Source organism: Halopseudomonas salina (assembly GCF_014637955.1).
Lineage (GTDB): Bacteria > Pseudomonadota > Gammaproteobacteria > Pseudomonadales > Pseudomonadaceae > Halopseudomonas > Halopseudomonas salina.
On the sequence record NZ_BMFF01000001.1, the window covers coordinates 452,883 to 566,169 of the forward strand.

Consider the following 113,287-nt stretch of genomic DNA (forward strand, 5'->3'; position numbering starts at 1 on the left):
GCGGGCCTGGTATCGGTAGTCATGACCGGGCGCCACGATGTCAAACGGTTATCCATCGATGACAGCCTGATGAGCGAAGAAAAGGACATTCTGGAAGACCTGGTTGCAGCAGCGTTCAACGATGCCGTGCGCAAGATTGAAAAGAACAACCAGGAAAAGATGGCTGGCATGACCCAGGGTATGAATCTGCCCGACGGCTTCAAGATGCCTTTTTAAAGTCCTTCTTCCTCTAATTCAGGCGGTGCCATGAGCTTCAGTCCCCTGATTCGTCATTTGATCGATGCGCTGCGCGGACTTCCCGGCGTTGGGCCCAAAACAGCGCAGCGCATGGCGTTGCATTTGCTTGAACGTGATCGAGATGTGGCGCGGCATCTTGCCGGTGCCCTGGCAACCGCCATGGACGGGGTTGGTTACTGCAGCCGTTGTCGCACGCTCAGTGAGAACGACATTTGTGCTATCTGCGCGGATCCACGCAGGGATGCGACCTTGTTATGTGTTTTGCAGAGTCCGGCCGATGTCTGGGCAGTCGAGCAGGCCGGAGGCTTCACTGGTCGCTATTTCGTGCTCAAGGGACAGTTGTCGCCTATCGACGGTATGGGACCGGAGGAGATCGGAATACCGGCGCTGCTGGAAGCGGTTGAACGCAGCGATGTTGCTGAGGTGATATTAGCCACCAACCCCACTGTCGAGGGTGAAGCAACCGCCCACTACATCGCAAGTATGCTCAAACCCCGAGGCATAAAGGTGTCTCGCATCGCCCATGGCGTACCTTTGGGCGGCGAACTTGAATATATTGATGGAGGAACATTGGCCCATGCGCTGGCTGGCAGAACGCCAATTCTCTGATGCGGCCAGCTCGCGTCAATACCTCAAGAGGCAAGCTGACCGTCACGAAAGTCGCGTAGGGCCTGTTCGATTTCCTCCCGACTGTTCATGACAAAAGGACCATACTGGACTATTGGTTCGCGCAGGGGTTTGCCCGCAATCAACAACACCTTTGCGCCAGCCGGGCCTGCATGAATCGAAATCCCGTTACCGTCACCAAGTCGCCCGAGATGCCCTGCTTGCAAACTGACACTCTTCTCTCGGCCATCCAATTCGATTGCGCCTTCGTAGACATACAACATGGCGTTGAGGTGGGCAGGCACGGGTAAGTCGCAGTGCTCCGCGGGGATCATCTGCAAATCGGCGTAGAGAGGTTCACTGGTCTTGCCGGTGATCGGGCCATGCACGGGCTGAGTGGTAATAGAAAGGCGGCCAGCGATGACCCGGGCAAGCCCACCACCCTCTAGCGGATGTTCGGTTATCGATTTTGCGGGCAGGTCCTGGTAGCTGGCGGGCTGCATTTTTTCCGCAGCTGGAAGATTGACCCATAGTTGAAAGCCGCGCATCCGGCCTGAATCCTGTTGTGGCATTTCGGAGTGAATAATGCCGCGCCCGGCGGTCATCCATTGAACTCCGCCTGGCTCGAGTAGACCGCGGTTGCCGAGATGGTCCTCGTGCAGCATCCGCCCCTCGAGCATGTAGGTTACAGTTTCAAAGCCCCGGTGTGGGTGCGCGGGAAAACCACCGATATAGTCCGCTGCCTCATCAGAGCCGAACTCGTCCAGCATCAGAAAAGGATCGAAGCGTTCGGCACCGGTGCCGCCGAACACGCGCTTCAACTTCACTCCGTCACCATCGGATGCGTTGCGGCCTATGACCAGCTCAGCCAGATCACGTTTGATTGCTGTTGGCATGAGATACCTCCTGAAATGCGTTTGAGGTCATTCTATTGCCACACATAATGATTAAAAGCGGAAAAAACACCGTGAACCTATCTGGTTTTACGATAGGTCTATTGTTGTTACCGGATTAGGTGGCAGCTGGAAAACGGAGCTGGTCGCATTATCCGAATGCGGCCAGTCAAGAGGTGTTTACAGCGCTCTGGCTGGGAAGTGCCGCGGCGTCACTCTTTTGGTGAGTTCTGCTTTTCCAGCTCCTCGACAATGCGGTCATAGGCTTGGCAAGGATCATGGTCGTCAGTGGTCGGGTTACGTAGTTGCAAGGCTACCAGCTGCTCATACAACTGATTGGCTTTAACCGGGTCCCCATCGGCCAGACGATGAACGGTGGCAGCAACTTCTTCTGCCTTGACTATGGCCTCCTCGGTGGTACAAGCGGCAAATGCCGGTACCGCAGAAATGCTGAGCACGCTGGCAATGATCAAGCTGGAAATTGTCTTCATTTACTACCTCGGATATCACGATGATGATATATGCATGTTAGCGGCATTGCCTGGCGTGTCCAAGTAGGTGCGGTAATTAGCCCTACCCCGTTGCCTCTGAAGATGGCTGGCCGTTAAATTTAGTAATAGATTACGCGTTGCTACTATTTGGCCATCGGTCAGTAAACTGGTTCACAATTTTATTATCGAGCCGCTCATGACGCGTCCTGTTATCACCTTTCTGACCCTTATGGCAGTCTTGTTGTCGCCCAGGAGTTTTGCCGAGGTCGTTGTAGTCGGGTTCGGTACCCACAAACCACCCTATGTATTCGAATATGACGGCTCCGGGCTCGAGTATGAGCTGATTGAGGCCGCCCTTGAGCACGTGGGTCTTGAAATGGAGCCGTATTACTCTCCCCTGGAACGCCTGCATCGCATGTTGCAGTATCGGGAGCTGGGTGCCATGGCGACAACCAATCAGACCAGCGGTGTGGATGCTCACTACTCCGAAATTTATATTGAGTACGAGAACGTTGCGGTCACCCTGCAGAATCGCAATATCCAATTAGGCGCGATTGAAGACCTGGGTGGCTATTCTATCAGTGCTTTTCAGCGTGCGAGATTCGTTCTGGGCCCACGGTTTGGCAAGATGACCGCAGCCAACTCCCGGTACCGTGAGGAAGCGCGGCAGATAACCCGCAATTTGCTGCTTTATGCCGGGCGAGTGGACGTCATGATTGGAGATCGGAGAATCATTCGCGCATTCAATAGCGAAATAGCTGACCGTGTTGATGTCAGTCAGCCTGTGACCGAGCATTTCCTTTTCCCACCTACGGGCTATCGGGTCGGGTTCGTCGATGCTGCGATTCGGGATCGTTTCGATCAGGGGCTTGCTGCGATAAGAAGTAATGGGCGTTATGAGCTCATTACCCAGCGTTACGCGGCATACTGAGGCGTGTTGTGACTGAATAGTCGTCACCTCTGGCCTATCAGGCGCAGCTAGCGGTACTTCGATCAGATATCTTGGATTAGTGAAATATTTTAATAAAAAACCTTCGCTGCTCCGGCGAGTTATCAGTGGGAGTTACCCATGAACCTATCGCGCAGTTTCGCCTTTGCACTCACGGTTTTGCTGACACAACAGATACAGGCCCAGACAATGCCCGCACCCGAAACAGTCCGTCTAGACGAGTTGAAATTAATGGAGGGCTTTCCACCTCCGGCTGACAAACAGGTTACCGCGCAAAACTTTCTGATGCAGTTCCCCAACCTTCGTTGGGCCTTCCATCATATGCGCGAACTATTGCCCTCACGCAATATCCGGCGCGGTGCGTCAGCACCCTCCGTCTTGTCTGTCGGGGAGGACTTGCGAGCCAGAATCGATGCTCTGAACTTTGTAGGGCCCGAGGGCAATGATCTGACGTTTGGCCAATATCTGGAAGCCACCTACGCCGATGCCACGCTGATAATGAAAGATGGCAAGGTGATTTACGAGGCCTATCACGAGGGGATGCCAGCAGAGAATCCGCACATGCTTTGGTCAGTGACCAAGTCCTTCGCAGGTCTCATTGCCACGCAGCTGTTGGAAGAGGGCATCCTCAAGGCAGACGCCCTGATAACGGATTATGTGCCAGAGCTCAAGGGCAGTGGCTGGAGTGGCGCGACTATCCAGCAGTTATTGAATATGACTGCAGATATCGATTACAGCGAGGTATATGCCGACCAGGAATCGGATGTGGTGAAATACGCGATGTCGGCGGGCATGTTGCCAACCCCTGAAGATTTTGCCGGCGAACGTGATCTGTACAGCTATTTACCGACCATTCCTGCTGATGGCCAACACGGTGAGCGCTTTATCTACCGCACTGTGCATACCGAAGTCCTGGGATGGGTCCTGCGCCGTGCTACTGGCAAGCACCTTGCCGATCTGATCAGCGAGCGGATCTGGAGCAAGCTGGGCGCCGAACAGGACGCCTATCTTTTGCTCGACAGCAAGGGTACTGAATGGGCAGGCGCCGGCTTGAATGCGACCCTGCGCGACCTGGGGCGTTTCGCTGAAATGCTGCGGCTCAACGGACGATTCAATGGTCAGCAGATCATCGACAGCTCAGTGATAGCGAGTATTCGTGAGGGCGCCGACCGCGAAGCCTTCAAGGCATCGGGTCGGGACTACCAGCCCGGTTATTCTTATCGCAACAAATGGTGGATCAGTCACAATGCCGATGGTGCCTATGAGGCACTTGGAGTGCACGGCCAGATGATCCATGTAAACCCTGCAGTGGGTCTGGTGGTGGTTCGACTGTCTTCCCACCCCGTTGCCACCTCTGCCGTCACCTTCCCGATCACCCGACCGGCGCTTGCCGCCCTGGCTGACATGTTACGTTAAGCGTCGTATTGCTCAAGCATGTCCGCCGGCACATCGCGTCGGTGGGCAAGGCTGGTGTCACCGGTATCAGGATGGTAGACGATCACCACCTCACCCTTGTCAAGCTGTCTGAGCAAGCGTTCGGTACGCTGCTCAAGACTGGCTTCGTAGCCGTTGTCGGTGCCGTCACGAGTGACGAAATCTTCGAGCAGGCGCGCCAGGGTTTCCGGCTCCAGCAGGGTATGGGGTATCAGCATGATGTCTACTTCCCGGATGACAGTGGCGCTAATGATACACTGCGCAGCCGTTTTGCAGCTGCTGGCCTGACATGATTACTGACCCGCTTTTCTATCTCTGCGCCATTCCCGCGGTATTGCTCTATGGCATTGCAAAAGGCGGCTTTGGCGGCAATATCGCGATTCTATCGGTACCGCTGATGGCACTGGTGATGTCGCCGCAGCAAGCCGCCGCCATTCTTCTGCCGATTCTCATCGCGATGGACATGATGGCCCTGCGCACTTTTCGCGGCCGTTGGGACCGGGCCAATCTGCGCATTATTCTGCCGGCTTCACTGGTGGGGGTAGTGCTCGGTGGACTGATGTTCCGGGTACTTAATGATGCGCACATACAGCTCATGATCGGTGCTATCGCGTTGGTTTTCACCTTGAATATATGGCTGCGTCGCGGGGAACCCGCACCTCGGGAGGCAAGTCGTGTGCGGGGCAGTTTCTGGGGCATGGTTGCTGGCTTTACCAGCTTCGGCATCCATGCCGGCGGACCGCCTATCAATGTGTACCTGTTGCCACAAAAGCTCGACAAGACCCTGCTGATGGGCACGATAGCCGTTTTCTTTGCGGTCGTTAACCTGGCCAAGCTACCGGCTTATATCTATCTGGGGCAATTTGACCAGACCAACTTGTTGACGGCATTGGTCTTGCTGCCATTGGCGCCCATTGGCGTGCGCATGGGTTTCTGGCTCCTGCAACGCAGCAATGAGAAGCTGATCTATCAGTTGTGTTATGTATTTCTTTTTCTAACCGGTGGGCGTTTGTTGTATCAGGGCGCTACAGGTCTTTATCACGGTTGAGCTGGCTATCTATTACTGCATAGAGGGCCTTGGCTTCTACTGGTTTTGCCAGATAATGGTTCATGCCGGCACTGGCACCGGCTTCACGGTGAATGTCCAGCGCGTGGGCGGTGAGCGCCACTATGATCACGGCGGGTAAGTCATGCCTGCTTTCAAAATCACGAATGCGCCTTGTAGCCTCGAATCCATCCACCCTGGGCATTTCTCCGTCCATGAGTATCAGCTGATAGTGATCTGGCTCTGCCTGGTAGAGAGCTACCGCCTCTGCGCCATCTGCGGCCAGTACCACCTTACAGCCATAGCGTTCCAGCAATCCTCGTACGACCATCTGGTTAACGGGGTTGTCCTCCGCAACCAGGACCCTGATCTCTGCGGGCGAGCGCGGATACTCGATTAGCTGATGCGCGTCTGGCTCCGATGCGAACTCTGGGCGTTGCGCCAAACCCTGCAGAGCGGCTCGCAGATCGGTCGGCGTGACGGGCGCATTGCAGGTGACTACCTGGACGCCGAACGTGGTCTTGCCCTCAGTCATCGTGCTGACCGACCTCAGGACAAGTGAAGGTGGTCGACGCTCGGCCACCATGAGGGCAAAGCGTTCAAGCTCTGTTTCGTTCATTCCGGCGGTTGCGATAACCAGCAGGCAGTCATCCGGCGGGGCTGTCACCGGCATGCTTGCCGAGCGAACCTGCACCATCAGACCTGAACGCAGTAGCAGCGCACTGTAGCAATCCAGTGCCGCCTGGTCGCAGCCAACCAGCATTGCACAATTGGCCCAGGGCAGTGGAGGTTCGGCACCGTCTGATTGGCCAGGAGCGCTCAAGGCCAGACTGAACGAAAACTGCGCCCCTTCGTCGGGTGCGCTGTATACCTTGATCCGGCCGCCCATCAACGATGCCAGTTCTTGACTGATTGCCAGCCCTAGACCACTACCTCCATACCGCCGGGTGGTTGTGCTGTCAGCCTGGGTAAAGGAGTCGAACAGGTCCCGCTGAGCGTCGATTCCGATACCTATGCCGGTATCGCGTACCTCGAAGCTTATGCGGTAATGTCCTTTGGCGTCAGCGATCTCTGCGCTATCCACATGCAGTGTCACGTGGCCGCGGTGGGTAAACTTGAGGCCATTTCCTACCAGGTTCAGGAGTATCTGCTTGAGTCGGGTAGGATCGCCGATTACCCTCCGGGGCACTGCCGGATCGATGCTGCAGTACAAATCCAGATTCCTGGCCAATGCCTGGGCAGTAAACAGGCTGCAGGTATCAGAGACCAATTCCTCGATATCGAACTCGATACGCTCAAGACGGACATGCCCGGATTCGATACGAGCGTAGTCCAGTACCGCATTGATGACCGACATCAGCGTCTTACCCGAATTGCTGATGGTTCGCACGTAGAATTGTTGAGCGCTACTCATTGGTGTATCACGCAGAAGCTCCACCATGCCCAGCACCCCGTTTAGCGGCGTTCGAATCTCGTGGCTCATCTTGGCCAGGAAACGGCCCTGTGCGCGCGACTCCAGGCGCGCCTGGCGAGCCTGCTCGTCTGCCTTGAAGCGTGCTTCCTTGAGAGCGTTGATGCGATCGGCTAGGCCAAGGGAAAGGATGAACAGTTCCATGCAGATGCCCAGCTTGACCCAGTCTGTGCCATAGGACACTCCCAGCTCAAAGCCCAATGATCCTGCTGTAGATAGCATCAGCGAACACAGCAGCACTCCCCAGGCCAGGGTGTAATAGGAGCCGTAGCGAAAGCCCTGTCTCCAGACATAGATTCCGGTTGCCAGCAGTAGGGCCGAGGTGCCCAGAACATACAAGCTGGCCAACATGTTGTAGAGCGAGAGGCCAATCACAGGAAGACTTATCAGCGTTATGCCGACCAGCAGAATGAGGGTGCGCAGCAGCCGGTCGATCCGGTGGAAATGCTCGGCTGTGTGCAGGAAGTGCCGGCTGAACTGGGTGGCGACGATACAGTGCAGGTACATCAGGCAGTAAATCGATACTGATTGAAAGGCAATGCCCATCGACAGCCATTTCCACAACAAGCCATCAAAAGCCGCCATGAACAGGAGCATGTTCAAGTTGTAGACCAGATACCAGAGATAACTGGTCTCACGAAGCGATATGTACAAGAACAGGTTGTAGGCAAAGAGGCCGAGCATCACGCCATAGAACAACCCCTGTGCCAAGGAGTCCATCTCCAGCCGAGTAACCGCTGCCGGCCAGGTGGCAAAATACAGAGGTACGAAGATGGTACTGCTGGATTCGACTCGCAAGTATATCCGGTTGATGCCGGGGGGCAGGTTGAGGCTCAGCCAAGGGTTGCGCACCTGCATGGGCCGCTGCTCAAGCAGCAGGTGATCACCGCTGCGTTGGTATTCGAGGTTCTGCAGTGGGTCGATGTGAAACAGCTCGACTCGGTCGAGAATCGGGTAATTGATTTCCAGAACGCCCGCCAGATCGTCGCCTGTGCGGTTGTCCAGAGCTACCGCAACCCACCACGCCGATCCATTCTTGCCCATATTGATATGGGTGCCTGATACGGTTTTCCAGGGTAACGGGGGGTTGGCAAGCAGATCAGCAAGCCGATGTCGCTGATCGGGATCTTCAAGTATCCGCGCGTGACTGGAGAGATTGATGCGTTGGTTGGCATCCTCAAGAACGGTGATGCTTGAAAGTACCAAGCCATCCTTGTCAAAACCAGCTTGCGCACCAGCCTGTGCTGACAACGACAGCAGGAAGAGACAGCAAAGAGACCGCCACCGGGACGAAAGCATCAGATGCATACCTTGCGGGTGCGCCGAATCTTGGGTTTTTTTACCGGCGGACCTGCATTGATGCTAGCACAGCGATAATAAAAGGGTACCTTGATTGGGCTGCTGGTGTGCAGGCCCGACTGGCTGTCTGGTCATTTGCCGCGCACCAGTTGGCGCAACATAAAGCGGCTCGGGTGCACCGCCTGGACCAGATCGAGGGGCAGTGGCAAAGGTCCATTTTCGAGCATCGCTGCAATCAGTTCGCCGCTTAAGGGACAGCTGATCAACCCCCGGGAACCGTGTGCTGTGTTGATATACAGGCCGGGTAGCCAGGGCGCCGGAATGTCGGGACGCTTCGACGCGTCCTTGGCCAGCACAGCGAAATCCTGTCTGAATCGCTTGGCATCCGCGATCGGACCTATTAGTGGCAGATAATCAGGCGAGGTGCAGCGCAGTGCGGCTCGCGCCGAGAGGTTGTCCGGATTCCAGTCCGGCGAGCGGCGTATGGCCTGATCGAGTTCCGCTGACAGGCTGGTGAGGAGGGCCAGGTTGCTGATGTTCTCCTCCTCACTGGGCTCGGTATCAGACCGGTCAAAGCGAAAACTGGCGCCCACGAAGTGTTCCCCCTCGCGAGCCGGAGAAACGTAACCTTCACCACAGAGGACGGTGCGCAAAGCCTGACTCTCAGGGCAGGCAGGCAGGTGGGTGATCTGACCGCGAATGGTCTTGAGGGGCAGATGAGCCGTCTGATCAAAACGTTGACTGTCACCGGCGCTGCAGATAACCACGACGGGCGCCGCACAAATATCCCGTTCCTGTTCATCGGTGGCATGCCAGAGCGTTTCTCGGTAGCTTAGCTTAAGGGCTTCCTGGTGCGTGACAAGGGTGATACCCGGATGCTTCAGTAGTGATCGGCAGAGGGCAGGAGGGTGTACCCAGCCACCCTCGGGAAAAAATAACCCGCCGGCGCTCACGCCTACTCCGGCGATCTTGCTAGCCTGTTCGGCAGTTACACCGTGCAGGAAATTTGAAGGATAGCCTTGTCCGGCCAGAGCGCGGAGCCGCGCTGACTCCTTTTCGTTGTCGCTTAATTGCAGCACACCGCAGGCTGACCAGTTACTGCCATCCTGGGGAAGCAGCAGTTTTAGAAGACGTACACTGTAGCCATAACTGCTCTGCACGAAGCGTGAGAGAGGTGTCTGATGGGGCGAGAGTTTGCAGTACAGAATCCCCTGAGGATTGCCCGATGCTTCGCGAGCTTCGCCGGCGTTACGTTCGATAACGGTGACCTTCCAGCCCCGTTGTGCCAGAGCGTAGGCGGTACTGCAGCCCGCCAGTCCGGCACCAATGACTATTGCCTTGCGTTGCGGAGGTAAGTCGACCTCTGGTGATCTGTACCAGGGTGGGGTCCATTCCCGAGGAGGCAGGCGGTCCGTCTCGCCGGCGAGCGTGGCTGATCCTTGCTGCGCCTGGCTCAACTCAGCTACCGTGAAACCTGCCTGAAAGAGCCCCATGCGCAGGGTGTCAGCGACAATGCCAGTGGCCAGGGTTGTGCCCGGGTGCGACAGACGTGTCAGCTGCCGGCATAGCTCTGACTGCCATATGGACAGGTTTGTTTGTGGTGCGAGGTCGCTCAGAAACCAGGCATCTACCACCGCCTCCAGCTGTTTCAGCGTATCCAGAACATCGCCGACCAGCAGCGTGAGCGTTACTTTGCCGCCATTCAGAACATAACGGTGCCAGCCCGGCGTCGGAGAACTGTATTGCTCCAGGAGCTGTTCAGACCAGATTGCGAGCTCGGGCCAGAGCGCCTGCGCACGACGAAGGTCTGCAGCGGAAAAGGGGGACTGTTCAGCACTGATAAAATGCAATTGAGCATCGGCCGGCGCCGTACTAGCCCAGAGTTGCCAGGCGCAGAGAAAATTCAGGCCTGTACCAAAACCTGTCTCGGCAATACAAAAACGGGCGTCTGGATTCAGTGCGCGCCAGCGAGACTCCAGCCGGTTATGCAGCAGATACAATCGGCCGCCTTCTCCCGCATCAAGGTGCGAGGAGGGGTATATATCGCCGAAACGCAACGAAACGGGACGACCGTCATCAGTCCACTCAAGATCGGCAAGCAGGGGGGGCGGGGTCACATGGTCTCCAATGGCACAAGCAATGCTTGGGCATTGTACCGCGAAGCAGTCCGCCGCGATGCATGCGCGAGGGCGTTGCCTGCGGGTCAGGCAGCTCCGCCCCAATTGATATTGGGCAAAATCAGGAGCAGCCATGTGGCTACAAATACCAGTCCAACTGCTGAAAAGCGGGCTTTTATCGGCTTTTTCATCGCAAGCGCCTTCTTGTCGCCATTATTCTTGTTGTATGCAGGTATAGGCTGATCCTGCGTTGTCGCCTGCGCCGCCTTACCTTCTGCGACGCTATTCTGACTTTATGATAGATGCTGCAGCAATGGGGCATTAGACCAATTGGCTACATGCGTCGTGGCGTAATTCGCGAACGGGAATGGATAAGCCATCAAACTGACATGCTTTTATGCTCGAGCTTTGGTCAGCGCAATTGAGCGTTTTGGTCATTGTTCCGGCAGCTTGGCAAGGTAGGGTAGGGATCATGGTCACAATGGAGAATACACAATGACTGAGGCGATGATTTTTGATGCGGTGCGCACGCCCCGTGGCAAGGGCAGAAAGGATGGCTCGCTGTACAGCGTCAAGCCTACCAATCTGATGGCGGGCGTGTTGCGCTCGCTGCAGCAACGTAACGATCTGGATACCAGTCAGGTCGACGACATCGTGCTCGGTTGCGTTACACCCGTGGGCGATCAGGGCGCCGATATTGCCAAGACTGCGGCGCTGGCCGCGGATTGGGATGAGTGTGTCAGTGGCGTGCAGATCAACCGTTTTTGCGCCTCTGGTCTGGAAGCAGTCAATCTGGCCGCGATGAAGGTACGCTCGGGCTTCGAGGATCTGGTCGTGGCTGGCGGTGTCGAGTCCATGTCGCGGGTACCCATGGGCTCTGATGGTGGCGCCTGGGCCATGGATCCCGAAACCAACATGCACACACGTTTTGTGCCCCAGGGCATAGGGGCGGATCTGATTGCCACCCTTGAGGGTTTCAGTCGTGAAGATGTTGATGCTTTCGCCTTGCGCTCTCAGCAAAAGGCCGCACGGGCGAGGGCTGAAGGCGCCTTTGCCCGCACGCTGGTGCCCGTGACGGATCAGAATGGCATCAGGCTACTGGATAATGATGAGTTCATTCGTGCCGACAGCACTCTGGCGGGCCTGGGCGCGTTGAAGCCGAGCTTTGAGGCCATGGGGCAGATGGGTTTTGATGCCTCTGCGCTGCAGCGCTACCCCCATGTGGAGCGCATCAATCATGTACATACACCGGGCAATAGCTCCGGAATCGTTGACGGCGCCGTGGCAATGCTGATCGGCTCGCAGGCGAAGGGAGAAGCCCTGGGTCTCAAACCGCGGGGCCGGATCGTCGCCACGGCAGTGACCAGTACCGACCCCACCATCATGTTGACCGGGCCGGCTCCGGCCACACGCAAGGTGCTGGGACGGGCGGGGATGAACATAGACGACATTGATCTTTTGGAGGTGAACGAAGCCTTTGCCTCAGTGGTTATGCGTTTCATGCGTGAGATGCAGGTACCCGAGGAGAAAATCAACGTGAATGGCGGCAGCATTGCCATGGGGCATCCGTTGGGCGCAACCGGATGCATCATCCTTGCCACGCTACTGGACGAGCTGGAGCGTCGCAGTTTGCGCTTTGGCCTGGCGACGCTCTGCGTCGGCGGTGGCATGGGTATCGCCACCATTATTGAACGCGTCTGAGGATCCGAACATGAGCAACGCAATCCGTTACGACAAGGGCCAGGACAACATCGTGATCCTGACCATGGATATGCCCGGCCAGAGCGCCAATACAATGAATGGTGTCTACCGTCAGGCGATGGCAGAGACAGTGGATCGATTGGAGAAAGAGCGGGAGGAAATAGCGGGTGTTATTATCACATCAGCGAAGAAAACCTTCTTTGCCGGCGGCGACCTTAACGAACTGATCAAGGTAACGCAGTCTGATGCTGAGGCTTTCTATCATATGGTGCTCGGGCTAAAGGCCCAATTGCGCCGGTTGGAAACTTTGGGTAAGCCAGTGGTTGCAGCGATTAACGGTGCAGCGCTGGGGGGCGGCTGGGAACTGGCTCTGGCTTGCCATTACCGTGTTGCGATTGATCAGCCGGCGGTCAAGCTTGGCCTGCCTGAAGTCACCCTGGGGCTGTTGCCCGGGGGCGGCGGCGTGGTGCGCATGGTGCGCCTGCTCGGCGTTGAAAAGGCCTTGCCTTATCTGGTCGAGGGCAAGCAGGTAGGGCCGGCCAAAGCGCTGGAGGCAGGGCTGATCCATGAGCTGGCAAGTGACCGTGAAGACCTGCTGGCCAGGGCAAAGATCTGGATCCTTGGCGCTCCGCAAGCGCTCCAGCCCTGGGACGTCAATGGTTACCGGATGCCTGGGGGCACGCCGAGCAGTCCAGCGCTCGCGCAGCTGCTGCCAATAGCGCCCTCGGTGCTGCGCAGCAAGACTCAGGGCTGCTTGCCCGCACCGGAAAAGATTCTCTGCGCTGCGGTCGAGGGTGCCCAGGTCGATTTTGATACCGCCCAGATCATCGAGACGCGTTACTTTACCGAGCTGGCTACCGGTCAGGTAGCCAAGAATCTGATCGGTACGTTCTGGTTCCAGCTAAACGAAATCAAGGCTGGCGGCTCCAGACCCAAAGGCTTTGAAACCCGTCAAACCACCCGGGTTGGCGTTATCGGGGCTGGCATGATGGGGGCCGGTATTGCCTATGTGTCGGCCGTGGCAGGCATTGATGTGGTGCTCAAGGATAGGTCGTTGGAAGCGGCGGAGAAGGGTAGGGCTTACTCCACAGCTGTGCTGGACAAGAAGGTCAGCCGGGGTCAGATGTCCGCTGACAAGCGCGACACCATTCTGGAGCGGATCAAGCCGACGATAGATGATGCCGATTTTGCTGGTTGTGACTTGATTATTGAAGCGGTATTCGAGGACCGCAACCTCAAGGCCAAAGTGACCCGCGCAGCGGCGGACCAGGCAGCGGCTGATGCAGTGATTGCCTCCAATACCTCGACACTGCCGATTACCGGCCTGGCGAACGCGATCGCCGACCCCCGGCGATTCATTGGTCTGCATTTCTTCAGCCCGGTGGACAAGATGCCCCTGGTGGAGATCATCAAAGGAGATCAGACCGATGATGCCACGCTGGCTCGCGCTTTTGATTTTGTCATGCAGATCAACAAGACCCCGATAGTAGTCAACGACAGTCGCGGGTTCTTTACCTCCCGGGTGTTCAGTACATTTACCAGTGAAGGTATAGCAATGCTTGGTGAGGGTATACCGGCGGCACTGATCGAGAATGTGGCGCGTCAGGCAGGGATGCCGGTGGGGCCGCTGGCGGTGTCGGACGAGGTGTCGATGAGCCTGATGAGCCACATACGCGAGCAAACGCGCAAGGATCTTGCCGCAGAGGGCAAGCCATTGCCAGAGCACCCTGCGGACCTGGTGATCAGCCGCATGGTCGATGAGCTCCAGCGTCCGGGCAAGGCCGCCGGGAAAGGTTTCTATGAATACCCTGCTGGGGGCAGAAAGCATTTGTGGCCAGAGCTGGGAGTGCGGTTCGGAAGCGAAGATGCGTCGATAGCGGTCGAGGATGTACGCGACCGTTTGCTGTTTATCCAGGCGATCGAGACGGTGCGCTGCCTGGAGGAAAACGTGCTTTTGTCTACGGCGGATGCCAACGTAGGGTCGATTTTTGGCATCGGTTTTGCTGCCTGGACCGGCGGTGCCCTGCAATTCATCAATCAGTATGGGGTATCCAGCTTCGTGGCGCGGTCACGGTATCTGGCCGAGCAGTACGGCGAGCGCTTTGCGCCACCGCCGCTGCTGCTGCAGAAGGAATGCGAAGGCGCGCTGTTCTGATTATCCGTTCCTGAGCCGCTCGGTTCGGGCGGCCATGATCAGGTCATTGCGCTGTACGCCGCCCAGGTCGTGACTCCACCAGGTGACAGTTACCTTGCCCCACTCGGTGAGCAATGCCGGGTGGTGCCCGACGTCTTCAGCGAGAGCCCCCACCTGGTTGGTAAACGTCAGAGCTTGCTGGAAATCCTTGAATGAGTAGACCTTCTCAACTCGAGGCACACCTTCTACGGTTACCAGGGTCCATCCTGCCAATCCGACCAGTAGATCGTTTATTTCCTGTTCTGAAAGACGCTTCGCGCCCCGATTTGAAGAGTCGAGCGACTCGGTGGCTAGCGTAGCCATGTGATGCTCCTGTCTGTTGTCTGAAGTGTCGAGCTCTCAGCATAGCAGCCGAGTTATCGAGGCGCAGGGAGCTGTCGCCCTCGATGTAACAGGGAGTATCATGGTTTTTTCGCCAATTCAGCCGGGGAGAGGTTCGATGGGGCGTCGATGGCTGAGCACAAGCCTGCATTTTATTGGTTGGCGGCCGGATAGCACCAGCCACCAGGAAAAATTGCTTTCTGCACTAGGCGCGACCATTTCATTGTTGCTGGTGTATTGGATTACCCATCTCGGCATGGCTGGAGAGGGCGCTCTCTGGGTCACCGGCTCCATGGGTGCCAGTGCGGTCCTGGTTTTTGCAATGCCCCACGGCACGCTGTCCCAGCCGTGGCCGGTACTTGGCGGTCAGGGGATTTCGGCGACATTCGGTGTTGCATGCACGCTCTGGCTGCCGGCGGGCCCCTGGGTTGCCGCATTTGCAGTGGGCGGGAGCATCATGTTGATGATGTATGCCCGCTGTCTGCATCCGCCTGGTGGGGCCACCGCCATGATCGTGGTTCTGGGCGGGCTGGAGATCCAGCAGGCCGGTTTCTCTTTCGTGCTGTATCCGATCCTGCTCGACGCTCTGGTAATCGTCGGGGCCGCCATACTGTTCAACAGCCTGTTCGAGTGGCGTCGCTATCCCCTGGCGCTGGCCAGGGCCGAGCCTGGCAAACTCACCGGCATCGCCCCCGAAGACTTCCACCACGCATTGCGCGAGATGGATTCCTATGTCGACATCCAATTTGATGATCTGCTCAAGCTGGTTGAGCTTGCAAACTCCCATGCCAAAAGCAAGCGGGTCGCCGAGGAAGACCTCAAGGTGGGCGGTTTTTACAGCAACGGCATGCCCGGCAAGAACTGGTCAGTACGCGAGGTGCTGCAAATTGTAGCTCGGCGGCCCGGGCGCCCCGGACGCGTGCGTTACAGAACCATCAAGGGTATGGGCGAGGGTGGCACCGGCATTACCCGGCTTTCCGAGTTTGTGCGTTGGGCACGGTACCCGGTGGCACCAGATGAGAAGGGTTGGCATCGCACCGAGGACCGCGACCCCTCCAGGGGCGCTTAGCTCAGACCTTGGTCCAATGGTCTGCGACCTTGGCCAAAGTCATTATCGTCCAAGTGTTCTGCTCTCCCTTGAGCTGCTACCCGCGAGGGCGCAGCTGTTTTTTTGCCCGTAACAGTTAGTACCGCAACTTCCTGTCAGCTGTAGCTGTGCTCCTGACGCAGCGCTCACTAGAATGCCGGATTATCCGCCCTTTCCCTGTTTCAGGTGTCCCATGCACGTTTCGTCAGGTCGTTGGTTGTACGGTTTTCTTCTGGCCATGATTACTACGGTACTCTGGGCGGTACTGCCCATCATGCTCAAGGAAGTGCTCAAGGGCATGGATCCCTACACCGTGACCTGGTACCGCCTGTTCACCGCTGGCGTAATACTCTTTGCCTGGCTCGCCTGGCGGCGCCGCCTGCCGTCAATAAGGGCGCTGTCAGTGACCAACAGATGGCTGCTGGTTGTCGCCATTCTGGGGCTTACATTCAACTACGTACTGTATCTGATGGGTTTGAGCAGGCTGACTCCCGGCACCATGCAGCTGATGATCCAGGTTGCACCTGTGATGCTGATGCTTGGAAGTATGTGGGTATTCCGGGAGAGGTTCGGTATAGGTCAGCTCATTGGTCTCTCGGTGTTGGTGGTCGGTTTCGTCTTGTTCTTCAATCAGCGTCTCGTCGAACTTTTTACGCAAATGACCAGTTATACGCTGGGTATTCTGATCACGCTGGGCGCTGCGGCAACCTGGGCGCTCTACGGATTGGCACAGAAGCAGCTGCTGACCATCTGGTCTTCGATTACGGTAATGATGGTCATCTATCTTGCCTGTTCAACACTCTTGTTACCGCTGGCCGCACCCGCCTCGGTCATGCAGTTGACCACGTTGCAGTTCTGGCTGCTGGTGGGCTGTTGCCTGAACACTTTGATCGCTTACGGCGCCTTTGCCGAAGCACTGGTGCATTGGGAGGCATCAAGAGTGAGTGCGACCATTGCCACTACTCCTTTGTTCACCTTCGCTATGGTTGCTCTGGGCTCGATGCTGTGGCCGACAGTCATCACGCCCGAGCTGCTGAACAACCTGGCGTACCTGGGCGCCTTGCTGGTCGTGACAGGATCGGCGTTGGTTGCGCTGGCGCCAAGTCTGATTCAGAAACTGAAAAGTCGACGGCTGCGGCGGTTGGCGATTACGCCACCGCCGGCAGCGTCCTGAATCAGCTTTTCGCGGCCGCTCGGCCGCGAAAAAGGGCCTAGCTCCCGACCATTTGCTCGGGTTTGACGGCCTTGTCGAACTCCGCTTCGCTCAGATAATTCAGCGCCAGCGCGGCCTGTTTCAGGGTGGTACCCTCCTTGTAGGCCTTCTTGGCAATATCCGCCGCCTTGTCATAACCGATAACCGGATTGAGCGCGGTGACCAGCATCAGGCTGTTGTCCAGATGCTCACGCATGCGCTGGCTATCCGGCTCCATACCCTCCACGCAGTGCTCGCGGAAGCTGTTACAGCCGTCGGTCAACAGACGGATTGATTGCAAGAGGGTATGGATAATCACAGGTTTGAACACATTCAACTGCAAGTGACCGCTGCTCGCGGCGATGCCCAGGGTGACATCATTGCCCTGCACCTGGCAGGCGATCATTGAGAGCGCTTCACACTGGGTCGGGTTAACCTTGCCGGGCATGATCGAGCTACCGGGTTCGTTCGCCGGCAACCGAATTTCGGCGAAGCCGGCCCGTGGACCGCTGCCGAGCAAGCGCAGGTCGTTGGCCAGTTTCATCAGGGTGGCTGCCAATTGCTTGCAGGCGCCATGCAGCTGGATCAGGGGCTCGTGACCGCTGAGAGCAGCGAACTTGTTTGGCGCACTAATAAAGGGTTGGCCGGTAAGGCGCGCGACCTCCTCGGCCAGTGTTGTGGCAAAGCCGGTTGGCGCATTCAGACCGGTTCCCACGGCAGTTCCACCCTGCGCCAGGGCGTACACCCCAGGCAGCGCCTGCTCTACTGCCAGCAACCCCATATCCAGTTGTGCAACGAAGGCGGAAAGCTCCTGGCCGAAGGTCACCGGCGTGGCGTCCATCATGTGGGTGCGACCTATCTTGATCAGTTGCTCGTAACAGCGTGCCTTGTCGTCGAGCGCCTGGCGCAGTTCGCTTACGGCGGGAATCAGCTTTTCCCGGGTTTGCAGGACGGCCGCGATATGCATCGCACTGGGAAAGGTATCGTTGGAGCTCTGGGATTTGTTGACGTGATCATTGGGATGCACAGGCTGCTTGCCACCGCGCTCACCACCAGACAGCTCGTTGGCTCGTCCGGCGATAACTTCATTGGCATTCATGTTGCTCTGAGTGCCGCTACCGGTCTGCCAGACGGATAGCGGAAAGTTGTCATTCAGCCGGCCTTCAATGACGTCATCCGCTGCCTGTTCGATCAGGATGGCAGTATCTTCGTCCAGATTGCCGAGCTGGTGGTTTACCCGCGCCGAGGCCTTCTTTATCAACGCTAGCGCATGAACCACAGAGATCGGAATCCGCTCTTCACCGATCGCAAAATGGTGCAACGAGCGTTGTGTCTGGGCGCCCCAGTAACGGTCTGCGGGGACTTCGATATCGCCCATACTGTCTGATTCTAATCGCGTACTCATGCTGAGCCTCCATAGTGGTCAATGTGAGTCATGGCTGTCAGTATAGAAGCTTCATTGGATGTACCCGGGGAAACCAGAAGATCCATGCGTATTCATTTGTTGCCCCTGCTGTTCTGGCTGCTGCTGGGGAGCGGACAAATTACCCCGGCATTGGCCGACGAGGCATCCCATCGGGCCAGTGCCGAGCGATTTCTAAAGTTGGCCAATGCGCAGGGCATGACCGCGCCGGTCTATGCCCAGGTAAGCAACCTGATCAATGCGCAGTTTTCCCAGCTGGGCGGATCCTTGCAGTACGAGTCTGTGCTGCGCAGCTATCAGCAGCAGGCCCGTGAGGTGCTCGATCGAGAGCTCGCCTGGGAGTCGATGCGTGACGAGCTGATCGACCTCTATCTACCGGTGTTCAGTGAAGATGAGTTCGAGGAGTTGGCGCAGTTCTACCAGTCGCCTGCCGGACGCAAGCTGATGCAGCACCTGCCGCAGCTTACCCGCGACTCCATGGCAATTAGCCGCGCACGCGTGGAGGAGCGTCTGGAACCCGAGATTCAGTTGTTGTTGGAGCGTATGGCAGATGAGATTGAAACGCGGCAGCAAGGACTGCGCTAGGCATGTCCTGAGGTACAATCATCCGCGACGATTGTGCTGACAATTGAGTCGATATTCCTTTTTTTGACGGAGACATCATGGGCGAAGTCCAGAATGCATTGCACCAGGCCATGCAGAGCCTGCAGCCGGTTCACCTTGACCTGGTAAACGAAAGCCACATGCATAATGTGCCGCCGGGCTCCGAGTCGCATTTCAAAGCGGTGGTGGTCAGTAATGAGTTCGCTGGTCTGAATGCAGTCAAGCGCCACCAGGCCGTGTACCGCAGCCTGGGGGATCTGATGTCACGTATACACGCACTGGCACTGCATACCTACACACCTGAGGAGTGGAGCACCCTTCAGCAGGCTCCGGATTCTCCAAACTGTCTGGGCGGCGGCAAGACAGGTCGCTGACGCCGGGGCAGGCCTCTGTTAGAATTGCCCGGGCAAATGGTACGCCCTTTACGTGGGCGATAACTGAATACCGAGGTAGATAATGTCCCGAATCGTCGTAGTGGCGCTGTACAAGTTCGTTACGCTGGAAGACTTCCAGAATCTGCGCCAACCCCTTCTCGATACCCTGCTCGCCAATGGCGTCAAGGGCACCCTGTTACTGGCTCGCGAGGGTATCAATGGCACCATTGCCGGCCCTCGCGAGGGCATGGATGCGGTGCTCGGCTGGCTGCGCAGCGATCCCCGTCTGAGCGATGTGGATCACAAGGAATCCATCTGTGAAGAGATGCCCTTCTACCGCACCAAGGTCAAGCTGAAGAAGGAGATCGTGACCATCGGCGTCGAGGGCGTGAGTCCCAACGAGAAGGTCGGCACCTATGTTGAGCCTGCTGATTGGAACGCGTTGATCAGCGACCCCGAGGTACTGCTGATCGATACCCGCAATGACTACGAGGTATCGATAGGTACCTTTGAAGGCGCGATAGACCCTCAGACCAAAAGTTTTCGTGAGTTTCCCGAGTATGTCAAAGCGCACTATGACCCGGCGAAACACAAGAAGGTGGCGATGTTCTGCACCGGCGGGATACGCTGCGAGAAGGCATCAAGTTTCATGTTGCAGGAAGGTTTCGACGAGGTGTTTCATCTCAAGGGCGGCATTCTCAAGTATTTTGAGGAGGTACCCGCAGAGGAAAGTCGCTGGAATGGCGAGTGTTTCGTTTTCGACAATCGGGTAACCGTGAGACATGATCTGGCGCCGGGCTCCTTTGACCAGTGCCACGCCTGCCGCCACCCGATATCTGCTGAAGAGAAAGCATCGCCGCAGTATCAGGAAGGTATCAGTTGCCCGCGCTGCTACGATAGCCTGCCAGAGAAGACCCGGCGCCGTGCCGAAGAGCGTCAGCGTCAGGTGAAATTGGCCAAGCTGCGCAACCAGCCGCATCCGATAGGGCAGCAACAGGCCCAATCATCATCTGACAGCACGACATGACGGAGACAACCATGGCTCAGCGACTGCTATACGTGATGGACCCGATGTGTTCATGGTGCTGGGGGTTTGCACCTGTTATCGAGCAGATTATCGAGCGTTATCCGAGCTTGTCCATCCATCTGGTGGCTGGTGGGTTGCGACCGGGGGCCCGCTCACCGCTGGATGATGCTGCCAGGGGAGCTCTTGGGGAGCATTGGGAAGCGGTAGCTATCGCATCTGGCCAGCCATTTATGACGCCGGACGACCTGCCAGCGACATTCGTTTACAACACAGAGCCTGCATGCCGTGCCCTGGTTGCGGGGCGAGCCTTGGACGCCGACAGAGTCTGGGCTCTGGTCAGCGCAATTCAACAGGCCTTTTACGCCAGAGCCGAGGACGTTGGCCAGACGTTGGCACTGATTGAGCTGGCGGAACAGGTGGGCTACTCACGCAAGGCTTTCGGTGAGTGTTTTGATGCGGAAATCAGCCGTGCTGCAATAGCAGCGGATTTTTCCTGGACGCGGGACCTGGGTATTGCCGGGTTCCCGACCCTGCTGGCCGAGCGCGACGGGCAGTTGGCGCTGATAGCTAACGGTTACCAGTCGCCAAGTGACGTTCTTCCGCTGCTGGAGCGCTGGGTAGCTGCCGGTGAGGGCGCCAGCGTCGCATGACAGTTACCTTTGCTTTTCATCTTTTTTTGCATTTTCTGCTGCCTTTGGTTGTTGCCCTGGTGTTCTTTCGTCAGCAATGGCAGAAAGCGTGGTTGATCATGGTGGCGGTAATGCTGGTGGATCTCGATCATTTGCTTGCCGATCCCATTTTTGCCGCCGACCGTTGCTCGATCGGCTTTCATCCATTGCACACCTATACGGCGATCACCGGTTACCTGCTGATGACGCTGTGGCAACCGTTGCGGCTGGTGGGCATCGGCCTACTCATTCACATGGCAGTTGACGCCAGTGACTGCTGGCGGATGGCCGGATTCCCCGGGATCTGAAACAAAAAAGGGCCTGCATTTGCAGGCCCTTCTTCAATGGCGTAACCGACTTCAGTGACGCGACAACAATGCCGGCTTGGGCTTGTCTTCCGGTGCGTGGAACAACAAGAACAGTTGCGTGAGGATTTCGGGGATGTGCTGCATCATGTCATCGACCATGTCTTCATCCTGGGCGATTTCTGCAAACTCCGGCTGATCTTCAAACAGGCCTGAGCCCACCATGATCGGCAGCAGCAGTTCACTGACGGTTTCTTCATCCTTGTCGAACCAGTCTTCCTCGCGCAGGAAAACGCCTTCGAGAAAGCCCACACACCAGCTACGCAGGTCTGACAGGTCCGGCTCATCGCCCAGTTCCAGATCGCACGGCGGCTCAAGGTCTTCGTCACTGGCCAGTTCCCGGGCAATCTGTGATTTCAGCGTGCGCAGTCCATCTTCAATATCGGTTTTATGCGCCTCGTCGCGGTAGTTCGGCTCCTCGGCGAAGAGCTCGGCAATCCACTCCTCTTCGGGTACGTCTACCGGACTGATGCACAGAGCAGCGAGATATCCGTGCGAGGCAAGGTAATCCAGTGCTTCATCGTGCAGGTCGTCTGCATCTAGAAATTCCTGCAGGCGCTCGAGTTGGTCGGCGAAGGACATGGGACACCTCATAGTGGATAATGCATGCATTGTACGCGCGCCTCCGCGCTTTTGCCAAAGCGCTTGTGGCAAGTTGACATGGGGCGCGGACTTGCCGGGCGAGGCTGGTACAATGTTTTGCTTACCAGGCCGACGCGATCGCCATGATCCGTCATCTTCACCCTAGGGAGACCCATGCGCGAGCAAGCTCTGCAGCGACTCAAGGAGATCTTCGGCTATGCCGAATTTCGTGGCCAGCAGGCCGACATCATCGATCAGGTGGCGACTGGTGGCGATGCCCTGGTCCTGATGCCCACCGGCGGTGGTAAATCCCTGTGCTATCAGATCCCCGGCTTGCTGCGCGAAGGCCTCGCAGTGATTGTTTCGCCCCTGATCGCGTTGATGGATGACCAGGTAGCTACCCTGAATGAGCTGGGTCTCAAAGCCGCCGCGCTCAACTCCACCTTGAGCGAGGATGACCAGCGTCTAATCGCCGGTCAGATGCGCCGCGGCGAGCTGGACTTTCTCTACCTCGCGCCTGAACGTTTGCTCAAGCCGCGCACATTGCAGTTTTTACAGACCCTGGATATCGCCCTGTTTGCTATCGACGAGGCGCATTGTGTGTCGCAGTGGGGGCACGATTTCCGGCCGGAATATCTGCAGCTGGGTCAATTGGCTGAGCATTTTCCCCAAGTGCCACGCATGGCCTTGACTGCGACCGCTGACGAGCGCACTCAGCAGGACATCAGCCAGCGCTTGAAGCTCGAAAACGCACCCTGCTTCATTTCCGGGTTTGATCGTCCGAATATCTTCTATCGCATTGTGCCCAAGGACAAGCCGCGGCAGCAGTTATTGGGCATGCTGGCTCGTCACAAGGGCAATGCCGGTATTGTTTATTGTCTGTCACGTCGCAAGGTTGACGACATAGCCCAGTGGCTCAGCGGGCAGGGCTGGCCGGCGCTGCCATACCACGCGGGCCTGCCGTCCGAACTACGCGCTACGCATCAGAAGCGTTTTCTCAATGAAGACGGACTGATCATGGTTGCGACCATCGCCTTCGGTATGGGGATCGACAAGTCCAATGTCCGCTTTGTGGCGCACATGGATCTGCCCAAGAGCATTGAAGCCTATTATCAGGAGACGGGCAGGGCAGGTCGCGATGGTCTGCCCGCTGATGCCTGGATGGCCTATGGTCTTCAGGACGTGCTGATGCTCAATCAGATCATGGCCAATTCCGAAGGGGATGAGCGTCACAAGCGGATTGAGCGGCACAAGCTGGATGCGATGCTGGGTTTGTGTGAGATAACCAGCTGCCGCCGCCAGATGCTGCTGGACTATTTTGGTGAAACCCTGCCTGAGCCCTGCGGCTATTGCGATAACTGCGTGGAGCCAGCTGATACCTGGGATGGCAGTGAGGCGGCAAAAATGGCGCTGTCCAGCGCCTATCGCAGTGGTCAGCGCTACGGGGTCGGTCATCTGGTGGATATTCTGCTGGGCCGGGACAATGAGAAGATCCGCAGTGCCGGTCACCAGCACCTGTCTACTTATGGCATCGGCAAGCACCTGTCGGAGCAGGAGTGGCGATCGGTTTTCCGTCAGTTGATAGCTCGCGGTCTGGCCGAGATCGATCTGGACGGCTACGGCAGTCTGAGACTGTCGGAAAGTTGCCGGGCTCTGCTGCGTGGAGAAGAGACTCTGGCGCTGCGCAAGGACGCTACCCGGACCGCGGCCTTACCATCGCGTTCGGGCGAGAAAGCAGTCATTGCCGAGGCTGACAAACCTCTCTGGGAAGCCCTGCGGGCGCTGCGCAAGAAGCTTGCTGAGGCTCACGGGGTGCCACCCTACGTCATATTTCCGGACTCGACCCTGGTGGATATGCTGCGCCAACGTCCAGGTAATCTGCAGGACATGGGGCTGGTCAGTGGTATTGGCTCGCACAAGCTGGAGCGCTATGGCGCCGATTTTCTTCAGGTGCTGGTGGGAGATGCGCCGGCTGCTTCGGGCGCAGAAGAGGCGAGTCGGGATGCCCAGGCCCTGGCTATGGCAGGGATGACCGCAGAGCAGATCAGCCGCCAGCTGAGCATGCCGGTCAAGCAGGTGTACATGCAACTGGCTCAGGCCATCAGCATCGGCAAGCTGGCGCTACACCAGGCTATCGAATTGCCTCCCGGCCAGTTGGAGCGCATTCAGGATGCCTTTCTCAATGAAGCCGAAGAAGATTTGCCGGGCGTGCGCACCGTTGCCAAAGAGCTGGAGGAACCAGTGGAGGAGGGCGTTCTGCATTGCATACGCGCCGCGCTGATCCATGAGATTGCCGGGGCCTGAAGTGCATAGCCCTCAGAAAGTCTGGCCAAGCTTCATGTAGAGGGCTCGCTCACCTTCCTGATTGGCACCTGCACCAAAGAACAGGGGGCCCAGCACAGTATCCAGGCCGAGCATCAGGCTGCCGGCGCCGATATAGCCGGTGTCAAAGCCATCAGCGTCCTTATTGTACACCCGGCCGTACTCGAAGCTGGCCCCGAGGTACACAGGCAGGCCAACCGGTACGAACTTGCCGGGATTCAGCCGACGGTAGTACAGGGCCCGGCCCAGATTGTAATTCTGGCCCGCCAGGCTGTTTTGCCTGAAGCCTGAGAACTGCCCCGGGCCGCCAAGCAGAAAGCTGCTCTGGGCCACGCCGACGTCGCCGTCTGTGCGTCCCAGTGAGCCGCCGAACTGGATACTGTTGGGACCGAAGGCCAGCACCTTGTTGACGCGAAACTCGACTTGACGGTAGCGCTCGTCAGCACCAAGGTCGGGTTCGGATTGACGCCAGACCATCCGGGCTTCATCCCCTGACCGAGGAAAATTGATGTTGTCCAGCGTATCGCGGTCCAGTTGCACGCTGTAGAAGGCTTCCTCGAATCCGAATGACGGCAACTCACGATCCCCGACCCGTACGTCCGCCTCGCCATGGTAGCGGGAAATGCCGAAGCGTAACTCACCGTTGTTGGCAATCTGTCGGCCAAGATTCAGTCCTGCTCCGTAGCGTTTCTGTCGATAATCGGCTACCGGGTCGTTGTCGGTTATCACTTCAACATTCCGCGCCTCGGCGTCAACGAAAGGGGCAACAAAATAGCGTGAACCATAGTCCAGTGGTTGGTAGAACTCACTGTAAAGGATCTGGTGCTCGCCTATCTGTACTCGGGAAAGCCACTCGGCGCCCAGCGGGTTTACCCCGTTGACGCGGAAACTGGCCCCGATATTGAACTGGCTGCCGCCATTAAAATCGTCTGCCAGGCTGAGCCCCAGGCGCAGGTAGTCGGTACCTGTTTCGCGACCGCTGGTGCGCACCAGCAGGGTATTGATCTGCTCACCATGCACGATCTCGTAGTTCACCCTGCTGAAGTAATCGGTTCCGTAAATGGTCCCCATGTCGGTTTCCAGTCGATCGAGATTCAGCGGTTCGTTAAGCGGTTGACGGATCATGCTGCGCACCACCTCGTCAGCTACTTTTCCGCTGTTCTCAACCCGTATGGCGTGGATGACCGGTTGCCTCTCGGGTCTGATGTCTCGCGGATTGGTGGAGGGCGCGGTTTGCCCGTTGCCCGCCACATAACGTGCAAGGTCCGAGCGACTGTTCAGGCTCTTTGCGCCTGCATTGATGGCGAATGCAGCCTCGTCGAAGCTGCTGAAACCCATGGCGCTGAGTTCAGGTTGGATCAACAAATCCTGGGGCCCCAGGGTGTCGAGTTGTTCCTGGGTATTGGTACGGGTCAACAGGGTGGTTGTCTGGTCCATGACGTCGATCAGGGAATTGAGCTGCTCTGCGGATTTCAGTGGTGTGCCGATATCCACCACGATCACACGATCAACGCCCATTGCGCGGGCTACGTCCACTGGCACGTTTTTCACCAGAACACCATCCACGAGCAATTGCCCATCAACTTCTACCGGCGCAAAAAAGCCCGGCAGGGCAATGCTGGCGCGGATTGCAAGGGGCAAGTGCCCCTGATCGAAAATGACAGCTTCACCGGTGGCAATATTGGTTGCAACTGCACGGAACGGGATGGGCAGTCGATCAAAATCGTCTATATCATTGGTGTGCACCAGCAGGGTTTCCAGCACCAGCCCCAGGTTCTGTCCCTGCAAAAGCCCGAGCGGCAGATTTGGACGACCGCGATCAAAGCTCAGACGATGCTTCACGAGAAAATCCCGATCATCCTGCTTGCGCCGGAATGGTATATCTTCACGAAGAGGGTCATCTCCCAGCGTAGCCTGCCAGTCCAGCTCCAGCGCAATCTGCTCGATCTCTGCCGCGCTGTAGCCCGCTGCATATAGGCCGCCAATAACGGCGCCCATGCTTGTGCCCGCGATCGCATGAATGGGGATATTACGGGCCTCCAGCTCCTTCAGAACGCCGATATGTGCCAGCCCTCGGGCGCCGCCACCCGAGAGAACCAGACCAGTTCGCAGTTCCTGAGCAGTGGTGAAGGGGGTAGCGAAAATCAGCAGGAGCAAGCAGATGCGTTTCAACATGATATGACCTGAATCCGGACCGGGACCTGTACGTGCGTATTGTATACGAGCGGCGACACGAATAGGCGCCTGTAAGGCGGCCAGCAGGCACTGGGTTTGGACCGGTTGTCATGTAATGGTCATTTCTTTGTCATCAGGCTGCAAGGGCATGGGAACAGGCTGCAGTTGCATGTCAGGGAGAATGAACCATGAGTCAGGCCGAAACGATCTTGCCGGAATTCAAACACCGGGTACGTACTCTTTGGATATCCGACCTCCACCTGGGTACCAGAGGCTGCCAGGCAGACAAGCTTGCGCAATTTCTCAAGAGCCACGAGTGCGATCACCTGTACCTGGTCGGCGATATCATTGATGGCTGGCGATTGCGCAGCGGTATCTACTGGCCGCAGGCACATACCAATGTGTTGCGCCGGGTGCTGACAATGAGCAAGCGTGGCACCAGGGTCACCTACATCACCGGGAATCATGACGAATTCCTGCGCCGCTATACCAGTCTGGTGCTGGGTAACATTCACCTGGTAGACGAAGCCGAGCACCAGACACTGGATGGGCGCAAGTTACTGGTGACCCATGGCGATCAGTTTGATGTCATCACCCGCTGTCATCGCTGGCTGGCCTTTCTGGGCGATCACGCCTATGAATTTACTCTGGTATTGAATCGGTGGCTGAATTTCTGGAGAAGCCGCTTCGGCCTGGGTTACTGGTCGCTGTCGGCCTACCTCAAGCATCGGGTCAAGAGCGCAGTCAGTTTCATCAGTGACTACGAGCAGGCGTTGGCCCATGAGTGCACCAAGCGGGGCTATCAAGGTGTGGTTTGTGGCCATATTCACCATGCGGAAATTCGCCGGGTGAACGGCATCGACTATCACAATTGCGGCGACTGGGTAGAATCCTGCACGGCATTGATCGAGCACCTTGATGGGCGCATCGAGCTGTATCAGTGGGCGCCGGAACCCGCGCAAGCAGACCCCATCGATGCCTCAGAGCTGGCTGGCGAGGCGAGCAGATAAACGCTCGCCGAGGCTCAGAGAATAACCTTGTCCCGGAGCTTGCGGGCGGCCTGCTCAAGTGACTTGATGATCTGATCCTTGTCGTAATTGCGTATGCCGCTGGTGTCGAGATACATGGAAAAGCCCGGCATTTCGTGTTCAACGAAGGAGGGGGCTGCACCCAGGTCGCGGCGCAGGCCAACTATCTGGTAGATCTGCACCGGCTTGGAAAACCCCTTCACGTTTATCTGCCCCTTGTCGCGGCACATGATCAGGTCCTTGACCAGTGAATAGGTCTCATGGGGTATCAGTATTTCGCCCGCCTCAGCCGCGTTTTCCAGCCGGCTGGCCAGGTTTACTTCCCGCCCGATAATAGTGTAATCCATGCGCGTGTTGGCTCCGAAATTGCCCACCGTGCAGTAGCCGGTACTCAGCCCCATACGGATCTCCAGTGGACGGGTAATGCCCTTGCTGCGCCATTGCTGCCTTAGTACCTTCATGTGCTTGCGCATGGCGATGGCCATGGACACCGCTGCCTCGGCGTCCTGCTTGGCGCCCTGGCTGACCGGGTCACCGAAGAAAATCATGACGCAGTCACCAATGAACTTGTCGATGGTGCCGCCATATTGCAGCGCGATCCGGGACATCTCATTGAGGTAATTATTCAGCAGATCCGTCAGAGCTTCTGCTTCCATTTCCTCGGCAAGCTCGGTAAAGCCACGAATATCCGAGAAGAATACGGTGAGTTTTTTACGCCGGGTCTCCAATTGCACACTTTGCTTGCCAGTAAAAATGGACTCCCAGACCTGGGGCGACAAATATTTGGACAGGCTGGTGGCGAGTCTGGCGGTCTTTTCCTGTTCGGCGCTGATAACTTTCTGAGCCTGAGCCAGGGTGCGGCCCTGACGATAGACGAAGGCGGCCATGATCAGCGTAAAGGCACCGCCGCTCAGCAGGCTGCTGACGGCCACCAGCGTAGTGGAGTGCAAAACGACCTGGGGGGTAACAATCGCGCTTGAGGCGATAACTCCAAGCAAGACCAGCAGCCAGCCAGTGAGCATGAAGACCGGCCCGCCGATAATAATGCTCGAGAAGCTGATGAGCAGTATGAAAACCATGCTGGGCACGGCAGCGAAGGCGCATAACGTAATGAAAATGCCGGTATTGAGGCCGTCAATACCAAGTAGTGCAAGCCTGCTGTGAAACGGCTGCAGGTTCCTGAACCGGTTGATAAGCAGGCGCACGAGGTGAGGATACAGCAGGGCATACACGATCACTCCGGCGTGAATGGCATTGAAACCCTGCTCGAAAATGATTGCGCTGAATGTAATGGCTACACACAGGTAGGCAATAACCCTGGAGTGAAATCCCTCAAGGGGCGGCTTTACCGGTTGAACGCGGCTGTTGAGGATCATGGTCAGTCTTTCCCTGACGCGCAAAGTGGCCCGCTGACAGATTGTTTTTCTGGGGGCCATGGTCGGGCGGGAAATGACGAGCGCACGAACAATCGCCTCCGGGTCAGTCGGGGCTATTCAGGCTCAGATCATAATATGCATCAGGTTTCAGTGAAACTGCAAAGAAGGTGCCCTGGTCTATCAAATGACAACAAAAGGCGCGGGCCGATGTAGCCCGCGATTATATCAAGCTGCGTCGGCGTCCTTGCCCACAGCCTTGTAAATTGACTGCCTGGGCTTGGCAAAGACTCTTCGTAACATGGGTTCGAAGAAGCTCAGAGGTTCAGACGCATAATCGGGATCGAATGCGGTGGCGTCGTATTTGGCACAGAACTCGGCGGTGCGTTGGTACAGGGGATGATCCTTGAACTGGTCGCGCAGATGACGATCCATACCAAGGTGGTGGAAGAAGTAGTAACCCTGGAATACGCCGTGCTTCTCGACCATCCACAGGTTCTCTTCTGAGACGAATGGTTTGAGGATGGCGGCGGCAATATCTGGATGGTTGTATGAGCCGAGGGTATCTCCGATATCGTGCAACAGGGCACAGACAACATACTCCTCGTCCTGCCCATCGCGGTGAGCGCGCGTGGCTGTTTGCAGGGAATGCTCGAGGCGGTCGATCGGAAACCCGCCGTAATCGCCATCGAGCAACTGGAGGTGCGTCATGACCCGGTCTGGCAGGCCCTGGGAAAAGGCCCTGAAGTGGCTGGAAATCAACTGCCAGTCTTCGGCTGTACCTTCCTGCATGGCTTTGAAGCCTGCGCGTTGCTCGCTCATGGGATTACTCCTCTACTTGTACTTCCAGCCAGTATATGCCGACCTGCCAGCATCAGACTGTCGCTGTGCTTACAGTCAGTTCGTTGTCAGAAGCGAATGCGGCCGGTAAGGGCGTCGCGAAGCATGACCCAGTCGCCCATGAAGCTGTACAGGGGATACTTGAAGGTGGCAGGTCGGTTCTTCTCAAAGAAAAAGTGGCCAACCCAGGCAAAGCCGTAACCGGCGATAGGCAGCACGATAAGCAGCAGCCAATTCTGGGTCAGTATCGTCCATGCCAGCACACCAAGGACCAACAGGCTGCCGATATAGTGCAGCCTGCGGCTGGTGTCGTTGGCATGTTCGCTAAGATAGAACGGATAGAACTCGGCAAAGGAATGAAATTCCTTATCGGCTGCCGGGTTGGCTGAATCAGTCTGTGCCATGCTGCTTCTCCGGTGAATAGGGTATCCTCTGACTATAGAACAGCCAGCAGAGGTCACCCTATGACTGCACGTGCCAAACCCATGTTTATGGGCTTGTTCGCTTTTTTGCGATGACTGCCGGCGAAGCCGAGCTGTGTTGACACCAGGAGCCCTATTGCAACATGCGAGACCATCATGACCCAGCTTGAACGCACTACTTCCTCAAACTGGGCGCTGGCAATTGTGCAGGCGCTTGAACTCGAGGGTCTGGTCGGCAAAGATCTTTTTGCAACGCTGGGTATGAATCATGAGTTGTTGGCCGATCCGGATGCACGCATTCCCCAGGATCAGATGACCCGGCTATGGGAGCTGGCCGTGCAGCTCTCGAATAATCCGGCCATAGGTCTGAATATGGCCCGTGTGATTCGTCCGGCGCATTTCAATGTGGTCGGTTTTGCGCTGTTATCCAGTACCAACCTGCGTGAGGGGCTTGCGCGGCTGGTGCGCTACCAGCGCATTATTGGCGAAGCCTCCGATATGTCCCTCCTGCAAAGCCCTGACAGCTACACCATGGAGCTGCATATTCATGGCGATACGGTGCCGGCTCCGCGCCAGAGCCACGATGCAGCCATGGCTTATATGATCGCTTTCTTTCGCTGGATGACGGGTGAACAAATAGTGCCCCTGCAGGTTAGCTTGGCCTACCCGCAGCCCGCTGACATCAGTTCCTATGAAGCGTTATTTCAATGCCCACTGGTTTTCGGTGCGAGCATTTACAGCATGAGTTTCGCGCGGGAGGTGATGGATGCGAAACTGGCATCAGGAAATACGACACTGGCACAGATGCATGATCAGTTTGCCGGTGATTACCTGGCCCGCTTCGAGCAGACCAGGGTCACCCATCAGGCGCGGCAGGTACTCTGCCGGCTGCTACCTCAGGGTGAGCCCAAGCGACAGAGCGTGGCCAGCGCCCTGAGCATGAGCACACGCACGCTGCAGCGTCGGTTGCAGGAAGAGAACACCAGTTTTCAGCACCTGATGGACGAAACCCGCCGCGAGCTGGCGATGCAGCTGTTACGCCAACGCCGTTTGACCCTGTTGGAGGTGGCCTATCTGCTGGGCTTTGCTGATCCAAGCAATTTTTTTCGGGCCTTCAAACGCTGGTTCGGGATGCCTCCGGGCCAATATCGTGAGCAGCATCTGGAGAGTAAAATGCCCAACCTGAATGATACAGGAGACCCTGATTGATGGATGCCCTGACTGCCCTGCACGAACGTGTGTCAGTAACGCGCCTGGAGGGCCCTGCGCCTACCCCGGAGCAGCGAGAGGTGTTGTATCGAGCGGCACTGCGAGCGCCTGATCACGCATGGTTGCGTCCCTGGCGGTTCCTGGTAATCGAAGGCGCGGGGCAGCAGCGCCTTGGCGATCTGTTTGCCAAGGCAGCGCTCGCTGATTCACCGGGTCTGGATGCAGTTGCTCTGGAGCGCATGCGTCGCAAGCCTGAAAGGGCGCCCCTTTTGATCGTGGCAGTCGCTGCGCATCGGGAGCATCCCAAGGTGCCCAGGCAGGAGCAGGATATGTCCTGTGCCGTGGCAGTGGGTAACATGTTGATTGCAGCGCATGCGCTGGGTCTGGGGGCCGTATGGCGTACCGGGTCCATGGCTTCGCATCCGGTTGTTCGCAGCGGGCTGGGGCTGGCCGAAAATGAACATATTGTGGCCTATCTGTATGTTGGTCATTCTGTAGGCCCGGTCAAGAGCCTGCCCCGTCTCGAGGTGTCGGACTACTTTCAGAGCTGGCCGCCCGGCTGAGCAGGCAGATCGATGGTTGCCTTCAGCCCGCCCAATTCGCTGCGAGAAAATGTTAGCTTGCCTCCATGCATGCTGATCGCCCGTCTGGCGATAGCGAGCCCCAGGCCATGACCACTGTTACTGGTCTGTCCGGGTAGTCGCAGGAAGGGTTCGCCCAGTCGTGAGAGCCAGGATTCCTCGACACCTGGGCCATCGTCTTCAATGGTGATCTGACATTGTGATGACGCCATTGAGCCGGATTTGCTTTGCAGCGTGATGCGGATCAGGCCCAGAGGAGCAGAAAAACGCAGGGCATTACGCAGCAGATTGTCTACCGCACTGCCCAGTTGATCAGGCCAGCCTAGCAGTTGGCAGTTTGTCGCTCCGCGCAGCTCGATTTTCTGATCTTCGGCGACAAACCGGGTGTCTTCCGCACATGCAGATACTAGGGGGTCCAGCGGGAATGGCTCGGCGGGCTGGTCCTGGCTGTCCAGGCGGCTAAGGGTCAGTATGTCTTCGATCAATGCGTCCAGGCGGCTGCATTCGCGATCCAGACGCAGCCAGAGGGGGTCATTCTCCTGCAGGACTTTTCTGTTGCCCAGTGCAAGCCCCACTCTTAGCCGTGCGAGCGGTGAGCGGAGCTCGTGGGAAATGTCGCGCATCAGCTGGCGCTGACTGTCGAGCAGGCTTTGCACTCGCTCGCCCATCTGGTTGAAATGTCTGGACAGATCACCTATCTCGTCACGTCGACGGCCGATGCGGTTAAGTTGGTCCGACTCGAATCGCCCCTGGGCCAGGGATTGGGCGGCCAGACCCAGCTGGCGAAGTGGAGAGGTCAGATAGCGGCTGAGCAACAAACTGACAATCGCCAGGAGAAACATGGCCAAGGCAATATTGGCAAGCAAGGCCAGGGGTGTGCGTTGCCAACGGAAGAGCTCCGGTGCCGGTACAAACAGGCTCAGGTGATAATCCGCCTGCGCTGAGCTCCAAGCAAGCTGGAACATGCGACCGTGACGGGTGCTTCGCGAGCGTTTTTCAGCGGCTGGTGGCTGGGCAAAACGGGGTAGCTGGGGCAGGGTGCCGGCGAGCAAGGGCTGACCGGCATCGCTGTAGAGTTGAGCCCGTAAGCGGTTGGCTTCGCGTTGTACTGCCAGCCAGTCCTGTGCCTGGGCCGGGCCCTGGTTTTCGTACAGGTCAGTCAACTCTTGGGCAAAGTCCTTGAGCTGCGGATGAAACTGCAACAGGAGCCAGTCCTGTTGCAGAGCCCGACTGACCAGAAAGCCCGATCCGCCCACCAGTAAAGTGGCGATCCAGAGGACGGCAAAGACTTTCCAGAACAGGCGCACGGAATCAGTTGTCGCTGTCGGGGTTCATGCCACGCTTGTCATTCTGTCGACTGTGGTAGTCGGCCATCTTGTCTCGGCGCTCGTCACGCAGCGCCTTCATTTTTTCCTGTTGTTCCTTGTTCAGTAAGCTCTGGATTTCCTTGCGATGGGACTGGCTCAGTTCACGGTACTGTTTGGCGTACTTGCTGTTGATGTTGCCGATCTGGTCCTGTTGCTCTGCAGTCAGGTCCAGCTCCGCGGCCATACGTTCCATATGACGCTCATGCATGCCCTTGCCATCTTTGTGTTGCCCGGCGAAACCGGCAGCAGAAAAACTCGTGGCCATTACCAGCACGCAAACGATAAGAGTGTGTTTCATGGGGTAGCTCCTGTTCGTGGTGGCCCGGGTTCAGGCCATGAAACACAGTCTGCGCGATGTCGCGTCAAGCGGAGCATGGACTGGGTAAAGGCTGTGTAAAGATCGGCTCGGACTCATCAGTTGCTGTAAAGATAACCGCGCCCACGCAATACCTGGATGCGCGGTCGGCCATCCTCATGTGGCCCGAGTTTGCGCCGCAGGTTACTCAGGTGCATATCCATGCTGCGGTCATAGGGACCAAGATTTTTCCCCAGCGCCTGACGCGACAGGCTCTGACGGTCCACCAGTTGGCCTGGCCGTTCAAGCAGGGCGCGCAGGATCATCGCTTCACTCTGGGTCAGCGCCAACGGCTCCTCTGCTCGCCAGGCCATGAGGCTTTCGGTATCGATACGTATATCGCCGACCTGCACAACACTGTCGGTAACGGCGGCCTGGCTGCGGCGCAGCAAGGCGCGCAGGCGAGCTACCAACTCCCGGGGGTCGCAGGGCTTGGCAAGGTAATCGTCAGCCCCCAGCTCCAGACCCAATATTCGGTCGACCGGCTCTCCGCGGGCGCTGAGCATGAGTAAAGGCGTATTGCACTGTTGACGCAACTTGCGCAGCACATCCAGGCCGTTCATGCCCGGCAACATCACGTCAAGGATGATGACTTTGAAGCTACCGTTAATGGCCTGTTCGAGACCACTGGTGCCGTCATTGGCGCAGCTCAGGCTGAACCCCTCGGTGTCCAGCCAGTCTGAGAGTAGCGCGCAGAGCTCCTGATCGTCATCGATGATCAGAATCCTGTTTTCGTTCAATTGATCCATTCGTTACGCTTGCGCTTGCTGCTGCGAGCCAACATGAAGCCGACCAGCAAACTCACCAGCACGCTACCACCGCCGATCATGAACCATTGCTGGCGTTGTTTTTCCAGGGAGGCTCGTGCCTGCATGTCATTTTCGATTTGTCGGTTCTGCAGCTCGCGGTTGGCCTCGCGAAGGCGCTCCAGTTCCTGTGTGTCTGCGCTGCCTGCCAGGCGCTGAGCCAGACGCTGACGCTCTGCTTCCACATTGGCTAGCTCAGCCTGCAGCGTGCCTAGGTCGGTTTCCTGGCTTGCCATTGTTGTGCCCGCATCGACATCGCCTGGCGCGGTGGATTCCTGGGCCCAAGCAACAACAGGCAGTGCCAGGCACGCGGTCAGGATCAGGGTTTGCAAATTCTGGGTCATGAAAGCTCCTGGTTCAGGCGGGCATAACAGGTTTGAAGGGTTTGATCAGCACGTCGGCATATACCCCGGCTGCCACATAGGGGTCCTCTCCGGCCCAGGCCTGCGCGGCCTCGGCGGACGCAAATTCGGCAATGATCAGGCTGCCGGTGAAGCCGGCCGGGCCGGGGTCCAGGGACTCAATCGCCGGATGTGGCCCGGCGACCAGCAGCCGGCCGGCATCCTGCAGGGCCTGAAGCCGGGCCAGGTGGGCGGGACGGGCACTCATGCGTGCTGATAGTGAATCGGGTACGTCAGTAGCCATAATGGCAAAATACATGGATAAACCTCGGTCCGGTTCGGTAGATGACATGGTCTGTAACTTATGTCATCGGGTTAGGTGTTGTCAGCGTTTGGCCTGCATAATAATGAAAATACACTGCATTTGTCCCTTCTCAGCCACCCGGGAGCCTCTATTGATTGCCGATCTCCACATGCATAGCACCGCCTCCGATGGGATGCTCGATCCTCTCGAGCTGATGCGTGAAGCATCGTCGGCCGGTATATCGATGGTAGCCTTGACCGACCACGACTGTCTTGACGGCTTGCCGGTTGCGGCCCAGGCAGCGCGGGAACTGGGAATGCACTGGATCAGCGGTGTGGAGCTGTCGGCGCAGTGGCAGGGGCACACCCTGCATGTGCTCGGCTATGGCTTTGATCCAGAATCCCCGGCGCTATTGGCATCCATAGAAGAGGTTCGCAATGGTCGTTGGCTGCGGGCGGAGCAGATAGCGCGCAAGCTCGCCGCCAAGCGCATGCCGGGCGCGCTGGAAGGAGCCATGGCAGCGCAGGTGGCAGCCGGTGGTGATCCGCACAGCCCGCCGGCCCGGCCGCATTTCGCCGACTGGATGCTTGAGGCTGGGCATGTGCGCGATCGAGCGGAGGCGTTTCGCAAGTGGCTGGGAGCGGGAAAATTGGGCGATATAAAGCAGCACTGGCCGGAACTACCCGAAGCAGTCAGCCAGATACGAGCGGCAGGCGGTATGGCAGTGATGGCGCATCCCTGGCATTACGGTTTTACCCGCTCGCGACTCAGGCGGGCGCTGACGGATTTCGCCCAGGCCGGCGGGCGTGGGATCGAGGTGGTCAATGGTCAGCAGGCGGTCGAGCAAGTGGCCTATCTGGGCAAACTCTCCGAAGAGTTCGGGTTTCTCGCCAGCTGTGGTAGCGACTTCCATACTCCTGAATCACCCTGGACTGCCCTGGGCAAAATGACGTCACTGCCGCCACAATGCACGCCGGTATGGGACGATCCGCTGTTTTCTCGCTAAACTGCGCAAAACCACGACAAGGGACCATCGCGTGAGCCAGTATTTTCATATTCATCCCGAGAACCCGCAGGTGCGGCTGATTCGCCAGGCGGCGGAAATCATTCGCAAGGGCGGTGTCGTTGCCTACCCGACAGACTCTGCCTATGCACTGGGCTGTCATCTGGGCGACAAGGATGCGCTGGAGCGGATTCGCCGGCTGCGTCAGCTGGACGACAAGCACAACTTCACCCTGATTTGCCGGGATCTATCCGAGCTAGGGGTGTACGCCAAGGTGGATAATCAGACTTTCCGGCTTCTCAAGGCCTGTACGCCCGGCCCCTATACCTTCATTCTGAACGCCACCAACGAAGTGCCGCGACGTCTTCTGCATCCCAAGCGTCGTACTATCGGTCTGCGTATTCCCAATCACGCCATTACCCAGGCTCTGCTGGAGGCTCTGGGCGAGCCGATGATGAGTGTGACCCTGATGTTGCCTGGTGATGATTTACCGCTGACGGATCCCGAAATGATCCGTGACCGGCTGGGCAAGCAGCTCGATCTGATCATAGATGGGGGGGCTTGCAACATAGAGCCGACCACCGTGGTCAGTCTGCTTGAGGGCGAACCCGAGGTGCTTCGTGTGGGGCTGGGAAATCCGGCACCCTTCGGCGGGGCTCCAGAGCAATGATTCTGTGGCTGATATGCGTATAATCGCCAGCTGCCCTATAACATCAACCACCAAAACATATTCCAGGAGTCCTCATTGAGTTCCGTTGATTCACAGCGTCGGGTTTTATCAGGTATGCGCCCCACGGGCCGCCTGCATCTGGGTCACTACCACGGCGTACTGAAAAACTGGGTCCGTCTGCAGCATGAGTACGAGTGCTTCTTCTTCGCTGCCGACTGGCACGCTCTGACGACTCACTACGAGACTCCGGAAAACATCGAACAGAACGTCTGGGACATGTTGATAGACTGGCTGGCTGCGGGCGTCAGTGGTGGCTCTTCAACGCTGTTTATCCAGTCCCAGGTGCCCGAGCACGCAGAGCTGCATCTGTTGCTGTCGATGGTCACACCGGTCAGTTGGCTGGAGAGGGTGCCGACCTACAAGGACCAGCAGGAAAAACTCAAGGACATGGACCTGGCTACTTACGGCTTCCTTGGCTATCCGTTGCTGCAGAGTGCCGATATCCTGATGTATCGCGCCGGTCTGGTGCCTGTGGGTGCCGACCAGGTGGCTCACGTGGAAATCACCCGTGAAGTGGCGCGTCGCTTCAATCATCTCTACGGCCGTGAGCCGGGTTTCGAGGAAAAAGCCGACGCTGCCGTGCACAAGATGGGCAAGAAAACGGCCAAGCTCTACAGCAAGCTGCGCAAGGCTTACCAGGAGCAGGGCGATGCCGAGGCCCTGGAGACCGCCCGGGCGCTGCTCAAGGAGCAGCAGAACATCACCCTGAGTGACAAGGAACGATTATTCGGCTATCTGGAAGGCGGCGGCAAGGTCATCCTGCCAGAGCCTCAGGCATTACTGACTCCCGATTCCAAGATGCCGGGGCTGGACGGTCAGAAGATGTCCAAGTCCTACGGCAACACCATCACCCTGCGCGATACCAGCGATGAGGTCGATGTCAAGGTGCGGCGCATGCCGACCGACCCTGCCCGCGTACGGCGCACGGATCCGGGTGAGCCAACCAAATGTCCGGTATTCCAGCTGCATCAGGTATATACCGACAGCGCTACACATGAGTGGGTCAAGGAAGGCTGCCGTAGCGCGGGTATAGGTTGCCTGGACTGCAAGAAACCGGTGATCGATGCGATCGTGGCTGAACTGGCTCCGATACAGGAACGAGCTGCTGATTTCGAGTCGAACCCCGACGCGGTGCGGATGATCCTCAACGAGGGCACTGAACGCGCCCGTGAGGCCGCCCGCGATACCCTGGTCGAAGTACGTCAGGCCATGGGCCTGCAGTATCGAGAGTAAGCATGAGCGGCGATGAGCGTGACCCGCAGCCAGAGAGCGTCATTATTACGCCCCAGGTCGCTGCGAGTCTGCCGTCGCAACTGGTAGCCGGTCGCCAGCAGGAAATGCCCTTTGCCATGGTGCATGGCAAGGCAGTCACTGAAATGCCCCAGGACCTCTACATCCCGCCCGAGGCCCTGGAGGTTTTTCTCGAAGCCTTTGAAGGTCCTCTTGATCTTTTGCTTTATCTGATTCGTCGCCAGAATATCGACATCCTGGAAATCCCTGTTGCCGAGATTACCAAGCAGTACATGGGGTATGTCGAGTTGATGAAGGTGGTGCGTCTTGAGCTGGCCGCCGAATATCTGGTGATGGCGGCGATGCTGGCCGAGATCAAGTCACGCATGCTGCTGCCCAGGCATGCAGAGGACGAAGACGAAGAGCATGATCCTCGTGCCGAGCTGATCCGCCGACTGCAGGAATACGAGCGCTTCAAGCAGGCCGCCGAAGACATTGATGGCCTCAGCCGAGTCGGCCGTGATACTGCTGTGGCCAGCGCAGAGGCGCCCCAGGTGCAGAACCGCCGGGCTCATCCGGAGGTGGATATGCAGGAGCTGCTACTGGCACTGTCGGAAGTGTTGCGCCGTGCCGACATGTTTGAAAGCCACCAGGTTACCCGTGAAATTCTCTCAACGCGTGAACGTATGGCCGAAGTGCTGGACCGGTTGCGTGGTCAGCAATTTGTTCCTTTCGTCAGCCTGTTCACAGCCGGGGAGGGTAAGCTGGGCGTGGTGGTTACTTTTATGGCGGTGCTCGAGCTGGTCAAGGAGCAGCTGATCGATCTGGTCCAGGGTGATGCCTTTTCACCCATACACGTGAAAGTGCGAGGTGACGATGTCCCAGCCGACGATTGAGCAGATAGTGGAAGCGGCCTTGCTTGCCGCTGGTCGCCCGCTGAGTCTTGAGCGCCTGCGCGAACTCTTCGATGAGGGCCGTGAGCCTGGGTTGGATGAGCTGCGTAGCGCGCTGGCCAGCTTGGCCAGCCATTATGAAGGCCGCAGTATCGAGCTGCGCGAGGTTGCCAGCGGCTGGCGTCTGCAGGTGCGCGAATCCTTTTCTCCCTGGGTCAGCAGGCTCTGGGAGGAAAGACCCCAGCGCTATTCCCGGGCAATGCTGGAAACCCTGGCCCTGATTGCCTATCGCCAGCCCATTACCCGCGGGGAAATCGAGGACGTCCGGGGTGTGGCGGTCAGCAGCCATATCGTCAAGACTTTGCTCGAACGTGAGTGGGTGCGCATAGTCGGGCATCGCGATGTACCCGGTCGTCCGGCCATGTATGCAACCACCCGCCAGTTTCTTGATCATTTCAATCTGCGTAGTCTCAGCGAACTGCCGCCCCTGGCGGAGATACGCGATCTCGACCAGATGGAGCCGGAGCTCGGTTTGCAGGACGAAGGAGCCGGCGCGGATCAGGATGAGACTGCTCCATGGATGCCTTTCGAGCCGCTTCAGCCGCTGGATCGTGAAGCAGCAGAAACCGGCTTCCACGCGCTGATGGCCGAGCTGGGTTCCATGGAATCGAATATCAAGACCGATTTCGATGATTTGCGACCCGATGAGTTGAGCCCCGGTGATGGGGGCGGTGATGAGGGCTACGAGGGCGACGAAGGGCGCTGACAATCGGCTGGTCGACTACCTGTCGCGGTGTTAAGATTACCGGTCACGATTTACCATTACACCGGGAGGTGCCCAGCATGACAGACCAACCCTCAAACCCCGTTACCGGGGAAAAGCTGCAGAAGGTTCTTGCCCGCGTCGGGCTTGGCTCGCGGCGCGAAATCGAATCCTGGATAGAAGGCGGACGGATCAGCGTCAACGGGCAGATTGCCAGCCTCGGCTGCCGAGTCGATAGCCTGGATCAGATTCTGGTAGATGGTCGCCCGGTCAAGCGCGACATCGCCAATGAAGAAGCCCGTCGCGTTATGCTCTACAACAAGCCCGAAGGCGAGGTATGCACCCGCGATGACCCTGAGGGCCGCCCCACCGTTTTTGACCGCCTGCCACGCCTGAAGCATGGTCGCTGGATCAATATCGGTCGTCTGGATATCAATACTTCGGGACTGCTGCTGTTCACTACCGATGGCGAGCTGGCTAACCGGCTGATGCATCCCTCTTATCAGATGGATCGCGAGTACGCGGTGCGGGTGATGGGCGAAGTCGATGATGAGATGATTGAACGCCTGAAGACCGGAGTCATGCTGGATGATGGCCCGGCACGCTTTACGGACATTGTTGCCTCGGGCGGGGAGGGTATCAATCGCTGGTACCACGTCTGTTTGATGGAAGGCCGTAATCGCGAGGTGCGCCGCCTGTGGGAGTCTCAGGGTATGCGGGTCAACCGCCTCAAGCGCGTACGTTTCGGGCCGGTTTTTCTTGGTCCTGAACTACCTGTAGGTCGCTGGCGGGAAATGAAGCAAAACGAAATTGATGCGCTCAGCCAGGAAGTCGGACTGGAGGCGATTGCATTGCCGGCGATGAAAACCAGCGATAAAGAGAAGATGCAGCGCATGGCCCGCAAGCCATCAATGCACCAGGCTCGTACCGTACGTCGCACCAAGGTACCCCACGGCAGGAAATAACGTGTTACTGCGCTGCGATCCGGTTACGGCCGGCTCGCTTGGCGCAGTACATAAGCTTGTCACAGCGATCCAGAATCTCCCGAATGCCTTCATCCGGCCGGCGGGTAGCGACGCCCAGACTGGCTGTTATTGGAATCGAAATACCATCAGTCTGAAACTGCATTTCCTCGATAGCGCAGCGGATACGCTCGGCAACCATTCGGGCTTCATTGGCTGCGGTGTCACCCAGCAGGATCACAAACTCCTCACCGCCCATGCGAAATATGTCGTCGGCGCCGCGCAGGCAATTGCGTATGCAATTGACTACCGCCTTGAGCGCGTCATCTCCGCACGCATGGCCATATTGATCATTGATCTGCTTGAAGTAATCGATATCCAGCACCAGCAGGGAAAGGGTCGAGCGATTTCTGATTGAAAGCCTTACCTCGCGATCCAGGGCGCGGTCCATTGCCAGGCGATTGCCCACCCCGGTCAGACTATCGTTGTGCGCGCAGTAAACCGCTTCGCGGTAAAGGAGTGCATTGCGCAGCGGATAGAGCAGGTTACCCAGCAGGGTTTCCAGTGTTTTCAGATGGGCTTCGGTGAAGCGCTTTTTCCGGCCGAACTGGATCTCACCCAAAAAGCTGCCTTCATGGGTCATCCGGTAGCTGCAGCGATGCAGACTCGGTTGCCCGATGCGGTGGTGAAGGTTTCTTCCTTCGAGCCGGTAATCCAGGCAGTCAAGGCCAAGATAGGCACGGAGTTCCTGGAAGAAAAGTTCGAGAATGCGATCAAGCTCCAGCGATGTTTGCAGACTCTGTGTGAGCTTGTCCTGTACCGCTGCGAGGCTGATAAGGTTGGTTTGTGCGGGCAAGACTGCGACAGTGCTCGCGTTCTCGCTCAACTTGAGGCGGGCAGAATCAAAATCTATGGTATTACCCTGGGTCAGAGTCATGTGCAGTCCTGCGCGCCGGTATTGGGGTTATCCGAACTAATGCAGGTTGCGTGCCACTAATAAAAACTGTATTTAAAACAAATTCTTGTAGAATTTCTTGGTCTTTTCTGCAGGCTGTGCGGCAGAAAATTGCCGCACAGTAACAGGGGCTGGGCAGTGCGATGCCACACCAATGTCAAAATGCTGGCTATTGGGCGTCAAGCGCCTGTCCGTTGGTGTTCTTACTGTCAGGTCCGAGCAGATACAGAAACGCCGGCATGATCTCTGATGGCTCGGGATTCTTTTCCGGTGGCTCTCCGGGATACGCAGCCTTGCGCATAGAGGTACGCGTTGCCCCAGGGTTGAGGCTGTTGACGCGGATCGCGCTGGTACCCTCCTGCTCGTCGGCGAGCACTTGCATAAGCCCCTCAATGGCAAATTTGCTCACCGCATAAGGCCCCCAGTAAGCCTTGCCCTTGCGCCCCACACTGGAGGATACGCAGACCACCGAAGCATCTGTGGATTGACGCAACAAAGGCATCATTGCCTTGGTCAGCAGGAAGGGCGCATTCACATTGACCTGCATCAGCTGCAGCCAGGCCTCGGCCTTGACGTTGTCCAGCATGGTTCGTGGACCCAGTAGCGCCGCATTATGTACCAGGCCATCAAGCTTGCCGAAGGTGTCGAACAGCTGATCGGCCAGATCCTGATAATCCTTCTCGAGTGCCGTTTCCAGATTCAGCGGGCACATGGCCGGCCGTGGATAGCCGGCTGCTTCTATCTCGTCGTATACCGCTTCGAGCTTGGAGGGAGTTCGGCCGATGAGCACGACAGTTGCGCCATGGGCGGCGCAGCTGAGCGCGCAGGCGCGGCCGATCCCGTCTCCGGCCCCGGTAACCAGGATAACGCGATCGACGAGTAGGTTCTGAGGGGCTTTGTAATCAAACATCGGGAGTCTCCTGGATGCGTCTGGTCTGAAGCCATGGGCGTAGTTCAGCGGGGGATTGGATGCTGTATGTGGCTTGCCACGAAGCTGGATTCTGATCCGGAGGGATGTAGCCATATAGTGCGGCTACCGTCGCCATCCCGGCGGCGCGGCCGGCCTGGATATCACGCAGGTGATCACCGACGAAGACCGAGTGCTGCGGATCGGTACGCATGTCCCGGCATGCCTTGAGCAGTGACTCGGGATGCGGTTTGCCCTGGATGACATGGTCGGGACAGACCAGACTGCAGCAGCGATTACCCAGCCCCATGGCTTCAAGCAACGGGGTGCTGAAGCGACTGAGTTTGTTGGTCACGACGCCCCAGGGAAGATTCTCGGCTTCCAGCCACGCAAGGAGTTCAGCAACGCCTGGATAAAGACGGGCATGGGCGGCCAGGTCGCGCTCGTAGCGCAGCAGGAACTCGCTGCGCAGATCCTTCATTTGCGGGTCATCGGCTTCGATCGCATAAGCTGCGGCCAGCATGCCGGCTGATCCGTCGGATACCCGGTTGCGAACCAGCGCATCGTCCACGGCAGTCAGGCCGGCCTCGCTGCGCATGGCGCAAACAATAGCCATGAAATCATCAGCGGTATCGATCAGCGTGCCGTCCAGATCAAAGAGAACACTGGTCAGCATGCGCTCACAGACTCCGCTGTGTGTGGATCATGTAGTTCACGTCGACATTCTGCTCGAGCTTGTAGATCTTCGTCAGCGGGTTGTAGGTCAGTCCGATGATGTCCTGCATATCCAGACCTGCTTCACGCGACCAGCCTCCGAGTTCGGCGGGCTTGATGAATTTGGCGAATTCGTGGGTGCCCCGCGGCAGCAGCTTGAGAATGTATTCGGCCCCTACAATGGCAAACACAAATGACTTGGGGTTGCGATTGATCGTGGAGAAAAAGACATGTCCGCCTGGCTTGACCAGCGTAGCGCAGGCACGGATGACCGAGCTGGGGTCCGGCACATGTTCAAGCATTTCCAGGCAGGTAACGATATCGAAACGTTCCGGATATGCTTCTGCCATCTGCTCGGCAGTTGTCTGCTGGTAGTCCACTTCCACGCCCGACTCCAGCTGATGCAGCCGGGCTACGGCGAGCGGCGCTTCGCCCATGTCGATGCCGGTCACCTTGGCGCCACGCAAGGCCATGGCTTCGGCGAGAATGCCACCGCCGCAGCCCACATCGAGGATTTCCATGCCGGCCAGACCGACTTTCTGCTCGATCCAGTTGGTGCGCAGTGGGTTGATCTGATGCAGCGGCTTGAACTCGCTATTGCGGTCCCACCAGCGGCTGGCCAGGGCTTCGAACTTGGCAATTTCGGCGCGATCGACGTTAAGCATGATCTTCATCCCTCTCTAGAATCTGTTGTGACCACTGTTTGACGGCGGCGAGCAGCCCGTCCTGATCGGGCAGTATGAGCTGGCCGGCGTTGACTTTTTCGCGACCGGCCACCCAGACATGGGCTACCTGGCTGGCGTTGCAGGTGTAGAGCAGTTGAGAAACCGGATGGTAAACCGGCTGATGGATCAGGGCAGAGAGATCGACTGCCGCAATATCCGCCGATTTGCCGACCTCCAGCGATCCAGTGTCCTCGGCAATACCCATTGCCAGCGCGCCACCCATGGTAGCCATATGCAAGGCCTGATGGGCGGTGAGGGCGGTGGACAGGCCGGTGCTGCTCTTGGCCAGCAGAGAGGCGGTGCGCATTTCACCAAACATGTCCAGATCGTTGTTGCTGGCCGCACCGTCGGTACCCAGGGCTACATTCACGCCGGCATCAATCAGCCGCTGCACGGGACAGACGCCACTGGCCAGCTTCATGTTCGATTCAGGGCAGTGAATCACCGAAACGCCATGATTGATCAGCAGCTCGAGATCTTCATCGTTGATCTGGGTCATGTGCACCGCTTGCATTCTCGGATTCAGCAATCCCAGCGTTTTGAGGCGCTGCAATGGTCGTTGACTGCCCTGGGCAAGAGCATCTGATACTTCCCCTGCTGTCTCGTGAACATGCATGTGTACCGGCATTTCCAGTTCGTCGGCGAGCATCCGTACGTTCGCCAGCGTGGTGTCACCCACCGTGTAGGGGGAGTGGGGGCCGAATGCGACATTTATCAGCGAGTTGTGCTGCAACTCGTCGCGCAGCTTCAGTCCTTTGGCGGTTGCTTCTGCGCTGTCCCGCGCCCCTGGAATCGGATTGTCAATCACCGGGAAGGCCAGCTGCGCCCGTATGCCCGCCTCGATGGCCGCCTCTGCAGCAACCTCAGGGTGAAAGTACATGTCGGCGAAGCAGGTTGTACCGCCGCGCAGCATCTCGGCGATGGCGAGTCGGGTGCCCAGGCGGATGAAGTCCTGGTTGACCCAACGAGCTTCGGCCGGCCAGATGTGCTCCTGCAGCCAGGTCATCAGTGGAAGATCGTCAGCCAGGCCCCGAAATAGGCTCATCGCGGCGTGACCATGGGCGTTTATCAGGCCCGGTATGAGCACGTGGCCCGGCAGTTCACGCCGCACTCTGGCCTGCACGTTGGCGGCCTGGGTGCGGGTAATGATGCCGACAATGCGGCCCTCATTCACGGCCAGGGCGTGCTCTGCCAGTACAGTGCCTGCGGGGATCACAGGCACTATCCAGCTCGGCAGAATCAGCAGGTCTATCTGCTCGGGTAGGGGTGTCATGGGGAGTTCGTCTTGGATCATGCCGGGCAGTATAGCGTCTGCCTGATCCGAGGTGCAGCGGCTTTTCATTTCCATGTTCGTCAGCAGGTGGCGGCCGCAGGTATAATGGCGTTTTGGGAGTTATTCATGCAGCGAGCCGTTCATACCGATGTTGCCGACAGTTTCAGCGCGCTGGCCTGGCACAACGATGCCCTGCGGCTGCTGGACCAGCGTCTGCTGCCGGGACGCGAGGAGTATGTCGACTGCACCGACGCCGCACAGGTGGCAGCGGCTATTGGAGACATGCTGGTGCGTGGCGCGCCGGCAATCGGGATCGCCGGTGCCTACGGCATAGCGCTGCAGGCCCGGGCCATAGGTAGTAGTGATGACTGGACAGCCGCGCTGGCAGAGGCATTTGAAATGCTTGAAGCGGCCCGGCCGACTGCGGTGAATCTGTCCTGGGCGCTTAAGATGATGCGCGACCGGCTGGCCCGACTGGCCCCGCACGCTGATGTGCCCGCGCGCTTGCTGGAGGCGGCACAATCGATCCATCAAAGTGATCTTGAGGCCAACCTGACGATGGCCAAGTTGGGGATGCAGCTGATCCGCAAGCATCACAAAACCCCGCAGAATATACTTACCCATTGCAACACGGGGGCATTGGCCACCGGCGGCTATGGCACGGCCCTCGGCGTTATACGTGCAGCTCAGGCTGCTGGCCTGGTGGATACCGTTTTCGTCGACGAAACCCGGCCCTGGCTTCAGGGTTCACGTCTGACTGCCTGGGAGTTGCAGCGCGAGGGTATCCAAGCCTGCGTGCACGTGGATGCCGCTGCTGGCCATCTGATGAAGACCCGTGATATCACCTGGGTCATCGTCGGAGCGGACCGGATCGCTGCCAACGGCGATGTAATCAACAAGATTGGTACCTATGCGCTTTCCATTCTGGCGATGCACCATGGTTTGCGCTTCATGGTCGTTGCCCCCAGTTCCAGTATCGACATGGCACTGGAAAACGCCGACGAGGTGGTGATCGAAGAGCGTTCTGCCGACGAGCTGTTTGTCCTGGGTGGTCAAACCGTCGATGCCGGTATACCAGCTTTCAATCCGGTGTTTGACGTCACACCCGCTGACCTCATCGACGTTATCGTGACCGAAAAAGGCATTGTCGAACGGCCTGATGCCAAAAAACTGGCTGATCTGATGAGTCACAGACACCTGCACTAGTCTTTCTGACAGAGTTTACGGCGTTGAAGTGGGAGAGAGTCCCCGGGGAGAGTCTTTCGGCTCCCTCCGCAGCCCGCCCTGTGGTATTCTATCGGGCTTTAATCGGCCCGCCGGGCTTGGCTGTTGAATTGCTGCAACAAAAGCCTTTCAGCGGCCCTGCGGGGCCTTCAAGTGCGCTGAACAATTGCTATGGGCATCGTCACGTTGCCGACAATAAAAGGAATGCCGTTTCATGGGTGAACTGGCCAAAGAAATCCTTCCAGTCAATATCGAAGATGAGCTGAAACAGTCCTACCTCGATTACGCGATGAGCGTCATCGTCGGTCGGGCGTTGCCGGACGTGCGTGACGGCCTCAAGCCTGTCCACCGTCGGGTGCTGTTCGCCATGAGCGAGCTGAAGAATGACTGGAACAAGCCCTACAAGAAATCGGCCCGTGTGGTCGGTGATGTTATCGGTAAATATCACCCGCACGGCGACTCTGCGGTGTACGACACCATCGTACGTATGGCTCAGCCTTTCTCGCTGCGCTATCTGCTGGTAGACGGACAGGGTAACTTCGGGTCGGTCGATGGCGATAATGCGGCAGCGATGCGTTATACCGAAATCCGCATGACCAAGTTGGCCCATGAGTTGCTGGCTGACCTGGACAAGGAAACCGTCGACTGGGTACCCAACTACGACGGTACCGAACAGATCCCCGCCGTTTTGCCGACCAAGGTGCCAAACCTGCTGGTCAACGGTTCCAGCGGTATCGCAGTGGGCATGGCAACCAATATTCCGCCGCATAACCTGACCGAAGTGATCAATGGCTGTCTGGCGCTGATCGAAAATCCGGACATGACCATCGATGAGCTGATGGAATATATCCCGGGGCCCGATTTTCCGACTGCAGCCATCATCAACGGCCGTGCCGGCATCGTTGAGGCCTATAACACTGGTCGCGGGCGTATCTATGTGCGTGCCCGCTGCACCATCGAGGATATCGACAAAGTCGGCGGTCGCCAGCAGATCATCATCCATGAGCTGCCATACCAGCTGAACAAGGCGCGATTGATCGAGAAAATTGCCGAGCTGGTCAAGGAAAAGAAGATCGAAGGTATCACCGAGCTGCGTGACGAGTCCGACAAGGATGGCATGCGCGTGGTGATCGAGATTCGCCGGGGCGATGTCGCCGAGGTTGTACTTAATAATCTTTACAGCCAGACCCAGATGCAGAATGTATTCGGCATCAATATCGTCGGTCTGCTGGATGGTCAGCCACGCATTCTAAACCTGAAAGAGCTGCTTGATGCCTTTATAAGGCACCGCCGGGAAGTGGTAACCCGACGTACTGTCTACGAGCTGCGCAAGGCACGTGAGCGCGGGCACATTCTCGAAGGCCAGGCCGTCGCACTGACCAATATCGATCCGGTCATCGCTCTGATCAAGGCGTCCGCGACCTCTGGTGAGGCCAAGGAGCGACTGATCGCCAACCCCTGGGAGCCAGGTGCGGTAATCGAGATGGTCGAACGTGCCGGTGCCGATGCCTGCCGCCCGGATGGTCTGGATGAGCAGTTCGGTCTGCGCGATGGAAAGTATTACCTGTCTCCCGACCAGGCTCAGGCGATTCTTGACCTGCGTCTGCACCGTCTGACTGGGCTTGAGCACGAGAAGCTGCTGGACGAGTATCAGGAGATCCTGACTCAGATCGGTGAGTTGCTGCGCATCCTCAACAGCCAGGAGCGCTTGATGGAGGTCATCGTCGAAGAGCTGGAACTGATTCGCACCAACTTTGGCGATGCGAGGCGTACTGAAATCCTCGCCTCGCGCCTGGATCTGTCACTGGCGGACCTGATCACCGAAGAAGAGCGCGTGGTGACCATCTCCCATGGTGGCTATGCCAAGAGTCAGCCGCTGGCGGACTATCAAGCGCAGCGCCGGGGTGGCCGCGGCAAGGCGGCAACCGGCGTCAAGGATGAGGACTACGTGTCCCACCTGCTGGTTGCCCACAGCCATACCACGTTGTTGCTGTTCTCCAGCAAGGGCAAGGTTTACTGGCTCAAGACCTACGAGATTCCAGAGGCTTCGCGTACAGCGCGCGGTCGTCCGCTGGTCAACCTGCTGCCGCTGGACGACGGCGAGTTCATCAGTGCGATGTTACCGGTCGACGAATATACCGAAGGCTGGTTCATCTTCATGGCCACTGCCAACGGTACAGTCAAGAAGACCCCGCTGGAGCAGTTCAGTCGCCAGCGCAGCGTGGGTTTGATTGCCCTGGATCTGGACGAGGGTGACAAGCTGATTTCCGCTGCCATTACCGACGGCGAGCGCGAAGTGATGCTGTTCTCCGATGGCGGCAAGGTAACCCGCTTCAAGGAAACCGATGTGCGTGCCATGGGCCGTACAGCCCGCGGTGTACGCGGTATGCGATTGGCGGGCGATCAGAAATTGATTTCGATGATTATTGTCGAGGAAGGCTCGCAGATTCTGACCGCTTCTGCCCGGGGCTATGGCAAGCGTACTGCTGTTGAGGAATTTCCACAGTACAAGCGTGGCGGCCAAGGCGTGATTGCGATGGTCAGTAACGAGCGCAATGGCCCTCTGGTCGGTGCAGTGCAGGTCGTCGATGGTGAGGAAATCATGTTGATTTCCGACCAGGGCACGCTGGTACGCACACGCGTTGCTGAAGTATCCAGTCTGTCGCGAAACACTCAGGGTGTGACGCTGATCAAAGTAGCCAGTGATGAAAAGCTGGTGGGTCTGGAGCGCATTCAGGAACCGTCGGAATCGGAAGAGGACATTCTGGACAGTGACGACGATATCGAAGGCGCGGTAGTCGCTGATGACGAACCTGCCGGTCCGGCTGATGATTCTGAAGTAACCGATGATGATCAGGAGTAAAAGCTGACGTGAGCAATCGACTGTTCAATTTCTGCGCCGGCCCGGCCGCGCTGCCTGAAGCGGTATTACAGCAGGCCCAGACCGAGCTGCTTGACTGGCAGGGCAAGGGACTTTCCGTCATGGAAATGAGCCATCGCAGCGAAGAATTCACCAGCGTTGCCGAGACGGCCGAACAGGACCTGCGTGACCTGCTGAACATACCGAGCAATTACCGGGTGTTGTTTCTGCAGGGCGGCGCGAGCCAGCAGTTTGCCCAGATCCCGCTGAATTTCATGCCGGAAGATGGCAGTGCAGACTACATCGATACCGGTATCTGGTCGGCCAAGGCAATCGAAGAGGCCGCTCGTTTCGGTCACGTCAATGTTGCAGCCAGCGCAAAAGCGCACGACTACTTTGCGATTCCCGGCCAGAACGACTGGCAGCTGTCTGACGCTGCGTCCTACGTGCATTACACGCCGAATGAGACGATCGGCGGTCTGGAGTTCGGCTGGATCCCCGAAGTGGGTGACACACCGCTGATCGCCGATATGTCCTCGACGATTCTGTCGCGTCCGCTGGACGTGTCGAAGTTCGGGATGATCTACGCCGGCGCGCAGAAGAATATCGGGCCCAGTGGTCTGGTCGTGGTGATCGTGCGTGAGGATCTGCTCGGTGCAGCACGCGCCAGTTGCCCCACCATGCTCGATTACGCGGTGGCAGCGAAAAACGGATCCATGTACAACACGCCGCCAACCTTCGGCTGGTATCTGGCAGGTCTGATTTTTAAATGGCTCAAGGAGCAAGGCGGTCTGGAGGCGATGGAGCGGATAAACAAGGTTAAGCAACAGACCTTGTATCGGGCGATCGACAATAGTGAGCTGTACAGCAACCCCATCAATCCGGCAGATCGTTCCTGGATGAACGTTCCATTCCGTCTGGCTGATGACCGCCTCGACAAGCTCTTTCTGGCCGGCGCCGAAGAGCGCGGGCTGCTTAATCTCAAGGGCCATCGTTCCGTTGGTGGGATGCGCGCGTCGATATATAACGCCGTTACCCAGCAGGCGGTCGATGCGTTGGTGGCCTACATGGCCGAGTTCGAAAAGCAACAGGGTTGATTGGCATGTCCGACGAAGACCAACTCAAAGCGCTCCGCAAGCGTATCGATTCGCTCGATGAAAAAATTCTCGAACTGATCAGCGAACGTGCCCAGTGCGCGCAGACCGTTGCTCAGGTCAAGCAGAAGTCGCTGCCAGCGGGCATCGAGCCTGTGTTCTACCGTCCTGAGCGCGAGGCCTGGGTGTTAAAGCACATCATGGAGCTGAACAAGGGGCCGCTCGACAACGAAGAGATGGCCCGTCTGTTCCGTGAGATCATGTCTGCCTGTCTGGCGCTTGAACAACCGCTCAAGGTCGCTTATCTGGGGCCGGAAGGGACCTTTACCCAGGCGGCGGCAATCAAGCATTTCGGTCACTCGGTGGTCAGCGTGCCGATGGCGGCGATCGATGAGATTTTCCGCGAAGTGGCGGCTGGGGCTGTGCAATTTGGTGTAGTGCCGGTGGAAAATTCCACAGAGGGCGCGATCAATCACACCCTGGATAGCTTCCTCGAGCACGATATGGTGATCTGCGGTGAGGTCGAGCTGCGCATTCATCACCACCTGCTGGTGGGTGAAAACACCAAGACTGACAAGATTTCCCGTGTTTACTCCCACGCCCAGTCCCTTGCCCAGTGCCGCAAGTGGCTGGACGCACACTATCCGAATGTCGAGCGCGTTGCGGTCGCCAGTAATGCGGAAGCCGCCAAGCGGGTCAAAGGTGAGTGGAACTCAGCTGCCATCGCCGGTGATATGGCATGCGAGCTCTACGGCTTGAGCAAGATCGCCGAAAAAATCGAGGATCGGCCGGACAATTCGACTCGTTTCCTGATTATCGGTAGCCAGATGGTGCCGCCCACCGGCGACGACAAGACCTCGGTCATTGTCTCCATGCGCAACAAGCCCGGTGCATTGCACCATCTGCTTCAGCCATTCCACAACAACGGTGTGGATCTGTCACGGATCGAAACCCGACCGTCGCGCAGCGGCAAATGGACCTACGTATTCTTCATCGACTTCTTCGGCCACCAGCACGACCCGCTGATCAAGGACGCTCTGGAGAAGATCAACGACGAATCCGTGGCACTCAAGGTGCTCGGGTCTTATCCGAAGGCGGTACTCTGAATCCACAGCGACAAGCTGCAAGCGGCAAGCTGCAAGTAACGGCAGTCTGGAGCGGCTTGTGGCTTGCAGCTTATAGCTTGAGGCTTGTGTCATGACCTGCGATTTCCTTGCCCTGGCTCAGCCGGGCGTACAAAAGCTGTCTCCTTACGTGCCAGGCAAGCCTGTGGAAGAGCTGGCCCGGGAATTCGGGCTGCGTCCAGATGATATCGTCAAGCTGGCCAGTAACGAGAATCCACTCGGGCCTAGCCCCATGGCGATTGCCGCCATTCAAGCCGTGCTACCCGACATGACTCGCTACCCCGACGGCAATGGTTTTGCGCTTAAGCAGGCGCTCTCGCAGCGCCTGGGCGTGACTCCAACAATGATCACTCTGGGTAATGGTTCCAACGATATTCTCGAGCTGATCACCCGCGCCTTTGTAGGGCCTCAGCACGAGGTGGTTTTCAGTGAGCACGCATTCGCAGTTTATCCGATTGTCACCCAGGCGGTGGGCGCGCAGGCAGTTGTCGTGCCCGCGACCAACTGGGGTCACGATCTGGACGCCATGGCTGCGGCAATCACAGCGAAAACCCGGCTGGTATTTGTCGCCAACCCAAACAATCCCACGGGCACCTGGATCGAGAAGGGCGAGCTGGAACGCTTTCTTGCCAGGGTGCCGGAACAGGTTATTGTGGTACTCGACGAGGCCTACACCGAGTACGTCGAAACCACCGACGTACCCAACGGCCTGGATTATCTGAAACAGTATCCCAATCTTCTGGTGTCACGGACCTTTTCCAAGGCTTATGGCCTTGCGGCCCTGCGCGTGGGTTATGGCATCTGCCAGCCGGCGATCGCTGATGCCATGAATCGTGTCCGTCAGCCATTCAATGTCAACAGTCTGGCCCAGGCTGCAGCGCTGGCGACCCTGGAAGATGATGCCTATCTGGCCGAGAGCCGCCGCATCAATCGTGAGGGTATGGCGCAGTTGGAGGCCGGTTTCACAGCACTGAAACTCCAATGGATTCCTTCGCGCGGTAACTTTATCGCGGTTGATCTGGGTCGTGAGGCCGCTCCAGTATTTCAGGAGCTGCTGCGCCAAGGCGTGATTGTACGTCCGGTGGCCAATTACGGCATGCCGGACCACTTGCGTGTTTCCATTGGCTTGCCGGCAGAGAATCAGCGCTTTCTCGATGTGCTGAAGCAGGTTCTGTTGAATGGATGATCTTGAACAACGGTCATATACAACCGGCAAGCTCGGGCGCCTGACCGTAGTTGGTCTGGGTCTTATCGGTGGATCCTTTGCCAAGGGAATGCGTGAATCTGGCCTGTGTGGCGAAGTCATTGGCTATGATGCAGATCCTGTGGCACGCAATCTCGCTGTACCCCTGGGTGTCGTGGACGGTGTCGCCGCCGACCTTGAAGGCGCGGTAGAGGGAGCTGATGTGATCCTCCTGGCGGTGCCAATTCTGGCCATGGAAAAAGTACTGGCGCAGTTGGCACAGATGAGCCTTGGGCAGGCAGTGATTACTGATGTTGGTAGCACCAAGGGCGCAGTGGTAGATGCAGTGGTCAAGGCATTTGGTGCGGTGCCTGCCAATTTCGTGCCTGGCCATCCGATTGCTGGATCCGAGCGCAGCGGCGTGGAGGCGGCAAATGCAGAGCTGTTTCAGCGCCACAAGGTTATTCTGACGCCACTGGAAGGAACGGATCCGGTGGCTCTGGAGCAGGTGAGCGGGCTCTGGCAGGTCCTCGGTGCCGATGTGGAGCACATGGCGTTAGCCGACCATGATGAGGTGCTGGCTGCGACCAGTCACCTGCCTCATCTTTTGGCGTTTTCGCTGGTCGATACCTTGGCATCGCGTAGCGAGAATCTCGAGATTTTCCGTTACGCAGCGGGTGGGTTCCGCGACTTTACCCGAATCGCTGCAAGCGACCCGACCATGTGGCGGGATATCTTTCTCGCCAATCAGGACGCCGTGTTGCGCAGTCTCGACGCCTTTACCCGGGATCTGGCGCGTGTGCGCACGGCAATAGAAGAGGGGGACGCTACAGCATTGCTGGGCGTCTTTACCCGGGCCAAATCAGCCCGCGAACATTTCAGCAATATTCTGGCCCGCAGGGCCTATGTGGAACCTATGCAGACTCAATCCGTCAATTTTATCGCCAGCCCCGGTGGCTGCGTTCAAGGTACTATCCGCGTCCCCGGCGACAAGTCGATTTCCCACCGCTCGATCATGCTCGGCTCGCTCGCCGAGGGAGTCACCCATGTAGAGGGTTTCCTCGAAGGTGAGGACAGCCTGGCCACGCTTCAGGCGTTCCGTGATATGGGAGTTGTCATAGAAGGCCCGGACCATGGCAGGGTGACCATCAATGGGGTGGGTCTGCAGGGGCTGCAGGCTCCTCCGGGCCCACTTTATGTGGGTAACTCCGGCACCTCCATGCGGTTGCTCTCGGGCCTGCTGGCGGGCCAGCAGTTCGATACCATTTTGACCGGTGATATTTCACTATCCAATCGTCCGATGGGCAGAGTAGCCAAACCCTTGAGGGAAATGGGCGCACGCATCGAGACTGGGGAAGACGGTCGTCCGCCATTGCATATCCAGGGTGACAGTCGGCTGGTCGGTATGGATTACAGCATGCCCATGGCCAGCGCGCAGGTTAAGTCCTGCCTGTTGCTGGCGGGTCTCTACGCTTCGGGTCGTACTTCGGTAACCGAGCCTGCTCCAACCCGCGACCACACCGAGCGCATGCTCAAGGGGTTTGGTTATCCAATAGCGGTCGATGGTGCCACCGTTACCATTGAACCTGGCCACAAACTCACGGCCTGCAAGATCGATGTGCCGGCGGATATTTCCTCGGCAGCCTTTTTCATGGTGGCGGCGAGCATTGCCGAAGGCTCAAATCTGCTGCTCGAGCACGTCGGCATCAACCCGACCCGCATCGGCGTGATCAATATCCTGCGCGAGATGGGCGGCGATATCACCCTGGAGAACGAGCGTGAAGTCGGCGGTGAACCCGTTGCTGATATTCGAATTCGTTCGGCGGCGCTGAAGGGTATCGATATCCCGGTAGATCAGGTGCCGTTGGCTATCGATGAATTCCCCGTACTGTTCATCGCTGCCGCCTGCGCCGAGGGCCGCACGATCCTGCGCGGCGCCGAGGAGCTGCGAGTCAAGGAGTCCGACCGCATCCAGGTTATGGCCGATGGTTTGCAGACATTGGGCATCAAGGCAGAGCCGACACACGACGGCATTATTATTGATGGCGGTCAGATGCAGGGCGGCTCGGTTGCAAGTCATGGCGATCACCGCATCGCGATGTCATTCAGTGTTGCCTCGCTCAGGGCGCAGCACGATATTCAGATCACGGATTGCGCCAATGTGGCGACATCATTCCCGGGCTTCGTGGAGCTGGCCAGTTCGGTCGGCATCAAGGTTCGGCTAGAGGAGGGCGCGTGACAGATCAAGCCATACCGGTCATCACCATCGATGGGCCTGGCGGTTCCGGCAAGGGAACAATCGCCGGTTTGCTGGCAGCGAAGTTAGGATGGAACCTGCTCGATTCAGGTGCCCTTTACCGATTGCTGGCCTTTGCGGCGCAGAATCACGGCGTGGACCTGACCAATGAAGAGTCGCTTAAGACTCTGGCCGCTCACCTGGATGTGCAGTTTCTGGCCGACAGCGGCAATCGCGAGCAGCGGATCATTCTCGAGGGCGAGGAGGTAACACGGGCCATCCGTACCGAATCCATGGGTACTGGAGCCTCCCAGGTAGCATCGATTCCGGTGGTGCGCGAAGCATTGCTGCAGCGCCAGCACGCCTTCCGCGAGGCGCCCGGCCTGGTAGCGGATGGTCGTGACATGGGTACAGTAGTCTTCACCGATGCCGATCTGAAGATCTTTCTGACCGCCAGCCCGCACATCCGGGCCGAGCGGCGCCACAAGCAGTTGCTCGAAAAGGGTGAAGCTGCTAATCTGGCGAGTCTTCTCGATGAGATTTTGGCCCGGGATGAGCGGGATATGAGTCGCAGCGTGGCGCCCTTGCGTCCGGCTGACGATGCAATCGTGCTTGATTCGACCAGTCTGTCGATTGAAGAAGTACTTGAAAAGGTTCTGACGGAAGCGCGCAAACGCGACCTGCAGGGCTGATCAGGGCATCCGCTGCCGGAAAACCAGCCTGGCCGGCAACGGGCATTTAATAATCAACCCACATCAGCTGGTGATGTGGCGGGTATGTTGGCTGCAGGGCGCGCGAAGCAAGCGGCCAGGCGGTTACTGCCTTTATAACCATTTACAGGATTCCAAATGAGCGAAAGCTTTGCCGAACTTTTTGAAGAAAGTCTAGTCTCCCTCGACATGCAGCCGGGTTCTATCATCACCGGTATCATCGTGGACATCGACTCCGATTGGGTCACAGTTCACGCTGGCCTGAAGTCTGAAGGTGTCATCCCCCGTGAGCAGTTCCTGAACGATCAGGGCGAGCTGACGATCAAGGTGGGTGATGAGGTTCACGTTGCACTGGAAGCCGTCGAAGACGGTTTCGGTGAAACCAAACTCTCCCGCGAGAAGGCCAAGCGTGCCGAATCCTGGAAAGTCCTCGAAGCAGCTTTCGCCGCAGAAGAAATCGTCAAGGGTGTTATCAACGGCAAGGTCAAAGGTGGCTTTACCGTCGACGTCAACACCATCCGCGCGTTCCTGCCGGGCTCTCTGGTCGATGTCCGCCCTGTGCGCGACACCACGCACCTGGAAGGCAAGGAACTGGAATTCAAGGTCATCAAGCTTGACCAGAAGCGCAACAATGTTGTCGTTTCCCGTCGCGCCGTCCTCGAAGCCGAGAACAGTGCCGAGCGTGAAGCCCTGCTGGAAACCCTGCAGGAAGGCCAGGTTGTCAAGGGTATCGTCAAGAACCTCACAGATTACGGCGCATTCGTCGATCTGGGCGGCGTAGACGGCCTGCTGCACATCACCGACATGGCTTGGAAGCGTATCAAGCATCCTTCCGAAATCGTCAATGTTGGCGACGAGATCGACGTCAAGGTGCTGAAGTTCGACCGCGAGCGCAATCGCGTTTCCCTGGGTCTGAAGCAGCTGGGTGAAGATCCATGGGTCGCCATCACCGGTCGTTACCCTGAAGGTACTCGTGTTACCGCCAAGGTCACCAACCTCACCGACTACGGCTGCTTCGCCGAGCTGGAAGAGGGTGTTGAAGGCCTGGTACACGTATCCGAAATGGATTGGACCAACAAGAACATCCATCCTTCCAAGGTCGTGCAGGTTGGCGATGAAGTGGAAGTCATGGTTCTGGATATCGACGAAGATCGTCGTCGTATCTCCCTGGGCATCAAGCAGTGCAAGATGAACCCGTGGGAAGAGTTCTCCAGCAAGTTCAACAAAGGCGACAAGATTTCCGGCTCCATCAAGTCGATCACCGATTTCGGTATCTTCATTGGTCTGGACGGCGGCATCGACGGTCTGGTTCACCTGTCCGACATCTCCTGGAACGAAGCTGGCGAAGAAGCCGTACGCCGTTTCAAGAAGGGCGACGAGATCGAGACTGTCATCCTGTCGGTTGATCCCGAGCGTGAGCGCATCTCCCTGGGTATCAAGCAGCTGGAAGACGATCCGTTCTCCAACTTCGCTTCCCTGAACGAGAAAGGCACCATCCTCAACGGTATCGTCAAGGAAGTTGACGCCAAGGGCGCCATCATCACGCTGGCCGAAGAAATCGAAGGCACACTGAAAGCCTCCGAGATCAGCCGTGACCGCGTTGAAGATGCACGTAACGTCCTGAACGTTGGCGACGAAGTCGAAGCCAAGATCATCAGCATCGATCGCAAGAGCCGCGTGATCAGCCTGTCGATCAAGGCGAAAGACGTTGAAGACGAGAAAGAAGCGATTCAGGGCCTGCGTCAGCAGGAAATGACCGCTTCCGGTCCGACCACCATCGGTGATCTGATCAAGCAGCAGATGGAAAACAAGAACAACTGATCCACGTTCTTGTAGTTCCTGAAAAGGGCGACTTCGGTCGCCCTTTTTTGTGCCCGCAAATCAGCCGCAAGCTGCAAGCTACAAGCTACAAGCTACAAGCTACAAGCCACAAGCCACAAGCTACAAGCTACAAGCTAGAAGCTAGAAGCAATCCGAGTCTGGCTCGTTTCGAGTGAGAGACATAACTCCGTAGAGCCCGCCATTCATGAGAAGTTCTTGCCGACCATAAGCTCATCTGACTGCAGGAACTGCTTGCCGCTTGCCGCTTGGAGCTTGCCGCTTGGCGGCTCGGGTCTTACAGCTTGCCGCTAGGTCCCAAGCATGGTAAAACCGAGTAAAAGGTGATCTAGCCGCTTGATAAAAAAGGAAAATCATGACCAAGTCGGAGTTGATCGAGCGCATAGTCGAGCAGCAGGGACAGTTATCAGCCAAGGATGTCGAATTGGCGATCAAGACCATGCTGGAGCATATGTCTCAGGCACTTGCTACCGGGGAGCGGATAGAGATCCGCGGCTTTGGCAGCTTTTCCCTGCATTACCGCGCCCCGCGAGTCGGCCGCAACCCCAAGACAGGCGACTCTGTCGAGCTCGATGGCAAGTATGTCCCGCATTTCAAGCCTGGCAAGGAGCTGCGTGACCGGGTCAACGAGTCACTGCAGATGGCCTGAAGCGGTATCTCACGCGCCTGGCACTAGGCTATACTGCCCAGATGTGAACGGACTGGAGTAGTGTGGTATGCAATGGCTCAAGCGCGCGGTGCTAATAATTTTTCTTTTGCTCGTCGCACTGGCAACGCTGGATTTTGTTCTGGAAAATCAACAGAGCACTCAACTTCAGTTTCTCGAGCTGCATTCTCCCGCCATGCCCCTATCCCTGTTTGTGATTATTGCCTTTATCCTCGGCAGCTTGCTGGGCGTGTTCATCGGCTGGCTGATCACCACGCGTCTGCGCCTAAAACTGATGGTGCAAAGCAACGAGCTAAACCGCTATCGCAAGGAAGTCGACAAGCTACGCACCCAGGCAATCAAAGGCTGATATTCATGCAGGAACTGATGTTCCTCGGGCTCTTCGTACTGGCTCTTGGTATTGGCTGGTTCCTGGGTCGTCGGGAAGCAATCAAGGTCGGCTTCATGGTTCAGCCACACGGCAGTGCTCTGGACCGCCAATACTTCATTGGGCTTAATTACCTGCTTAACGAGCAGCCGGACGAGGCCATCGAGACCTTCATCCGCGCCCTGGAAGTGAATCCCGAAACGGTGGAAACCCATATTGCGATCGGTAAGCTGTTTTGCCAACGCGGCGATGTGGAGCGCGCGATCAAGGTCCACCAGAATCTGCTTGCCCGTCCCAATCTGAGTCGTCACCAGGCTGATAACGTACAGCTGGAGCTGGCTCGTGATTATCTGGCAGTAGGGATGCACAACCGTTCTGAGCGTCTTCTGGAAGAACTGGTTGAAAACGGCTCACCGTTGAGGGCTGAGGCGCTGGTAGATCTGGTCAAGGTATACGAGCGTGAGCATGAATGGTCTCAAGCGACCGTGGTCGGCGAGAAGCTGGTTCGTGAGCGAGCGGAATTCGCGGTTACCCTGGCTCACTATTATTGCGAGATGGCGCTTGAGCCGATTCGCCAGCAGGAGGTTTCCCAGGCGCGCAAATACCTTCAGAATGCACTCAGGGCTGATTCGGGATGTATCCGTGCCTATCTGCTACTGACGGAGCTTGAGCAGAGCCAGGGCAAGCACAGGGAGGCTGCCAATTATCTGCAGCGCCTTGCAGTGACCGATTCCGACATGGTGCCAGAAGCCTTGTCGCTTGCCAGGAGTGGCGCTGATAATGGCGTCCTCAATCTGGGTGAATATCTGGATGCAGCGATAGATCGTGGGCCGCCGATGATTGATACCGTTCTGGCCCGGGCTGATGATATGCGACCTACTGCCAGTATCAGCGACGTCAGTCGTTTCGTTCTACAGCATATACAGAGCCAGCCCTCATTGCGGGGGCTCATGTATCTGATTGATCTGCATCTGGATCACGTGGACGCCAAGGGGAAGGAGAATTTGCTGATTCTGCGCGGTGTCGTCGAAGCCCTGGTGCGCGAAAAGCATCGCTACCGGTGTACTTCATGCGGATTTCTGGCCAAGCGTTTGCACTGGCAGTGTCCGACATGCCATGGCTGGTCCACGATCAGACCTCTCAAGGGTCATGAAACAGCGAAACAGCATCACTAATTTCTACAGGAACGATACATGCCCTGCGATACCCCGGTAATAGTAGCCCTGGACTTTCCCGAAGCCGCTTCAGCCATTGCCATGGCTGAACAACTTGATCCTGCCAAATGCCGCCTCAAGGTGGGCAAAGAGCTTTTTACCAGCAGCGGACCAGCTGTTATCGAGCAATTACACCAACGTGGCTTTGAGGTCTTTCTGGATCTCAAGTTTCATGACATCCCCAACACAACAGCCAGTGCGGTCAGGGCAGCGGCGGACCTGGGCGTATGGATGGTCAATGTCCACGCTGGCGGCGGCCGACGCATGATGAATGCCTGCACAGAAATCCTGCACTCCAGGGAGGGACATCGGCCACTGTTGATAGCGGTCACTGTGCTGACGAGTCTCGAACAGGAGGACCTGCAGGAAGTCGGAGTAGATATAGAGCCAATGGTGCAGGTGCAGCGTCTAGGTCGCCTGGCTCAGGAATGTGGCCTAGACGGTCTGGTGTGCTCCGCGCGCGAATCCAGGGCGCTACGCGGGGCGCTGGGTGATGATCTGTTGCTGGTGACCCCGGGCATTCGGCCCTCGGATGCAAGCGCTGACGATCAGAAGCGAATTGTTACACCCGCTCAGGCGATGACCAATGGCAGCAGCTTTCTGGTAATTGGTCGACCCATTACCCGTGCGGCAGCGCCTGCCCAGGCGTTGGACAGGATATTGGCGGAGCTGCAGCAGGCTTGACGGTCCTGGTATCTACCAAGCGTCATGCTTTAGTACATTGCAAAGCTTCCATATCAGCTCGCAGGGTCGAGAAACGCTTGGTTAGATGCTGTTTTTGCTTGTCGCTAGCCAGGTTCATGAGATCAGCCAGAAGGCGTGCGCCCTGTTCCTGATTGATGTCGGCGATCCGCCCATATCTGTCGATCCAGAACTGCTCACGTTCAATCAGCAGCTCTGTTATCTGTTGATCGAATTCCGGCTTGCCGCGGTTTTCCACTGCAGTCAGAAAGGCGTTTTGCCAGGCGAGTCGATTGTCGAGCCAGATGCTGCTATGTCCCTGTAGCTGGTCAGCCCAGTCGGAGAGTCTGGCATATTGTTGTTTGTCGAGCGGACCCAGCCAGTCTTCCAGACGTTCCTGCGCCCGGTCTACGCGTTCGCGATGCTGTGTTGTCAGGTCTGGTTCAACGTACTTTTCTACCAGTTCCGCGTGTTTTTTCTGCAGGTTGGCTTTGAGTTCTTCGACCTGCCGGGCGTCGAGCTGGCGAAGCAATCCTGATACGGTGGGTGCGATCTCTGTCAGGAGTCTGTCCACGGCCGTTTCGATCCGCGGTAATCCTTGTGAGAGCATGGAGGAGTCGAGTTGCTCGTCACGCAGACTGGTCTCGAGATGGTCGAGCAGCGGCAGATAGCGGGGGAGCTCAACGCTGCAGTGCCACGCAAGCTGCTCTTGGGTGCGGGCTCGCAGCCAGCGCTTCTGATCCCCGGTTAGTGATATGTAATCGCTCACTTTCCAGTTGATCAGCCAGTCCAGGTTGTTGTACGCAAGCCTGCTGGCGCTACAGGCTGCCAGTAGGGTGAGGCAAGCAACAAGTACAAGCGTCTTGAGAAATGAAAAACAGCACCGGTTGAACATGAGACTTCCCGTTATGGCTCCCGGACAGAATAGTGGCTTCAATCCGGGCGCGCTCCGGGAAAGTGTTTCTTTTCCAGTCTGAGGGGCAAGGGCTAACGCAAAATACTGTCGATGATGGTTTCGATAATACCGGTAGTGGTGTTGATCAGCACTGCATCGGTACCCACTTGTCGCCAGTCATAACCGGGATAACTCGGTAGTCTGGATTGCACGCGGGAATCAAACTTCTTGGCAATGCCGGGGGGCAGTGGTTTGCCACGGGCCAGATTCTTGCGTATGCCAGGAGGCAACGAATCGTCAGCGCTAACGTAGTCCCGCTGATCGCGGAATATTTCGCGGATGACCGCTTCCTCGATAGTGATGTTTCGGGTTTCAGGTGTTGCGTTGCTACCGTTGCGTGACTGGTAACGATCGTCGTCACGCTCATGATTCTTGTGGTCTTTTTTGTCCTTGCGATAGTCCTTTTCAGCATGTTGATCATGTTTGCCCGGATGACCGTCGGGCTTTCCGCGGTTCTCGGGGGGCTGTGCGCCAATGCTCATAGAGCCAAAGCCCAGGGCCAGCGTCATCAAGGTGACGGTAATGCGGGGAGGTCCGTTTTTCATGTGTTTCTCCTGTTCAAGTGTAAGACAGCGATTTGGCCTTTCAGTTCATAGTTGCTCTGGACGCGCCCTGCTTGTATATGTCGCACCGGGACTGGCCTTGCATAAGGGCGCTGAATAAGCTGCATCGCAATCGCTGATAGTGGCTCGATCTACTGTCAGGCAGGGCCATTGCGCTTGCATACTGGCATTGTGGTAATGCGATTGATTCAAGATCTGACTTCATGGTCGACTTTGGTTGTATTGCGCTCCAGCTTCTCTAGAATCGCCGTTGAGGCACAATGAATGTGTCATGGTGCGGCAGTCGGACGAATCGCCAGAAGTACCCAGTGTTCGGATAACAATAACAGGCAGTTTCGCCCATAGTTTGGGTTGAATTCGAGCCGTTTGCGCGGGAGTAAGGTATGAGTCAAGACGGGATCTTGAAGCGTTCGACCCTGATGATCCACGGGTCCATCGGTATGCCGTTGGCCATTATTGGTTATCCGCTGGTTGTCTACCTTCCTCCCTTCTATGCCGGTGAAATGGGCATGAACATGGGTTTGGTGGCGCTGGTGCTAGTACTGGCACGTTTTTCCGATGTCGTAACCGACCCGCTTATCGGAACCATCAGCGACCGTTGGAGTACCCGCTTCGGCCGCCGCAAGCCATGGATATTTGTTGGCACACCGTTAGTGTTGATCGGCACGGTGATGCTGTTCATGCCGCCTGAAGGCGTCGGCGTCGGACATCTGCTGTTCTGGACGGTGTTCATGTACCTGGGATGGACCATGGTGACCCTGCCCTATGGTGCCTGGGGTGCAGAGCTGTCGCCGCTGTACCATCAGCGAAGCAGAGTAACAGCCTCGCGTGAAGGCTATGTGCTGATAGGCTTGTTCCTGGCTGCTCTGGCGCCGGCGATCATTCAGGCGATGGCAGGTCGGTTTGCCGAGGGGCACACCGATGGCTTCTTCATGCGCTTCATCATCTGGCTGCTGGGCACTGATGGCGAGCTGACCCGTGGTTACGGTCCGATCCTTGGGGGTATGGCCTGGTTGTTTATCGTCACTTTGCCGATCACGGTATTTCTGGCGCTGGCCTTTGTCCGCGAGGCGCCGTCGAAAACGGTACAGAAGACCGAGTGGAAAAAGGGCCTGAAGGTGCTCAAGTACAACGGGCCATTCAAACGCATGATGTTGATGTTGCTGATCGTGGTCACGGGGGAGTCTTTCCGTAATGCGTTGTCGGTATTCTTCATGCAGCACGTATTGCAGATTCAGTCCTATATCGGGCTGATGTACCTGATCTATTTCGGTATCGGTATTCTGGGTATTCCTTTCTGGTTGATCCTCGGCAAGAAGATCGGCAAGCACAAGGCGTTCTGTGTGGCTGTCGGGGTATCCAGTGCCAGTATTCTGGGCATGTTTTTTCTACAGGCGGGTCAGGTGGTGCCGTTTGCGATCATGTTTGCGCTGAAGGGTTTCTGTTTCGCCGCGTTCCAGTTTCTGCCGCTGGCCATGCTGGCGGATATCGTCGATGTGGATACGGCGCGCAGCAAGGAGCATCGCACTGGCTTGTTTTTTGCGATGTCGGGCATGGCGCAGAAAATGGCCATGGCACTGGGTCTTGGCCTGTCGCTGGGTCTGCTATGGCTGGTCGGCTTCAACGCCCAGGCCACAGTACACGATGACACCCAGCTGATGGCCCTGCGTGTTCTGTATATTCTCGGACCGGTGACCTTGTACATGATCGCCTTTGCCATCGCCTGGAAATACCCGCTGACCTCCGAGCGTCACGAGCGTATTCATCAATGGATCCAGCGCCGGAACGTGCGTCTGGAGGTCCAGCCCTGAGGAGTGGTGCTATTGCCTGGCCGGTCGCTTTTCATTGACCGTCCGGGCTATGCGCAACCATATCCGGATGTGCCTTTGTTCCGCTATGCTGCCATCCAACAGGAAGGTCAGGCACAAAAGGATAGAGCCCGGATGTCACAGCAGTCTCAGTTCAGTCTCCTGGAAAAGCGGCGGTTCCTGCCGTTTTTTCTTACCCAGTTTTTTGGGGCCTTCAACGACAACGTTTTCAAGCAGGCCCTGATCCTGGCGATCCTGTTCAAGATCACCGTGCTTGCCGACCGCGACGTGCTGATCAATCTCAGCGCGATGCTGTTCATTCTGCCGTTTTTTCTTTTCTCAGCCCTCGGCGGTCAATTTGGCGAAAAGTTTGCCAAGGACTCCCTGATCCGCATGATCAAGCTCGGTGAGATCGGGATCATGCTGGTGGGTGCGGCAGGGCTCTGGTTAGGCAGCTTGCCCCTGTTGCTCGCCGTGCTGTTTGCGATGGGGACCCAGTCGGCGTTATTCGGGCCGGTGAAGTACTCGATACTGCCTCAGCATCTGCACCCTGACGAACTGATTGGCGGTAACGCCCTGGTCGAAATGGGGACTTTCCTGGCGATCCTGGGCGGCACTCTCTACGCCGGTCTGCTCATGTCGAGGGAGGCCTGGGCTGGCTGGGTGGCAGGATCGGTGTTGGTGTTGGCGGCACTTGGCTTCGCCACCAGCTTCTGGATCCCGCGGGCCCACGCGGCAATGCCGGAGTTGAAGATCGATTGGAACATCTTTCGTCATTCCTGGGCCATCCTGCATCTGGGTCTTGTGCAACAGGTCCCTTCGGTCTCGCGGTCACTGCTTGGCAACTCCTGGTTCTGGTTCCTCGGTGCCACCTATCTGACCCAGATACCTGCGTTTGCCAAGGATTACCTGCACGGTGATGAAAGTGTCGTCACGCTGATCCTGACAGTCTTCTCCGTGGGTATCGCTACCGGTTCGCTCTTGTGCGAGCGCATGTCCGGGCGCAAGGTCGAGATTGGTCTGGTGCCCTTTGGCTCACTGGGGCTGACCGTGTTCGGCCTCCTGCTCTGGTGGGGCTCGAGCGCTGTACCGGCTGCGCACGACACCTACGGTTGGCTGCAGTTAATGGCGCTGCCTTCAGCCTGGTGGATCATGGGCTGCATCCTTGGTATCGGGGTTTTTGGTGGGTTATATATCGTGCCCCTCTATGCGCTCATCCAGTCGCGCACCAGCGAGAACGAGCGGGCCCGGGTGATAGCGGCCAACAATATTCTCAACGCCTTGCTGATGGTGCTGTCGGCCATCATCGCCATAGTGCTGCTCACGGTGGCAGAGCTGTCGATTCCCCAGCTGTTTTTGGTCATCTCGTTGATGAACGTCGCGGTGAGCGCCTATATTTACAGTATCGTGCCGGAGTTCGGCATGCGCTTTCTGATCTGGTTGCTCGGCCACTCGCTATACCGGGTGGAGCACCAGAATCTGCAGGCGATCCCCGAGGAAGGCCCGTGTCTGCTGATATGCAACCATGTGTCCTTTGTCGACGCCATGCTGATCGGCGGAGCGGTACGGCGACCCGTACGGTTCGTCATGTATCACCGAATCTACGACTTGCCGGTACTCAATTTTGTTTTCCGCACGGCGGGTGCAGTCCCGATTGCGCCGCGGGACGAGAATGCCGAAATCTACGAGGCCGCTTTCCAGCGGATCGGCGCGTACCTTGATGCCGGCGAAGTGGTCTGTATCTTCCCCGAGGGAAAATTGACCACAGACGGCGAGATCAACGCTTTTCGCAATGGCATGGCCCGCGTGCTCGAACACAACCCTGTGCCGGTTGTTCCGATGGCGCTACGTGGGCTCTGGGGCAGCTTTTTCAGCCGTCACCCGCACAAGGGATTCTGCCGCCGTTTCTGGTCGCGGGTGTGCCTTGTGGCAGGTGACCCGGTACCGGCCGACCAGGTGACAGCGCAGTTGATGGAAAGCCGCGTAGCCGAGCTCAGGGGAGACGCTGCGTGAGACGGTCCCTCGGGCACAAGGAGCAGATATATGCCTGGGCCGAGGAAGGATTGCTGGACAAGCATCAGTTGGATGCCCTGGCTGCGCAGGATCCTCTGGCCCCGGACGGTGCCCAGTGGCAAAAGGGTATCGAGCAAGTCGCCACCGCCGCTGGTCTGGTACTGCTTGGCGCGGGCGTGCTCTTTTTCTTTGCCTGGAACTGGGCGGACATGCATCGATTGGCAAAGCTCGCCCTGGCATTGATGGGGTTCTCGAGCTTCGCTGTACTGTCTGCCTGGGCTACTCCCGCCTCGGTTCTGTACCGCTCCGCCATGTTTGGCTGCTGCATCGCCACCGGTGCACTGTTGGCGTTGATCGGCCAGACCTATCAGACCGGCTCGGATATCTGGCAGCTCTTTGCAGTATGGGCGGTGCTAACCCTTCCCTGGGCCTTGCTGGCCAGATCGAACGCTTGCTGGGGGCTGTTCTGGGCGGTGGGCAATTTTGCTCTGTGCGCCTTCTTAGCCCAGTCGCGCTGGCAGGGGCTGTACGCCGGGTTGCAGGCATACCAGGCGCTGTTGGTGGTGGCAGCGGCCAACGCTGCGTTATTGCTGGTTTTCGACCGCTTCGACACCTTACTGCTTGCGTACCCGCGACGCTCCATCCAACGGCTGGCGTGTCTGGGCGTGCTGTCTGCACTGGGCTGCGGCGCTGCTGCAGCCTGGTGGGAGACAGATCTTGCGGCGCTGCTACTGGCCTTTATGGTGGTGAGTGCAGCCATGCTTTTTTACTTCCACCAGCGATGCCGAGATCTTCCGGTGCTGGCGCTGATTCTATTCTGGATGATCGTGGTGGCGACCTCGGGCCTGGTGAATCTGTCGATCGATGCTGATGAAACCTTTTTCCTGCTCAACGGCATAGGTTTGTTTGTATTGGTCAGCAGCGGCCTTGCGGCCCTCTGGCTTACCCGGCTGTCGCGGGAGTCGATAGGGTGAGCGGAAAGGAGCTGGCAAAGCTGCTGGATCAGATGCAAGCCCAGTTGCATCTTGATGCCTCTCAGCGCGAGCGTCTTGGGGCGGGATCCCAGACTCCCTGGTGGCTTTCGGGGTTGCTTGGTCTCGCCGCCTGGGTATCCTCTGTGCTCTTCATCCTGTCATTTCTCGGGCCCTGGCTTGCACTTATTGAAGGCACTGTGGGGCGCGCAGTGGCGGGTGTACTGCTGATCCTGGCCGCCGTGTATTTGTTTCGAAGGCGTCAGCCCTTTACCAATCAGATGGGGCTGGCTCTGTCGCTGACGGGGCATGGGCTGCTTCTGTTCGTGGTTGCTGATCGGCTGGGGAGCGATCCGGATACCTTGCGACCGGTGGCGTTGCTGGGTTTGCTCATCGCCACAGGTCTGCTGTGGTTGCCGTCATCGTTTCTGCATCGTCATGTCTGTGCGCTGCTGATGCTGGTCAGCACTGGTGTGCTGATAGGTTCAGGGGCGGCTCTGGCTATCTATGGGGTAGCCCTTGCGGCGCTGGCGTGTGTGCTCTGGTTGTGCCGTCAGCGCTGGGCGACACACTCACAGGCGCAGCGTATACGCGCTCTGACGGATGCCGCGACCCTGCTCTCGCTACTGCTGGCGCTGATGCCCCATGAGCAATTGTTTCATCATATGGTCGAATTTCAGATGCTTGAAGCCGGGCACTGGTCCGATGCGATCTATCCTGCGGGGGTGGGCGCTGTGTTGCTGGGCGTCGTGGCCTGGCTTGGGCGACGAACGGCGGGGCTGGAGTACGGGTTGGCTCTGGCGGTAAGCGCGCTGGTGGCGTTGCTGTCGCATTCGGCTCCGGGATTGGTGTTGAGCCTGGCACTCGCGCTCGCCCTGTTCCATGCCGGTAACCGCACCTGGCTATTACTGATGCCGGCCTTTGCGAGCTTCTACCTTTTTGTTCTGTATTACAGCCTGCACATCAGTCTGTTACACAAGTCATTGCTGATGATAGCCTGTGGGGTTGTGCTACTGGCGGTGGCACGGTTCATAGCCCTTCGGGCGAGGAGACGCGCATGAGTCGATACAGATTGCGCGGCGCCATTTTTGCCGCCTGGGCTCTGGTGGTCGCCGTTGCGCTGGTGGCGGTGCAAGGGCATGAGCAAACGCTCGCGGAGGGTGAGCTGGCTTTGCTCCAGTTGGCCCCGGTTGACCCCAGGTCACTGATGCAGGGTGATTACATGGCGCTGCGCTTTGCAGCGGATGGCGAGCTGGGCTTGCTGTCGGAGGCGGAGGCGAAGGATGTCGAGACGATGCCGAGCTTTGCCCACTTCACGCTAGACGAGCAGCGCCGAGCGGACTTTGCGGGAGTAGGAGATACCCCGGCCAGAGGGCGCGATACAATCAGTATGCGCATCCGCAGGATCGATGGTGGTTATTCGATTGGTCCCAACGCATTTTTCTTTCAGGAAGGTACGGGAGAGCAATTTGAGGCGGCGCAGTGGGGCGGGTTCAAAGTGGCTGATGACGGCACGGCACTACTGGTTTCGCTGCATGACGCCGAACTGCAAATGATCGGATCGCAGCAACGCTAGGGGCCTGAATCGTGGCAGGCATCGCCAGGTATCGTCGAACAATGAGAATTGAAATAGCTGCAGGGGCAGAGGCAGCGGGCAGGGGTAGAAAGGGGTTGCCTGCCAGGCTTGCGCCCGGCTCTGGCGATACTACGGGTTGAAACTATTTGGCGGCCGGGCGACCTGGGCGTGGTGCGCCATAAACCTGGCCGCTCTTGCCGTTGGGGATCTTCTGGATTTCACCGCCTGAGGCGAGAAACGCGTCGATCTGATTATCGATTGACTTGCTGGTGGCGACTGCTGCGTCGGCCTTGCGTTTGCTTGGGGCGGTTTTGGGTGCGGGTTTGGCTGTCATGAATACCTGCCTGAATAAAAGTAGTCGGGCATTTTACACTTTTTTCTTGCATTTTGCTACGCAATTGTTTAGCGGATGCGTGAAATACCCTGGCTGCCGATTCTCAGTGCTGGTGCCCGCCATCCCCGTGGGCATGTCCGTGGGCCAGCTCGTCTTCGCTTGCTTCGCGTACTGAAAGGATTTCGACTTCAAATGTCAGGTCCTTGCCAGCCAACGGATGATTACTGTCTACAGTTGCCTGTGAAAGCCCCACCTTGACTACCGTCACCTGGCGCTGACCTTCTTCGGTCTGGATGATGGCTACCATGCCAGGCTTCCATTTCTTGGCGCCATGCAGGTGCTTGACCTGAACCTTCTGCAGCGCGTTTTCTTCCCGCGGACCGTAGGCCTTGTCCATGGGTAGTTCAACGCTGAAGGTGTCGCCAGTCGCATGACCTTCCATAGCGTCAACCAGACCCTCAACCAGGCCGGGCTGGCCATGGAGATAAAGTACGGGCTGGTGGTCATGGGAGCTTTCCAGAACACCTGTGGCGTCTGAAAGGGTGTAGTGAAACTGCACTACCGTATTCTTGGCGATCTGCATCGTATGGTTTCCGCTCGGGCTGGGTGTTGTATACCCGCCATTATCACGCCCGAGCGACTTAATTCCAACTGGTAGGCCCGGTTTACTGACGCTGCGCACCCCAAAGCTCGTCGAGGCGTGCATCGCGGCCACAGGTGGTGCGGTAGTAGCGATAGCGCAAAGGATTCTTCTGGTAATAGTCCTGGTGATATTCCTCGGCCGGGTAGAACGCTGTCTTCGGCAGAAGGTCTGTCACAATCGGCTTGTCGAGTCGGTCAGTGGCGGCAACATTCTCTCTGGATTGCTCGATAATCTGTTTTTCCTGCTCATTGCCGTAAAACAGCGCGGTACGGTACTGGGCGCCCCGATCACAGAACTGACCACCGGCATCCAGTGGGTCGACTGTCAGCCAGTAGTAATCCACCAGAGACTTGAAGTCGATCTGAGCCGGATCGTAGAACACCGCAACGGCTTCGATGTGGTCGGTCTTGCCTGACGACACGGCCTCATAATTAGCCGTTTGCGCGTCGCCGGCAATGTAGCCTGAAAGCGTCAGAAGAACGCCGGTTTTCTTGTCGAAATCCGCCTCGGTGCACCAGAAACAGCCGCCTGCAAACACAGCCATTTCACTTCCCTGCGGCCCGTCTGAGGCCAGTACAGGCTGGTTTGCCAAAGCGACCTGCTGTCCCAGTCCGACCAAGAGCAGCATTCCCATTAATAGTCGACGCATTATCAACCCCTCAATTCGGGCAGGTCATCACCCTCAGGCACAAAATCAAGCGCGACACCATTATTACACCAGCGCTCCCCCCTTGGTGGAGGCCCGTCATTGAATACATGGCCCTGATGACCGCCGCAGCGGGCGCAATGGTATTCGGTGCGGGGCCAGATCATGCTGTAGTCCTGCTTGGTACCCATATGGCCTTCGATGGGTTGAGTGAAGCTAGGCCAGCCCGTACCGCTGTCGAACTTGTGTTCACTTGCGAACAGCGGCAGGTAGCAGGCCGCACATACATAAGTGCCTGACTCGTAAACCTTGTCCAGCGGGCTGCTGCCGGGCCGTTCCGTGGACTCCTCGAACAGGACTTCATAGGCCTGTTCGGATACCTTGTCGCGCCAGTAACTGTGGGGTCTGTCGAGCGGTTCAAACTGCATGAGGGGCTCCGTACTGCCGGTGGTCTGGGCAAAGCTGGTGCGCACCAGCAGGGGTAATGCGGGCAACGCCAACAAGCCCGTCAGAAGCGTTCTGCGATTCATGATATTTCCCGATTGAAGAATCTCCACATCAGACTAGTCCTGCCGGTGTCCATTACAAAGTGTCGGATCATTTCAGGACGTGTAATTTGTGCGTTTGCGCGTGATCGAATCCCACTAGTGGCTATATATCCAGACAATTTACGAATATGCTTCCATCGCAACTTCGATGAAAGGGTTGCGTGCACAACAATATCGATAACAGCAGAGGTTTTGATGAGACATCTATCTTTTCGCAGCACTGTGCTGCTTCCCGTAGTGGGGATTGCGGCAAGCATTGCCGCTCTGGCCATGCCACTGCATGCTCAGGAGCAAAGCTCGGAGCAGTACCAGATTTCTACTCCGCGTTTGCAGATGATGGGGCAGGCCATGCACGCTCAGGTGGCTGAAGAGAAGCTTGCTGGCATCGCCACGCTAGTGTGGCAGGGTAACCAGATCGTCCATCGTGATCAGGCGGGTTACCTAAATGTGGAGCAACAACAGCCGCTGACTGACGACACCATTTACAAGATTTTTTCCCTGACCAAGCCCATAACCGGTACCGCATTACTTATGCTGCACGAGGCCGGTCACTTCAACCTGGACGATCCGGTTGAAAAATACCTGCCCGAGCTGGCGGGTCTGCAAGTCGAGATTGCCGACGGCCCTGATGGCGAGTTGCGCACCGAGCCGGCGAATCATCCAGTCACTGTCCGCGAGTTGATGACTCATACTGCGGGCTTCACCTATGGCCGTTTCTCCGAGTCGCAAACCGACCGCTTGTATGTCGAGAATGACCTGCAGAATATCGACTCCACTCTGGCAGAAATGGTCGCGAAGCTTGGCGCTTTGCCCCTGCGTCAGCAGCCGGGTACGAAGTGGCATTACAGCGTAGCGGTGGATATTCAGGCGCGCCTGGTTGAGGTCTTTTCTGGTATGCCCTTCGACGAGTTCCTGCAAACACGCATTTTCACACCCTTGAAAATGGTGGATACCGGATTTTATGTGCCGGAGAGCAAGCAGGATCGGTTTGCGGTTTCCTACACGCCAACCGAGGATAGTCTCAAGCCGTACCCAAATGAGCCCTGGTTGAGCAAACCATCGTTTCTCAACGGCGGCGGCGGTCTGGTTTCAACCATGGATGACTATTTGCGCTTCGCCCGCATGCTGTTGAATGAAGGTGAGCTGGACGGGGTACGGCTACTCAAACCTGAAACCGTCGAGATGATGCGCAGCAACCAGTTGCCGGCAGGCGTTGCCGGTCCCGACTGGGCGCCGGGCAATGAATTCGGCTTGAACGTGGCAGTGGTCAACGACAGTGAGAAAGCGCAATACCTGCCGGTCGGCACCTATTGGTGGTGGGGGATTCATGGCCCCTGGGCCTGGATTGATCCGGCCAACGACATTATCGTACTGGGCATGATGCAGAATACCGACTACCGGCATTCACGCGTGGTACACGGGACTGTTAGCAATATCCTCTACCGCCCCGCACCCTGATGCAGGCGCGCCGCGGGCGATAGTCAGGCTATCGCTCGTCGGCGTCCGGCTTGGCCGCGTCGAGCATCTGCTCGAGGGGAAGCTGGGCATGCACATTGACGCTGCCCTGGGCGGTAAACACCACCAGGTGATCGGCAGCAATGCGGATGCCGACGTTTTCTCCCAACGGGTGATCATCGTGGCTGGGGAAAATAGCCTCGAGAATACTGCCGGTGGGCAACTGCAGACGGTACATCGTCGTGGCGCCGAGGAATGTCTTGCCAACGATACTCGCCTTCAACGGGCTGTCATCCTGGCCGACGATGTCGTCAGGCCTTAGTAGCACATCCACTGCGCTGCCAGCCTGTAGCTTGTAGGCACGGTTGCCGCGGATGACCCCGAGTTCGGTCTGCACCGTATCCGGTGAAAGCAATTGCCCGCGGATGAAATAGCCCTGGCCGATGAAGCTGGCAACAAAGGGCGTCGCTGGCTCGTGATAAAGGTTATAGGGGGAGTCCCACTGCTGCAGCTTGCCGTCGCGCAGGACGCCCACATGGTCGCTGACCGCAAATGCCTCGCTCTGATCGTGGGTCACCAGCAGTGCGCTGATACCCCTTTGCTTGAGAATATCGCGAACCTCTCCGGACAGTCTGCGGCGTAACTCGCCGTCCAGATTGGAGAAAGGTTCGTCCAGCAGCAGCAGCTCGGGATCGGGGGCCAGCGCGCGTGCCAGAGCTACACGCTGTTGTTGACCGCCGGACAACTCATGGGGATAGCGTTTACCCAGCTGGGTCAGTTTCACCAGGTCCAGCAGCTCTTCGACAATCCGCTTGCGTTCGGGATGCCGATTGATCCCGAAGGCGACGTTGTCGTGCACTGTAAGGTGAGGGAAAAGAGCGTAGTCCTGGAAGACCATGCCAATGCGGCGCTGTTCGGGGGGAATGTGCCTGCCCGGACTGGACAGCCGTTCTCCGTTCAACTTGATCTCACCGCCGGTAACCAGCTCAAAGCCTGCGATCGCCCGCAAGATGGTGGTCTTGCCGCATCCGGAGGGGCCAAGCAGGCAGCCGATGTCGCCATTGCGCAGATGGATATCAAGCCCTGTTACCACGGGCTGACCAGCGTAGCCGCAAGCCAGCTGGTTCAGCTCTAGAACGATGCTTTGGGTGTCTGGCATGGTGACTCCTGGATCAGTCGGCGAGCAGAAATTCCACCAGGGCTTTCTGGGCGTGCAGGCGGTTTTCTGCCTGTTGCCAAACAACGCTGCGCGGGTCTTCCATGATCTGATCGTTTACTTCCTCGCCACGGTGGGCGGGTAAGCAGTGCATGAACAATACCGACTCGTCGGCGTGATCGAGCATTGCCGGGGTGACCTGGTAGGGTGCGAAGCGCTTGAGGCGCGCTTGAGCTTCATCTTCCTGCCCCATGGATGCCCAGACGTCGGTATTGACCAGGTGAGCGCCGGCCACCGCTTCCAACGGGTCACGGGTCACGGTGACCCTGTCACCTGCCTGGTCAAGGAACGCTTTATCCGGTTCATAACCCTCCGGACATGCTACCCGCAGATTGAAATCGAACTGGATCGCCGCCTGGATGAAGGTGTTGCACATGTTATTGCCATCACCGACCCAGGCAACTGTCTTGCCCTGAATGCTGCCGCGATGTTCCAGATAGGTCTGCATATCGGCCAACAGTTGGCAGGGGTGCAGGTCGTCGCTAAGTCCATTGATTACCGGTACGCGGGAATATTGAGCGAAGGTCTCCAGGTCCTGATGGGCGAAGGTCCGGATCATCACCGCATCGCACATGCTGGACAATACCCGGGCACTATCTTCGATCGGCTCACCGCGGCCTAGCTGGGTGTCCCGCGGGGACAGGAATATAGCCTGACCGCCCAGTTGAATCATGCCTGCCTCAAAGGACACGCGAGTACGCGTTGATGCTTTTTCGAAAATCATCGCCAGTACACGGTTTTTCAACGGCTCGTAGATGACGCCCTGCTGGTGCAGCGACTTGAGTTCGACGCCTCGTTTGATCAGTCCGATCAACTCGGCCTGCGAGCAGTCCATCAACGAAAGAAAGTGCCGTACAGTCATGTTTACTACCTGGAAAGTGGCCGGTCAGGAACCGGAAACAGAAAGCCCTACCGTGACCCAAAGGCCCGATATAAGCCAAACCCGAAAATAGAAGGGGCTGATCTTATCGGTAAAATCTGCTGTAAGGCAAATACCCATGGGAGCTCTATGGATGCTCCGGCAGATCAGGGCAATGAATGCTGACGTATTTTGCCCCTTGTCGCCCTATCCCGCTGGGCCTAGAGTTGAGGGCTAAAAATATCTCACAATAGAGACACCTTCATGCCTGTTACCCATTTCCGTGCGTGCCACCTGTGCGAGGCCATATGCGGCCTTGCTATTGAAACCGAGGGGGATCGCATTCTCTCGATCAAGGGCGACGCCCAGGATCCGTTCAGCCGAGGCCATATCTGCCCCAAGGCAATTGCCCTGCAGGATATCCAGAATGACCCACAGCGGCTACGCATGCCAGTCAAGAAAGTGGGCGACGCCTGGGAGCAGATCGGCTGGGAAGAAGCCTTTGACCTGATCGCCGAGCGGCTCGCCGGGATTCAGGCGGAGCACGGGCGTAACTCGGTAGGCGTGTATATGGGCAATCCCAATGTGCACAACTATGGGTCCATGACCCACGGTAACTACTTTCTCGGCCAACTGCGCACTCGGCAGCGGTATTCCGCTACCTCGGTAGACCAGTTGCCGCACCATCTGATCTCCCTGTGGATGTATGGTCACATGCTCGCCATACCCATTCCGGATATCGACCACACTGATTTTTTCCTGATGCTGGGTGCCAATCCGATGGCGTCCAATGGCAGCATCATGACGGTGCCCGATGTGGGTAAGCGCATCAAGGCCCTCAAGGCACGCGGCGGGAAACTGGTTGTGGTGGATCCGCGACGCAGCGAGACAGCAGAGCAGGCCAGCGAACATCTGTTTATCCAGCCCGGTACTGATGCTGCGCTTTTACTGGCGCTGCTCAATACGCTATTTGAAGAAGGGCTGGGCAAAACCAGTCCGGCCCTTCAGGCCACCGTGGGCATGGAGGAGGTAAAGGCTGCAGTGGCCGCTTTTACGGCTGAAGCCATGGCTGAGCACTGCGGAATCGATGCCCGGCAAATCCGGCAGCTGGCACGTGACTTTGCCGCGGCCCAGAGTGCTGTTTGCTATGGCCGTATGGGTGTCTCGGTGCAGCGTTACGGCACCCTGTGCCAATGGTTGATCCAGATAATCAACCTGGTTACCGGCAACCTGGATCAGCCAGGTGGAGCGCTGTGTACCGAACCGGCCTTTGATGTGGTGTCAGGCAAGCCTGGCCACTTCGATCAATGGCGCAGCCGAGTATCCAACCTGCCGGAATTCAATGGCGAGCTGCCGGTTGCGGCACTGGCCGAAGAAATTTTCACCCCCGGGGAAGGGCAGATCCGCGCGCTGGTGACCTCCGCAGGTAACCCGGTGCTCTCAACGCCGAACGGTCGTCAGCTCGACCGTGCCCTGGATAGTCTGGAATTTATGGTGAGCGTTGATCTGTACATCAACGAAACGACTCGCCATGCCGATATCATCCTGCCACCCACGTCCTCCCTTGAGCACGATCACTACGACATCACCTTCAATACCTTTGCGGTGCGCAATGTCACGCGGATAAATCAACCGATTCTGTCCAAACCCGAAGGCGCTCTGCATGACTGGGAAATTTTTGTCGGGCTGGGCAGGGCATTCGCACGGGTTACAGGGCAAGAGGCACGCGCGACTATGCCGCCGGCCCAGATGATCGATGCAGGGCTGCGTTCGGGCCCCTATGGCGATCGGTTAAGCCTCGAGGTTTTGGAGCAGAATCCCCATGGAATTGACCTGGGCCCACTCAAGCCCAATCTGCTAAGCAGGTTAAGAACCGACAGTGGTCAAATCGAGTGTGCACCGCAAACCATGCTCGAAGATTTACAGCGCTTTGCCACAGATATCGACCAGCTGAGACCGCGTGAGGGTGAATTACGGCTGATCGGCCGTCGACACGTACGCAGCAACAACTCCTGGATGCACAACTATCAACGGCTGGTAAAGGGCAAACCGCGCGATCAATTGCTTATGCACCCGGATGATCTTGCCCGTCGCGGCCTGGCTGACGGCCAGCAGGTGGTGGTGCGCTCCCGCGTAGGTGAGGTCACAGTGATGGTCAACGCCAGCGACGAAATGCTCGCCGGGGTCGTCAGTCTGCCCCATGGTTGGGGCCATAACCGCCCCGGTACATCGCAGGATACAGCCACTAAGCACGCAGGTGTCAGCGCCAATGACCTTACCGATGAGTGCTACCTGGACCCGGTTACCGGGAACGCTGCGCTCAACGGCGTGACTGTGGAGGTGGTAGCGGCATAAGGCCTGCGAGTATTTACGGCCAGCTTAATGCGCTACAATGACGCGATTTGCAGGCCAGCTTGCCTTCATCAGCTACCGAGGAAGAATCATGGAAACTATCGATACCATTAAAGAACAGATTGGCAAGAACCCCGTCCTGATCTATATGAAGGGTGCTCCTAACGCTCCCCAATGCGGCTTCTCTGCCCGCGCCGTACAGGCATTGATGGCCTGCGGCGAAAAATTCGCTTATGTGGATATCCTGCAGAATCCGGATATTCGCACCGAGCTGCCCAAGTACGCCAACTGGCCGACGTTTCCGCAGCTCTGGATTGGTGGTGAGTTGGTAGGCGGTAGCGACATCATCATCGAACTGCATGAATCCGGCGAGTTGAGCAATCTGGTCAAGGCCGCCGTCAACCCGGAGTAAGGGAGCGTTCAAGTTACCACCCGCGCCAGCCCACAGGGGCTGGCGCGGGTTTTTTGTGCCTAATCGAACAGACCTTCGAATGGCAGAAAGGATAACGGATCGCCTGTATTTACCGTCGTTCCAGCCTTGATGCAGACAAGACCACTAGCCTCACTCGCGCTGCTCAGTACGCCTGAGCTCTGATTGCCGGCCAGTAGCACCCGGCCATTGTCCAGCCGCGCTCTGAGGTACTCATCCCGATTACCGACCCGTTTCCAGTCAAACCCTGCAGCCACATCCAGCGTCAGCGCAGCCACGTCACGCACGCCAAGCCGGCGCAAGAGGTAGGGCCTTACCAGAAGCAGAAAAGTGACCAGCACCGCAGCCGGATTGCCCGGCAGGCCCAGTACTGGCGTACCGGAAAAGCGCGCTAGGGTAAACGGCTTGCCCGGCTTGATAGCCAACTTCCACATGTCCAGCTCACCATACTCGCGCAGTGTCTGCCCCAGAAAATCAGCCTCTCCTACCGACACACCACCGGAGGTGATGATTACATCAGCTCGGCCGGCCAGACTTTGTAGTGTTGTACGGGTCGACTCAGGGTCGTCTTCGAGAATGCCGGCATCCACCACCTGCTGTCCCAGGCGCTGCAGGCAGCCGATCAGGGTGTAGCGGTTGCTGTTGAATATCTGTCCAGGACCCAGCGGTTGACCCGGTTCCACCAGTTCATCACCGGTGGAGAGCACGGCCACGCGCAAGGGCTTGAACACATCGACGGCATCCATGCCGACCGACGCGATCAGGCCCAGGTCTTGAGGTCTGAGGCGTATACCAGGCTCAAGCAGAACGTTGCCGGCGCGGATGTCCTGACCCTGCGGCCGAATGTTCTGGCCCGGTCGCACTGCATTGGCGAAGTGCGCCAGGCCCTGATCATCGACGCTGATATTTTCCTGCATTTCGACCGCATTGGCGCCTGCAGGGATTGGCGCGCCGGTGAAGATACGCGCGCAGGTGCCGCGTACGAGCGGTGCCGGTGCCATGCCCGCGGTAATTCGCTGGCTCACCGGCAAGCCGGTTTGCGCTGCGTCGATCAGGTCTTCAGTGTGCAGCGCATAACCGTCCATCGCACTGTTATCCCAGGGCGGGACGTCATGCGCAGAATGCAACGGCCTGGCAAGCACGCGGCCCAGTGCATCTTCCAGTTTAAGTGTCTCGGTGTCCGGCAGTTTTTCGCTCGCCGCACTGGCCAGCACACGATGCAATGCGTCGTTAACGGCCATCAGACTCATGAGCGTGCTCCGCAGGCAGGCGCGGCGGCTAGATGCTGAACAAAATTGCAGGGGCGGGTTCGGCTATCGAGTTGTTCCCGCAATATGCGATCCCAGGCTGTGCGGCAGGCCCCGGTGGAACCCGGCATGCATACCACCAGGGTACGATTGGCCAGACCCGCCAATGCCCTTGATTGCAGTGTAGAGGTGCCGATTTCCTCCCAGGATACGTGGCGGAACAGCTCGCCAAAGCCGTCGACCAACTTGTCGAGCAATGGCGTGACCGCTTCAGGTGTGCTGTCACGGCCGGTAAAACCGGTACCGCCGGTGATCAGGATGACCTGCACATCGGGTCGCACTATCCAGTCCGACACCACTGCACGTATCCGGTAGATATCGTCGGGATGCAGCTGTCGATCGGCAAGAACGTGACCTGCAACCTTGACGTTATCTGACAGAAACTGGCCTGAGCTGTCGGTATCCAGGTTACGGGTATCGCTGACGGTCAGCACGGCAATATTCAATGGGACGAATTCGGCAGTATCATGGGCCATTGCAGAGTATCCTTTTTGGCAATTTTTCACGCGCTGTTATATCACAGCGCAGCAATGGGAGGCGGCTGGTGGGGGCAGTAAATATCTTCAGATTGAGTGCTTTGCTGCTCGCGGGAGGCCAGGGAAGCCGCCTTGGCGGTCGTGACAAAGGCCTGATGCCATGGCGTGGTGAACCCATAGCAGCTCGGCTGACCGCCCTTATCACCGGGGTCGCCAGCGAAGTTCTGATCAGCTGCAATCGCAATCAGGACATCTATCAGCAGTGGGCCGACCAGGTGATCCTTGACGATGAACCCGATTTTCCCGGGCCACTCGCCGGAATCCTTGCCGGCCTGCGTGCCTGCAACGGCACACATCTGCTGGTTGTTCCCTGTGACATGCCGCAAGTTGATGCTGAGCTGCTGTTGTTGCTGGTCGATCAGGCGCGCAGCCTGCCTGCCAAAGTCTGTCTGGTGCGCGCAGGAGAGCAATGGCAACCACTTTTGACAGTGATACCCAGTGCCCTGCTGCCGGATTTGCAATTGGCCTGGAGCTTAGGTCAACGCAGCCCTTTGCGCTGGCTGCTGAACCAGCCACATGCCATCGTTCAACTGGACCTTGATGACCCCCGACTATGCAACGCCAACACCCCAGCGCAATGGCTTATGGAAAGCTAACTCACTGCTAGAACAGCCTTTTTTTGCAGCAGGGGTATTGTGAACAAGGCTCTTTTGGGTAAAATGCCGACACATCATCGGGGTGTAGCGCAGCCTGGTAGCGCGTCTCGTTCGGGACGAGAAGGTCGCTGGTTCGATTCCAGTCTCCCCGACCAATGCCCTGTTTCTGGTTGTCTCTCTACTTATCCAGAAACCCACAAAAGCCCGCCTCGTGCGGGTTTTTGCGTTTTTGCTTTTGTTGTTCCTGGCTACGGGTTTTCATCATTAATTCAACTCACTAGGCAAGTCACTGCTTCAACCCCGACTCAATACTCTGCTGAACCAGCCAGCGGCGCAGTATCTGTATGCCCGGCTCATGGCGGCGGCTGGTTTTCCAGGCGAAATAGAATTGATCACCGGTCATGACATGGTGGCAAGGCAGGCGCACAAAGTCTGCGGTATCTGACCGATTGCTGAGCATATAGTCGTTGGTCAAGGCTATGCCCTGGTGGTAGCGGGCGGCCTCCAGGGCAAGCAGCATATGGCTGAAATTCTGCAGCCGGGTGTCCTTCGGGAGGGGCTGGCCAGCGGCCTCGTACCAGGCCGCCCAGTCGCCTCCGGTCTTGTTATATATGCTGTGGGTGGAAAGCAGGGGCAAGCCTTGAAGCGCTGATAACGCCAGCGGAGCTGTCTGGGCGTGCTGCAGGTTGGGATCGATATTTTGCTCACGGCAGAGAGTTTGCCAGTACTGTTGACTGCATACCGGGAACAAGCGTTCTGTATAAAGCAATTCATAGCTGAAAGCGGAGGAGGTGGGTCTGACGGTAATAAAGCAGTCGGCCACCCGATCGGATAGCTGCGGGTTTTCCCCGCTCATCTCCAGCGACAGGTCCAGTTGCGGCCATTCCTTGCGCAGGGCAGGTAGCCTGGGTACCAGCCAGCGAACGGCGAAGGAGCTGAATACCGATAACCGCAGGCGGGCCGTTTCATGCCCCAGTATGTGCTCGCTGGCCCTCTCGATCTGCAGCAATGCGGTACTGATTGCATCAAAGTACTGACGACCTTCTTCGGTCAGGGCCAGGTAACGCCCGGTGCGGATAAACAACGGTTCTCCCAGGTAGGTTTCCAGTTGCTTGATCTGGTGACTTACCGCGCTCTGGCCAACGGCCAGTTCTTCTGCAGCCAGGGAGAAGCTGTTCAGGCGCGCCACGGCTTCAAATACCGGTAATGCTTTCAGCGGTGGTAGTTTCATAGGCGCTTTTTCTATCCAAATAACTAATATTAACTAGTCAAATATCATTTCTCTACATACTCGGTAAAGCCTAGAATCCCGGCACGTGATATGAACAACCAGAGGTAGATATGTCGGGTAAAACAATCAACAGCGCAATCCTGTTGTTGATCATCGGAAATGCGCTGGCGCTGATTTCCGATGTGTTTATCAAGTTTCTAGAGGAGGGCGCCCCGGTTTTCCAGTACGCCTTGATGCGTTGTGTCATTACTCTGCTGGTGTTGTTGCCGTTCTGGCGGCAGATCAATACCAGTAAGCCCTTTGAGGGCGCGGGCCTGCATTTTGTCCGTGGGCATGTGCATCTGGTCGGTATCATCTGCATGGTCTATGCATTGATTGCCCTGCCGCTGGCTACCGCCAACGCCGTGTTTTATGTCGCGCCGATTCTGGTCATGGTGCTTTCGGTAATCTTTTTTGGCGAGCGTCTGACCAGACTGAGCCTGGCAGCTGTTATCAGTGGGTTTGCCGGAATCCTGGTGATCTTGCGGCCCGTGGATTTCAGTTGGGCGGCACTGGGTGCGTTGGGGTCGGCTGCTGCGCTGGCGATCAACGCGGTACTGGTTCGCAAATTGCCCCGCCAGCAGTCCACAGCGCACAAGCTCTTTCTCAACTACCTGATGATCCTGCCGCTGTGTCTGGCACTGGCACTATGGGAAGGCGCTGTGTGGAGCAATGCGGTATTCATCAGTGCGGTGGGGTCCTCGGTATTTATCCTGGCCTATAACGTTTGTGTGCTACTAGCTTACAAACACGTGGATGCCAATCAGGTTACCAGTGCGGAGTACACCGGGCTGATCTGGGCGGTCATTATTGGCTGGTTGTTCTTTGCCGAGGTGCCAGATCTCTGGTTCCTGGCGGGCAGTGCGATGATCGTGGCGCCGTTATTGATGATTGGACTGCAGCAGCGGCGCATTCGCCTTCGCGCTACCAATCATGAGCTGGGAGATACCCGCTATCACGCGGCCCCGGCGGTTGCGGAGACGGACGCGGTGAAACAAAGCGCTGATGCGCGCAAGATGTGATCCGCCACAAACAACAAGGCCCGCATTGCGCGGGCCTGTGATCCTTGTAAACCGGAGCCGATGGCGACAACCATCCGCTCCGGACAAGCCTCCTGCTGATCAGAAGTTGTAGTTGAAGCCAACTTCAAACGAGCGCTCCGGACCTACATAGATACCCTGGCGCAAGCCTGTGATGTACCGCTTGTCGGTCAGATTCTTTACCGCGCCTTCCAGGCGCAGATTCTTGCTGACCTGGTACTGGCTGGTCAGATCATAGACGGTGTAGGAGCTCATTTCGCCGCCCCAGATTCCGCCAGCAGCATCGGCGGGGATGTCCTTTAGGTTGGTAGCGTCACCATATTGCGAGCTTTGATAGTGGGCCAGCAACGCATTCGAGAACTTGCCGTGGGTGTGCATCAGTGCAACGTTGGCCAGATATTTGGGTGCGTAGGGCAAACGATTTCCCTTGTTGTCACCGGTCTTGAACTCGGAAACCGGTACCCAGGTTACGTTCGAGTCAATGGCGAAGCCCATGCCCAGTTCATATCCGAATGCGGCTTCCAGGCCATAGTGGCGGGTTTCCCCAGCATTGGATTGCGAGAGATTCGGATCACTGTTGCCGGTGACCACCTGATTATCGAAGTCCATGTAAAAGCCGGTAAGCTCGTAGTCCATTGGGCCCGAGGCGCCGCGCACTCCCAGCTCATAGTTTATCGAGCGCTCACCATCGAGCTTCTGGTCAGTCAGGCCGTCCAGTGCTACACCGTTGGAGGCAGGGGAGAATGCCTTGTATACACCACCATACAGCTGTGCTTCGGGTACCAACTGGAAGGTTGCGCCAATGCCAGGAAGGAACTCGGTGTTTCTAGTGTCAGCCGACTCGTTGTTCTGTGTCAGTACCTTGCGAGTCTGTTCATAGGATTCGATTCGCAGACCCGGGGTGACGGTCAGTCGGTTGGACAAGATGATGCGGTTTTGAACATAGCCGGCGATGCTCTCTGCCGAATCTTCGATATGGCGATCGTTGGTGCCGGTACGGTCCTGAGCACGAGTCGCACGAATTCGCTTATCGTCGGATTCCTCTTTCATCAGCCGCAGGCCGAATTCAGCTTCGTTGATCCAGCCAAACAGGTCGTGGTCCAGGGAGAGGCGTGATTCCACACCGAAACGCTCGAAGGTGCGGTTGTTGCCGGTCAGACTGTCGGTATAAACCCAACGTCCGGCAGCATTGGAAGCTGCGTTATCGACGCTGTAGCGCCAGTAGTCGCGGGTCACTTCGCTCCAGTAGGCCAGTGTCTGGAGGGTTGCCCGATCGTTTAGATGCCATTCGTGGTTGATGTCGAAAGCCTTGCGATCAGTCAGGTAATAATCGTCCGGTGCCGGATTGTAGGTACGACCCGCACGGTAATCTTCCAGCAGCAATCCACGGTAGGAAATATTCGCATCATTCTCGTACCAGGAGAATTTCATGCCCAGACTCTGAGTGTCGCTCATGGCAACGCCAGCCTTGAACATCAGATCAGTCATTTCATAGTCTTTGTCCATGAAGCCGTCGCTACGGGCATGGGTAGCGACCACGCCACCAAAAGCGTCGCCCGAGATGGAGCGTCCACCAGCCTCGAGGGTTGTTTCGCGGGTGTTGAAAGAGCCCACACGGCCGGAAACGGATACGCCGTCGTCAGGAGTTTTGGTCTTGTAGTTGATCACGCCGCCGATTGTCGAAGGGCCATAACGCAGAGAGGATGAACCCTTTAGCACCTCGATGTCCTCCATGCGCTGAATACGCGGGTTGTAATAGCGGTCGTTGCCGATGAACAGACCCGGAGCTACCGGTACACCATCTTCGAGAATCAGTGATTTGGCTTCGCTGGCCGACAGGCCGCGGATACCGACGTTGCTGACGACGGCCGACTCTTCTTCTGTTTTAACGTGTATACCGGGGATCCTGCGCAACACGTCCTCGGTTGATTTGGGTTGAATCCGTTCGATCTGTTCCCGGTCGATAATCACTACAGCGCCGGATTGTTTGGAGATGGCGTCCTGTTCAGAACCTACTACCTCCATCGACGGCATCCGCAGGACGTCTTGTGTCTGGGCAGTAGCGCTGAGGGGTAGCAGTGCAACTGCCACTGCCAGGGCGAGGTTCTGACGTTTGAATAAGGGTGTTGGCGTCATCTCATTTTCCTGATGTTGGTTATGAATTTTTTGGCTCAGACCGCGAAGGAGATGTCTGCGGTTAGCACGCGCGGATTCTAAAGATTGATGATAATCATTGTCAATCGTATTAGTGAATAAGATATATAAGTATCTAGAAGGCTTCAGTCTTGGGTCACGGGTCGATTGGCTTGGAGCGGGAGCGTACGAAAGGTCCGTACTGGCGGCCCCCGAGTTGAGAAGGAAAACCGACCATTGAGTGTAACAACTGCCCGATATAACCCTGAGTAGTAGTCGAGAAGCGTTACGGCGCTGCCGATCAACGGGGGGGCAGGTCGCATGAAAATCGCTGTGGTCGGGACGGGCTACGTTGGGCTTTCGAATGCGGTATTGCTGGCCCAGCACAATGAGGTGCTGGCCCTGGACATCGTGCAGGAGAAGGTCGATCTGATAAATGACCGGCTGTCTCCAATCAATGATGCGGAAATTGAAGCCTATCTTCAGAACAGACCGCTTGATCTGCGCGCGACGACCGACAAGATGCTGGCTCTGCGGAGGGCTGATTTTGTGATCATCGCCACCCCAACCGATTACGATCCAGCGACCAACTGTTTTGATACGCGTAGCGTCGGGGCGGTGATTGGCGATGTGATGACGATTAATCCCGACGCTACCATCGTGATCAAGTCCACCGTGCCCGTGGGTTACACGCGTGCGCTGCGTGAGGCTACCGGCTCGCGCAACATCGTTTTTTCTCCCGAGTTTCTGCGTGAAGGCAAAGCCCTGCTCGACAATCTCTACCCGCCGCGTATCGTGGTGGGTGCACAGTGCGAGAGGGCGCGAACCTTTGCCCGCCTCATGCAGCAGGGAGCAATCAAACAGGACATTCCGGTTCTGTTGACCGACTCCACAGAAGCCGAGGCGATAAAACTGTTTGCCAATACCTACCTGGCCATGCGCATTGCTTTTTTCAACGAGCTGGACACCTACGCCGAAACCCATGATCTGGATACCCGTCAGATTATTGATGGCGTTTGTCTGGACCCCCGTATAGGCAACCACTACAACAATCCGAGCTTCGGTTACGGCGGCTACTGCCTGCCCAAGGACACCAGACAGCTGTTGGCCAACTACCAGAATGTGCCCAGTAACATGATTCATGCCATTGTGGAGGCAAATCGCACCCGCAAGGATTTCATTGCCGATTCTATTATCAGGCGCAACCCCAAGGCAGTGGGTATTTACCGATTGGTGATGAAGTCAGGGTCCGACAACTTTCGGGCGTCTGCGGTTCAGGGTGTGATGAAGCGTATCAAGGCCAAAGGCATTCCGGTTCTCGTTTATGAGCCGGCGATGGAGCAGGAGATGTTCTTTAACTCGCCGGTGATCAAGGACCTTGAAACCTTCAAGCGCAAAAGCTGCGTGATTATTGCCAACCGTCGCGCGCCGGAGCTGGAGGACGTTGCACACAAGGTCTATACGCGGGATCTGTTCGGCAGTGATTAGACAGGGTGCTATCGCTCCTTGTCCTTGTTCATCAAGGACAAAACGGCCCCCGCCGCCTTGCGCATACGCTTCCATTCCCGTGCGGCAGAGAAGCCGCTGGTTTCTCGCCTACGACGATTGAGCTGCACGTTCAGCGCCTTGCCATACTTTGCCTTCAACAAATCACGCAGGGCCTCGACGTTGTATTGCTCGCGGTCAGGCGACACGCAAAGGGGAATAATATCCTCTAGGCCCAGCACTTCCTTGTTGAACGCAAGAGCTTCACGAATCAGTGCTTCCTTATCGCTTTCACCGGATAGCTCGTAGGGCGGATCCCAGTCGTTGGGATTACCCAGACGGTCGACCTGATTGAGCAGACCAATGATGGTAGGCGCCTGACGATGAAGGTGCTTGCTCTCCCAGGCCCGAAAGTGGTCGCCGAATACCTGGTCCAGCTTGCGTGCGGGCTGGTTGGCGCGGAGCACCCAGAGCACCATGTCAGATTGCACCATCTCTTCGAAAAGTATTTTCTCGACTTTAGGGTCGCCATTCAGCCCCGGCAGATCGAGCAGTCTTAGAAAGGGAATGCCGTCGACCTTGCACTCATACACCAGGCCGCGGTCAGTGGAAGGCAGGGCGCTGGTTTCTGCGTTCCAGCCTTCGGTCAATGCGTTGATCACCGATGATTTGCCGGCACCAACCTGGCCAAGCAGGCAGATACGGATGGGTTCGGGTTTTTCCGCGGTGCGGGTATCGTCTTTCAATGTGGTGGCGCTGACTGTCAGTTCGTCATCTTCGAAGCGGAAATGTCCGCCATACAGATCGATCGCCGCGCGCAGTACCTCGAGTAACAGTAGACGCTTGAGTTTAAGCTGCATCTCGTCACTCAGGCCCTCGAATGACTGGCCGATGGCCTGGCTACCCAGCTCGGCGAGCAGGCCTTCGGGAGTGAGCAGACGGACCTTGCGGTAGATGCTGACCAGTTTCAATGCCGGGGCAAACTGGTCGCTTTTCTCTTCGAGCCAGAACATGTGGGAAATTTTCAGGTGGTCTATGCCAGGCACGTTTTCCTTCAGCGTGCGTCGGTAGCGTTGCGTGAGTCGCTCGGCAATCGCCAGCAGGGCCACCGGGGAGAATGCCCATTCAGCGTGCCGCTTGCCTTGCCCGTAGTGGGTGGCCACGCCCTGGGCCAGTACCAGCGAGACATCATACATGGAGCGCCAGCTTGGATTGGTCGCAGCCAACTCGCTTACCATCGGCAGCACTGCCAATTGAGCCTGGCGGTCCCGGGGCGTCCAGTAGTCGGGGGTTTCCATGGCCTCTACAAGGGCGTCATCAACGGGCGGCGGAGCCTTATTTCTGCGCCTGCGCAGGAATATCACCGGCAGCATCGCTGCCAGGGTAAGAAGGCCCAGCAACCCGACAAACGTCAGAATGTAGTTGTAGCGAATGATGGCGTACAGCCCGAAGCATGCGAGCAGCAACAGCGGAGGCAGTATGACGATCAGCATGAACGGCTTAAGCCGGTCGGAAAAACTGACTGCCGCGCGCCAGGCGTTAAAGGTTGTTTTCAGCTTCATCTCTGGCCACTGGCATGATGTGTTCGAAGGCCTTGCGGTAGGTTGCCTTGAGTTCCTCGGGTGAGGTGGTCTTGCCGCAAGCCTTGTTGAAGAAATAGATACAGCCCACGCGGCCCAGGGCGTAAGTCACGCCATAGCTGGTAACGGCGGCGGAGGCGGCGCCTATGGTCTGACCATACACGGGTATCAGCTTGATCAGCTGTTGTAGCCCCAGGCGGGAGGCATATTGCACGCCGAACCCCATCCCCAGGGTGCTCCCCAGCTCGGTCAGCAGACGTTTGTTCCATTCCAGGCCGTACTGATTGGCAAGGCTGTGCAACATCTTGGTCTGTATCGCTGGCACTGAAACCAGACCCACGATGGGTACCGCGTTGGTCGCCCCGGCGGCGCCGGCGTACCACATGATTTCGGTTTTCAGTTTGCGGAAGTTGGCTTCCTCGGCCGACTGCTTGTCCCGTTGCTCAAACAGTTCGGCAACGATGGGCAGAAACTGCGCGAGTTTCTCGACCAGACCGTCCATACCGATCGGTTGGCCGTCCCGGCCGACAAGATCCACCGGGGCGCTCTCGATTTCACCCCAGACTTTCTCGACATTGCCCTGATTGAGCGCTATGCATTTGTCTCTTTCTCGGGTGTTTTCGAGCAGGTCGATTCCGGTATGCACCAGCAATGCATTACGGATTCTGCCCGATTGCCTGATCTGCTTCAGCGCTGCCAATAACTCCGACTGCTCCGGATCGTCTGCGCGCATAACGACGACCAGCGCGTGGCTGTTGCCTTCGCAGGCTTTGATGTCCTCTGTGGGGTCGTAGCCGGCTTCCGCGAGGCCGCGGGTGTCGATGAAAGTAAGCACCGGGGTGGTGGCAGGAAAGTCATAACGGGTAGCTGTCTTGGTGCAGGGCCGAAACCCCCGTCCCACCTCTATGTCACTAAGCCCGGTGACGGCCTGGATCAGGGTCGACTTGCCGGCTCCGGTCTTGCCGATAAGCCAGAGGGTCGGCAGGTGCTCGGCATTGTGTCGGAAGGCGAGCTCCAGATCGGGTTTTCTTGCTGGATTGAGCGTGCGATAAATTCGCTGGAAATAACTCATGGACCGTCCTGCTTGTATCGGTGAGCGAAAACTCTGGCGCGCGGCGGCGCAGTACGGTGATTTGCCTATAGTGTAGGTCATGGCCCTGGGTTACCGCACTGATTGGTTTTTCTTGTGGAAGGCGATGGAACACAGTGGCTAAATTGCGTTCTCATAGGCTGAACCCAGTCTCCCCAGTGCAAAGGACGGAACACCCATGCGCAATGCCAGAATGGAAGAGAAGAGTTTTATTGTGCTGTTGGCACTGGTGTCTGTTGCTTTCGTATGGCTGCTGTTGCCTTTCTACAGCGCGGTATTCTGGGCGACGATTCTGGCAATCCTGTTCCGGCCAATGCAGCGATGCCTGGCGCAACTGTTTCACGGAAGACGAACCCTGGCAGCGCTATTGTCGGTGTTGATCATACTGCTCATGGTCATACTTCCGGTTGGTCTTCTGACCGGCATGCTGGTACAGGAGGGCAGGGACCTTTATGAGCGGGTCAGTTCCGGCGATATGGACCTGGCGAGCTATTTTGAGCAGGTTGTCAACGCTTTGCCCCAGGTCCTGCAGAATCTGCTGGCGCGTTTCGGGCTGACCGATTTTTCCAATGTTCAGGAGCAGCTCTCTAAAATGGGTGAGGGCGGTGGGCAGCAAATTGCGAGCCGGATGTTCAGTCTTGGTCAGGGTACCTTTCAGTTTGTAATCAGCTTCTTCGTCATGCTCTACCTGCTGTTCTTTCTCCTGCGCGACGGTCCCCGCCTGGCTGAAGAGGTGCGCAGGGCGATCCCCCTGGGTGATCCCTACAAGCAGCATCTTCTGGCCCGGTTTACCGCCGTGGTGCGTGCCACTGTGAAGGGCAACGTGCTGGTAGCGCTCGTTCAGGGCGCGCTGGGTGGTGTCATTTTCTGGATCCTGGGTCTTGAAGGAGCACTGCTCTGGGGTGCTGTCATGGCTGTGCTTTCGCTTCTGCCAGCGGTTGGCGCGGGCCTGATCTGGGGGCCTGTGGCCATCTACTATCTTGCTTCAGGGGAGTTTGTACCGGCGCTGATACTCACTGCCTACGGCGTGATAGTGATAGGGCTGGCGGATAATCTGTTGCGTCCCATTCTGGTAGGCAAGAGCGTCAAGTTGCCGGACTACGTGATCCTGATCTCGACCATTGGCGGGCTGGTGTTGGTTGGCATCAACGGTTTTGTCATTGGGCCGATGATCGCGGCCCTGTTCATCTCTGCCTGGAGTCTGTTCGCTGACGCGCGTGAACATCATGGGTTTGTTGACAGGCACCCTTCAGACAATCCGAACAGATCGGAATCGGACGGCGATCACACCGGCGAGCTGACACTGACCGGCACCAACAATGGCAAAGGGGAGCTCTGAGCTGAGTTGCCCTTATTGGTGCCTCGGTGCTAATCGCGAACTCGCCTGATAGCATCCAGCCAGCCGCGATAAAGCTCATTGCGTTTGGCTTCCGGCATGGCAGGGGTGAAGGCCCGTTCGCATTGCCAGTGCTCGGCGATTTCCTCGAGATTCTGGTAAAGGCCTATCTGTAAACCCGCGAGGTAGGCTACCCCTAGCGCAGTCGTCTCGGTCACGCGCGGCCTGTCCACAGGAACACCCAGAATATTGGACAGTGCCTGGATTACCCAGTTGTTTACCACCATTCCACCGTCGACCCGTAAAGCTGCCGTGCTGTTGGCGCCGTCGGCAGTCATCGCGTCAAGCAGGTCGCGTGTCTGGAAGCATACTGACTGCAAGCCTGCGGTAACGATCTCCGCAATACCGGTATCGCGCGTCAGACCGAATATCGCGCCGCGTGCCTTCGGGTCCCAATAGGGGGCTCCCAATCCTGTGAATGCCGGTACAAGATAGACCCCGCACTGGTCACCGGTCTCCTCTGCCATCGCCTCCGTCTCGCCGGCATGCTGTATCAGTTTCAGACCATCGCGCAGCCACTGCACGGCTGCGCCCGCGACAAAGATACTGCCCTCCAGGGCGTAGGTGGTTTTCCCCTGGATACGATAGCCAACTGTTGTCAGCAACCGGTTGCGGGAGGTTACCGGCACATTGCCGGTATTCATGACCATAAAGCAGCCTGTGCCATAGGTGCTCTTGACCATGCCCGGTTCAAAGCAGGCCTGGCCGATCAATGCTGCTTGCTGGTCACCGGCCATGCCTGCGACTGGAATGCTGGCGCCCAGCAAATTGGCATCGGTGTGTCCGAAATCTGCCGCGCAATCCATTACCTCTGGCAGCAGGCTGGCGGGAATGTCCAGCAGCGCGAGTATGTCTGCATCCCATTGCTGGGTATGGATATTGAACATCAGTGTGCGCGATGCATTACTGGCATCGGTGCGATGTACCTTACCGCCAGTCAGGCGCCAGAGGAGGAAACTGTCGACGGTGCCAAAGCGTAGCTTGCCCGCCTGCGCGCGATCACGGGCTCCCTCGACATTGTCCAGCAGCCAGCGCAATTTGGTGCCAGAAAAGTAGGGGTCGATGATCAGGCCGGTGCGCTCGGTCACCATGGGTTCGTGACCGGCTTGCTTGAGAGCGTGACAAAAATCGGCGGTGCGCCGGTCCTGCCAGACGATCGCATGGTATAACAGCTCTCCGCTCTCAGCGTCCCATAGCAGGGTTGTTTCGCGTTGGTTGGTAATGCCAATGGCGCTGATATCCTGTGCTTGCAAGCCGGCCTTTTTCAGCACCTGGCGACAGACATCCAGGGTGCTCGACCAGATTTCCTCGCCGTCATGTTCAACCCAGCCATCCTGCGGGAAATATTGTTTGAACTCGGTCTGGACGACTGTTTCAGGCTGGCCCTGAGCATTGAAAATGATTGCTCTGCTGCTCGTGGTGCCCTGGTCGATGGCGAGGATAAGCTGACCCATGAATGCGGTGCTCCCGTTCTTGTGCGGTTGTTATGATTGTGTGGGGTGGCTGTCCGCTGCGCCCGCCAAGCGGGCAATCGGACAGACCTTCGCCTGGGTCTGCAAGGTCAGATGCTGCGCGGCAAGTTCGATCTCAAGGCCGCGACGGCCACCACTGACGTACACAGTAGGCCATTGCTCTGCACTGTTGTCGATAAAGGTCCGCAGGCGTTTCTTCTGGCCCAGCGGGCTGATTCCACCAAGCAGGTAGCCGGTACTGCGTTGAGCTGCCGCGGGATCGGCCATGGCGGTTTTCTTTACTCCCGCGGCGCCAGCCAGGGCTTTCAGGTCCAGACTGCCAGTGACGGGCACCACTGCAACCAGTAGCTCCCCTGTTTCGGCGCTGGCCAGGAGCGTTTTGAACACCCGCGCGGGATCCAAGCCTAGCTTGTCAGCGGCTTCTGTACCGTAGGATTGTGCTGCAGGATCATGGTCGTAGCGGTGCAGCCGGTAATCGATACCGGCTTTGTCCAGCGCTTTGGTTGCGGGGGTCATGGTTGTTTCCTGGCGAGCCTGGCTACAGGGTAATGACTCCCGGCCCGCTCGCCAAGGCTGTGCTCAGTTTTCTGTTTTACTTATCAGCAATCTTGACCACCAGCTTGCCGAAGTTCTTGCCCTCAAGCAGACCCATGAACGCTTGCGGCGCGTTTTCCAGACCTTCAACCTGATCTTCACGGACGCGCACCTTGCCTTCGGCAACCCAGGGTGTCATTACCCGGAGAAATTCGGGGAAATGTGGACCGTAGTTATCGAAGATGATGAAGCCCTGCATGCGAATCCGTTGGCTGAGCAGCAGGCGCATCAGTTGCGGCATCCGGTCTGGCCCACTGGGCGCTTCGGTTGCATTGTACTGAGCGATCAGACCGCAAACGGGAACGCGCGCATGGGCATTGAGCAGCGGCATCACCGCGTCAAAGACCTTGCCTCCGACATTTTCGAAGTACACATCGATGCCGTCCGGGCATGCCTTGGCCAACTCGTCATTGAGATTGTTCTGCTTGTGGTCAAGGCAGGCATCAAAGCCGAGCTCGTCCACAGCGTAGGCACACTTCTCGGCGCCCCCGGCAATACCCACCACGCGGCAACCCTGAAGCTTTGCCACCTGGCCAACAACGGTGCCAACCGGCCCGGTGGCCGCCGCAACGACTACAGTTTCACCCTTTTTTGGCCGTCCGATGTCCATCAGCCCCATATACCCGGTGAAGCCGGGCATGCCCAGTACACCAAGCGCCTGGGATGGGTTTTGCATATTCGGATCAAGCTTGAAAACCATGGCGCCGTCAGAGACAGAATAATCCTGCCAGCCGGCGGTAAAAGACATGACCAGGTCACCTTTGGCATATCCATCAAGATTGGACTCCTGAACCCGGCAGACCGAGGCGCAGGTCATTACACCGCCCACGGGAACAGGGTCGGCATAGGATTTCGCATCGCTCATCCGACCACGCATATAGGGGTCCAGTGACATCCACAGGGCCCGAAGCAGCATTTGTCCTGCTGCAGGACGAGGTACGGGACTTTCAATCAGTTTGAAATTGTCCGGGCCTGGGGCGCCGACCGGACGTGAAGCAAGTAGTATCTGGCGATTGATAGCGTCTGATTGGGGCATGACGAACTCCTGATGTGCCTTGTAAGGCAACCTACAATGAGCGGCGGGCGCATCAGGGTCAACCTGCGTGCTGATACCTGATGGTGTGTTATTGATCAGCACGAGATGGCGTGGATTACCTGCGTGGGGCAGTCAGACCAAGGCTAGAGACTCTTCATCACGAACCCGGTTCCAACTCGCCAAAAAGTCACTACTGAGAGCTCCGCGGTGCGGGTATCGGGTCTCCCAGATAAGTGCGAGCTCATCAATATCCATGTCATCCTCCAGCTCAGTCAGTTGCTGATGATAGATCAACCAGGCAATTGCAGTGGCATACGCGAAATTGTAGCCGAGCTCGGCATGGGGGTTGTGCAGAAAGCAACGCTGGCTGGCGAGGCCGCGGATAAGGCTTGCCTGGTCGGGATTGCTCGCCAGATAGTCATCCCAGATCCGGGTGTGTAATTGAGTACATATGCCATAAGGGCCTATCCCGCCCTGTGCCTGTTTGTGGGCGGGTAGGGATGTAGTAGCCAGCAAGGTACCCAAAAGCAGATTCTCGGCCGCACGCGAAGCGATACCAAGGTAATTCAGCGTCGGCCGGATTACTGCTTCTCGTAACAGGCCGGGTGATGACAGGGCCAGAATATTGATGGTGTTGCCGAGGCTCGGAGGTTGCTCGGCCGGGGTGATACATTCATGTGTCAGAGTAAGGCTTGCTGTCACAAATTCACCTTCAGATCATGTTCCTATTTGCAGCATAGCTGCAAAAGTTCAAAGTAATGTATTGTTTTTAAAATGATTTAGTTATTCATCTTGTCCCTATATCGCACAATGATATAAAAATGACATCAAGTAGTGCCACATAACGGATAACAATATGGCTTCCGACCCGATAACTTCCCCCGCTGCACCCATCGACGAGCCCGCGCTGCTTGCTCAACAGCGACGCTTCGCCGGACTGCGGTTCAGCAAGCAGTTCGAGCCCGCGTTCCAGGCTTATCTTCATGAAAAAATGTGCAGGCGGGTCTGGCTGGTGGGTTTTTCCAGCATTGGCTTCATGCTGATTTTTATCTGGATAGACTTCGCCTATCTGCCTGAATACGTTCATTACTACACGGTGCCGGTCAGGCTATTCATGATTCTGGTTGTGATGTTCTGCCTCTGGTATTCCAACCGGCCTGGCCGGGTGCCAACACGCAATGCCTTTATCGTTGCCTCGGTGGGTCTGGTCTGTGCAGGGTGGATGGTCGCCATGATCATCGGTGTGAGCCGTCTTGCCCAGTTGAGCGTGCCGGTGACACACGACGGGCTGTATCTGGTGCTGCTCTCGGGGTTCTTTCTATTAGGGCTGCCGGCCCGGCATGCGGTGGTCTCCTGCTGGGCCATCGTGATTGGATACCTGTGGGGCGAATACATGGTCGGCAGTGGGCGCACCCTCATCATTGGCAATGCGCTGTTTCTGACCTGCTTTACGTTGATCGGCAGTCTGGGCGCCTACATATACGAATACATGATGCGTAGCGCCTTTCTCAATGAGCGACTGCTGGATGCTGCCAGAACCAGGGCTGAACGGGAAAGCCAGGGCAAGACGCGATTCCTTGCCACCGCCAGTCATGACCTACGTCAACCTCTGCATGCGATGTCGTTGTTCATTCAGCATCTGGATGAACGCATCAGCGACCCTCCGGTAAGACTAACGGTCAAGCGTCTGGCCGACTCGACGCATCTGCTTCAGGCAATGCTCAACTCTCTTCTGGATATTTCCCGCTTGAGTGTCGGCATGGTCAGGCCGCAATTGCGTGAGTTCAACCTCTATCCCTGGTTACAGCGGATCCTGGGTACCCTTGAGGTGAGTGCCGAGGAGCGGGGAGTGGTGATCGACCTTGAATGCCCACCGCGCATTGCTGTGACCAGTGACCCCCTGTTATTGGAGAGACTGGTGCGCAACTTTCTCAATAATGCATTGCTGCATTCCGAAGCTACCGAGGTGAAGATCCAGGTGTTTCGTGTCGAGGACCGCATACGTCTGGCGGTGGTAGACAACGGCCGGGGAATGACCGAAGCCGAGCAGGACCGGATCTTCGAGGAGTTTACCCAGTTGCGCAATCCTGCACGTACCCTGGAAAAGGGAGTAGGCCTGGGTCTGTCGATATGCCGCCAGCTGATTCATCTGCTGGAGTATCCCTCGGGACTGCGGTCTGCGCCCGACGAAGGCGCTAATTTCTGGATCGAGGTACCGACCGGCGACTGGGTGGAGACCGTCGTTACGCCAAGTCGGAGTTTGCAAGAAAAACTCGGCGGACGAATTGCACTGGTTGAAAACGATCTTATCAATCAGGAGGCAATGGAAACCCTGCTCCGTCAGTGGGGGTGCGAAATCACCAGCTATAGCAGCGCCGAAGAGGCGCTGGAAAATATAGAGCCAGAGAGTCTGGACCTGCTGATCAGTGATTACCGGCTGGAAGGTGCACGTGATGGCATAGCACTCATACGTGCGCTTCGCGCGTCCCATGGCCACAACGGGCCGGCACTACTGGTTACTGCAGACACCAGTGACGAAGTTAACGAGCAGGCGAGACTCTCTGATATCGAGGTGATCAACAAGCCGGTATTGCCAGCGCGGCTAAGACGAGCGATTCAGCAATTACTCCAGCCAGCTCAGCCCGATGGTGGTCCTAGAAACTGACCAGACCGAGCTTACGGGCTGTGCTGACGCACTCGGTACGATTGTGACAGCCAAGCGTGTTGAACAGGGCCTTGAGATGTGTCTTGACGGTGTCTTCTGACAGGTTCAGGCGCTGGCAGATCACCTTGTTAGGCAGTCCTTCGGCCAGCAGATCAAGGATTTCAAGCTGCCGGGGGGTAACGCCAACCTCTCTGGCCGAACCTTGGCGGTCCAGCGGTTGGGTCCCGTTGCCGATCACCACTTGCTCACCGAACAGCAGCCGGGTGACGGCCTCAAGAAGCATGGCACCGTCGGCCGTCTTGCTGATAAAGCCCGCAGCACCGAGGTGCATGGCGGCATCAAGGTCACTGGGGCTGTTGCTGGCGGTCAGAATCGCAATAGGCACCAGAGAGTCAAGCTTGTGTAGTTTCTGCAGTAGAGCGAGGCCGCTGCTGTCCGGTAGCTGCAGGTCCAGCAGTACCAGGTCATAGGCGTTGGCCCGTACCTGTCTCTCGGCTTCTGCGCCAGTGTGGGCGTGGTCTAGAGTTACGCCCGGACACAGGTTCTGCAATGTCAGTGTCAGGCCGTCCAGATAAATGTGGTGGTCATCGATCAGTAGCAGGCGGGTATCTTGTGGCAACACGGGACTGACCATGCCAAGCGCTCCTTGAACAGCGGTATCGTAGTGCCTGGCTATCAAGGCAGACATATCGATTTTTATTGTTGGCTGATCATAAGCAAACTGGACCCTGGGGTCCAGAAATGCTGGCGGCCCATCCCATCAACGTTCCCGCAACAGCACACGCAGCTCTTTCAGTTCTGCCCGCATCTCCTGAACTTCCTGCATCAGGAGCTGCTGGTTGGTGCCCGATAGTGAGCTGTGATGGGGATCCTCAACGTGATTAGGCGTTAGTGTCTTGCCTTCCTTGGCCATTTTACTGGCAGCAATCAGTTCACGCTGGGTCTGTATGGCATCGACTATCACGGCGATGAACAGATTCAGCATCATGAATGTAGCGATCAGAATGAAGGGAATAAAATACAGCCAGGCGTAGGGATGTACCTCCATCACTGGTCGCACTATGCCCATCGACCAGCTTTCCAGCGTCATGATCTGGAAGAGGGTGTAGAGGCTTGCACCGAGGGTACCGAACCACTCCGGGAAGGCATCCCCGAACAGTTGCGTGGCAATAACACCGGCTACATAAAAGATCAGGCCGAGCAGCGCAACAATGCTACCCAGGCCGGGCAGGGAGGTGAGTAATGACTGCACCACAATTTTCATGCTTGGCACGACGGTTATAAGACGCAAAACCCGCAACACGCGCAAGGCGCGCAATACGGCCAGAGGTCCGCTGGCCGGAACCAGCGCGATCAGAATCACCAAGGTATCGAACAAGCCCCAGGGATCGCGCAGCAGGCGCCAGCCGTGGGCAACAAAACGCAGCGCGATTTCGATAACGAAAATGCTCAGAATGACGGTGTCGACGGTTCTCAGCGGCCGGCCCCAGTGCTGCATCATGTAGTCCGAGGTCTCCAGCCCCAGCACCACAGCGTTGACCAGAATCAGCGCCATGATGATGTTCTGTATACGGTTTTGCGCAATCCAGGCGCCCAGACGCTGACGCCAGGAGTGTTGTAACTCGAGACTGTTTTTCATGTTGATTCTGCACACGTGGTCGCGGAGGGCAAACCGCCTCAGGTCAATGTAAGCAATCGGGAATTGCTATCTACTCGTTATCGGCAAACGCGCACAGGCTGTAGGTAGGAATGTCCGCATCCTGCATCTTGCGTGAGCCGCCCAGATCAGGGAGGTCAATTATCGCGGCGGCTTCGTATACGGAGGCGCCTAGCTGTTTGACCAGTCGGGCGGCCGCCAGGAAGGTGCCACCGGTAGCGATCAGATCGTCTAGCAGCAGCACCTGCTCACCCCCTGCAAACGAATCACTCTGGATCTCCAGCTCGGCCTTGCTGTATTCGGTAGCGTAGGTATCTTTCAGTGTATCACCGGGCAACTTGCCGACTTTGCGAAACAGGATCAATGGCTTGTTAAGCTCGTAGGCGATAACCGCACCCAACAGGAAGCCCCGCGCATCAATGGCGCCAATGTGGGTGACGGGGGATTCCACGTAACGCTGAATAAGGCTATCAGCGACCATACGCATTGCCTTGGGCGAGCGGTACAGGGGTGTAATGTCGCGGAAGGTTACGCCTGCTTTCGGGAAGTCCGGAACCGGGCGCACCAGGGACTTGATGGTGTATTCGTCAAAAATCATGCGGTTTATCCTGATTCATAGCTTACTCGCGGTCGCCGCCAGCAAGCGCGCAGAGCTCGGTATGTTCGAGAATTTCGATATTCTTGCCTTCTGCGGCGATCAGTCCCTGTTGCTGAAAACGGGTGAAGACCCGGGACACCGTTTCGACCGCCAGGCCCAGGTAGTTGCCAATCTCGTTACGCGACATGGCCAGGCGAAAGGCACGTGCCGAATAGCCGCGGGCGCGAAAACGGGCTGACATATTGATCAACAGAGTCGCTATCCGCTCATCGGCCGTCTTCTTGGATAACAGCAGCATCATCTGCTGATCTTCACGTATTTCCCTGCTCATGATCCGCATGACCTGTTTGCGCAACTGGGGCATGACGGCGGTCAGATCATCGAGCTTTTCGAATGGGATCTCGCAGACTGAAGTTGTCTCCAGCGCAACTGCGGAAACGGGGTATTGCTGATCATCCATGCCGGACAGCCCGATCATTTCACTGGCCAGGTGGAAGCCGGTAATCTGTTCATCGCCGGTATCGGAAACGCTGAAGGTCTTCAGCGCACCGGAGCGCAATGCATAAATGGAGGTAAAAGGGTCGCCCTGTCGAAACAGCAGTTCGCCTTTCTTCAGCGGCCTTCCACGTTTGACGATCTCGTCAAGGATGTTCAGCTCCTCGGTCTGTAACGCCAGGGGCAGGCACATGCCGGACAAGGTGCAGTCGTTGCAGTGTGCTTCAGGAAGGGGACGAAGGCGGATGGAATTACTCATATCACTACCTGATTGGCCAGGAACTGTCACGCAAGGTTACATCATGGATGCGGCTTGTTCCATGCTTCGAGATGCAAATCAGTGAGCCTGCTGTTTGTAGTCGTATCTCAGTGATGGTGCATATCGGTCTCAGATGCTTCCTGGGAGGAGGTCGGTTGATTCATATGCCCCATCAACCAGGCCTTGTGGGGGCCGGGTAGCGTCCAGACGCCGAAAAGGATTACCAGTATTGCGGCGGTAACACGCACACTGCGATTACGCAGGACAGCCAACATGCGCTCAGCCATAAGGCCGGTAGCCAGAAGGGTAGGTAAGGTACCCAGGCCAAATGTCAGCATCAGCGCAGCCGAGAGCAAGCCATTACCATGGCTGCTCGCCCAGATCAGGGTGCTATATACGAGGCCACAGGGCAACCAGCCCCACAGGGTGCCGAGGGCCAATGCCCGCGGCGCTGTGCTTACCGGCAGGAGCTTGCGGGCGTGTGGCTCGATATGCCGCCATAGACCGCGGCCAACGTGTTCTATGCGAGTCAGGCCGGACCACCAGTTGGCCAGATAGAGTCCCATGGCGATCATCAGCAGACCGGCAATGGTGCGCAGAGCCATACCCAGCCCAAGATCCTGTGCCAACCAGCCAAGACTCCCCACCAGCGCACCCGCAGCCGCATAGCTGATGATGCGGCCCATATTGTAGCCCAGCAGAATTCGCCACAGGGTCCAACCCTTGCGTTGCTGAGCCGGTATGCTCATGGTCAGCGCGCCCATCAGTCCGCCGCACATGCCGATGCAATGGCCACCGCCAAGCAGGCCCAGGGCCAGGGCCGTCAGGAACAGGGGTAGTAATTCAGCGGTCAAGAACGTGGCTCCGATGGGTCGTCCCGGTTTTGCATCTGGTTCTGCTCCCGGGTTGGTGTTTCGTGCTCCTCCGGCTCCTGAACCTGCTTGCGGGCTTCCAGGTGAGCCGGATCCTCATCGTCGAACAGGATGCTGTGCGCCGGCCCGTCCAGGTCGTCGTACTGGCCGGTATTGACCGCCCAGGTAAATACCCAGATGGCAACGATGACCAGCACCACAGCGATTGGAATCAGAATATAGAGTACGGTCATGCCACGGACTCCTGCATGTCCGGCTCTGGCGTCCGGACTGTCGGCAACGACTTGATTCGGGTAAGGCGTAAGGCGTTGAGAACAACCAGCAGCGAGCTTGCCGACATGCCGATGGCTGCCCACGCCGGCGTCACCATGCCCAGCGCGGCCAGTGGCAATATGCTGGCATTGTAGGCACTGGCCCAGAACAGGTTTTGCAGCATGATACGGCGGGTGCGGCTAGCCATGTCCATTGAGCGCAGCAGCACACCCAACTGGCTGCTGAGCAACACGGCGTCGGCACTGGTCTTGGCCAGGTCTGATGCTTCACCCATGGCAATGGATATATCGGCACTGGCCAGTACCGGTACATCGTTGACGCCATCGCCAAGCATCAGCAGCCGCGCGCCATTAGCTTGCAATTGCTGCACAAAAGCCAGCTTGTCGGCGGGGCTGGCATTGCCGATAGCCTCGGGGATGCCCAGCCGCTCGGCCATCGCATCCACTACGTGGGGATAGTCGCCCGACAGCAGTATCACGCGCATTCTGCGATCGAGCAGACTGCGGATAAGCTGGGCCGCGTCATGTCGTACCCGGTCGTTGAGAACAAACCAGCCCAGGGGGCCGTTTGTATCGCCGAGTAATAGCCACTGGCCTGGCTGATCAGGTAGAGCAGGGGCGGTCTTGTTGCTGATCTCGGCCACATAGTCGGGCTTGCCGATACGCAGTAACCTTCCGTCACAACGGCCTTCCAGGCCTCGGCCGGGATGGCTGACAATGGAATCTGCCTGACCAGTCGTGCGGCCAAAGGCGCGGGCTATTGGGTGTTCGGAACGGGCTTCGAGGCGCTGGGCCAGCTCCAGGACCTGCTCGGTCATCTCCCCGGGGAACGGCTCGACGCGCTCCAGCGTCATGCGCCCTTCGGTCAGGGTCCCGGTCTTGTCGAGCACAACGGTATCAATACGAGTGAGGCCTTCCAGTACGTGACCACGGGTGATCAATAACCCGAGCTTCTGAAGGCTACCCGTCGCTGTGGTCAGGGCGGTCGGAGTGGCCAGTGATAGTGCGCATGGGCAGGTAGCCACCAACATGGCGAGCACAATCCAGAAAGCTGTTTCGCCATTGACAGTCCACCACCACAAACCGCCAACAATGACGGCGGCGCTCAGCACCACGAGCAGGAAGTATTGTGCCACCTGATCGGCCAGGCGACCCAGCCGGGGCTTGTCGGATTGGGCGCGCTCGAGTAGTTGGACAATAGCCGATAGCCGGGTCTTGTCGCCGACTGCGTCAACACGGATGCGCAGGGGGCTTTCCACATTGAGGGTTCCGGCGGTAACGTTGTCGCCCTGTCTTTTAGCCAGCGGCATGTATTCGCCTGAGAGCGCCGACTCGTCGATGCTGCTGATGCCATCGACAATAACGCCATCAGCTGGAATGCTCTCGCCGGGACGCACATCAAGCAGATCCCCAGGACGGACCTCATCGAGCATGATGCGCTCTGGCTGGCCCGCACCGTCAATGCGCACTGCGCTGGGCGGTAGCAGGCTCACCAATCGGGCGGTGCTTTCTACCGTACGTTGCCTGGCGCGGCGCTCAAGATAGCGACCGGCCAGCAGGAAAAACGCAAACATGGTAACCGAGTCGAAATAGATCTCTCCGGTATTGGTGACCGTGGCCCATATGCCGGCCAGGTAGGCGCCGCCGATAGCCAGGGACACAGATACGTCCATGCTCAGGCGACGGTTGTTAAGGTCCCGCCACGCCCCCTGGAAGAAGGGCACGCAGCTGTAGAAGACCACAGGTGTTGTCATCAGAAGGCTCACCCAGCGAAGGATGATGGCCATGTCTTCGGTCAGATCCTGATTGAACTCTTCGTACAGCGCCATGGTGGCCATCATGACTTGCATGAACATCAGGCCGGCGAGGCCCAGGCGTCGCAAATAACGGCGGTTTTCGGCCGCAATCTGCTCGCTTGCCTTGTCCTGCTCCCACGGCTGGGCGGCATAGCCAATACGTTTGATTTCGGCAAGGAGGGTGGAAAGCCGGGCCTGTGAGGCGTCCCAGCGCAGGGTCAGTCGGTGGTTGCCCAGATTCAAGGTCGCGTCAGTCACGCCAGGCAACTGGATCAGCCGCTTTTCGATCAACCAGCCGCAGGCCGCACAACTGATCCCATCAATCAGTAGCTGAATTTGCTGTTCGGAGCCATCAGTTTGCACATAGCGTGCCTGCACGTCCGGCCGGTCAAGAAGCTCGAGCTCCTCCTGAACCGCCTGGGGCAGTGCCTGGGGGTTGGCCGAGATTTCGGTGCGGTGCCGATAGTAGGAATCCAGCCCGCCAGCCACTATCGCCTCGGCCACTGCCTGGCAGCCTGGACAACACATCGGACGCGTTTCGCCCAGAATGCGGCATTGCCAGTGTGAACCGGCAGGTACCGGTTCACCGCAGTGGTAGCAGGGCTCGGCCATGGATCATTTAGTGTCGAGCTGATAAGTGCGGTCGCTGGCCAGAAAGACCTCGTCAGTCAATCTCCAGCCGGCCTCGCCGGGGCGCGCAGGGTCACTCAGGTCAACATAATGCCGACCCTCGATACGCTCGGGCATCTGGCCTGCGTATGCATTCTCGGCGACTCTGTTGAGCACGATTACCCTGTCGCGGTCAGCGTGGGAGGGCGAAATCAGGTCGAACTGCAGGGCCGACGGCTGTGACGGAAGATCGCCTGTCAGTGTCAGGCTGACTTCGCCGGTCATCTCGTCGATGGTGAAAGAAGCGGCCAAATCAAGATCGCTGGCCATCTTGTCCCGGCCAAGATGCATGTTTATCGCACGACCTTCCTTGTAGTAGTTGTCGCGCACCATACTGTCCTGGTATGCAATGGAGATGAACAGCAATCCCAGTCCGATCACGACCGCGAAGACCAGGATGCCGATCAAAAACCACGGCCAGAACTGTTTATACCAGGGTGCGATGTCAATATCATCTTGCATAGTGTGTTACCTGAGTCTGGGGCCCATGAAACGGCTTTCCGCTTCGGCTGTAATGTCCGGGTCGTCTACCGCGGTGATCCTGAATTCAACGGGCATATTGGTGCTGCTCATGAATTGTGGATCGAGCTGCACGTTGACTGGCAGCTGCAGGTGCTCGTTGGCGTCAAGGCTCAAGCGATCGGCCTGCAAATTCATGCGCAATTCGGGGTGACCTTCGACGGACAGCATGAAGCTGCGAGGTTCCTGGCTCTTGTTGAATATGCGGATGATGTAAACGTTTTCTATATTGCCACCATTGGCTTCGCGGAACAGCACGTTCCGGTCCCGCGCAACGTCTAGCGATACTTTCGACAGGCTGGTGACGGTTGCTGCGAACAGGCCCATCATGATTACCAGTAGCGCGCCGTAACCGAGCAGGCGAGGGCGCAGCATATGCGTCTTCTCGCCGCTGAGGTTGTGCTCAGTGGTGTAACTGATCAGGCCGCGCGGGTAATCCATCTTGTCCATGATGTCGTCGCAGGCATCGACGCAGGCGGCGCAGCCGATACACTCGTACTGCAGGCCGTCACGGATATCGATCCCCGTCGGGCAGACCTGGACGCACATGGTGCAGTCGATGCAGTCACCGAGACCTTCCTCTGCCGGGTCCACGCCTTTCTTGCGCGCGCCACGTGCTTCGCCGCGCCGCGGATCATAGGCGATAATGAGTGTGTCCTTGTCGAACATCACACTCTGGAAGCGGCCGTAGGGGCACATGTAGAAGCACACCTGTTCACGCATCCAGCCAGCATTGATGTAGGTGGCCATGGTGAAGAAGAAGACCCAGAACAGCGTCCAGCCATCGATATCAAGGGTAAAGGTATCCGGTACCAGCTGGCGAATCGGGGTGAAATAGCCCACGAAGGTTAGAGCGGTAACCAGTGATACCACAAGCCAGATGCTATGTTTGGCACTACGCCTCGCTAGCTTGTTCGCGTCCATCGGCGCCTTGTCGAGCTTGATCCGCGCGTTGCGTTCACCCTCGGTGACCTTTTCGGCCCACATGAAAATCCAGGTCCAGACGGTTTGCGGGCAGGTGTACCCGCACCACACGCGACCGGCAAAGACGGTGATGAAGAACAGACCGAAGGCACAGATAATCAGCAAAAAGGACAGCAGGAAGAAGTCTTCCGGCTGAAAGGTAGCACTGAAGACGTGGAACTGGCGTGCTGGCAGATCGAACAGCACTGCCTGGCGATCACCCCATTGCAGCCACGCGGTACCGAAGTAGAGCAGGAAAAGAAAACCGACACCCAGCAGGCGTATCTTGTGAAACAGGCCTGTATAGGAGCGCGGGTGGATCTTCTCGCGCTTGGCGTACAACTCAACGGCTTGAGCATCACCCGGGGTGACGTTCTTGACGGGGATCTTTTTGCTCATGGGAATCTGTCCTGGTCTGTGCAGGAAGGGCCCGGCCGGTAATCCGGCCGGGACTGTCTTACTAGGCCACGCAAGAGTAGTGTGGCCGGTCAGGTTGCGCCATGCGACAGGGCGTCGCGGCAGGCGCTTTTTCTGTTACTGCTCGGCTTCGTTATCACCCTGGGAGAGGCTGTAAACATAAGCGGTAAGCATGTGGATCTTGTCCTCACCCAGGTGGGCCTGGGAAGGCATATTACCGTTACGGCCATAACGCAGGGTCTGCTGAATCTGCAGCATGCTGGAGCCATACAACCAGACATCATCTGTGAGGTTTGGTGAGCCAATCAATGCGTTGCCCTTGCCTTCAGGACCATGACAGGCCACGCAATTGGTATTGAACACCTGTGCACCCAGGGTGGTGTCAACGCCGTCCGTCTCCAGACCTGCCATTTCGCGTACATAAGCGGCTGTGCTGCGTACACCATCATCGCCGATGATCGCTAACCAGGCGGGCATTGCAGCCTGCCGTCCCTGGTTCAGAGTGGTTCTGATCTGGTCCGGCGTACCGCCCCAGATCCACTCGTTATCAGTCAGGTTCGGAAAGCCGTATGCGCCGCGCGCATCCGAGCCATGACATACCGAGCAGTTGATGGCGTACAACCGCTGACCGATTCGCAGTGCGTCCTGGTCCTGAGCGACCTGCTCTACAGTCATGTCCGCATAGTTTGCAAAGATCGGAGCAAACTGTTCGCGGGCGTCGGCAACTTCCTCTTCGTACTGACCTACCTGGGTCCAGCCCAGCACTCCGGGAAACTTACCCAGACCAGGATAGAGAATCAGATAGATAACGCTGAACACGATCGTCGCCAGGAACAGCATGAACCACCACCGGGGCAGGGGGTTGTCATACTCCTCGATGCCATCGAACGAGTGGCCGAGCGTTTCTTCCGTCTCCTCCGGTCGCTGGCCCTTGCGTGTGGCGAACATCAGCCACAACGTAAGGCCCAGCATGATCAGGGTGAGGACAATGATGTATCCGCTCCAGAAATTACTCATTGCTTGCTACTCCTAGCGTCGTTCTTCTCACTGGGCTTTTTTTCGTTATAAGGCTTTTCGGCTTCATCAGGCTCGTCGGCGAAGGGCAGCAGGGCTGCCTCGTCGAAATCCTTTTTCTTGTAGGAGCTGTAGGCCCATACGGTGATACCGATAAACGCCAGCATCGCTAGGATGGTGGCAATACCGCGCAAAGTGTTGATATCCATAATAGTTACCGACGATCCGAGAGAACGGTGCCCAAGTGCTGCAAGTAGGCAATCAGCGCGTCCATCTCAGGCACGCCACGCACCATCTCGGCAGCGCCGGCAATATCCTCGTCAGTGTAAGGAACACCCAGGCGTTGCATGGCACGCAACTTGGCAGCTGTGTCATCACCATCCAGGACGTTCTCCTGTAGCCACGGGTAGGCCGGCATCTTTGATTCCGGAACTACATCACGCGGGTTGATCAGGTGAGCGCGGTGCCAGTCGTCAGAGTAGCGCTGACCGACACGGGCCAGATCTGGACCAGTACGCTTGGAACCCCAAAGAAAGGGATGTTCCCAGACGCTTTCACCAGCTACCGAATAGTGGCCGTAGCGTTCGGTTTCCGAGCGGAAGGGGCGGACCATCTGCGAGTGGCAACCTACACAGCCTTCGCGAATGTAAATGTCACGACCTTCCAGCTCCAGCGCGGTATAGGGCCGCAGACCTTCAATTGGCTGTGTCGTCTCCTGCTGGAAAAACAGTGGAACGATCTGAGTCAGACCACCGAAGCTGATCGCAATCACGATCAGCACAACCAGCAGCCCCAGGTTCTTTTCTACTAATTCATGCTTCATCGATATGCTCCTCAGACCATTTGCGCAGCGGCTTGTGCTTCAGCCGGCTGGTGTGCGCGAATGGTGCGCCAGACGTTATATGCCATCAGCAACATGCCGGTCAGGAAGAATAGGCCGCCGATCATGCGGACAATGTAGCCCGGGTGGCTGGCTTCCAGTGCTTCGACAAAGCTGTACGTCAGGGTGCCGTCGACGTTGACTGCGCGCCACATCAAGCCTTGGGTGATGCCGTTAACCCACATGGAGACGATGTACAGCACGGTACCTACGGTAGCGAGCCAGAAGTGCACGTTGATGAGTCCAACACTGTGCATTTCATCGCGGCCAAAGACCTTGGGTATCATGTGGTACATGGCGCCGATGGAAATCATCGCAACCCAGCCCAGAGCACCGGCGTGCACGTGGCCAATAGTCCAATCCGTGTAGTGCGACAATGCGTTCACTGTCTTGATGGCCATCATCGGGCCTTCAAAGGTGGACATGCCGTAGAACGCCAGGGAGACAACCAGGAAGCGCAGGATCGGATCGGTACGCAGTTTGTGCCAGGCACCGGAGAGGGTCATCATGCCGTTGATCATGCCGCCCCAGCTGGGAGCCAGCAGGATCAGGGACATCACCATGCCCAGGGACTGCGCCCAGTCAGGCAGCGCGGTGTAATGCAGGTGGTGAGGACCGGCCCAGATATAGATCGCGATCAATGCCCAGAAATGCACAATCGACAGGCGGTAGGAGTAGATCGGACGGTTGGCCTGCTTGGGTACGAAGTAATACATCATGCCCAGGAAGCCCGCAGTCAGGTAGAAGCCCACTGCGTTGTGCCCGTACCACCACTGGATCATCGCATCCGTCGCACCCGAGTACATAGAGTAGGATTTGAACAGGCTGACCGGCATGGCCATGCTGTTGACGATGTGCAACACAGCTACAGTAATGATGAAGGCGCCGAAGAACCAGTTGCCTACGTAGATGTGCTTCATCTTGCGCTTCATGACTGTTCCGAAGAACAGCAGTGCGTAGGAGACCCACACAATGGCAATCAGAATGTCGATCGGCCACTCGAGCTCTGCGTATTCCTTGGTCGATGTGAAGCCCAAGGGCAGCGTAATTGCTGCAAGTACGATGACTGCCTGCCAACCCCAGAACACAAAAGCGCCCAAGGCGTCAGACATCAATCTGGCCTGCGAGGTGCGCTGGACAATATAAAGCGAGGTGCCCATCAGCGCGCAGCCACCAAATGCGAAAATCACCGCATTGGTGTGCAGCGGCCTCAGTCGGCCGAAGCTCGTCCAGGGCAAATCAAAGTTGAGGGCTGGCCAGACTAGCTGGGCGGCAAGTAGGACACCTAAGGCCATACCAACAATACCCCAGACAACCGTCATGACGGCGAACTGGCGTACTACCTTGTAGTTATAGGCTGTCGAAGTGGTAGCTGTGCTCATGCGAGATTCCACGGATAGCAATGGGTTTATGGGTTCTGAAGCGGCGGCAAGTATGAGCAAAGGCTCTTATCATTGCAATGACACAGGTCAAGGTTACGACAGGTTGGGACCGCTCTGGCCGGCCATTACAGACTCTGTGTCGGATTGCTATAACGATGAATTCCCAAGCTCTACATCTGGCTGCATTGCGCAAGACTGGTAACCGACGCGGATATATAGTTGTATGGTCGGCCCCTTTCCATCCATCCCGGTACGGCAGACGGGGAGAGGGCTAGTTGAAGCTTAGTGGCCATATGATGATATGTGAAGTAAATACCCCCAAAGAGACCGTGGCATCTTGTCGCACAGCCATGCAGTGTTTCTGACATGAGTCATCTGATTATCAATACCTCAACTCGCAGTTCACGTCGCGCCACACTGCTGTTGGCCCACGGAGCGGGCGCGCCAATGGACAGTGCCTTCATGCAACAGATGGTCATGGCGCTCAATAGCTGTGGCGTGGATGTGGCGCGCTTCGAATTCCCCTACATGCACTCCCGGCGACTCTCAGGCAAGCGTTCTCCGCCTAACCCCATGCCGCGGTTGCTCGAGAGCTTTCGCGAGCAGTGGAGGGAGTTTCAGGCGGGCCATACAGGGCCGCTGCTGATTGGCGGCAAGTCCATGGGGGGACGGGTCGCGAGTATGCTCGCTGATGAGCTGGGTGCGGCCGGTCTGGTGTGTTTCGGTTATCCTTTCCATCCACCCGGCAAGCCCGAGAAAACACGTGTGGATCATCTGTTGACGCTAGTCACGCCGGCACTGATTGTTCAGGGTACGCGTGACCCGTTTGGCAAGCCCCCGCAAGTGTCAGGTTACGCGCTTGCTCCGACAGTAGCGCTGCATTGGCTTGATACGGCAGACCATGATTTCCAGCCGCTGAAAAAAAGCGGGAATGATCAGTCCGTGATGATTGGTCAGGCTGCCAGTGCGGTGCTCGAGTTTTTGGAAAACCGCCTACGCTGACGCGCAGGCGGCGAGGCCTTCTTCAGACGCCCAACGCCTGGGGCAGGATACCTGCGCTCAGTGTGCCCCAGCGCCGGCCACCGACCACCAGCGGAACATAGAGCACGAATACGATGGTAGTACTGCCGGGCAGGACGAAGCTGCCCATGCCGATGCGTTTGCAGCTGTTGAGGTTGTCCAGCTCCCAGCCCTTGGCTACCACGAAGCGTTTGTGCATGCTCTTGGCGGCATCTACCCTGGGGTCGCCAGTCGGCGCCTGGGAGGTTACAGTCCGGCTGGCGCCCAGATAGCCATGATCATCTACAGGTACCATGTAGATAACACCGTCCTGTCCCTGTGAGTCCCATTCATCCAGCAGTGGTTGCACGCGCTTGCGGTAGGCATCCGCCCAGCTCACGTCGTGTTTGGGCGGATTGGTACCGGAAATTGGCGTGTAATGCCGGTCAAATACATTCACTCCTTTATTCTGCAGGTCTTCCAGTTCGCTCTCGATGATGTGACGGCGTCCCATCAGCTTGTCAGTGGCCGCCTCAAGGTTGCCCTGTCCGAGATGGAAACGGCACAGCTCCTGCAGAATCTGATTGGTATTTTCCCGCTGGGTATCGGTCTGGGCCAGGCTATCAGCCATACGCCGGCTGATGGTCAGGCTGAGATCGCGAATAGCACTGCCATGCTCGTGGGTTTCGCTGTTGGTCACCGTCAGTTGTTCAAGCGCGCTGCTGACCATCAGAAGGTCGTCATTGGCTTTCTGGAAATCGCACACCATTTTCTCGAACTGCTCGGCCGCGGTGCTGACGGCATTGCCAGCATTGTCAGACTGTTCCTGCATACTTTGGGTCTGCTTGTCGGCACCAGACATCGCAGTCAACATCTGTTCCATTAGCTGTCCAATCTGATCCGCGGCACTGCCCACCTTTATCGACAGGTTGCGTACCTCATCAGCCACCACGGCAAAGCCCCGGCCCTGCTCGCCGGCACGGGCGGCTTCGATAGCGGCATTCAGGGCCAGCATATTGGTCTGGGCGGAAAAATCCTGCACGGTCTTGAGAATCTGTCGTATCTGGCCGGAGGTATTGTCCAGGGCGGTGATGTTGTCTTTGAAGCCGGACATGGACTGGCTGATCTGCAGCATCTGATCCCGAGCTGTCCCGAGCTGTTCGCTGGACTCGCGTGCCACGTCCAGGTTGCTGCTGTTCATGCGGGTGATGTCCGATGCGCGGCTGGAAACGTCCTGCAGTGCGCTGGTGGTTTGTTCCGAAGCTTGAAAGACCAGTTCGGACAAGTCCTGTTGTTTCTTTGCGTCCGTTGCAGCCTGGTCAGCCAGCAGGCGGCTTTGTGCAGAAGTGAAGGCTATGCGCAGACACTGTTGCTGGAAGTTGATCATCATGTCGCGCAACCGCCCGGCAAGCTCATCGACCTGATTCAAGCCAGTGTGGGAGCCGGTGCTTGCAGGGTCGCGGGCAGACAGATCGAGCGTTTCGCCATTGATTGATTGCAAACGTTGAAGCACCGGGCTGTTATCGGACATGGCGCCCCGCGTCTGCCATGCCAGAAGCAGGGCCACGGGGGCCAGCACCAGACTCAGCCCGAATAACAGGCCGGAGGTCTGTGACAGTAGTGTGGCGATAAAGAACACTTGGCAAATCATCAGGGCCACTAATGGGACCGCGGGGGGTATCGGGGGGGAGGCTGGGGCGGCACAGTTCGTGTGCTCCTTGCTCGAGGCAGCTGTACTGTTCATGTGTTCCTCTGCGCAGTTATGCAAGCATTATTGTTATATGGCTGCCTGTGCCGGCAGCCTTTGGGGAGTATAAGGTCTCAAGGACTACTCCGTGTAAGGGTTATCGGCCAATTGCGCTCTTGAATGAATGCTTATTCTGCCATTTTTCCGGTACAAACCGCCTACACGGCAGGAGCGACCGATTAAAACCGGTCGCCACCGCGTCAGCCTGCCAGAGAGGGTAGCCAGAGGGATATGGAGGGGAACATGATCAGCAGCACTGTCGCCAGGAGCAGGATCAGAATAAAGGGTGGCGTGCCCTTGATGACATCGAAATAGGGTCTGCGAAATACTGCCATTGCGGTAAAGATGTCACAGCCAAAGGGTGGTGTTGCCGATCCGATTGCGGCCTGCAGGGTGACAATAACGCCGACGTGGATGGGGTCCAGACCTGCGACTTCTACCGCAGGCTTGAACAGAGGTGTAAGAATCAATATGACAACGATTGGGTCAACAAACATGCAGCCCACGAAAAACGAAATAGCAATGAGGGCCAGAACCAGGGTCTGGCTATCGCCGATCGTCTCAATCACCGGCCCTAGAATGGCCTGGGGAATACCGGCAAAGGAAATCGTGTAGGTAAATGCATTACCCGCAGCAACCAGAATAAATACCACCCCGGTGATAAGTCCGGTAGACAACGCAATATCCCAAAGCTCACGCACCTTGACTGATCGCAGCACTACCACCTCAAGAACCAGTGCATAGAGCACGGCAATGGCCGCGGCCTCGGTAGGGCTGAACAAGCCTCCGTAGATACCACCAACCACTACCACGGGGAAGCCGAGCGGTAGCAGCGCCTTTTTCAGCGCCTCCCAGCGCGTTTTCCAGTCCGCCCGTTCTTCAGGCTCGATGCCCATGCGGATGGATCCGATCCAGCAGTAGATGGAAAACATCAACAGAATCAGAAAGCCGGGCAAGATCCCGGCAATAAACAGATCGCCGATAGATGCGCCGGAAACCACCCCGTAGATAATCATGCCGATGCTCGGCGGAATCAGTAGAGCAATATCGCTGGCATTGATGATCAATGCGATGCTGAAGGCGTCGGAGTAACCCTTTTGCAGCAATTTGGGGCGCATCGGGCCGCCCATCGCCACTACAGTGGCCTGAGTGGAGCCGGAGACTGCCCCGAACAGGGTGCAACCTGCTGCAGTAGTTATGGGTAGGCCGCCGCGCAAGTGGCCCACGAAGGTTTGCACCAGATCCAGCAGGCGATTGGCCGTATGGCCACGTGTCATCAGATCTGCAGCAAAGATGAACAGCGGCACTGCCGCCAGTGCCCAGGACTGCACACCGCTGATCATCTGGCCCATCAGCAGCCCGACATTGCTCATGTCGAGTACCAGGAACAATAACATCAGGCTGGCGGTGAGCAGCGGGACCATCATCGGAAAGCCCAACAGCAGCAGTACGATCATCGTGATAATGATGAAGGTCAGCATGCGCAGATCCCCTGTTCAGATGTGCTCAACGTCAACCTCCTCGTAGCGTTCCTTTTCATTGAAGGAGCGGTAGATATCCTTGGAAATCAGATTGCGCACGGCGGTCAGCCAATACTGAATGCCTGCCAGTGCAAAACCTATGGGGGCAACCATGTAGGGAATCCAGAGAGGGATCTGCAGCGCTGAGGAGGTGCGGCCGCGCGACTGGATTGCCTCGACGTAGCTCCAGGCGTGCCAGCAGAAATAGAACATCAATGCGCCGGTCAGGATACTGATAGTGACCAGCGCTGCCTTGCGGGGTAAACCGTTCAACTGATCATAGAGTGCCGACATGCAGATGTGCCGGGCCTTGCGTACCCCGTAGCCCAGGCCGGCAAAGGTGATGATGACCATGCTCATCTGAGTCAGCTCGACCTGGCCGGTCACCCCCGTGCTGAAAAGCTGCCGCCCAATGACATGGACAATCAACATGCCGGCGACAAAGAGTATGGTGAAGCCGAGGATGCCTTCCTCGATATATTCGGCTAACCGGTCTAGTACGGAAAAAACCTTTTTAGCAGCGCGCTTGAACGTTCCAGCGGCTGAGGGGTCAGCGCTCCCGGGCATGGGTTTGTCCTTTGCTGGGCCAGAAATCCGCTGCACCTCAAGGGCTGTATCGGATACCGGCATTACCCGGGTTTGCTGTGACCTCGGGTCGTTTTCGTTGCGTGCAGTCAGGTGGATCGCTCTGGCACGGTGAATGTTCCTTTTTTCAACATAGCGCATCTGGATTGTCTTTGCACAAAATGGACAAGCGCCGGGCATGTGTTATGGTTTGGTGGTTAACCAGAACAATTCAGAAGGAGCGTTCCATGAAATTGCGTAATGGATTTATAGGTATGGCTGCGTTAGCGCTGGCTGCGTGCGGCGGCGACGAACCCGAGACCACCGCACCAGAAACATCAGCGGCCCCCGAGCCTGCTGAAACCACGGTGCAGACCTGGCGCATTGGTCTGGAAGAAATTGAAGGCAGCGTTCAGTATGAATACGGCGCCAAATTTGCCGAGTTGATTAACGAAAAGACGGACGGCGAAGTTGAAGTGCAGCTGTTTCCCTACGGGCAGCTCGGCGGCTTGACTGATATCTACGACCAGGTGCAGGCAGGTGCAATCGAACTCGCATTCGGATCTGGCTTCCTGGGTGGCACGGTTCCCGAGTCGCAACTCTTCAGTCTCAACTTTGTTCTTACTGACGATGAAATGAAGAACACGGAAATCCTCAATGATCCCGCCTTCCGCCAGCACCCTGATCTGGTTGCCGCTTTCAATGAGCGTGATCTGCATCCGTTGGCCATTGTGCCCGAGGGCTGGCAGGTATGGAGCGCCAACAAGGCGGTTCGCACACCTGAGGACTTCGACGGCATGGCAATCCGTACCATGGATAACCGCCTGCTGCGCGAAACCTACAGCGCCTATGGCGCCGACCCGACTACCATGGAATATGGCGAGTTGTTCAGCGGCATGCAGTTAGGTCAGCTTGATGGCAACATTCAGCCGGTATTTGCCCACCAGGAAATGGACTTCTACCAGGTTCAGGATTACTTGATCTTCGCAAATCAAGCGCAGTTCATCGCGACTTTCATGGCCAATCAGGACTGGTACGAAGGGCTTGCTGAAGAGCACAAGGAAGCGGTTGACGAGACCGTTGTCGAACTCATTCCTTACATTCACGATGTTCAGACCCGTCTGAACGAGGAGCGTCTGGAAATCATCACCGAGAACAGCGATATCGAGCTGGTGTATCTCACTCCCGAGGAGCGTGAAGCCTTCCGCGAGTTGAGCCTGCCGGTGCGTGACACCTTCGCCGAAATGGTAGGTGAGCGCGGTACTCGCCTGATGAACGTGCTGATCGACCTGGTTGATGAGGAAGACGCCGGCGCAGCCGACGATTCCGCAGACCAGGACGGCTCCGACATGGCTGAGGAAGCCGAAATGGAGACCGAAGCAGCCGAAATGTAAGGCGTTATATCCGCGCTTTACGGGCCTGATTGGCGGAAGGGAATAGGAGTCGAACCTACCAGACGCGCCTTGCGCATCTCACCGGGTTTGAAATCCGGGCGCCCCACCGGGGACGATGCCCTTCCGTTGGCCGCTAGGCTAGCAT

At 57.4% G+C, this 113,287-nt stretch carries 106 protein-coding genes, 2 tRNA genes and 1 pseudogene (1 of these 109 running past the window's edge); 52 read left to right on the forward strand and 57 right to left on the reverse strand.

All coding sequences use genetic code 11. The annotated features are described in order from the left end of the window. On the forward strand, positions 1 to 216 hold the 3' portion of the coding sequence (locus IEV54_RS02255) for a YbaB/EbfC family nucleoid-associated protein (RefSeq protein WP_150277442.1). It extends 111 nt beyond the left edge of the window; the window shows 216 of its 327 coding nt (coding positions 112-327); the start codon falls outside the window, past its left edge; its stop codon occupies positions 214 to 216. A gap of 30 nt (positions 217 to 246) precedes the next feature. Then, a complete protein-coding gene (gene recR, locus IEV54_RS02260) occupies positions 247 to 846 on the forward strand; it encodes a recombination mediator RecR (protein ID WP_150277441.1) in 600 nt (199 codons plus the stop codon). A gap of 23 nt (positions 847 to 869) precedes the next feature. Here recR and IEV54_RS02265 read toward each other — a convergent pair whose 3' ends face one another. Together IEV54_RS02265 and IEV54_RS02270 are read right to left on the reverse strand one after the other, a co-directional pair. After that, the gene (locus tag IEV54_RS02265) at positions 870 to 1,739 is read right to left on the reverse strand and encodes a pirin family protein (protein ID WP_150277440.1); all 870 of its coding nucleotides are present in this window, start codon (positions 1,737 to 1,739) and stop codon (positions 870 to 872) included. A 209-nt stretch (positions 1,740 to 1,948) separates the two neighbouring features. Further along, a complete protein-coding gene (locus IEV54_RS02270) occupies positions 1,949 to 2,227 on the reverse strand; it encodes a hypothetical protein (protein ID WP_150277439.1) in 279 nt (92 codons plus the stop codon). Between the two features lie 196 nt (positions 2,228 to 2,423). Here IEV54_RS02270 and IEV54_RS02275 point away from each other — a divergent pair, with 196 nt between their 5' ends. After that, positions 2,424 to 3,158 (forward strand): substrate-binding periplasmic protein, encoded by a 735-nt coding sequence (locus tag IEV54_RS02275; protein WP_223825428.1) that lies wholly within the window; start codon positions 2,424 to 2,426, stop codon positions 3,156 to 3,158. A gap of 138 nt (positions 3,159 to 3,296) precedes the next feature. Then, complete coding sequence (locus IEV54_RS02280) at positions 3,297 to 4,592, forward strand: serine hydrolase domain-containing protein (protein ID WP_150277438.1); 1,296 nt, start codon at positions 3,297 to 3,299, stop codon at positions 4,590 to 4,592. On the opposite strand, the gene IEV54_RS02285 is transcribed toward IEV54_RS02280, so the two are convergent. Next, positions 4,589 to 4,828 carry a YheU family protein gene (locus tag IEV54_RS02285; RefSeq protein WP_150277437.1) on the reverse strand — a complete coding sequence of 80 codons (240 nt, stop codon included), beginning with the start codon at positions 4,826 to 4,828 and terminating at the stop codon, positions 4,589 to 4,591. The genes IEV54_RS02280 and IEV54_RS02285 overlap by 4 nt on opposite strands. A 71-nt stretch (positions 4,829 to 4,899) precedes the next feature. Here IEV54_RS02285 and IEV54_RS02290 point away from each other — a divergent pair, with 71 nt between their 5' ends. Beyond that, a complete protein-coding gene (locus IEV54_RS02290) occupies positions 4,900 to 5,658 on the forward strand; it encodes a sulfite exporter TauE/SafE family protein (protein WP_150277436.1) in 759 nt (252 codons plus the stop codon). On the opposite strand, the gene IEV54_RS02295 is transcribed toward IEV54_RS02290, so the two are convergent. Both IEV54_RS02295 and mnmC read right to left on the reverse strand, forming a co-directional pair. Further along, positions 5,636 to 8,332 carry a hybrid sensor histidine kinase/response regulator gene (locus tag IEV54_RS02295; protein WP_188434295.1) on the reverse strand — a complete coding sequence of 899 codons (2,697 nt, stop codon included), beginning with the start codon at positions 8,330 to 8,332 and terminating at the stop codon, positions 5,636 to 5,638. The genes IEV54_RS02290 and IEV54_RS02295 overlap by 23 nt on opposite strands. 224 nt (positions 8,333 to 8,556) lie before the next feature. Continuing rightward, a complete protein-coding gene (gene mnmC / locus IEV54_RS02300) occupies positions 8,557 to 10,542 on the reverse strand; it encodes a bifunctional tRNA (5-methylaminomethyl-2-thiouridine)(34)-methyltransferase MnmC2/FAD-dependent 5-carboxymethylaminomethyl-2-thiouridine(34) oxidoreductase MnmC1 (protein WP_223825427.1) in 1,986 nt (661 codons plus the stop codon). Positions 10,543 to 11,037: 495 nt separating this feature from the next. On the opposite strand from mnmC, the gene IEV54_RS02305 reads away from it, so the two are divergent. Continuing rightward, a complete protein-coding gene (locus IEV54_RS02305; protein ID WP_150277433.1) occupies positions 11,038 to 12,243 on the forward strand; it encodes an acetyl-CoA C-acetyltransferase in 1,206 nt (401 codons plus the stop codon). Between the two features lie 10 nt (positions 12,244 to 12,253). Further along, positions 12,254 to 14,398: a 3-hydroxyacyl-CoA dehydrogenase NAD-binding domain-containing protein gene (locus IEV54_RS02310; RefSeq protein WP_150277432.1), complete on the forward strand. Its 2,145-nt coding sequence runs from the start codon at positions 12,254 to 12,256 to the stop codon at positions 14,396 to 14,398. Here the strand turns inward: IEV54_RS02310 and IEV54_RS02315 are convergent, their stop codons facing one another. Beyond that, entirely contained in the window at positions 14,399 to 14,740 is a 342-nt protein-coding gene (locus IEV54_RS02315) for a 4a-hydroxytetrahydrobiopterin dehydratase (RefSeq protein WP_150277431.1), read from the reverse strand. 136 nt (positions 14,741 to 14,876) lie between these two features. Here IEV54_RS02315 and IEV54_RS02320 point away from each other — a divergent pair, with 136 nt between their 5' ends. Beyond that, positions 14,877 to 15,827 (forward strand): HPP family protein, encoded by a 951-nt coding sequence (locus IEV54_RS02320; protein ID WP_188434296.1) that lies wholly within the window; start codon positions 14,877 to 14,879, stop codon positions 15,825 to 15,827. 211 nt (positions 15,828 to 16,038) lie between these two features. Then, entirely contained in the window at positions 16,039 to 17,019 is a 981-nt protein-coding gene (locus IEV54_RS02325; RefSeq protein ID WP_150277429.1) for a DMT family transporter, read from the forward strand. Between the two features lie 37 nt (positions 17,020 to 17,056). On the opposite strand, the gene fumC is transcribed toward IEV54_RS02325, so the two are convergent. Beyond that, a complete protein-coding gene (gene fumC / locus IEV54_RS02330; protein WP_150277428.1) occupies positions 17,057 to 18,442 on the reverse strand; it encodes a class II fumarate hydratase in 1,386 nt (461 codons plus the stop codon). Positions 18,443 to 18,526: 84 nt separating this feature from the next. Here fumC and IEV54_RS02335 point away from each other — a divergent pair, with 84 nt between their 5' ends. The 5 genes from IEV54_RS02335 to IEV54_RS02355 all read left to right on the forward strand — a co-directional run bounded on the left by IEV54_RS02335 (position 18,527) and on the right by IEV54_RS02355 (position 21,440). After that, a complete protein-coding gene (locus IEV54_RS02335; protein WP_188434297.1) occupies positions 18,527 to 19,045 on the forward strand; it encodes a DUF2059 domain-containing protein in 519 nt (172 codons plus the stop codon). Between the two features lie 77 nt (positions 19,046 to 19,122). Beyond that, positions 19,123 to 19,437: a BolA family protein gene (locus IEV54_RS02340; protein WP_188434298.1), complete on the forward strand. Its 315-nt coding sequence runs from the start codon at positions 19,123 to 19,125 to the stop codon at positions 19,435 to 19,437. A 79-nt stretch (positions 19,438 to 19,516) separates the two neighbouring features. After that, positions 19,517 to 20,464, forward strand: a complete 948-nt coding sequence (trhO, locus tag IEV54_RS02345; protein ID WP_150277425.1) for an oxygen-dependent tRNA uridine(34) hydroxylase TrhO — start codon at positions 19,517 to 19,519, stop codon at positions 20,462 to 20,464. A gap of 11 nt (positions 20,465 to 20,475) precedes the next feature. Beyond that, the gene (locus IEV54_RS02350; RefSeq protein WP_150277424.1) at positions 20,476 to 21,114 is read left to right on the forward strand and encodes a DsbA family protein; all 639 of its coding nucleotides are present in this window, start codon (positions 20,476 to 20,478) and stop codon (positions 21,112 to 21,114) included. Continuing rightward, positions 21,111 to 21,440, forward strand: a complete 330-nt coding sequence (locus tag IEV54_RS02355) for a DUF6122 family protein (RefSeq protein ID WP_150277423.1) — start codon at positions 21,111 to 21,113, stop codon at positions 21,438 to 21,440. The genes IEV54_RS02350 and IEV54_RS02355 overlap by 4 nt, the downstream gene beginning before the upstream one ends. Before the next feature lie 51 nt (positions 21,441 to 21,491). Here IEV54_RS02355 and IEV54_RS02360 read toward each other — a convergent pair whose 3' ends face one another. Further along, the gene (locus IEV54_RS02360) at positions 21,492 to 22,079 is read right to left on the reverse strand and encodes a UPF0149 family protein (RefSeq protein ID WP_150277422.1); all 588 of its coding nucleotides are present in this window, start codon (positions 22,077 to 22,079) and stop codon (positions 21,492 to 21,494) included. Between the two features lie 174 nt (positions 22,080 to 22,253). On the opposite strand from IEV54_RS02360, the gene recQ reads away from it, so the two are divergent. Beyond that, positions 22,254 to 24,383, forward strand: a complete 2,130-nt coding sequence (gene recQ, locus IEV54_RS02365) for a DNA helicase RecQ (protein ID WP_150277421.1) — start codon at positions 22,254 to 22,256, stop codon at positions 24,381 to 24,383. A 12-nt stretch (positions 24,384 to 24,395) separates the two neighbouring features. Here the strand turns inward: recQ and IEV54_RS02370 are convergent, their stop codons facing one another. After that, positions 24,396 to 26,576: a patatin-like phospholipase family protein gene (locus IEV54_RS02370; protein ID WP_150277420.1), complete on the reverse strand. Its 2,181-nt coding sequence runs from the start codon at positions 26,574 to 26,576 to the stop codon at positions 24,396 to 24,398. 188 nt (positions 26,577 to 26,764) lie between these two features. Between IEV54_RS02370 and IEV54_RS02375 the strand changes: the two genes are divergently transcribed. Beyond that, entirely contained in the window at positions 26,765 to 27,586 is an 822-nt protein-coding gene (locus tag IEV54_RS02375) for a UDP-2,3-diacylglucosamine diphosphatase (RefSeq protein ID WP_150277419.1), read from the forward strand. A gap of 14 nt (positions 27,587 to 27,600) precedes the next feature. Here the strand turns inward: IEV54_RS02375 and IEV54_RS02380 are convergent, their stop codons facing one another. The 3 genes from IEV54_RS02380 to IEV54_RS02390 form a co-directional block, all read right to left on the reverse strand. Beyond that, complete coding sequence (locus IEV54_RS02380; protein ID WP_150277418.1) at positions 27,601 to 28,980, reverse strand: adenylate/guanylate cyclase domain-containing protein; 1,380 nt, start codon at positions 28,978 to 28,980, stop codon at positions 27,601 to 27,603. A gap of 225 nt (positions 28,981 to 29,205) precedes the next feature. After that, positions 29,206 to 29,799 carry an HD domain-containing protein gene (locus tag IEV54_RS02385; protein WP_150277417.1) on the reverse strand — a complete coding sequence of 198 codons (594 nt, stop codon included), beginning with the start codon at positions 29,797 to 29,799 and terminating at the stop codon, positions 29,206 to 29,208. An 86-nt stretch (positions 29,800 to 29,885) separates the two neighbouring features. Then, entirely contained in the window at positions 29,886 to 30,221 is a 336-nt protein-coding gene (locus IEV54_RS02390; protein ID WP_150277416.1) for an Mpo1-like protein, read from the reverse strand. A 174-nt stretch (positions 30,222 to 30,395) separates the two neighbouring features. On the opposite strand from IEV54_RS02390, the gene IEV54_RS02395 reads away from it, so the two are divergent. After that, the gene (locus tag IEV54_RS02395; RefSeq protein WP_150277415.1) at positions 30,396 to 31,448 is read left to right on the forward strand and encodes an AraC family transcriptional regulator; all 1,053 of its coding nucleotides are present in this window, start codon (positions 30,396 to 30,398) and stop codon (positions 31,446 to 31,448) included. Further along, entirely contained in the window at positions 31,448 to 32,011 is a 564-nt protein-coding gene (locus IEV54_RS02400; RefSeq protein WP_150277414.1) for a nitroreductase family protein, read from the forward strand. The genes IEV54_RS02395 and IEV54_RS02400 overlap by 1 nt, the downstream gene beginning before the upstream one ends. Here the strand turns inward: IEV54_RS02400 and IEV54_RS02405 are convergent. The 5 genes from IEV54_RS02405 to IEV54_RS02425 all read right to left on the reverse strand — a co-directional run bounded on the left by IEV54_RS02405 (position 31,990) and on the right by IEV54_RS02425 (position 35,217). Beyond that, positions 31,990 to 33,336 (reverse strand): sensor histidine kinase, encoded by a 1,347-nt coding sequence (locus IEV54_RS02405; protein ID WP_150277413.1) that lies wholly within the window; start codon positions 33,334 to 33,336, stop codon positions 31,990 to 31,992. The genes IEV54_RS02400 and IEV54_RS02405 overlap by 22 nt on opposite strands. Before the next feature lie 4 nt (positions 33,337 to 33,340). Next, complete coding sequence (locus IEV54_RS02410) at positions 33,341 to 33,694, reverse strand: Spy/CpxP family protein refolding chaperone (protein WP_150277412.1); 354 nt, start codon at positions 33,692 to 33,694, stop codon at positions 33,341 to 33,343. 116 nt (positions 33,695 to 33,810) lie between these two features. Next, a complete protein-coding gene (locus IEV54_RS02415; protein WP_150277411.1) occupies positions 33,811 to 34,500 on the reverse strand; it encodes a response regulator transcription factor in 690 nt (229 codons plus the stop codon). Next, positions 34,488 to 34,901: an SH3 domain-containing protein gene (locus IEV54_RS02420; RefSeq protein ID WP_150277410.1), complete on the reverse strand. Its 414-nt coding sequence runs from the start codon at positions 34,899 to 34,901 to the stop codon at positions 34,488 to 34,490. The genes IEV54_RS02415 and IEV54_RS02420 overlap by 13 nt, the downstream gene beginning before the upstream one ends. A gap of 13 nt (positions 34,902 to 34,914) precedes the next feature. Further along, positions 34,915 to 35,217, reverse strand: a complete 303-nt coding sequence (locus IEV54_RS02425) for a YciI family protein (RefSeq protein WP_150277409.1) — start codon at positions 35,215 to 35,217, stop codon at positions 34,915 to 34,917. Between the two features lie 136 nt (positions 35,218 to 35,353). Here IEV54_RS02425 and IEV54_RS02430 point away from each other — a divergent pair, with 136 nt between their 5' ends. The 6 genes and pseudogenes from IEV54_RS02430 to rluB all read left to right on the forward strand — a co-directional run. After that, on the forward strand, positions 35,354 to 36,208 hold the full coding sequence (locus tag IEV54_RS02430) for a PHP domain-containing protein (protein ID WP_150277408.1): 855 nt from the start codon (positions 35,354 to 35,356) through the stop codon (positions 36,206 to 36,208). A gap of 31 nt (positions 36,209 to 36,239) precedes the next feature. Continuing rightward, positions 36,240 to 36,875 carry an L-threonylcarbamoyladenylate synthase gene (locus tag IEV54_RS02435; RefSeq protein WP_150277407.1) on the forward strand — a complete coding sequence of 212 codons (636 nt, stop codon included), beginning with the start codon at positions 36,240 to 36,242 and terminating at the stop codon, positions 36,873 to 36,875. 75 nt (positions 36,876 to 36,950) lie between these two features. Continuing rightward, the gene (locus IEV54_RS02440) at positions 36,951 to 38,168 is read left to right on the forward strand and encodes a tryptophan--tRNA ligase (protein ID WP_150277406.1); all 1,218 of its coding nucleotides are present in this window, start codon (positions 36,951 to 36,953) and stop codon (positions 38,166 to 38,168) included. Between the two features lie 104 nt (positions 38,169 to 38,272). Beyond that, the gene (locus IEV54_RS02445) at positions 38,273 to 39,061 is read left to right on the forward strand and encodes a segregation and condensation protein A (protein WP_263363759.1); all 789 of its coding nucleotides are present in this window, start codon (positions 38,273 to 38,275) and stop codon (positions 39,059 to 39,061) included. Next, a complete protein-coding gene (gene scpB, locus IEV54_RS02450; RefSeq protein WP_150277404.1) occupies positions 39,036 to 39,824 on the forward strand; it encodes an SMC-Scp complex subunit ScpB in 789 nt (262 codons plus the stop codon). Before IEV54_RS02445 ends, scpB begins: the two co-directional genes overlap by 26 nt. A gap of 77 nt (positions 39,825 to 39,901) precedes the next feature. Then, positions 39,902 to 40,774 (forward strand): annotated as a pseudogene (rluB, locus tag IEV54_RS02455) (23S rRNA pseudouridine(2605) synthase RluB); the annotation flags it as partial. 16 nt (positions 40,775 to 40,790) lie between these two features. On the opposite strand, the gene IEV54_RS02460 reads toward rluB, so the two are convergent. The 5 genes from IEV54_RS02460 to IEV54_RS02480 form a co-directional block, all read right to left on the reverse strand. After that, on the reverse strand, positions 40,791 to 41,720 hold the full coding sequence (locus IEV54_RS02460; protein ID WP_150277402.1) for a GGDEF domain-containing protein: 930 nt from the start codon (positions 41,718 to 41,720) through the stop codon (positions 40,791 to 40,793). Between the two features lie 187 nt (positions 41,721 to 41,907). Then, on the reverse strand, positions 41,908 to 42,648 hold the full coding sequence (locus IEV54_RS02465) for a YciK family oxidoreductase (protein ID WP_150277401.1): 741 nt from the start codon (positions 42,646 to 42,648) through the stop codon (positions 41,908 to 41,910). After that, on the reverse strand, positions 42,641 to 43,321 hold the full coding sequence (locus tag IEV54_RS02470) for an HAD family hydrolase (protein ID WP_150277400.1): 681 nt from the start codon (positions 43,319 to 43,321) through the stop codon (positions 42,641 to 42,643). The genes IEV54_RS02465 and IEV54_RS02470 overlap by 8 nt, the downstream gene beginning before the upstream one ends. A 4-nt stretch (positions 43,322 to 43,325) precedes the next feature. Continuing rightward, positions 43,326 to 44,024 (reverse strand): bifunctional 2-polyprenyl-6-hydroxyphenol methylase/3-demethylubiquinol 3-O-methyltransferase UbiG, encoded by a 699-nt coding sequence (gene ubiG / locus IEV54_RS02475; RefSeq protein ID WP_150277399.1) that lies wholly within the window; start codon positions 44,022 to 44,024, stop codon positions 43,326 to 43,328. After that, a complete protein-coding gene (locus tag IEV54_RS02480; RefSeq protein ID WP_150277398.1) occupies positions 44,017 to 45,357 on the reverse strand; it encodes a TRZ/ATZ family hydrolase in 1,341 nt (446 codons plus the stop codon). The genes ubiG and IEV54_RS02480 overlap by 8 nt, the downstream gene beginning before the upstream one ends. 126 nt (positions 45,358 to 45,483) lie before the next feature. On the opposite strand from IEV54_RS02480, the gene mtnA reads away from it, so the two are divergent. From mtnA to pyrF, 12 genes are all read left to right on the forward strand, one after another. Continuing rightward, positions 45,484 to 46,563: an S-methyl-5-thioribose-1-phosphate isomerase gene (mtnA, locus tag IEV54_RS02485; protein ID WP_150277397.1), complete on the forward strand. Its 1,080-nt coding sequence runs from the start codon at positions 45,484 to 45,486 to the stop codon at positions 46,561 to 46,563. 232 nt (positions 46,564 to 46,795) lie between these two features. Beyond that, complete coding sequence (gyrA, locus tag IEV54_RS02490; protein WP_150277396.1) at positions 46,796 to 49,444, forward strand: DNA gyrase subunit A; 2,649 nt, start codon at positions 46,796 to 46,798, stop codon at positions 49,442 to 49,444. Between the two features lie 8 nt (positions 49,445 to 49,452). Further along, the gene (gene serC, locus IEV54_RS02495; RefSeq protein WP_150277395.1) at positions 49,453 to 50,538 is read left to right on the forward strand and encodes a 3-phosphoserine/phosphohydroxythreonine transaminase; all 1,086 of its coding nucleotides are present in this window, start codon (positions 49,453 to 49,455) and stop codon (positions 50,536 to 50,538) included. Positions 50,539 to 50,543: 5 nt separating this feature from the next. After that, entirely contained in the window at positions 50,544 to 51,641 is a 1,098-nt protein-coding gene (gene pheA / locus IEV54_RS02500; protein ID WP_150277394.1) for a prephenate dehydratase, read from the forward strand. Between the two features lie 91 nt (positions 51,642 to 51,732). Then, a complete protein-coding gene (gene hisC / locus IEV54_RS02505) occupies positions 51,733 to 52,845 on the forward strand; it encodes a histidinol-phosphate transaminase (protein ID WP_150277393.1) in 1,113 nt (370 codons plus the stop codon). Then, a complete protein-coding gene (locus IEV54_RS02510; protein ID WP_150277392.1) occupies positions 52,838 to 55,081 on the forward strand; it encodes a bifunctional prephenate dehydrogenase/3-phosphoshikimate 1-carboxyvinyltransferase in 2,244 nt (747 codons plus the stop codon). Before hisC ends, IEV54_RS02510 begins: the two co-directional genes overlap by 8 nt. Further along, entirely contained in the window at positions 55,078 to 55,770 is a 693-nt protein-coding gene (gene cmk / locus IEV54_RS02515) for a (d)CMP kinase (RefSeq protein ID WP_223825426.1), read from the forward strand. The genes IEV54_RS02510 and cmk overlap by 4 nt, the downstream gene beginning before the upstream one ends. A 156-nt stretch (positions 55,771 to 55,926) precedes the next feature. Next, positions 55,927 to 57,609, forward strand: a complete 1,683-nt coding sequence (gene rpsA, locus IEV54_RS02520) for a 30S ribosomal protein S1 (RefSeq protein ID WP_150277391.1) — start codon at positions 55,927 to 55,929, stop codon at positions 57,607 to 57,609. Between the two features lie 373 nt (positions 57,610 to 57,982). Next, positions 57,983 to 58,276: an integration host factor subunit beta gene (gene ihfB, locus IEV54_RS02525; RefSeq protein WP_150277390.1), complete on the forward strand. Its 294-nt coding sequence runs from the start codon at positions 57,983 to 57,985 to the stop codon at positions 58,274 to 58,276. Positions 58,277 to 58,343: 67 nt separating this feature from the next. Further along, positions 58,344 to 58,643: a lipopolysaccharide assembly protein LapA domain-containing protein gene (locus IEV54_RS02530; protein ID WP_150277389.1), complete on the forward strand. Its 300-nt coding sequence runs from the start codon at positions 58,344 to 58,346 to the stop codon at positions 58,641 to 58,643. 5 nt (positions 58,644 to 58,648) lie between these two features. After that, positions 58,649 to 59,836 carry a lipopolysaccharide assembly protein LapB gene (lapB, locus tag IEV54_RS02535; RefSeq protein WP_150277388.1) on the forward strand — a complete coding sequence of 396 codons (1,188 nt, stop codon included), beginning with the start codon at positions 58,649 to 58,651 and terminating at the stop codon, positions 59,834 to 59,836. 18 nt (positions 59,837 to 59,854) lie between these two features. Then, on the forward strand, positions 59,855 to 60,559 hold the full coding sequence (gene pyrF, locus IEV54_RS02540; protein WP_150277387.1) for an orotidine-5'-phosphate decarboxylase: 705 nt from the start codon (positions 59,855 to 59,857) through the stop codon (positions 60,557 to 60,559). Positions 60,560 to 60,581: 22 nt separating this feature from the next. Here the strand turns inward: pyrF and IEV54_RS02545 are convergent, their stop codons facing one another. Together IEV54_RS02545 and IEV54_RS02550 are read right to left on the reverse strand one after the other, a co-directional pair. Then, positions 60,582 to 61,451 (reverse strand): DUF6279 family lipoprotein, encoded by an 870-nt coding sequence (locus IEV54_RS02545; RefSeq protein WP_150277386.1) that lies wholly within the window; start codon positions 61,449 to 61,451, stop codon positions 60,582 to 60,584. Between the two features lie 92 nt (positions 61,452 to 61,543). Next, a complete protein-coding gene (locus tag IEV54_RS02550; RefSeq protein WP_223825425.1) occupies positions 61,544 to 62,056 on the reverse strand; it encodes an anti-virulence regulator CigR family protein in 513 nt (170 codons plus the stop codon). A gap of 401 nt (positions 62,057 to 62,457) precedes the next feature. Here IEV54_RS02550 and IEV54_RS02555 point away from each other — a divergent pair, with 401 nt between their 5' ends. The 5 genes from IEV54_RS02555 (at position 62,458) to IEV54_RS02575 (ending at position 68,442) form a co-directional block, all read left to right on the forward strand. Continuing rightward, a complete protein-coding gene (locus tag IEV54_RS02555; RefSeq protein ID WP_150277385.1) occupies positions 62,458 to 63,885 on the forward strand; it encodes an MFS transporter in 1,428 nt (475 codons plus the stop codon). A gap of 132 nt (positions 63,886 to 64,017) precedes the next feature. After that, on the forward strand, positions 64,018 to 65,895 hold the full coding sequence (locus IEV54_RS02560) for an MFS transporter (protein ID WP_150277384.1): 1,878 nt from the start codon (positions 64,018 to 64,020) through the stop codon (positions 65,893 to 65,895). Then, complete coding sequence (locus IEV54_RS02565) at positions 65,892 to 66,869, forward strand: DUF2157 domain-containing protein (RefSeq protein WP_150277383.1); 978 nt, start codon at positions 65,892 to 65,894, stop codon at positions 66,867 to 66,869. Before IEV54_RS02560 ends, IEV54_RS02565 begins: the two co-directional genes overlap by 4 nt. After that, complete coding sequence (locus IEV54_RS02570; RefSeq protein ID WP_150277382.1) at positions 66,866 to 67,927, forward strand: DUF4401 domain-containing protein; 1,062 nt, start codon at positions 66,866 to 66,868, stop codon at positions 67,925 to 67,927. Before IEV54_RS02565 ends, IEV54_RS02570 begins: the two co-directional genes overlap by 4 nt. After that, positions 67,924 to 68,442 (forward strand): GDYXXLXY domain-containing protein, encoded by a 519-nt coding sequence (locus tag IEV54_RS02575; protein WP_150277381.1) that lies wholly within the window; start codon positions 67,924 to 67,926, stop codon positions 68,440 to 68,442. The genes IEV54_RS02570 and IEV54_RS02575 overlap by 4 nt, the downstream gene beginning before the upstream one ends. 142 nt (positions 68,443 to 68,584) lie before the next feature. On the opposite strand, the gene IEV54_RS02580 is transcribed toward IEV54_RS02575, so the two are convergent. The 4 genes from IEV54_RS02580 to msrB all read right to left on the reverse strand — a co-directional run bounded on the left by IEV54_RS02580 (position 68,585) and on the right by msrB (position 70,595). Then, positions 68,585 to 68,776 carry a PFL_1563 family small protein gene (locus IEV54_RS02580; RefSeq protein ID WP_150277380.1) on the reverse strand — a complete coding sequence of 64 codons (192 nt, stop codon included), beginning with the start codon at positions 68,774 to 68,776 and terminating at the stop codon, positions 68,585 to 68,587. A gap of 103 nt (positions 68,777 to 68,879) precedes the next feature. Beyond that, entirely contained in the window at positions 68,880 to 69,359 is a 480-nt protein-coding gene (locus IEV54_RS02585; protein WP_150277379.1) for an FKBP-type peptidyl-prolyl cis-trans isomerase, read from the reverse strand. An 82-nt stretch (positions 69,360 to 69,441) separates the two neighbouring features. Beyond that, positions 69,442 to 69,963 carry a peptide-methionine (S)-S-oxide reductase MsrA gene (gene msrA / locus IEV54_RS02590; protein ID WP_188434299.1) on the reverse strand — a complete coding sequence of 174 codons (522 nt, stop codon included), beginning with the start codon at positions 69,961 to 69,963 and terminating at the stop codon, positions 69,442 to 69,444. Positions 69,964 to 70,070: 107 nt separating this feature from the next. Next, a complete protein-coding gene (gene msrB / locus IEV54_RS02595; RefSeq protein WP_150277377.1) occupies positions 70,071 to 70,595 on the reverse strand; it encodes a peptide-methionine (R)-S-oxide reductase MsrB in 525 nt (174 codons plus the stop codon). 213 nt (positions 70,596 to 70,808) lie between these two features. Here msrB and IEV54_RS02600 point away from each other — a divergent pair, with 213 nt between their 5' ends. Beyond that, the gene (locus tag IEV54_RS02600; RefSeq protein ID WP_150277376.1) at positions 70,809 to 72,071 is read left to right on the forward strand and encodes a serine hydrolase domain-containing protein; all 1,263 of its coding nucleotides are present in this window, start codon (positions 70,809 to 70,811) and stop codon (positions 72,069 to 72,071) included. 28 nt (positions 72,072 to 72,099) lie between these two features. Here the strand turns inward: IEV54_RS02600 and IEV54_RS17505 are convergent, their stop codons facing one another. Together IEV54_RS17505 and argF are read right to left on the reverse strand one after the other, a co-directional pair. Beyond that, complete coding sequence (locus IEV54_RS17505) at positions 72,100 to 73,227, reverse strand: ABC transporter ATP-binding protein (protein WP_150277375.1); 1,128 nt, start codon at positions 73,225 to 73,227, stop codon at positions 72,100 to 72,102. Between the two features lie 13 nt (positions 73,228 to 73,240). Further along, positions 73,241 to 74,146 (reverse strand): ornithine carbamoyltransferase, encoded by a 906-nt coding sequence (gene argF, locus IEV54_RS02610; RefSeq protein WP_150277374.1) that lies wholly within the window; start codon positions 74,144 to 74,146, stop codon positions 73,241 to 73,243. 261 nt (positions 74,147 to 74,407) lie between these two features. Between argF and IEV54_RS02615 the strand changes: the two genes are divergently transcribed. Both IEV54_RS02615 and grxD read left to right on the forward strand, forming a co-directional pair. Further along, positions 74,408 to 76,498 (forward strand): molybdopterin oxidoreductase family protein, encoded by a 2,091-nt coding sequence (locus IEV54_RS02615; protein WP_150277373.1) that lies wholly within the window; start codon positions 74,408 to 74,410, stop codon positions 76,496 to 76,498. A gap of 88 nt (positions 76,499 to 76,586) precedes the next feature. Beyond that, on the forward strand, positions 76,587 to 76,907 hold the full coding sequence (grxD, locus tag IEV54_RS02620; protein WP_150277372.1) for a Grx4 family monothiol glutaredoxin: 321 nt from the start codon (positions 76,587 to 76,589) through the stop codon (positions 76,905 to 76,907). A 59-nt stretch (positions 76,908 to 76,966) separates the two neighbouring features. Here grxD and IEV54_RS02625 read toward each other — a convergent pair whose 3' ends face one another. Both IEV54_RS02625 and moaB read right to left on the reverse strand, forming a co-directional pair. After that, positions 76,967 to 78,175 carry a molybdopterin molybdotransferase MoeA gene (locus IEV54_RS02625; RefSeq protein WP_150277371.1) on the reverse strand — a complete coding sequence of 403 codons (1,209 nt, stop codon included), beginning with the start codon at positions 78,173 to 78,175 and terminating at the stop codon, positions 76,967 to 76,969. Continuing rightward, positions 78,172 to 78,708: a molybdenum cofactor biosynthesis protein B gene (gene moaB / locus IEV54_RS02630; RefSeq protein ID WP_150277370.1), complete on the reverse strand. Its 537-nt coding sequence runs from the start codon at positions 78,706 to 78,708 to the stop codon at positions 78,172 to 78,174. Before moaB ends, IEV54_RS02625 begins: the two co-directional genes overlap by 4 nt. A gap of 68 nt (positions 78,709 to 78,776) precedes the next feature. Between moaB and mobA the strand changes: the two genes are divergently transcribed. Continuing rightward, complete coding sequence (mobA, locus tag IEV54_RS02635; protein ID WP_223825424.1) at positions 78,777 to 79,364, forward strand: molybdenum cofactor guanylyltransferase MobA; 588 nt, start codon at positions 78,777 to 78,779, stop codon at positions 79,362 to 79,364. A gap of 78 nt (positions 79,365 to 79,442) precedes the next feature. Continuing rightward, positions 79,443 to 79,519, forward strand: a tRNA-Pro gene (locus tag IEV54_RS02640). Positions 79,520 to 79,650: 131 nt separating this feature from the next. Here the strand turns inward: IEV54_RS02640 and IEV54_RS02645 are convergent. Next, a complete protein-coding gene (locus IEV54_RS02645; protein ID WP_150277368.1) occupies positions 79,651 to 80,595 on the reverse strand; it encodes a LysR substrate-binding domain-containing protein in 945 nt (314 codons plus the stop codon). A 110-nt stretch (positions 80,596 to 80,705) separates the two neighbouring features. Here IEV54_RS02645 and IEV54_RS02650 point away from each other — a divergent pair, with 110 nt between their 5' ends. Further along, positions 80,706 to 81,656, forward strand: a complete 951-nt coding sequence (locus tag IEV54_RS02650; protein WP_150277367.1) for a DMT family transporter — start codon at positions 80,706 to 80,708, stop codon at positions 81,654 to 81,656. A gap of 99 nt (positions 81,657 to 81,755) precedes the next feature. Here IEV54_RS02650 and IEV54_RS02655 read toward each other — a convergent pair whose 3' ends face one another. Continuing rightward, on the reverse strand, positions 81,756 to 83,810 hold the full coding sequence (locus IEV54_RS02655; protein ID WP_150277366.1) for a TonB-dependent receptor family protein: 2,055 nt from the start codon (positions 83,808 to 83,810) through the stop codon (positions 81,756 to 81,758). Between the two features lie 318 nt (positions 83,811 to 84,128). Here IEV54_RS02655 and IEV54_RS02660 point away from each other — a divergent pair, with 318 nt between their 5' ends. Beyond that, on the forward strand, positions 84,129 to 85,295 hold the full coding sequence (locus tag IEV54_RS02660) for a nucleotide sugar dehydrogenase (RefSeq protein ID WP_150277365.1): 1,167 nt from the start codon (positions 84,129 to 84,131) through the stop codon (positions 85,293 to 85,295). Positions 85,296 to 85,303: 8 nt separating this feature from the next. Here IEV54_RS02660 and IEV54_RS02665 read toward each other — a convergent pair whose 3' ends face one another. Together IEV54_RS02665 and IEV54_RS02670 are read right to left on the reverse strand one after the other, a co-directional pair. Beyond that, positions 85,304 to 86,854: a GTPase family protein gene (locus IEV54_RS02665; protein ID WP_150277364.1), complete on the reverse strand. Its 1,551-nt coding sequence runs from the start codon at positions 86,852 to 86,854 to the stop codon at positions 85,304 to 85,306. Beyond that, positions 86,832 to 87,944, reverse strand: coding sequence for a YcjF family protein (locus IEV54_RS02670; protein WP_150277363.1), 1,113 nt, complete (start codon positions 87,942 to 87,944; stop codon positions 86,832 to 86,834). The genes IEV54_RS02665 and IEV54_RS02670 overlap by 23 nt, the downstream gene beginning before the upstream one ends. A 196-nt stretch (positions 87,945 to 88,140) precedes the next feature. On the opposite strand from IEV54_RS02670, the gene IEV54_RS02675 reads away from it, so the two are divergent. Then, positions 88,141 to 89,301, forward strand: a complete 1,161-nt coding sequence (locus IEV54_RS02675) for an AI-2E family transporter (RefSeq protein ID WP_150277362.1) — start codon at positions 88,141 to 88,143, stop codon at positions 89,299 to 89,301. 29 nt (positions 89,302 to 89,330) lie between these two features. Here the strand turns inward: IEV54_RS02675 and glpK are convergent, their stop codons facing one another. From glpK to IEV54_RS02695, 4 genes are all read right to left on the reverse strand, one after another. Further along, a complete protein-coding gene (gene glpK / locus IEV54_RS02680; RefSeq protein WP_150277361.1) occupies positions 89,331 to 90,812 on the reverse strand; it encodes a glycerol kinase GlpK in 1,482 nt (493 codons plus the stop codon). Positions 90,813 to 90,842: 30 nt separating this feature from the next. After that, positions 90,843 to 91,346 (reverse strand): Cys-tRNA(Pro) deacylase, encoded by a 504-nt coding sequence (ybaK, locus tag IEV54_RS02685; protein ID WP_150277360.1) that lies wholly within the window; start codon positions 91,344 to 91,346, stop codon positions 90,843 to 90,845. 76 nt (positions 91,347 to 91,422) lie between these two features. Next, a complete protein-coding gene (curA, locus tag IEV54_RS02690) occupies positions 91,423 to 92,460 on the reverse strand; it encodes an NADPH-dependent curcumin/dihydrocurcumin reductase (RefSeq protein WP_150277359.1) in 1,038 nt (345 codons plus the stop codon). Positions 92,461 to 92,592: 132 nt separating this feature from the next. Beyond that, the gene (locus IEV54_RS02695) at positions 92,593 to 93,162 is read right to left on the reverse strand and encodes a hypothetical protein (RefSeq protein ID WP_150277358.1); all 570 of its coding nucleotides are present in this window, start codon (positions 93,160 to 93,162) and stop codon (positions 92,593 to 92,595) included. 154 nt (positions 93,163 to 93,316) lie between these two features. Between IEV54_RS02695 and IEV54_RS02700 the strand changes: the two genes are divergently transcribed. After that, entirely contained in the window at positions 93,317 to 95,125 is a 1,809-nt protein-coding gene (locus tag IEV54_RS02700) for a hybrid sensor histidine kinase/response regulator (protein WP_150277357.1), read from the forward strand. Here the strand turns inward: IEV54_RS02700 and IEV54_RS02705 are convergent. From IEV54_RS02705 to ccoN, 13 genes are all read right to left on the reverse strand, one after another. Continuing rightward, positions 95,115 to 95,759, reverse strand: coding sequence for a response regulator transcription factor (locus IEV54_RS02705; protein WP_150277356.1), 645 nt, complete (start codon positions 95,757 to 95,759; stop codon positions 95,115 to 95,117). The two genes, IEV54_RS02700 and IEV54_RS02705, sit on opposite strands and share 11 nt — an antisense overlap. 126 nt (positions 95,760 to 95,885) lie before the next feature. Then, entirely contained in the window at positions 95,886 to 96,764 is an 879-nt protein-coding gene (locus IEV54_RS02710; RefSeq protein ID WP_150277355.1) for an ion transporter, read from the reverse strand. 70 nt (positions 96,765 to 96,834) lie between these two features. Then, positions 96,835 to 97,380, reverse strand: coding sequence for an adenine phosphoribosyltransferase (locus IEV54_RS02715; RefSeq protein WP_150277354.1), 546 nt, complete (start codon positions 97,378 to 97,380; stop codon positions 96,835 to 96,837). A gap of 22 nt (positions 97,381 to 97,402) precedes the next feature. Next, entirely contained in the window at positions 97,403 to 98,134 is a 732-nt protein-coding gene (fnr, locus tag IEV54_RS02720; protein WP_150277353.1) for a fumarate/nitrate reduction transcriptional regulator Fnr, read from the reverse strand. Between the two features lie 107 nt (positions 98,135 to 98,241). Next, complete coding sequence (locus tag IEV54_RS02725) at positions 98,242 to 98,988, reverse strand: sulfite exporter TauE/SafE family protein (protein ID WP_223825423.1); 747 nt, start codon at positions 98,986 to 98,988, stop codon at positions 98,242 to 98,244. After that, entirely contained in the window at positions 98,985 to 99,239 is a 255-nt protein-coding gene (gene ccoS, locus IEV54_RS02730; RefSeq protein ID WP_150277352.1) for a cbb3-type cytochrome oxidase assembly protein CcoS, read from the reverse strand. The genes IEV54_RS02725 and ccoS overlap by 4 nt, the downstream gene beginning before the upstream one ends. After that, entirely contained in the window at positions 99,236 to 101,686 is a 2,451-nt protein-coding gene (locus tag IEV54_RS02735; protein WP_150277351.1) for a heavy metal translocating P-type ATPase, read from the reverse strand. The genes ccoS and IEV54_RS02735 overlap by 4 nt, the downstream gene beginning before the upstream one ends. Before the next feature lie 3 nt (positions 101,687 to 101,689). Beyond that, positions 101,690 to 102,205, reverse strand: coding sequence for a FixH family protein (locus IEV54_RS02740; RefSeq protein ID WP_150277350.1), 516 nt, complete (start codon positions 102,203 to 102,205; stop codon positions 101,690 to 101,692). Between the two features lie 6 nt (positions 102,206 to 102,211). Then, positions 102,212 to 103,624, reverse strand: a complete 1,413-nt coding sequence (gene ccoG, locus IEV54_RS02745; RefSeq protein ID WP_150277349.1) for a cytochrome c oxidase accessory protein CcoG — start codon at positions 103,622 to 103,624, stop codon at positions 102,212 to 102,214. Positions 103,625 to 103,759: 135 nt separating this feature from the next. Beyond that, the gene (gene ccoP / locus IEV54_RS02750) at positions 103,760 to 104,659 is read right to left on the reverse strand and encodes a cytochrome-c oxidase, cbb3-type subunit III (RefSeq protein ID WP_150277348.1); all 900 of its coding nucleotides are present in this window, start codon (positions 104,657 to 104,659) and stop codon (positions 103,760 to 103,762) included. Beyond that, positions 104,656 to 104,865 carry a cbb3-type cytochrome oxidase subunit 3 gene (locus tag IEV54_RS02755; protein ID WP_150277347.1) on the reverse strand — a complete coding sequence of 70 codons (210 nt, stop codon included), beginning with the start codon at positions 104,863 to 104,865 and terminating at the stop codon, positions 104,656 to 104,658. The genes ccoP and IEV54_RS02755 overlap by 4 nt, the downstream gene beginning before the upstream one ends. 5 nt (positions 104,866 to 104,870) lie before the next feature. Further along, positions 104,871 to 105,479: a cytochrome-c oxidase, cbb3-type subunit II gene (gene ccoO / locus IEV54_RS02760; protein ID WP_150277346.1), complete on the reverse strand. Its 609-nt coding sequence runs from the start codon at positions 105,477 to 105,479 to the stop codon at positions 104,871 to 104,873. Positions 105,480 to 105,490: 11 nt separating this feature from the next. Then, the gene (gene ccoN, locus IEV54_RS02765) at positions 105,491 to 106,918 is read right to left on the reverse strand and encodes a cytochrome-c oxidase, cbb3-type subunit I (RefSeq protein WP_150277345.1); all 1,428 of its coding nucleotides are present in this window, start codon (positions 106,916 to 106,918) and stop codon (positions 105,491 to 105,493) included. Positions 106,919 to 107,284: 366 nt separating this feature from the next. Between ccoN and IEV54_RS02770 the strand changes: the two genes are divergently transcribed. Further along, the gene (locus IEV54_RS02770; protein WP_150277344.1) at positions 107,285 to 107,920 is read left to right on the forward strand and encodes an alpha/beta family hydrolase; all 636 of its coding nucleotides are present in this window, start codon (positions 107,285 to 107,287) and stop codon (positions 107,918 to 107,920) included. Between the two features lie 22 nt (positions 107,921 to 107,942). Here the strand turns inward: IEV54_RS02770 and IEV54_RS02775 are convergent, their stop codons facing one another. The 3 genes from IEV54_RS02775 to IEV54_RS02785 all read right to left on the reverse strand — a co-directional run bounded on the left by IEV54_RS02775 (position 107,943) and on the right by IEV54_RS02785 (position 111,910). Beyond that, a complete protein-coding gene (locus IEV54_RS02775) occupies positions 107,943 to 109,568 on the reverse strand; it encodes a methyl-accepting chemotaxis protein (RefSeq protein WP_188434300.1) in 1,626 nt (541 codons plus the stop codon). Positions 109,569 to 109,864: 296 nt separating this feature from the next. After that, positions 109,865 to 111,145, reverse strand: a complete 1,281-nt coding sequence (locus tag IEV54_RS02780) for a TRAP transporter large permease (RefSeq protein ID WP_150277342.1) — start codon at positions 111,143 to 111,145, stop codon at positions 109,865 to 109,867. A 15-nt stretch (positions 111,146 to 111,160) separates the two neighbouring features. Next, positions 111,161 to 111,910 (reverse strand): TRAP transporter small permease, encoded by a 750-nt coding sequence (locus IEV54_RS02785; protein WP_223825422.1) that lies wholly within the window; start codon positions 111,908 to 111,910, stop codon positions 111,161 to 111,163. Positions 111,911 to 111,996: 86 nt separating this feature from the next. On the opposite strand from IEV54_RS02785, the gene dctP reads away from it, so the two are divergent. Next, positions 111,997 to 113,142, forward strand: coding sequence for a TRAP transporter substrate-binding protein DctP (dctP, locus tag IEV54_RS02790; RefSeq protein WP_223825421.1), 1,146 nt, complete (start codon positions 111,997 to 111,999; stop codon positions 113,140 to 113,142). Between the two features lie 30 nt (positions 113,143 to 113,172). Here the strand turns inward: dctP and IEV54_RS02795 are convergent. After that, positions 113,173 to 113,267: transfer RNA gene (locus IEV54_RS02795), tRNA-Sec, on the reverse strand. Positions 113,268 to 113,287 lie beyond the last annotated feature (20 nt).

Bases quoted from the DNA above. Each gene is read 5' to 3' on its own strand.
- glpK (WP_150277361.1), bottom strand. From the start codon at position 90,812: ATGGGTCAGCTTATCCTCGCCATCGACCAGGGCACCACGAGCAGCAGA.
- IEV54_RS02705 (WP_150277356.1), bottom strand. From the start codon at position 95,759: ATGGTCAGTCCCGTGTTGCCACAAGATACCCGCCTGCTACTGATCGAT.
- gyrA (WP_150277396.1), top strand. From the start codon at position 46,796: ATGGGTGAACTGGCCAAAGAAATCCTTCCAGTCAATATCGAAGATGAG.
- IEV54_RS02425 (WP_150277409.1), bottom strand. From the start codon at position 35,217: ATGTATTTTGCCATTATGGCTACTGACGTACCCGATTCACTATCAGCA.
- rpsA (WP_150277391.1), top strand. From the start codon at position 55,927: ATGAGCGAAAGCTTTGCCGAACTTTTTGAAGAAAGTCTAGTCTCCCTC.
- mtnA (WP_150277397.1), top strand. From the start codon at position 45,484: ATGCAGCGAGCCGTTCATACCGATGTTGCCGACAGTTTCAGCGCGCTG.
- IEV54_RS02370 (WP_150277420.1), bottom strand. From the start codon at position 26,576: ATGTTGAAACGCATCTGCTTGCTCCTGCTGATTTTCGCTACCCCCTTC.
- msrB (WP_150277377.1), bottom strand. From the start codon at position 70,595: ATGAATCGCAGAACGCTTCTGACGGGCTTGTTGGCGTTGCCCGCATTA.
- fnr (WP_150277353.1), bottom strand. From the start codon at position 98,134: ATGAGTAATTCCATCCGCCTTCGTCCCCTTCCTGAAGCACACTGCAAC.
- IEV54_RS02385 (WP_150277417.1), bottom strand. From the start codon at position 29,799: ATGAGCGAGCAACGCGCAGGCTTCAAAGCCATGCAGGAAGGTACAGCC.
- IEV54_RS02545 (WP_150277386.1), bottom strand. From the start codon at position 61,451: ATGTTCAACCGGTGCTGTTTTTCATTTCTCAAGACGCTTGTACTTGTT.
- IEV54_RS02310 (WP_150277432.1), top strand. From the start codon at position 12,254: ATGAGCAACGCAATCCGTTACGACAAGGGCCAGGACAACATCGTGATC.
- IEV54_RS02625 (WP_150277371.1), bottom strand. From the start codon at position 78,175: ATGAGTCTGATGGCCGTTAACGACGCATTGCATCGTGTGCTGGCCAGT.
- IEV54_RS02615 (WP_150277373.1), top strand. From the start codon at position 74,408: ATGCCTGTTACCCATTTCCGTGCGTGCCACCTGTGCGAGGCCATATGC.
- ccoG (WP_150277349.1), bottom strand. From the start codon at position 103,624: ATGAGCAAAAAGATCCCCGTCAAGAACGTCACCCCGGGTGATGCTCAA.
- IEV54_RS02265 (WP_150277440.1), bottom strand. From the start codon at position 1,739: ATGCCAACAGCAATCAAACGTGATCTGGCTGAGCTGGTCATAGGCCGC.
- IEV54_RS02410 (WP_150277412.1), bottom strand. From the start codon at position 33,694: ATGAAACACACTCTTATCGTTTGCGTGCTGGTAATGGCCACGAGTTTT.
- pyrF (WP_150277387.1), top strand. From the start codon at position 59,855: ATGCCCTGCGATACCCCGGTAATAGTAGCCCTGGACTTTCCCGAAGCC.
- ccoP (WP_150277348.1), bottom strand. From the start codon at position 104,659: ATGAGTAATTTCTGGAGCGGATACATCATTGTCCTCACCCTGATCATG.
- lapB (WP_150277388.1), top strand. From the start codon at position 58,649: ATGCAGGAACTGATGTTCCTCGGGCTCTTCGTACTGGCTCTTGGTATT.
- recR (WP_150277441.1), top strand. From the start codon at position 247: ATGAGCTTCAGTCCCCTGATTCGTCATTTGATCGATGCGCTGCGCGGA.
- IEV54_RS02335 (WP_188434297.1), top strand. From the start codon at position 18,527: ATGCGTATTCATTTGTTGCCCCTGCTGTTCTGGCTGCTGCTGGGGAGC.
- IEV54_RS02670 (WP_150277363.1), bottom strand. From the start codon at position 87,944: ATGAGTTATTTCCAGCGAATTTATCGCACGCTCAATCCAGCAAGAAAA.
- IEV54_RS02275 (WP_223825428.1), top strand. From the start codon at position 2,424: ATGACGCGTCCTGTTATCACCTTTCTGACCCTTATGGCAGTCTTGTTG.
- ccoN (WP_150277345.1), bottom strand. From the start codon at position 106,918: ATGAGCACAGCTACCACTTCGACAGCCTATAACTACAAGGTAGTACGC.
- IEV54_RS02355 (WP_150277423.1), top strand. From the start codon at position 21,111: ATGACAGTTACCTTTGCTTTTCATCTTTTTTTGCATTTTCTGCTGCCT.
- moaB (WP_150277370.1), bottom strand. From the start codon at position 78,708: ATGGCCCATGATACTGCCGAATTCGTCCCATTGAATATTGCCGTGCTG.
- IEV54_RS02415 (WP_150277411.1), bottom strand. From the start codon at position 34,500: ATGGATCAATTGAACGAAAACAGGATTCTGATCATCGATGACGATCAG.
- IEV54_RS02580 (WP_150277380.1), bottom strand. From the start codon at position 68,776: ATGACAGCCAAACCCGCACCCAAAACCGCCCCAAGCAAACGCAAGGCC.
- IEV54_RS02710 (WP_150277355.1), bottom strand. From the start codon at position 96,764: ATGAAAAACAGTCTCGAGTTACAACACTCCTGGCGTCAGCGTCTGGGC.
- IEV54_RS02465 (WP_150277401.1), bottom strand. From the start codon at position 42,648: ATGTTTGATTACAAAGCCCCTCAGAACCTACTCGTCGATCGCGTTATC.
- fumC (WP_150277428.1), bottom strand. From the start codon at position 18,442: ATGAGTACGCGATTAGAATCAGACAGTATGGGCGATATCGAAGTCCCC.
- dctP (WP_223825421.1), top strand. From the start codon at position 111,997: ATGAAATTGCGTAATGGATTTATAGGTATGGCTGCGTTAGCGCTGGCT.
- IEV54_RS02560 (WP_150277384.1), top strand. From the start codon at position 64,018: ATGTCACAGCAGTCTCAGTTCAGTCTCCTGGAAAAGCGGCGGTTCCTG.
- ybaK (WP_150277360.1), bottom strand. From the start codon at position 91,346: ATGACCCCCGCAACCAAAGCGCTGGACAAAGCCGGTATCGATTACCGG.
- ihfB (WP_150277390.1), top strand. From the start codon at position 57,983: ATGACCAAGTCGGAGTTGATCGAGCGCATAGTCGAGCAGCAGGGACAG.
- IEV54_RS02320 (WP_188434296.1), top strand. From the start codon at position 14,877: ATGGGGCGTCGATGGCTGAGCACAAGCCTGCATTTTATTGGTTGGCGG.
- IEV54_RS02470 (WP_150277400.1), bottom strand. From the start codon at position 43,321: ATGCTGACCAGTGTTCTCTTTGATCTGGACGGCACGCTGATCGATACC.
- IEV54_RS02650 (WP_150277367.1), top strand. From the start codon at position 80,706: ATGTCGGGTAAAACAATCAACAGCGCAATCCTGTTGTTGATCATCGGA.
- IEV54_RS02575 (WP_150277381.1), top strand. From the start codon at position 67,924: ATGAGTCGATACAGATTGCGCGGCGCCATTTTTGCCGCCTGGGCTCTG.
- ubiG (WP_150277399.1), bottom strand. From the start codon at position 44,024: ATGCTTAACGTCGATCGCGCCGAAATTGCCAAGTTCGAAGCCCTGGCC.
- IEV54_RS02400 (WP_150277414.1), top strand. From the start codon at position 31,448: ATGGATGCCCTGACTGCCCTGCACGAACGTGTGTCAGTAACGCGCCTG.
- IEV54_RS02785 (WP_223825422.1), bottom strand. From the start codon at position 111,910: ATGCGCTATGTTGAAAAAAGGAACATTCACCGTGCCAGAGCGATCCAC.
- pheA (WP_150277394.1), top strand. From the start codon at position 50,544: ATGTCCGACGAAGACCAACTCAAAGCGCTCCGCAAGCGTATCGATTCG.
- ccoS (WP_150277352.1), bottom strand. From the start codon at position 99,239: ATGACCGTACTCTATATTCTGATTCCAATCGCTGTGGTGCTGGTCATC.
- IEV54_RS02375 (WP_150277419.1), top strand. From the start codon at position 26,765: ATGAGTCAGGCCGAAACGATCTTGCCGGAATTCAAACACCGGGTACGT.
- IEV54_RS17505 (WP_150277375.1), bottom strand. From the start codon at position 73,227: ATGCCAGACACCCAAAGCATCGTTCTAGAGCTGAACCAGCTGGCTTGC.
- IEV54_RS02350 (WP_150277424.1), top strand. From the start codon at position 20,476: ATGGCTCAGCGACTGCTATACGTGATGGACCCGATGTGTTCATGGTGC.
- IEV54_RS02530 (WP_150277389.1), top strand. From the start codon at position 58,344: ATGCAATGGCTCAAGCGCGCGGTGCTAATAATTTTTCTTTTGCTCGTC.
- IEV54_RS02420 (WP_150277410.1), bottom strand. From the start codon at position 34,901: ATGACCCAGAATTTGCAAACCCTGATCCTGACCGCGTGCCTGGCACTG.
- IEV54_RS02325 (WP_150277429.1), top strand. From the start codon at position 16,039: ATGCACGTTTCGTCAGGTCGTTGGTTGTACGGTTTTCTTCTGGCCATG.
- IEV54_RS02645 (WP_150277368.1), bottom strand. From the start codon at position 80,595: ATGAAACTACCACCGCTGAAAGCATTACCGGTATTTGAAGCCGTGGCG.
- IEV54_RS02780 (WP_150277342.1), bottom strand. From the start codon at position 111,145: ATGCTGACCTTCATCATTATCACGATGATCGTACTGCTGCTGTTGGGC.
- IEV54_RS02675 (WP_150277362.1), top strand. From the start codon at position 88,141: ATGCGCAATGCCAGAATGGAAGAGAAGAGTTTTATTGTGCTGTTGGCA.
- IEV54_RS02390 (WP_150277416.1), bottom strand. From the start codon at position 30,221: ATGGCACAGACTGATTCAGCCAACCCGGCAGCCGATAAGGAATTTCAT.
- argF (WP_150277374.1), bottom strand. From the start codon at position 74,146: ATGACTGTACGGCACTTTCTTTCGTTGATGGACTGCTCGCAGGCCGAG.
- IEV54_RS02660 (WP_150277365.1), top strand. From the start codon at position 84,129: ATGAAAATCGCTGTGGTCGGGACGGGCTACGTTGGGCTTTCGAATGCG.
- IEV54_RS02270 (WP_150277439.1), bottom strand. From the start codon at position 2,227: ATGAAGACAATTTCCAGCTTGATCATTGCCAGCGTGCTCAGCATTTCT.
- IEV54_RS02380 (WP_150277418.1), bottom strand. From the start codon at position 28,980: ATGATCCTCAACAGCCGCGTTCAACCGGTAAAGCCGCCCCTTGAGGGA.
- IEV54_RS02445 (WP_263363759.1), top strand. From the start codon at position 38,273: ATGCCCTTTGCCATGGTGCATGGCAAGGCAGTCACTGAAATGCCCCAG.
- IEV54_RS02555 (WP_150277385.1), top strand. From the start codon at position 62,458: ATGAGTCAAGACGGGATCTTGAAGCGTTCGACCCTGATGATCCACGGG.
- IEV54_RS02315 (WP_150277431.1), bottom strand. From the start codon at position 14,740: ATGGCTACGCTAGCCACCGAGTCGCTCGACTCTTCAAATCGGGGCGCG.
- IEV54_RS02285 (WP_150277437.1), bottom strand. From the start codon at position 4,828: ATGCTGATACCCCATACCCTGCTGGAGCCGGAAACCCTGGCGCGCCTG.
- IEV54_RS02715 (WP_150277354.1), bottom strand. From the start codon at position 97,380: ATGATTTTTGACGAATACACCATCAAGTCCCTGGTGCGCCCGGTTCCG.
- recQ (WP_150277421.1), top strand. From the start codon at position 22,254: ATGCGCGAGCAAGCTCTGCAGCGACTCAAGGAGATCTTCGGCTATGCC.
- IEV54_RS02395 (WP_150277415.1), top strand. From the start codon at position 30,396: ATGACCCAGCTTGAACGCACTACTTCCTCAAACTGGGCGCTGGCAATT.
- curA (WP_150277359.1), bottom strand. From the start codon at position 92,460: ATGCCCCAATCAGACGCTATCAATCGCCAGATACTACTTGCTTCACGT.
- IEV54_RS02305 (WP_150277433.1), top strand. From the start codon at position 11,038: ATGACTGAGGCGATGATTTTTGATGCGGTGCGCACGCCCCGTGGCAAG.
- IEV54_RS02775 (WP_188434300.1), bottom strand. From the start codon at position 109,568: ATGATTTGCCAAGTGTTCTTTATCGCCACACTACTGTCACAGACCTCC.
- IEV54_RS02735 (WP_150277351.1), bottom strand. From the start codon at position 101,686: ATGGCCGAGCCCTGCTACCACTGCGGTGAACCGGTACCTGCCGGTTCA.
- IEV54_RS02755 (WP_150277347.1), bottom strand. From the start codon at position 104,865: ATGGATATCAACACTTTGCGCGGTATTGCCACCATCCTAGCGATGCTG.
- IEV54_RS02290 (WP_150277436.1), top strand. From the start codon at position 4,900: ATGATTACTGACCCGCTTTTCTATCTCTGCGCCATTCCCGCGGTATTG.
- IEV54_RS02600 (WP_150277376.1), top strand. From the start codon at position 70,809: ATGAGACATCTATCTTTTCGCAGCACTGTGCTGCTTCCCGTAGTGGGG.
- IEV54_RS02280 (WP_150277438.1), top strand. From the start codon at position 3,297: ATGAACCTATCGCGCAGTTTCGCCTTTGCACTCACGGTTTTGCTGACA.
- IEV54_RS02360 (WP_150277422.1), bottom strand. From the start codon at position 22,079: ATGTCCTTCGCCGACCAACTCGAGCGCCTGCAGGAATTTCTAGATGCA.
- IEV54_RS02340 (WP_188434298.1), top strand. From the start codon at position 19,123: ATGGGCGAAGTCCAGAATGCATTGCACCAGGCCATGCAGAGCCTGCAG.
- IEV54_RS02585 (WP_150277379.1), bottom strand. From the start codon at position 69,359: ATGCAGATCGCCAAGAATACGGTAGTGCAGTTTCACTACACCCTTTCA.
- IEV54_RS02770 (WP_150277344.1), top strand. From the start codon at position 107,285: ATGAGTCATCTGATTATCAATACCTCAACTCGCAGTTCACGTCGCGCC.
- IEV54_RS02510 (WP_150277392.1), top strand. From the start codon at position 52,838: ATGGATGATCTTGAACAACGGTCATATACAACCGGCAAGCTCGGGCGC.
- ccoO (WP_150277346.1), bottom strand. From the start codon at position 105,479: ATGAAGCATGAATTAGTAGAAAAGAACCTGGGGCTGCTGGTTGTGCTG.
- IEV54_RS02665 (WP_150277364.1), bottom strand. From the start codon at position 86,854: ATGAAGCTGAAAACAACCTTTAACGCCTGGCGCGCGGCAGTCAGTTTT.
- IEV54_RS02655 (WP_150277366.1), bottom strand. From the start codon at position 83,810: ATGACGCCAACACCCTTATTCAAACGTCAGAACCTCGCCCTGGCAGTG.
- IEV54_RS02550 (WP_223825425.1), bottom strand. From the start codon at position 62,056: ATGAAAAACGGACCTCCCCGCATTACCGTCACCTTGATGACGCTGGCC.
- grxD (WP_150277372.1), top strand. From the start codon at position 76,587: ATGGAAACTATCGATACCATTAAAGAACAGATTGGCAAGAACCCCGTC.
- hisC (WP_150277393.1), top strand. From the start codon at position 51,733: ATGACCTGCGATTTCCTTGCCCTGGCTCAGCCGGGCGTACAAAAGCTG.
- IEV54_RS02480 (WP_150277398.1), bottom strand. From the start codon at position 45,357: ATGACACCCCTACCCGAGCAGATAGACCTGCTGATTCTGCCGAGCTGG.
- IEV54_RS02460 (WP_150277402.1), bottom strand. From the start codon at position 41,720: ATGACTCTGACCCAGGGTAATACCATAGATTTTGATTCTGCCCGCCTC.
- IEV54_RS02740 (WP_150277350.1), bottom strand. From the start codon at position 102,205: ATGCAAGATGATATTGACATCGCACCCTGGTATAAACAGTTCTGGCCG.
- msrA (WP_188434299.1), bottom strand. From the start codon at position 69,963: ATGGCTGTGTTTGCAGGCGGCTGTTTCTGGTGCACCGAGGCGGATTTC.
- IEV54_RS02700 (WP_150277357.1), top strand. From the start codon at position 93,317: ATGGCTTCCGACCCGATAACTTCCCCCGCTGCACCCATCGACGAGCCC.